Annotated in this window: 120 protein-coding genes and 1 pseudogene (1 of these 121 only partly in view); 29 read left to right on the top strand and 92 right to left on the bottom strand. The window is 70.8% G+C overall.

Annotated elements, in window-relative coordinates:
• From secY to ASG04_RS05815, 42 genes are all read right to left on the bottom strand, one after another.
• Positions 1-884 carry the 5' portion of a preprotein translocase subunit SecY gene (secY, locus tag ASG04_RS06020; protein ID WP_056121446.1) on the bottom strand. 439 nt of this gene lie to the left of the window's left edge, so the window shows 884 of its 1,323 coding nt (coding positions 1-884); the start codon lies at positions 882-884; its stop codon lies beyond the left edge, outside the window.
• Between the two features lie 145 nt (positions 885-1,029).
• Positions 1,030-1,494, bottom strand: a complete 465-nt coding sequence (rplO, locus tag ASG04_RS06015) for a 50S ribosomal protein L15 (protein ID WP_056121445.1) — start codon at positions 1,492-1,494, stop codon at positions 1,030-1,032.
• Positions 1,491-1,676, bottom strand: coding sequence for a 50S ribosomal protein L30 (gene rpmD / locus ASG04_RS06010; RefSeq protein WP_082517835.1), 186 nt, complete (start codon positions 1,674-1,676; stop codon positions 1,491-1,493). The genes rplO and rpmD overlap by 4 nt, the downstream gene beginning before the upstream one ends.
• A complete protein-coding gene (gene rpsE / locus ASG04_RS06005; protein ID WP_056121444.1) occupies positions 1,676-2,530 on the bottom strand; it encodes a 30S ribosomal protein S5 in 855 nt (284 codons plus the stop codon). The genes rpmD and rpsE overlap by 1 nt, the downstream gene beginning before the upstream one ends.
• Entirely contained in the window at positions 2,527-2,904 is a 378-nt protein-coding gene (gene rplR, locus ASG04_RS06000; RefSeq protein WP_056121443.1) for a 50S ribosomal protein L18, read from the bottom strand. The genes rpsE and rplR overlap by 4 nt, the downstream gene beginning before the upstream one ends.
• 2 nt (positions 2,905-2,906) lie before the next feature.
• Entirely contained in the window at positions 2,907-3,443 is a 537-nt protein-coding gene (gene rplF / locus ASG04_RS05995; protein WP_056121442.1) for a 50S ribosomal protein L6, read from the bottom strand.
• Positions 3,444-3,449: 6 nt separating this feature from the next.
• Positions 3,450-3,848, bottom strand: a complete 399-nt coding sequence (gene rpsH, locus ASG04_RS05990) for a 30S ribosomal protein S8 (protein WP_056121440.1) — start codon at positions 3,846-3,848, stop codon at positions 3,450-3,452.
• A gap of 153 nt (positions 3,849-4,001) precedes the next feature.
• Positions 4,002-4,607, bottom strand: a complete 606-nt coding sequence (gene rplE / locus ASG04_RS05985; protein ID WP_056121438.1) for a 50S ribosomal protein L5 — start codon at positions 4,605-4,607, stop codon at positions 4,002-4,004.
• Positions 4,607-4,966 (bottom strand): 50S ribosomal protein L24, encoded by a 360-nt coding sequence (gene rplX, locus ASG04_RS05980; protein ID WP_056121433.1) that lies wholly within the window; start codon positions 4,964-4,966, stop codon positions 4,607-4,609. Before rplX ends, rplE begins: the two co-directional genes overlap by 1 nt.
• Positions 4,967-4,969: 3 nt before the next feature.
• The gene (gene rplN / locus ASG04_RS05975) at positions 4,970-5,338 is read right to left on the bottom strand and encodes a 50S ribosomal protein L14 (RefSeq protein ID WP_056121432.1); all 369 of its coding nucleotides are present in this window, start codon (positions 5,336-5,338) and stop codon (positions 4,970-4,972) included.
• A gap of 35 nt (positions 5,339-5,373) precedes the next feature.
• Positions 5,374-5,658, bottom strand: a complete 285-nt coding sequence (gene rpsQ / locus ASG04_RS05970; protein WP_056121429.1) for a 30S ribosomal protein S17 — start codon at positions 5,656-5,658, stop codon at positions 5,374-5,376.
• Positions 5,658-5,978 (bottom strand): 50S ribosomal protein L29, encoded by a 321-nt coding sequence (gene rpmC, locus ASG04_RS17805; RefSeq protein WP_056121427.1) that lies wholly within the window; start codon positions 5,976-5,978, stop codon positions 5,658-5,660. The genes rpsQ and rpmC overlap by 1 nt, the downstream gene beginning before the upstream one ends.
• Positions 5,978-6,397, bottom strand: coding sequence for a 50S ribosomal protein L16 (gene rplP, locus ASG04_RS05960; RefSeq protein ID WP_056121425.1), 420 nt, complete (start codon positions 6,395-6,397; stop codon positions 5,978-5,980). The genes rpmC and rplP overlap by 1 nt, the downstream gene beginning before the upstream one ends.
• A 2-nt stretch (positions 6,398-6,399) precedes the next feature.
• On the bottom strand, positions 6,400-7,215 hold the full coding sequence (rpsC, locus tag ASG04_RS05955; protein WP_056121423.1) for a 30S ribosomal protein S3: 816 nt from the start codon (positions 7,213-7,215) through the stop codon (positions 6,400-6,402).
• Positions 7,215-7,607 (bottom strand): 50S ribosomal protein L22, encoded by a 393-nt coding sequence (rplV, locus tag ASG04_RS05950; RefSeq protein ID WP_056121420.1) that lies wholly within the window; start codon positions 7,605-7,607, stop codon positions 7,215-7,217. The genes rpsC and rplV overlap by 1 nt, the downstream gene beginning before the upstream one ends.
• A 25-nt stretch (positions 7,608-7,632) precedes the next feature.
• Positions 7,633-7,914, bottom strand: a complete 282-nt coding sequence (gene rpsS, locus ASG04_RS05945; RefSeq protein ID WP_017885529.1) for a 30S ribosomal protein S19 — start codon at positions 7,912-7,914, stop codon at positions 7,633-7,635.
• Positions 7,915-7,925: 11 nt separating this feature from the next.
• Positions 7,926-8,765: a 50S ribosomal protein L2 gene (gene rplB / locus ASG04_RS05940; RefSeq protein WP_056121417.1), complete on the bottom strand. Its 840-nt coding sequence runs from the start codon at positions 8,763-8,765 to the stop codon at positions 7,926-7,928.
• Positions 8,766-8,783: 18 nt separating this feature from the next.
• The gene (gene rplW / locus ASG04_RS05935; RefSeq protein ID WP_056121415.1) at positions 8,784-9,083 is read right to left on the bottom strand and encodes a 50S ribosomal protein L23; all 300 of its coding nucleotides are present in this window, start codon (positions 9,081-9,083) and stop codon (positions 8,784-8,786) included.
• Positions 9,080-9,727, bottom strand: a complete 648-nt coding sequence (rplD, locus tag ASG04_RS05930; RefSeq protein WP_056121413.1) for a 50S ribosomal protein L4 — start codon at positions 9,725-9,727, stop codon at positions 9,080-9,082. Before rplD ends, rplW begins: the two co-directional genes overlap by 4 nt.
• A 2-nt stretch (positions 9,728-9,729) precedes the next feature.
• Positions 9,730-10,386 (bottom strand): 50S ribosomal protein L3, encoded by a 657-nt coding sequence (gene rplC, locus ASG04_RS05925; RefSeq protein ID WP_056121411.1) that lies wholly within the window; start codon positions 10,384-10,386, stop codon positions 9,730-9,732.
• Between the two features lie 13 nt (positions 10,387-10,399).
• Positions 10,400-10,708: a 30S ribosomal protein S10 gene (rpsJ, locus tag ASG04_RS05920; protein WP_017885534.1), complete on the bottom strand. Its 309-nt coding sequence runs from the start codon at positions 10,706-10,708 to the stop codon at positions 10,400-10,402.
• Between the two features lie 667 nt (positions 10,709-11,375).
• Positions 11,376-12,092: a DarT ssDNA thymidine ADP-ribosyltransferase family protein gene (locus ASG04_RS05915; RefSeq protein WP_056121408.1), complete on the bottom strand. Its 717-nt coding sequence runs from the start codon at positions 12,090-12,092 to the stop codon at positions 11,376-11,378.
• Between the two features lie 202 nt (positions 12,093-12,294).
• Positions 12,295-13,272, bottom strand: coding sequence for a DNA topoisomerase IB (locus ASG04_RS05910; RefSeq protein WP_056121405.1), 978 nt, complete (start codon positions 13,270-13,272; stop codon positions 12,295-12,297).
• A 59-nt stretch (positions 13,273-13,331) separates the two neighbouring features.
• Entirely contained in the window at positions 13,332-13,583 is a 252-nt protein-coding gene (locus tag ASG04_RS05905; protein WP_056121402.1) for an Rv0909 family putative TA system antitoxin, read from the bottom strand.
• Positions 13,584-13,727: 144 nt separating this feature from the next.
• On the bottom strand, positions 13,728-14,915 hold the full coding sequence (tuf, locus tag ASG04_RS05900; RefSeq protein ID WP_056121401.1) for an elongation factor Tu: 1,188 nt from the start codon (positions 14,913-14,915) through the stop codon (positions 13,728-13,730).
• Positions 14,916-15,070: 155 nt separating this feature from the next.
• Entirely contained in the window at positions 15,071-17,188 is a 2,118-nt protein-coding gene (gene fusA, locus ASG04_RS05895) for an elongation factor G (RefSeq protein WP_056121398.1), read from the bottom strand.
• Between the two features lie 87 nt (positions 17,189-17,275).
• The gene (rpsG, locus tag ASG04_RS05890; protein WP_056121395.1) at positions 17,276-17,746 is read right to left on the bottom strand and encodes a 30S ribosomal protein S7; all 471 of its coding nucleotides are present in this window, start codon (positions 17,744-17,746) and stop codon (positions 17,276-17,278) included.
• Between the two features lie 4 nt (positions 17,747-17,750).
• Complete coding sequence (gene rpsL / locus ASG04_RS05885; RefSeq protein WP_056121393.1) at positions 17,751-18,119, bottom strand: 30S ribosomal protein S12; 369 nt, start codon at positions 18,117-18,119, stop codon at positions 17,751-17,753.
• A gap of 291 nt (positions 18,120-18,410) precedes the next feature.
• Entirely contained in the window at positions 18,411-19,580 is a 1,170-nt protein-coding gene (locus ASG04_RS05880) for a hypothetical protein (protein ID WP_056121391.1), read from the bottom strand.
• A 49-nt stretch (positions 19,581-19,629) separates the two neighbouring features.
• On the bottom strand, positions 19,630-20,067 hold the full coding sequence (locus ASG04_RS05875; RefSeq protein ID WP_056121389.1) for a DUF6121 family protein: 438 nt from the start codon (positions 20,065-20,067) through the stop codon (positions 19,630-19,632).
• 43 nt (positions 20,068-20,110) lie between these two features.
• The gene (locus ASG04_RS05870; protein WP_156463550.1) at positions 20,111-20,686 is read right to left on the bottom strand and encodes a CBU_0592 family membrane protein; all 576 of its coding nucleotides are present in this window, start codon (positions 20,684-20,686) and stop codon (positions 20,111-20,113) included.
• A gap of 201 nt (positions 20,687-20,887) precedes the next feature.
• Positions 20,888-21,616: a hypothetical protein gene (locus tag ASG04_RS05865; protein ID WP_056121385.1), complete on the bottom strand. Its 729-nt coding sequence runs from the start codon at positions 21,614-21,616 to the stop codon at positions 20,888-20,890.
• The gene (locus ASG04_RS05860; RefSeq protein ID WP_156463549.1) at positions 21,613-22,338 is read right to left on the bottom strand and encodes a hypothetical protein; all 726 of its coding nucleotides are present in this window, start codon (positions 22,336-22,338) and stop codon (positions 21,613-21,615) included. Before ASG04_RS05860 ends, ASG04_RS05865 begins: the two co-directional genes overlap by 4 nt.
• A complete protein-coding gene (gene pilM, locus ASG04_RS05855; RefSeq protein WP_056121381.1) occupies positions 22,335-23,387 on the bottom strand; it encodes a type IV pilus assembly protein PilM in 1,053 nt (350 codons plus the stop codon). Before pilM ends, ASG04_RS05860 begins: the two co-directional genes overlap by 4 nt.
• Positions 23,388-23,429: 42 nt before the next feature.
• Positions 23,430-24,260 carry a prepilin peptidase gene (locus ASG04_RS05850; RefSeq protein WP_056121628.1) on the bottom strand — a complete coding sequence of 277 codons (831 nt, stop codon included), beginning with the start codon at positions 24,258-24,260 and terminating at the stop codon, positions 23,430-23,432.
• A complete protein-coding gene (locus ASG04_RS05845) occupies positions 24,257-26,161 on the bottom strand; it encodes a hypothetical protein (protein ID WP_056121380.1) in 1,905 nt (634 codons plus the stop codon). The genes ASG04_RS05850 and ASG04_RS05845 overlap by 4 nt, the downstream gene beginning before the upstream one ends.
• Positions 26,158-26,862 carry a type II secretion system protein J gene (locus tag ASG04_RS05840; protein WP_056121378.1) on the bottom strand — a complete coding sequence of 235 codons (705 nt, stop codon included), beginning with the start codon at positions 26,860-26,862 and terminating at the stop codon, positions 26,158-26,160. Before ASG04_RS05840 ends, ASG04_RS05845 begins: the two co-directional genes overlap by 4 nt.
• Positions 26,859-28,319, bottom strand: coding sequence for a prepilin-type N-terminal cleavage/methylation domain-containing protein (locus tag ASG04_RS05835; RefSeq protein WP_156463547.1), 1,461 nt, complete (start codon positions 28,317-28,319; stop codon positions 26,859-26,861). Before ASG04_RS05835 ends, ASG04_RS05840 begins: the two co-directional genes overlap by 4 nt.
• Before the next feature lie 80 nt (positions 28,320-28,399).
• Complete coding sequence (locus tag ASG04_RS18015; RefSeq protein WP_321164478.1) at positions 28,400-28,828, bottom strand: prepilin-type N-terminal cleavage/methylation domain-containing protein; 429 nt, start codon at positions 28,826-28,828, stop codon at positions 28,400-28,402.
• A 186-nt stretch (positions 28,829-29,014) separates the two neighbouring features.
• Positions 29,015-30,238 carry a type II secretion system F family protein gene (locus tag ASG04_RS05825; protein WP_082517834.1) on the bottom strand — a complete coding sequence of 408 codons (1,224 nt, stop codon included), beginning with the start codon at positions 30,236-30,238 and terminating at the stop codon, positions 29,015-29,017.
• A complete protein-coding gene (locus tag ASG04_RS17040; protein ID WP_082517833.1) occupies positions 30,238-31,845 on the bottom strand; it encodes a PilT/PilU family type 4a pilus ATPase in 1,608 nt (535 codons plus the stop codon). The genes ASG04_RS05825 and ASG04_RS17040 overlap by 1 nt, the downstream gene beginning before the upstream one ends.
• A 15-nt stretch (positions 31,846-31,860) precedes the next feature.
• Entirely contained in the window at positions 31,861-33,528 is a 1,668-nt protein-coding gene (locus ASG04_RS05815; RefSeq protein ID WP_056121375.1) for a GspE/PulE family protein, read from the bottom strand.
• A gap of 247 nt (positions 33,529-33,775) precedes the next feature.
• On the opposite strand from ASG04_RS05815, the gene ASG04_RS05810 reads away from it, so the two are divergent.
• Positions 33,776-34,174, top strand: coding sequence for a VOC family protein (locus ASG04_RS05810; RefSeq protein WP_056121373.1), 399 nt, complete (start codon positions 33,776-33,778; stop codon positions 34,172-34,174).
• A gap of 76 nt (positions 34,175-34,250) precedes the next feature.
• On the opposite strand, the gene ASG04_RS05805 is transcribed toward ASG04_RS05810, so the two are convergent.
• The 6 genes from ASG04_RS05805 to ASG04_RS05780 form a co-directional block, all read right to left on the bottom strand.
• Positions 34,251-38,132, bottom strand: coding sequence for a DNA-directed RNA polymerase subunit beta' (locus ASG04_RS05805; protein ID WP_056121371.1), 3,882 nt, complete (start codon positions 38,130-38,132; stop codon positions 34,251-34,253).
• A 46-nt stretch (positions 38,133-38,178) separates the two neighbouring features.
• Positions 38,179-41,667, bottom strand: coding sequence for a DNA-directed RNA polymerase subunit beta (rpoB, locus tag ASG04_RS05800; RefSeq protein ID WP_056121369.1), 3,489 nt, complete (start codon positions 41,665-41,667; stop codon positions 38,179-38,181).
• 360 nt (positions 41,668-42,027) lie between these two features.
• Positions 42,028-42,609, bottom strand: coding sequence for a hypothetical protein (locus ASG04_RS05795; protein WP_056121367.1), 582 nt, complete (start codon positions 42,607-42,609; stop codon positions 42,028-42,030).
• Positions 42,610-42,885: 276 nt separating this feature from the next.
• Complete coding sequence (locus ASG04_RS05790) at positions 42,886-43,542, bottom strand: response regulator transcription factor (protein ID WP_056121364.1); 657 nt, start codon at positions 43,540-43,542, stop codon at positions 42,886-42,888.
• The gene (locus ASG04_RS05785; protein WP_056121362.1) at positions 43,539-44,735 is read right to left on the bottom strand and encodes a sensor histidine kinase; all 1,197 of its coding nucleotides are present in this window, start codon (positions 44,733-44,735) and stop codon (positions 43,539-43,541) included. Before ASG04_RS05785 ends, ASG04_RS05790 begins: the two co-directional genes overlap by 4 nt.
• Positions 44,732-45,232 carry a hypothetical protein gene (locus tag ASG04_RS05780; RefSeq protein WP_056121360.1) on the bottom strand — a complete coding sequence of 167 codons (501 nt, stop codon included), beginning with the start codon at positions 45,230-45,232 and terminating at the stop codon, positions 44,732-44,734. Before ASG04_RS05780 ends, ASG04_RS05785 begins: the two co-directional genes overlap by 4 nt.
• 130 nt (positions 45,233-45,362) lie before the next feature.
• Here ASG04_RS05780 and ASG04_RS05775 point away from each other — a divergent pair, with 130 nt between their 5' ends.
• The 5 genes from ASG04_RS05775 to ASG04_RS05755 all read left to right on the top strand — a co-directional run bounded on the left by ASG04_RS05775 (position 45,363) and on the right by ASG04_RS05755 (position 49,248).
• Positions 45,363-46,205 (top strand): spermidine synthase, encoded by an 843-nt coding sequence (locus tag ASG04_RS05775; RefSeq protein WP_056121358.1) that lies wholly within the window; start codon positions 45,363-45,365, stop codon positions 46,203-46,205.
• A gap of 115 nt (positions 46,206-46,320) precedes the next feature.
• A complete protein-coding gene (locus ASG04_RS05770) occupies positions 46,321-47,076 on the top strand; it encodes a DUF4064 domain-containing protein (protein WP_056121355.1) in 756 nt (251 codons plus the stop codon).
• A gap of 79 nt (positions 47,077-47,155) precedes the next feature.
• The gene (locus ASG04_RS05765) at positions 47,156-48,040 is read left to right on the top strand and encodes a hypothetical protein (protein ID WP_056121353.1); all 885 of its coding nucleotides are present in this window, start codon (positions 47,156-47,158) and stop codon (positions 48,038-48,040) included.
• Positions 48,037-48,510: a SprT-like domain-containing protein gene (locus ASG04_RS05760; protein WP_111105963.1), complete on the top strand. Its 474-nt coding sequence runs from the start codon at positions 48,037-48,039 to the stop codon at positions 48,508-48,510. Before ASG04_RS05765 ends, ASG04_RS05760 begins: the two co-directional genes overlap by 4 nt.
• 42 nt (positions 48,511-48,552) lie before the next feature.
• Positions 48,553-49,248, top strand: a complete 696-nt coding sequence (locus tag ASG04_RS05755) for a CGNR zinc finger domain-containing protein (protein ID WP_056121352.1) — start codon at positions 48,553-48,555, stop codon at positions 49,246-49,248.
• Between the two features lie 7 nt (positions 49,249-49,255).
• Here ASG04_RS05755 and ASG04_RS05750 read toward each other — a convergent pair whose 3' ends face one another.
• A complete protein-coding gene (locus ASG04_RS05750) occupies positions 49,256-49,825 on the bottom strand; it encodes a hypothetical protein (RefSeq protein ID WP_156463546.1) in 570 nt (189 codons plus the stop codon).
• Positions 49,826-49,943: 118 nt separating this feature from the next.
• Here ASG04_RS05750 and ASG04_RS05745 point away from each other — a divergent pair, with 118 nt between their 5' ends.
• Positions 49,944-51,209, top strand: coding sequence for an Nramp family divalent metal transporter (locus tag ASG04_RS05745; RefSeq protein ID WP_056121348.1), 1,266 nt, complete (start codon positions 49,944-49,946; stop codon positions 51,207-51,209).
• A 140-nt stretch (positions 51,210-51,349) separates the two neighbouring features.
• On the opposite strand, the gene ASG04_RS05740 is transcribed toward ASG04_RS05745, so the two are convergent.
• Positions 51,350-51,652, bottom strand: a complete 303-nt coding sequence (locus tag ASG04_RS05740; RefSeq protein WP_056121346.1) for a DUF427 domain-containing protein — start codon at positions 51,650-51,652, stop codon at positions 51,350-51,352.
• A gap of 46 nt (positions 51,653-51,698) precedes the next feature.
• Complete coding sequence (locus ASG04_RS05735) at positions 51,699-52,295, bottom strand: hypothetical protein (protein ID WP_235515448.1); 597 nt, start codon at positions 52,293-52,295, stop codon at positions 51,699-51,701.
• A 95-nt stretch (positions 52,296-52,390) separates the two neighbouring features.
• Between ASG04_RS05735 and ASG04_RS05730 the strand changes: the two genes are divergently transcribed.
• The 4 genes from ASG04_RS05730 (at position 52,391) to ASG04_RS05715 (ending at position 54,822) form a co-directional block, all read left to right on the top strand.
• The gene (locus ASG04_RS05730; protein WP_056121342.1) at positions 52,391-53,023 is read left to right on the top strand and encodes a GNAT family N-acetyltransferase; all 633 of its coding nucleotides are present in this window, start codon (positions 52,391-52,393) and stop codon (positions 53,021-53,023) included.
• 59 nt (positions 53,024-53,082) lie between these two features.
• Positions 53,083-53,559: a hypothetical protein gene (locus ASG04_RS05725; RefSeq protein ID WP_156463545.1), complete on the top strand. Its 477-nt coding sequence runs from the start codon at positions 53,083-53,085 to the stop codon at positions 53,557-53,559.
• Between the two features lie 296 nt (positions 53,560-53,855).
• Entirely contained in the window at positions 53,856-54,425 is a 570-nt protein-coding gene (locus ASG04_RS05720) for a DUF1684 domain-containing protein (protein WP_056121618.1), read from the top strand.
• Positions 54,426-54,435: 10 nt separating this feature from the next.
• Positions 54,436-54,822, top strand: a complete 387-nt coding sequence (locus tag ASG04_RS05715) for a GntR family transcriptional regulator (protein WP_056121338.1) — start codon at positions 54,436-54,438, stop codon at positions 54,820-54,822.
• Positions 54,823-54,953: 131 nt separating this feature from the next.
• Here ASG04_RS05715 and ASG04_RS05710 read toward each other — a convergent pair whose 3' ends face one another.
• Complete coding sequence (locus ASG04_RS05710) at positions 54,954-55,775, bottom strand: endo alpha-1,4 polygalactosaminidase (RefSeq protein WP_056121336.1); 822 nt, start codon at positions 55,773-55,775, stop codon at positions 54,954-54,956.
• A 342-nt stretch (positions 55,776-56,117) separates the two neighbouring features.
• On the opposite strand from ASG04_RS05710, the gene ASG04_RS05705 reads away from it, so the two are divergent.
• Both ASG04_RS05705 and ASG04_RS05700 read left to right on the top strand, forming a co-directional pair.
• Complete coding sequence (locus ASG04_RS05705; protein WP_056121335.1) at positions 56,118-57,704, top strand: DEAD/DEAH box helicase; 1,587 nt, start codon at positions 56,118-56,120, stop codon at positions 57,702-57,704.
• A gap of 125 nt (positions 57,705-57,829) precedes the next feature.
• Positions 57,830-58,030, top strand: coding sequence for a CsbD family protein (locus tag ASG04_RS05700; RefSeq protein ID WP_056121334.1), 201 nt, complete (start codon positions 57,830-57,832; stop codon positions 58,028-58,030).
• A 257-nt stretch (positions 58,031-58,287) separates the two neighbouring features.
• On the opposite strand, the gene ASG04_RS05695 is transcribed toward ASG04_RS05700, so the two are convergent.
• Positions 58,288-58,836: an NUDIX hydrolase family protein gene (locus ASG04_RS05695; protein ID WP_056121333.1), complete on the bottom strand. Its 549-nt coding sequence runs from the start codon at positions 58,834-58,836 to the stop codon at positions 58,288-58,290.
• A 73-nt stretch (positions 58,837-58,909) separates the two neighbouring features.
• Between ASG04_RS05695 and ASG04_RS05690 the strand changes: the two genes are divergently transcribed.
• Complete coding sequence (locus ASG04_RS05690) at positions 58,910-59,527, top strand: alpha/beta hydrolase (RefSeq protein ID WP_056121332.1); 618 nt, start codon at positions 58,910-58,912, stop codon at positions 59,525-59,527.
• A 79-nt stretch (positions 59,528-59,606) separates the two neighbouring features.
• Here the strand turns inward: ASG04_RS05690 and ASG04_RS05685 are convergent, their stop codons facing one another.
• On the bottom strand, positions 59,607-60,233 hold the full coding sequence (locus ASG04_RS05685; RefSeq protein WP_235515447.1) for a PadR family transcriptional regulator: 627 nt from the start codon (positions 60,231-60,233) through the stop codon (positions 59,607-59,609).
• 168 nt (positions 60,234-60,401) lie between these two features.
• Between ASG04_RS05685 and ASG04_RS05680 the strand changes: the two genes are divergently transcribed.
• Positions 60,402-65,129: an ATP-dependent helicase gene (locus ASG04_RS05680; RefSeq protein WP_056121329.1), complete on the top strand. Its 4,728-nt coding sequence runs from the start codon at positions 60,402-60,404 to the stop codon at positions 65,127-65,129.
• Positions 65,130-65,137: 8 nt separating this feature from the next.
• A complete protein-coding gene (locus ASG04_RS05675) occupies positions 65,138-65,917 on the top strand; it encodes a DNA-formamidopyrimidine glycosylase family protein (RefSeq protein WP_056121328.1) in 780 nt (259 codons plus the stop codon).
• A 42-nt stretch (positions 65,918-65,959) separates the two neighbouring features.
• Here ASG04_RS05675 and ASG04_RS05670 read toward each other — a convergent pair whose 3' ends face one another.
• Positions 65,960-66,997: an aldo/keto reductase gene (locus ASG04_RS05670; protein WP_056121326.1), complete on the bottom strand. Its 1,038-nt coding sequence runs from the start codon at positions 66,995-66,997 to the stop codon at positions 65,960-65,962.
• Positions 66,998-67,131: 134 nt separating this feature from the next.
• Between ASG04_RS05670 and ASG04_RS05665 the strand changes: the two genes are divergently transcribed.
• Positions 67,132-67,677 (top strand): TetR/AcrR family transcriptional regulator, encoded by a 546-nt coding sequence (locus tag ASG04_RS05665; protein WP_056121325.1) that lies wholly within the window; start codon positions 67,132-67,134, stop codon positions 67,675-67,677.
• A gap of 36 nt (positions 67,678-67,713) precedes the next feature.
• Here the strand turns inward: ASG04_RS05665 and ASG04_RS05660 are convergent, their stop codons facing one another.
• Complete coding sequence (locus ASG04_RS05660; RefSeq protein WP_056121323.1) at positions 67,714-68,631, bottom strand: LysR family transcriptional regulator ArgP; 918 nt, start codon at positions 68,629-68,631, stop codon at positions 67,714-67,716.
• A 69-nt stretch (positions 68,632-68,700) separates the two neighbouring features.
• Between ASG04_RS05660 and ASG04_RS05655 the strand changes: the two genes are divergently transcribed.
• Positions 68,701-69,543 (top strand): LysE/ArgO family amino acid transporter, encoded by an 843-nt coding sequence (locus tag ASG04_RS05655; RefSeq protein ID WP_056121321.1) that lies wholly within the window; start codon positions 68,701-68,703, stop codon positions 69,541-69,543.
• 97 nt (positions 69,544-69,640) lie between these two features.
• On the opposite strand, the gene ASG04_RS05650 is transcribed toward ASG04_RS05655, so the two are convergent.
• From ASG04_RS05650 to ASG04_RS05630, 5 genes are all read right to left on the bottom strand, one after another.
• The gene (locus ASG04_RS05650; protein ID WP_056121318.1) at positions 69,641-71,116 is read right to left on the bottom strand and encodes an APC family permease; all 1,476 of its coding nucleotides are present in this window, start codon (positions 71,114-71,116) and stop codon (positions 69,641-69,643) included.
• A gap of 124 nt (positions 71,117-71,240) precedes the next feature.
• The gene (locus ASG04_RS05645) at positions 71,241-72,113 is read right to left on the bottom strand and encodes a hypothetical protein (RefSeq protein ID WP_082517832.1); all 873 of its coding nucleotides are present in this window, start codon (positions 72,111-72,113) and stop codon (positions 71,241-71,243) included.
• Between the two features lie 79 nt (positions 72,114-72,192).
• Positions 72,193-73,002 (bottom strand): alpha/beta fold hydrolase, encoded by an 810-nt coding sequence (locus ASG04_RS05640; RefSeq protein WP_056121315.1) that lies wholly within the window; start codon positions 73,000-73,002, stop codon positions 72,193-72,195.
• A 164-nt stretch (positions 73,003-73,166) separates the two neighbouring features.
• A complete protein-coding gene (locus tag ASG04_RS05635) occupies positions 73,167-73,679 on the bottom strand; it encodes a methylated-DNA--[protein]-cysteine S-methyltransferase (RefSeq protein ID WP_056121313.1) in 513 nt (170 codons plus the stop codon).
• Entirely contained in the window at positions 73,676-75,214 is a 1,539-nt protein-coding gene (locus ASG04_RS05630) for an AlkA N-terminal domain-containing protein (protein ID WP_056121311.1), read from the bottom strand. Before ASG04_RS05630 ends, ASG04_RS05635 begins: the two co-directional genes overlap by 4 nt.
• A gap of 89 nt (positions 75,215-75,303) precedes the next feature.
• Between ASG04_RS05630 and ASG04_RS05625 the strand changes: the two genes are divergently transcribed.
• Entirely contained in the window at positions 75,304-75,864 is a 561-nt protein-coding gene (locus ASG04_RS05625; RefSeq protein WP_056121307.1) for an MOSC domain-containing protein, read from the top strand.
• Positions 75,865-75,874: 10 nt separating this feature from the next.
• Here ASG04_RS05625 and ASG04_RS05620 read toward each other — a convergent pair whose 3' ends face one another.
• The 5 genes and pseudogenes from ASG04_RS05620 to folE form a co-directional block, all read right to left on the bottom strand.
• A complete protein-coding gene (locus ASG04_RS05620) occupies positions 75,875-76,423 on the bottom strand; it encodes a type 1 glutamine amidotransferase domain-containing protein (RefSeq protein WP_056121305.1) in 549 nt (182 codons plus the stop codon).
• Between the two features lie 89 nt (positions 76,424-76,512).
• On the bottom strand, positions 76,513-77,166 hold the full coding sequence (locus tag ASG04_RS05615) for an HAD-IA family hydrolase (protein WP_056121303.1): 654 nt from the start codon (positions 77,164-77,166) through the stop codon (positions 76,513-76,515).
• A 10-nt stretch (positions 77,167-77,176) separates the two neighbouring features.
• Positions 77,177-77,941 carry a pyrimidine reductase family protein gene (locus tag ASG04_RS05610; protein WP_235515446.1) on the bottom strand — a complete coding sequence of 255 codons (765 nt, stop codon included), beginning with the start codon at positions 77,939-77,941 and terminating at the stop codon, positions 77,177-77,179.
• A complete protein-coding gene (gene folP / locus ASG04_RS05605; protein WP_056121298.1) occupies positions 77,938-78,864 on the bottom strand; it encodes a dihydropteroate synthase in 927 nt (308 codons plus the stop codon). Before folP ends, ASG04_RS05610 begins: the two co-directional genes overlap by 4 nt.
• 137 nt (positions 78,865-79,001) lie before the next feature.
• A pseudogene (gene folE, locus ASG04_RS05600) lies at positions 79,002-79,595 on the bottom strand (GTP cyclohydrolase I); the annotation flags it as partial.
• Positions 79,596-79,652: 57 nt separating this feature from the next.
• Between folE and ASG04_RS05595 the strand changes: the two are divergent.
• Complete coding sequence (locus ASG04_RS05595; protein ID WP_056121297.1) at positions 79,653-81,128, top strand: NCS2 family permease; 1,476 nt, start codon at positions 79,653-79,655, stop codon at positions 81,126-81,128.
• A gap of 144 nt (positions 81,129-81,272) precedes the next feature.
• Here the strand turns inward: ASG04_RS05595 and ASG04_RS05590 are convergent, their stop codons facing one another.
• The gene (locus ASG04_RS05590; RefSeq protein WP_056121294.1) at positions 81,273-81,725 is read right to left on the bottom strand and encodes a hypothetical protein; all 453 of its coding nucleotides are present in this window, start codon (positions 81,723-81,725) and stop codon (positions 81,273-81,275) included.
• Positions 81,726-81,824: 99 nt separating this feature from the next.
• On the opposite strand from ASG04_RS05590, the gene ASG04_RS05585 reads away from it, so the two are divergent.
• From ASG04_RS05585 to ASG04_RS05575, 3 genes are all read left to right on the top strand, one after another.
• Positions 81,825-82,088, top strand: coding sequence for a hypothetical protein (locus ASG04_RS05585; RefSeq protein ID WP_146245163.1), 264 nt, complete (start codon positions 81,825-81,827; stop codon positions 82,086-82,088).
• Between the two features lie 69 nt (positions 82,089-82,157).
• On the top strand, positions 82,158-82,673 hold the full coding sequence (locus ASG04_RS05580; protein ID WP_056121290.1) for a DUF1697 domain-containing protein: 516 nt from the start codon (positions 82,158-82,160) through the stop codon (positions 82,671-82,673).
• 119 nt (positions 82,674-82,792) lie between these two features.
• On the top strand, positions 82,793-83,119 hold the full coding sequence (locus ASG04_RS05575; protein WP_156463544.1) for a hypothetical protein: 327 nt from the start codon (positions 82,793-82,795) through the stop codon (positions 83,117-83,119).
• Positions 83,120-83,183: 64 nt separating this feature from the next.
• Here the strand turns inward: ASG04_RS05575 and ASG04_RS17800 are convergent, their stop codons facing one another.
• The 8 genes from ASG04_RS17800 to hxlB form a co-directional block, all read right to left on the bottom strand.
• Complete coding sequence (locus tag ASG04_RS17800; RefSeq protein ID WP_414835820.1) at positions 83,184-83,546, bottom strand: glycosyl hydrolase family 65 protein; 363 nt, start codon at positions 83,544-83,546, stop codon at positions 83,184-83,186.
• Positions 83,547-83,624: 78 nt separating this feature from the next.
• Positions 83,625-85,640: glycoside hydrolase family 65 protein (locus tag ASG04_RS05570; RefSeq protein WP_235515445.1), on the bottom strand; the 2,016-nt coding region annotated here is incomplete at its 3' end.
• A gap of 65 nt (positions 85,641-85,705) precedes the next feature.
• Positions 85,706-86,473, bottom strand: a complete 768-nt coding sequence (locus ASG04_RS05565) for an HAD family hydrolase (RefSeq protein ID WP_056121284.1) — start codon at positions 86,471-86,473, stop codon at positions 85,706-85,708.
• Between the two features lie 112 nt (positions 86,474-86,585).
• Complete coding sequence (locus ASG04_RS05560) at positions 86,586-87,329, bottom strand: alpha/beta hydrolase (RefSeq protein WP_056121283.1); 744 nt, start codon at positions 87,327-87,329, stop codon at positions 86,586-86,588.
• Positions 87,326-88,285: a bifunctional GNAT family N-acetyltransferase/class I SAM-dependent methyltransferase gene (locus ASG04_RS17560; RefSeq protein WP_162241694.1), complete on the bottom strand. Its 960-nt coding sequence runs from the start codon at positions 88,283-88,285 to the stop codon at positions 87,326-87,328. The genes ASG04_RS05560 and ASG04_RS17560 overlap by 4 nt, the downstream gene beginning before the upstream one ends.
• A gap of 105 nt (positions 88,286-88,390) precedes the next feature.
• A complete protein-coding gene (locus ASG04_RS05550; protein ID WP_235515444.1) occupies positions 88,391-88,882 on the bottom strand; it encodes a GNAT family N-acetyltransferase in 492 nt (163 codons plus the stop codon).
• A 129-nt stretch (positions 88,883-89,011) separates the two neighbouring features.
• Positions 89,012-89,638 carry a 3-hexulose-6-phosphate synthase gene (gene hxlA / locus ASG04_RS05545; RefSeq protein WP_056121281.1) on the bottom strand — a complete coding sequence of 209 codons (627 nt, stop codon included), beginning with the start codon at positions 89,636-89,638 and terminating at the stop codon, positions 89,012-89,014.
• A gap of 11 nt (positions 89,639-89,649) precedes the next feature.
• Entirely contained in the window at positions 89,650-90,222 is a 573-nt protein-coding gene (gene hxlB / locus ASG04_RS05540; protein WP_056121279.1) for a 6-phospho-3-hexuloisomerase, read from the bottom strand.
• Positions 90,223-90,331: 109 nt separating this feature from the next.
• Between hxlB and ASG04_RS05535 the strand changes: the two genes are divergently transcribed.
• Complete coding sequence (locus ASG04_RS05535; protein WP_056121277.1) at positions 90,332-91,168, top strand: helix-turn-helix transcriptional regulator; 837 nt, start codon at positions 90,332-90,334, stop codon at positions 91,166-91,168.
• Between the two features lie 217 nt (positions 91,169-91,385).
• Here ASG04_RS05535 and ASG04_RS05530 read toward each other — a convergent pair whose 3' ends face one another.
• The 8 genes from ASG04_RS05530 to ASG04_RS05495 form a co-directional block, all read right to left on the bottom strand.
• Positions 91,386-92,072, bottom strand: a complete 687-nt coding sequence (locus ASG04_RS05530; RefSeq protein WP_056121275.1) for a response regulator — start codon at positions 92,070-92,072, stop codon at positions 91,386-91,388.
• Entirely contained in the window at positions 92,069-94,561 is a 2,493-nt protein-coding gene (locus tag ASG04_RS05525; RefSeq protein WP_056121273.1) for an ATP-binding protein, read from the bottom strand. The genes ASG04_RS05530 and ASG04_RS05525 overlap by 4 nt, the downstream gene beginning before the upstream one ends.
• 171 nt (positions 94,562-94,732) lie before the next feature.
• Positions 94,733-95,338 (bottom strand): potassium-transporting ATPase subunit KdpC, encoded by a 606-nt coding sequence (gene kdpC, locus ASG04_RS05520; RefSeq protein WP_056121271.1) that lies wholly within the window; start codon positions 95,336-95,338, stop codon positions 94,733-94,735.
• Between the two features lie 3 nt (positions 95,339-95,341).
• Entirely contained in the window at positions 95,342-97,438 is a 2,097-nt protein-coding gene (gene kdpB / locus ASG04_RS05515) for a potassium-transporting ATPase subunit KdpB (protein ID WP_056121269.1), read from the bottom strand.
• Positions 97,435-99,117, bottom strand: coding sequence for a potassium-transporting ATPase subunit KdpA (gene kdpA / locus ASG04_RS05510; RefSeq protein ID WP_056121268.1), 1,683 nt, complete (start codon positions 99,115-99,117; stop codon positions 97,435-97,437). Before kdpA ends, kdpB begins: the two co-directional genes overlap by 4 nt.
• Positions 99,117-99,206, bottom strand: coding sequence for a potassium-transporting ATPase subunit F (locus ASG04_RS05505; protein WP_056121266.1), 90 nt, complete (start codon positions 99,204-99,206; stop codon positions 99,117-99,119). The genes kdpA and ASG04_RS05505 overlap by 1 nt, the downstream gene beginning before the upstream one ends.
• A gap of 253 nt (positions 99,207-99,459) precedes the next feature.
• A complete protein-coding gene (locus ASG04_RS05500; RefSeq protein ID WP_056121265.1) occupies positions 99,460-99,909 on the bottom strand; it encodes a GNAT family N-acetyltransferase in 450 nt (149 codons plus the stop codon).
• 9 nt (positions 99,910-99,918) lie between these two features.
• Positions 99,919-100,881 (bottom strand): helix-turn-helix transcriptional regulator, encoded by a 963-nt coding sequence (locus ASG04_RS05495; protein WP_056121263.1) that lies wholly within the window; start codon positions 100,879-100,881, stop codon positions 99,919-99,921.
• Positions 100,882-100,943: 62 nt separating this feature from the next.
• Here ASG04_RS05495 and ASG04_RS05490 point away from each other — a divergent pair, with 62 nt between their 5' ends.
• Positions 100,944-101,375, top strand: coding sequence for a VOC family protein (locus ASG04_RS05490; protein ID WP_056121261.1), 432 nt, complete (start codon positions 100,944-100,946; stop codon positions 101,373-101,375).
• 164 nt (positions 101,376-101,539) lie between these two features.
• Here the strand turns inward: ASG04_RS05490 and ASG04_RS05485 are convergent, their stop codons facing one another.
• Positions 101,540-102,352: a putative RNA methyltransferase gene (locus tag ASG04_RS05485; protein WP_056121260.1), complete on the bottom strand. Its 813-nt coding sequence runs from the start codon at positions 102,350-102,352 to the stop codon at positions 101,540-101,542.
• 41 nt (positions 102,353-102,393) lie between these two features.
• On the opposite strand from ASG04_RS05485, the gene ASG04_RS05480 reads away from it, so the two are divergent.
• The 3 genes from ASG04_RS05480 (at position 102,394) to ASG04_RS05470 (ending at position 104,603) form a co-directional block, all read left to right on the top strand.
• Positions 102,394-103,041 carry a CG0192-related protein gene (locus tag ASG04_RS05480; protein WP_056121258.1) on the top strand — a complete coding sequence of 216 codons (648 nt, stop codon included), beginning with the start codon at positions 102,394-102,396 and terminating at the stop codon, positions 103,039-103,041.
• A 64-nt stretch (positions 103,042-103,105) separates the two neighbouring features.
• Complete coding sequence (locus tag ASG04_RS05475; protein ID WP_156463543.1) at positions 103,106-104,044, top strand: aldo/keto reductase; 939 nt, start codon at positions 103,106-103,108, stop codon at positions 104,042-104,044.
• 40 nt (positions 104,045-104,084) lie between these two features.
• Entirely contained in the window at positions 104,085-104,603 is a 519-nt protein-coding gene (locus ASG04_RS05470) for a GNAT family N-acetyltransferase (RefSeq protein ID WP_056121256.1), read from the top strand.
• A gap of 6 nt (positions 104,604-104,609) precedes the next feature.
• On the opposite strand, the gene ASG04_RS05465 is transcribed toward ASG04_RS05470, so the two are convergent.
• The 5 genes from ASG04_RS05465 to ASG04_RS05445 form a co-directional block, all read right to left on the bottom strand.
• Positions 104,610-105,122, bottom strand: coding sequence for a hypothetical protein (locus tag ASG04_RS05465; RefSeq protein WP_156463542.1), 513 nt, complete (start codon positions 105,120-105,122; stop codon positions 104,610-104,612).
• A gap of 62 nt (positions 105,123-105,184) precedes the next feature.
• Complete coding sequence (locus ASG04_RS05460) at positions 105,185-105,493, bottom strand: type II toxin-antitoxin system Phd/YefM family antitoxin (protein WP_056121252.1); 309 nt, start codon at positions 105,491-105,493, stop codon at positions 105,185-105,187.
• 38 nt (positions 105,494-105,531) lie between these two features.
• Entirely contained in the window at positions 105,532-106,386 is an 855-nt protein-coding gene (locus ASG04_RS05455) for a LamG domain-containing protein (RefSeq protein WP_056121251.1), read from the bottom strand.
• The gene (locus ASG04_RS05450; RefSeq protein ID WP_056121249.1) at positions 106,383-107,267 is read right to left on the bottom strand and encodes a S26 family signal peptidase; all 885 of its coding nucleotides are present in this window, start codon (positions 107,265-107,267) and stop codon (positions 106,383-106,385) included. The genes ASG04_RS05455 and ASG04_RS05450 overlap by 4 nt, the downstream gene beginning before the upstream one ends.
• Positions 107,268-107,378: 111 nt before the next feature.
• Positions 107,379-108,032: a hypothetical protein gene (locus ASG04_RS05445; RefSeq protein ID WP_056121247.1), complete on the bottom strand. Its 654-nt coding sequence runs from the start codon at positions 108,030-108,032 to the stop codon at positions 107,379-107,381.
• A 194-nt stretch (positions 108,033-108,226) separates the two neighbouring features.
• Here ASG04_RS05445 and ASG04_RS05440 point away from each other — a divergent pair, with 194 nt between their 5' ends.
• Positions 108,227-108,676, top strand: a complete 450-nt coding sequence (locus ASG04_RS05440) for a MarR family winged helix-turn-helix transcriptional regulator (protein ID WP_056121245.1) — start codon at positions 108,227-108,229, stop codon at positions 108,674-108,676.
• Positions 108,677-108,679: 3 nt separating this feature from the next.
• On the opposite strand, the gene ASG04_RS05435 is transcribed toward ASG04_RS05440, so the two are convergent.
• The 3 genes from ASG04_RS05435 to ASG04_RS05425 form a co-directional block, all read right to left on the bottom strand.
• Complete coding sequence (locus ASG04_RS05435) at positions 108,680-108,901, bottom strand: hypothetical protein (RefSeq protein ID WP_056121244.1); 222 nt, start codon at positions 108,899-108,901, stop codon at positions 108,680-108,682.
• Positions 108,902-108,934: 33 nt separating this feature from the next.
• Complete coding sequence (locus ASG04_RS05430) at positions 108,935-109,192, bottom strand: hypothetical protein (RefSeq protein ID WP_156463541.1); 258 nt, start codon at positions 109,190-109,192, stop codon at positions 108,935-108,937.
• A gap of 34 nt (positions 109,193-109,226) precedes the next feature.
• A partial coding sequence (locus ASG04_RS05425) for a GH92 family glycosyl hydrolase (RefSeq protein ID WP_200938405.1) occupies positions 109,227-111,648 on the bottom strand: 2,422 nt, incomplete at its 5' end.

Raw genomic sequence — 111,648 nt, 5'->3', positions numbered from 1 at the left:
TGGTTGAACTGCGCGACCAGGGCCGGCAGGTACAGCAGGGACGACGCGAAGATGACGGGCACGACGCCGGCCATGTTCACCTTGATCGGGATGTACGTGTTGTTGCCGCCGAAGGTACGACGCCCCACCATGCGCTTGGCGTACTGCACGGGGATCCGCCGCTGCGACTGCTCGACGAACACGACGGCCATCATGATGACCAGGCCGACCAGGATGACGAACAGGAAGAGCTCGAAGGACTGCGACTGCTCGATCTGCCAGAGCGCGGAGGGGAACTGCGCTGCGATGGACGTGAAGATGAGCAGGGACATGCCGTTGCCGATGCCGCGCTCGGTGACGAGCTCACCCATCCACATGATGAGGCCGGTACCGGCGGTCAGGGTGACGACCATGAGCATGATCGCGTACCAGCTGTCGTTCGAGATGATCGACGAGCAGGAGGCGCTGGCGTTCGTGCCGAAGAGCTGACCGGAGCGCGCGACGGTGATCAGGGTGGTGGACTGCAGCACACCGAGCGCGATGGTGAGGTAGCGCGTGTACTGGGTCAGCTTCGCCTGACCGGTCTGGCCTTCTTTGTAGAGGGCGTCGAAGTGCGGGATCACCACGCGCAGCAGCTGCACGATGATCGACGACGTGATGTACGGCATGATCCCGAGCGCGAACACCGAGAGCTTCAGCAGCGCGCCGCCGGAGAACAGGTTGATCAGGTCGTAGAGCCCGCCGGAGGACGAGGCGCTCGCCAGACAGGTCTGCACCGCCGTGTAGTCGACGTACGGGGCCGGGATGTAGGACCCCAGGCGGAACAGCGCGATGATCGCGAGGGTGAAGCCGATCTTCTTCCGAAGATCGGGGGTGCGCATGATGCGCGCGACCGCTCTGAACACGAGAACTCCGAACTTCTGGGGACCGGTCTTGCCGATCGTGCCGGGCGGAACCGCCCGTGGCCGGAAGCGCCGACCGCGTGGCCCGGGTCCGCTGGNAGGAAACCGTAACGGCGGCCCGTGCGCAATGCACGGGCCGCCGACGGGACTACTCGGTGACGGTGCCGCCCGCAGCCACGATCTTGTCCTGGGCGGAGCCCGAGACCTTGTCGACCGTGATCGTGAGCTTCACGTTGATGTCACCCTGACCGAGAACCTTGACCTTCTCGTTCTTGCGGACCGCGCCCTTGGCGACGAGGTCAGCAACGGTGACGTCGCCACCGTTCGGGTAGAGCTCCGCGAGCTTGTCCAGGTTCACGACCTGGTACTCGACGCGGAACGGGTTCTTGAACCCGCGGAGCTTCGGGGTGCGCATGTGCAGCGGCATCTGCCCACCCTCGAAGCCGACGCGGACCTGGTAACGGGCCTTCGTGCCCTTGGTACCGCGGCCCGCGGTCTTGCCCTTCGAGCCCTCACCGCGACCCACACGGGTGCGGTCCTTCTTGGAGCCTGCGGCCGGACGAAGGTGGTGCACCTTCAGGATCTGGACGCGCTCGTTCTTCTCGTCGCTCATGCGTCGACCTCCTCGACCTTCACGAGGTGCGCCACCGTCGCGATGTACCCGCGGTTCTGGGAGTTGTCCTCGCGCAGGACCGTACGGCCGATGCGCTTGAGACCCAGGCTGCGGAGCGTGTCGCGCTGGTACTGCTTCTCGCTGATGACGGACTTCGTCTGCGTGATCTTCAGCATGGCCATCAGGCACCTGCCTTCTCGGTCGCTGCGGCACGTGCTGCCGCCTCGGCCTTCAGGAGGCGAGCCGGCACGACGTGGTCCACGTCGAGGCCACGACGTGCGGCGACGGCGCGGGGCTCCTCGAGCTGCTTGAGGGCCTCGACCGTGGCGTGCACGATGTTGATGGTGTTCGACGAACCGAGCGACTTGCTCAGGACGTCGTGGATGCCGGCGCACTCGAGCACGGCGCGGACCGGACCACCGGCGATGACACCGGTACCGGCAGCCGCCGGACGCAGGAGCACGACGCCGGCTGCGGCCTCGCCCTGCACCGGGTGCGGGATCGTGTTGCCGACGCGCGGGACGCGGAAGAAGTTCTTCTTCGCCTCTTCGACGCCCTTGGAGATCGCCGTGGGGACCTCCTTGGCCTTGCCGTAGCCGACGCCCACGAGCCCGTTGCCGTCACCGACGACGACGAGCGCGGTGAAGCTGAAGCGACGACCACCCTTGACGACCTTGGAGACGCGGTTGATGGTCACGACGCGCTCGAGGAACTGGCTGTCGCCACCGCGCTTGTCGCGGTCGCGGCCCTGCTGACGGTCACGACCGCCACCACGACGGCCACGGTTGTCGGCGGAGTCGCGGTTGTTCGACGCGGAGCCCGCAGCGGTCTCGACCGGACGCTCGGCGACGGGGGCAGCAGCCTCCGCCTTGGCGTCGGCCTTCGGGGTCTCGTCAGTGCTGGGGGTCTCCTCGGCGCTGGTGGCCTCGGTCGCCTCGGCGCTGGTGGCCTCGGTCGTCGCAGCGCTGGCGGCCTCGGTCGTCTCCTCGACGGCCGGGGTCTCCTCGGCGTTGCTGTTGTTCGCGATGTCGCTCACAGGTTCAGCCCTCCTTCACGGGCACCATCGGCGATCGCGGCGACGCGACCGGCGTACTTGCTACCACCGCGGTCGAACACGACGGCGTCGACGCCGGCGGTCTTCGCACGCTCGGCGAGGAGCTCGCCGACACGACGTGCCTTGGCGGTCTTGTCGCCGTCGAACGCACGGAGGTCGGCCTCCATCGTCGACGCGCTGGCCAGGGTGTGACCCTTGGTGTCGTCGATGACCTGGACGAACACGTGGCGTGCCGAACGGGTGACGGCGAGACGCGGACGAGCCTCGGTGCCGGTGATCTTCTTGCGGAGACGGTTGTGGCGGCGGGCCTTGGCGGCCGCCTTGCTCTTGACTCGGGTACGAGTTCCGATGGCCATGATCACTTACCTGACTTTCCGGCCTTGCGGCGCACGTTCTCGCCGGCGTAACGGACACCCTTGCCCTTGTAGGGCTCGGGCTTCCGCAGCTTGCGGATGTTGGCCGCCACTTCGCCGACGGCCTGCTTGTCGATGCCGTTGACGGTGACCCGGTTGTTGCCCTCGACGGCGAAGCTGATGCCCGCCGGCGGCTCGACCGTGATCGAGTGGGAGTACCCGAGCGCGAACTCGAGGTTCGAGCCCTTCGCCTGGACGCGGTAACCGGTACCGACGACCTCGAGGCCCTTGGAGTAGCCCTGGGTCACGCCGATGATCTGGTTCGCGATGAGGGTACGGGTCAGGCCGTGCAGCGAGCGCGAGGTGCGCTCGTCGTCGGGACGCGTGACGAGGACCTGGTTCTCCTCGACGCTGGCCTGGATGGGCTCGGCGATGACGAGCGCGAGCTCGCCCTTCGGGCCCTTGACCGCGACGTTCTGGCCGTCCACAGAGACGGTCACGCCAGCGGGGATGTCAATGGGGAGACGTCCGATTCGAGACATGTTCGATCACCAAACGTAGGCGAGGACTTCCCCACCCACGCCCTTCTTCTCGGCTTCGCGGTCGGTCAGGAGCCCCGAGGAGGTCGAGAGGATCGCCACGCCGAGGCCACCGAGGACCTGGGGGATCTCCGTCGACTTCGCGTAGACCCGGAGGCCGGGCTTCGAGACGCGCTTGATGCCGGCGATCGAACGCTCACGCTCGGGGCCGTACTTCAGCTCGATGGTGAGGGTCTTGCCCACGCGGGCGTCCTCCACCTTCCACTCGCTGATGTAGCCCTCGCGCTTGAGGATGTCGGCGATGGTCGTCTTGAGCTTGGAGCTCGGAAGCGAGACGGCGTCGTGGTGCGCCGAGTTCGCGTTCCGCAATCTGGTCAGCATGTCTGCGACCGGATCGGTCATCGTCATGATGTGATTCCGTTCTCCGCCTGGTTTCGACACCCGTTCCACGAATGCCGACCTGAGCGATCGAGTGACCCCGGAGCGAATCCCCGAGGTCTGTGTGTTCGTGCGTGCGGGCCGGAGGACTTGCATCCTCCGGCCCGCGTCGCCCGATGTAGCTTAGACCGTCTGCTCGCCCGAGCGGAACGGGAAGCCCAGCTGCTTGAGCAGTGCGCGCCCCTCGTCGTCCGTCTTCGCGGTGGTCACGACAGTGATGTCGAACCCGCGGACACGGTCGATCCGGTCCTGGTCGATCTCGTGGAACACGCTCTGCTCCGTGAGACCGAAGGTGTAGTTGCCGTTTCCGTCGAACTGGCGGTCGCTGAGACCACGGAAGTCGCGGATACGGGGGAGCGCCAGCGAGAGCAGGCGGTCCAGGAACTCCCACGCACGGTCGCCACGCAGGGTGACGTGTGCGCCGATGGCCTGTCCCTCGCGCAGCTTGAACTGCGCGATGGACTTGCGGGCCATCGTGACCTGGGGCTTCTGACCCGTGATCGCGGTCAGGTCCTTGATGGCCCCGTCCATGATCTTCGAGTCGCGAGCGGCCTCGCCAACACCGGTGTTCACGACGACCTTGACCAGGCCGGGGACCTGGTTGACGTTGCCGTACCCGAACTGCTCGGTCAGCGCCGTCTTGATCTCGTTCTTGTACTTCTGCTTGAGGCGCGGCTGGGGCTTGGTCGTCGACTCAGCCTCAGTCGTCGCGGCAGTCGTGTCAGTCATCAGAGCTTCTCACCAGACTTCTTGGCGTAGCGGACGCGGACGGTCTTCTTGACGCCGTCCTTCTCCACCTCTTCGGTGCGGAAGCCGACGCGCGTCGGCTTCTTCGTCTTGGGGTCGACGATCGCGACGTTCGAGACGTGGATCGAAGCCTCGTGCTGCTCGATGCCACCCGTCTTCGAACCACGCTGCGTCTGGCCGACGCGGACGTGCTTCGTGACGAAGTTCACGCCCTCGACGACGACACGGTTCTTGTCCTTGAGGACCTCGATGACCTTGCCCTGCTTGCCACGGTCGCCGCCACGCTCCTGCGTCGCGCCCGTGATGACCTGGACGAGGTCACCCTTCTTGATGTTCGCCATGGCTTACAGCACCTCCGGCGCGAGCGAGATGATCTTCATGAACTTCTTGTCGCGAAGCTCACGACCGACCGGCCCGAAGATGCGCGTTCCGCGCGGGTCGCCGTCGGCCTTGAGGATCACTGCCGCGTTTTCGTCGAACTTGATGTAGGAGCCGTCGTTGCGACGGGTCTCCTTCTTGGTGCGAACGATGACCGCCTTGACGACGTCACCCTTCTTCACGTTGCCGCCGGGGATCGCGTCCTTGACGGTGGCGACGATGACGTCACCGAGTCCGGCGTAGCGACGACCCGAACCACCGAGCACGCGGATGGTCAAGATCTCCTTGGCACCCGTGTTGTCGGCGATCTTCAGGCGGGATTCCTGCTGAATCACTGCTGTCTCCTATTTCCCCAAGCGGGCCCGGGGGCCTACTTGGCCTTCTCGAGGATCTCGACCAGGCGCCAGCGCTTGGAGGCGCTGAGGGGACGGGTCTCGCTGATCACGACGAGGTCGCCGATGCCGGCCGAACCGGCCTCGTCGTGCGCCTTCACCTTGGAGGTGCGGCGGATGACCTTGCCGTAGAGGGCGTGCTTCACGCGGTCCTCGACCTCGACGACGATGGTCTTGTCCATCTTGTCGCTGGTCACGTAACCGCGGCGCGTCTTGCGGTAGCCGCGGGTGAGGGCGGCGGAGTCCTTCTCTTCGTTCGCCATCAGTTCTCCTCGGCGGTCTCGGCCTCGGCCGACGCGGCGGGCTTGTCAGCCTTCTTCGTCGACTTCTTGGCCTTGGTTGCGGTCTCGACGGGCGCAGGAGTGGCACGGATGCCGAGCTCGCGCTCACGCAGGACGGTGTAGATCCGGGCGATGTCGCGCTTGACGGCACGAAGTCGACCGTGGCTCTCCAGCTGGCCGGTGGCCGACTGGAAACGGAGGTTGAAGAGTTCCTCCTTGGCCTTCTTCAGCTCGTCAGCGAGACGCTCGTTCTCGAACGTGTCGAGCTCCGTCGGACGGAGCTCCTTGGAACCGATCGCCATTATGCGTCGCCCTCCTCGCGCTTGATGATGCGTGCCTTGAGGGGCAGCTTGTGAATGGCACGGGTGAGTGCCTCGCGAGCGACCTCGTCGCTCACGCCGGAGAGCTCGAAGAGCACACGGCCCGGCTTGACGTTCGCGATCCACCACTCGGGCGAACCCTTGCCGGAACCCATGCGGGTCTCAGCAGGCTTCTTGGTGAGCGGACGGTCCGGGTAGATGTTGATCCACACCTTGCCGCCACGCTTGATGTGCCGCGTCATGGCGATACGAGCGGACTCGATCTGACGGTTGGTCACGTAGGCGGGGGTCAGGGCCTGGATGCCGTAGTCACCGAAGGAGACCTTGGTGCCACCGGTGGCCTGACCCGAGCGCTTCGGGTGGTGCTGCTTGCGGTGCTTGACTCGACGGGGGATAAGCATGGTTACGCCTCAACTCCTGCGCCGGCCGGCGCGTCCTGCGGGGCCTGCTGCTCGCGGCCGCCGCGGTCGCCGCCGCGACGGTCACCGCGGTCACCACGGTCGTTGCGGTCGCCACGAGGGCCGCCGCGACGCTCCGGGCGAGACGAACGCTGGTTCGCCTGCTCGCGAGCGAGCTCCTTGTTGGTGATGTCGCCCTTGTAGATCCAGACCTTCACGCCGATGCGACCGAAGGTGGTGCGCGCCTCGTAGAAGCCGTAGTCGATGTTCGCGCGGAGGGTGTGCAGCGGCACACGGCCTTCACGGTAGAACTCCGAGCGCGACATCTCGGCGCCGCCGAGACGGCCGGCGACCTGGATGCGGACACCCTTCGCACCGGCGCGCTGTGCACCCTGCAGGCCCTTGCGCATGGCACGACGGAACGCGACACGGGCGGAGAGCTGCTCGGCGATGCCCTGCGCGACGAGCTGGGCCTCGGTCTCGGGGTTCTTGACCTCGAGGATGTTGAGCTGGATCTGCTTCTTGGTGAGCTTCTCGAGCTCACCGCGGATGCGCTCGGCCTCGGCGCCGCGGCGGCCGATGACGATGCCCGGACGCGCCGTGTGGATGTCCACGCGGACACGGTCACGGGTGCGCTCGAGCTCGATGCGGGCGACGCCGGCACGGTCGAGGGTCTTCTTCAGGTACTGACGCACCTTGATGTCCTCGGCGACGTAGTCGGCGTAGCGCTGGCCGACCTTCGTGCTGTCGGTGAACCAGTGCGAGACGTGGTCCGTCGTGATCCCGAGACGGAAGCCGTACGGGTTGACCTTCTGGCCCATTACTTGCTCGCCTTCTTGCTCGTCGCGGCGGCCTCGGCCTCGTCAGGGGTCGCGAGGACCACCGTGATGTGGCTGGTGCGCTTGTTGATCCGGAAGGCACGGCCCTGGGCACGCGGCTGGAACCGCTTGAGGGTCGTTCCTTCGTCGACGAAGACGCGGCTCACGTAGAGGTCGCGCTCGTCCAGGAAGCTGTTCGTCGAGTCCGCCTTGACACGTGCGTTGGCGATCGCCGAGGCGACCAGCTTGTACACGGGCTCCGAAGCGCCCTGCGGGGCGAACTTCAGGATGGCGAGCGCCTCGTGGGCCTGCTTGCCGCGGATCAGCTCGATGACGCGACGGGCCTTCTGAGGCGTGACGCGGATGTGTCGCACGCGTGCGATCGACTCCACCATTTCGTTCCTCCTCTGCGTCGCCGCCCTAGCGGCGACGGCCCTTCTTGTCGTCCTTCACGTGGCCGCGGAAGGTACGGGTCGGCGCGAACTCGCCGAGCTTGTGACCGACCATCGACTCGGTGACGAACACCGGGATGTGCTTGCGCCCGTCGTGCACCGCGATGGTGTGACCGAGCATGTTCGGGACGATCATCGAACGACGCGACCACGTACGGATCACGTTCTTCGTGTTGGCCTCGTTCTGCGTGACGACCTTGCGGAGCAGGTGCTCGTCGACGAAGGGGCCCTTCTTCAGACTGCGTGGCATCTTCTGAACTCCTACTTGCGCTTCTTGCCGGCGTTACGGCGACGGACGATGAGCTTGTCGCTCGGCTTGTTCGACTTGCGCGTGCGGCCCTCGGACTGGCCCCAGGGGCTGACCGGGTGACGGCCACCGGACGTCTTGCCCTCACCACCACCGTGCGGGTGGTCGACCGGGTTCATCGCGACACCACGGACGGTCGGGCGGACGCCCTTCCAGCGCATGCGGCCGGCCTTGCCCCAGTTGATGTTCGACTGCTCGGCGTTGCCGACCTCGCCGATCGTGGCGCGGCAGCGGGCGTCGACGTTGCGGACCTCGCCCGACGGCAGACGGAGCTGCGCGTAGGGACCGTCCTTGGCGACGAGTCGCACCGAGGCACCGGCCGAACGCGCGAGCTTGGCGCCGCCACCGGGGCGGAGCTCGATCGCGTGGATGACCGTACCCACGGGGATGTTGCGCAGCGGCAGGTTGTTGCCGGGCTTGATGTCGGCGCCGGCGCCCTGCTCGATGACGTCGCCCTGCTTGAGCTTGTTCGGAGCGAGGATGTAGCGCTTGGTGCCGTCCACGAAGTGCAGGAGCGCGATGCGCGCCGTGCGGTTCGGGTCGTACTCGATGTGCGCGACCTTGGCGTCCACGCCGTCCTTGTCGTGACGACGGAAGTCGATCACGCGGTACTGGCGCTTGTGGCCACCACCGATGTGGCGGGTGGTGATGCGGCCCGAGCTGTTGCGGCCACCGGTCTTCGGCAGCGGACGAAGCAGGGACTTCTCCGGGGTCGAACGGGTGATCTCGGCGAAGTCGGAGACCGAGGAGCCACGACGACCCGGGGTCGTCGGCTTGTAGTTACGAATAGCCATGATTTATCCCTCTGGTCCTCAGCCGACAGCCGTGAAGATGTCGATCGAACCGGACTTGAGCGTCACGATGGCACGCTTGGTGTCCTTGCGCTTGCCCAGACCGAACTTGGTGCGGCGGGTCTTGCCAGGACGGTTCAGCGTGTTGATGCCGGCGACCTTGACGTTGAAGATCTTCTCGATCGCGAGCTTGATCTCGGTCTTGTTCGCACGGGGGTCCACGATGAACGTGTACTTGCCCTGGTCGATGAGGCCGTAGCTCTTCTCCGAGACGACCGGCGAGATGATGATGTCGCGCGGGTCCTTGTTGAAGCCGCTCATGCGGTGACCTCCTTCACGGTCTTCGACGCGATGAAGGCGTCGAGGGCGCTCTTGCTGAAGACGATGGCGTCCGACACCAGGACGTCGTAGGCGTTGAGCTGGCCGTACGACAGGGCGTGGACGTTCGGCAGGTTGCGGATCGACTTGAGCGTCAGCTCGTCGTCCGACTCGAGCACGACGAGCACGTTCTTGACGGGCGCGACCTTCTCGAGGAGCGTGCGGGCGGTCTTGGTCGACGGCACCTCGGCCGCGACGAAGCCCTCCACAGCGGAGATGCGGCCACCGCGGGCGCGGTCCGAGAGCGAGCCGAGCAGTGCTGCGGCGATCATCTTCTTGGGGGTGCGCTGCGAGTAGTCACGCGGGGTCGGTCCGTGGACGACGCCACCACCGGTGTGCTCCGGCGCGCGGACCGAACCCTGACGGGCACGGCCGGTGCCCTTCTGCTTGAACGGCTTGCGACCGGCACCGCGGACTTCGCCGCGGTTCTTGGTCTTGTGCGTGCCCTGACGCGACGCTGCGCGCTGCGCGGTGACGACCTGGTGGATCAGCGGGACGTTGGTCTCGACGTCGAAGAGAGCTGCGGGGAGCTCGACGGTGCCGGAGACGGCACCCGAGGCGTCGAGGATGTCGATCGTGGTGGCCATGATCACTTACCCTTCACGGCGGTGCGGACGAAGACGGAGCGGCCACGAGCACCGGGGACGGCGCCCTTGACGAGCAGCAGACCCTTCTCGGCGTCGACGGCGTGCACCGTGAGGTTGAGGACGGTGACGCGGTCGCCACCCATGCGACCAGCCATGCGCATGCCCTTGAAGACACGCGACGGGGTCGAGGAGGCGCCGATCGAACCGGGCTTGCGGTGGTTGCGGTGCGCACCGTGCGAGGCGCCGACGCCGTGGAAGCCGTGGCGCTTCATGACACCCGCGAAGCCCTTGCCCTTGCTCGTGCCGACGACGTCGACCTTCGCGCCGGCCTCGAACGTGGCGTCCACGGTGAGCTCCTGGCCCAGCGTGTACTCGCCTGCGTCCGACGTGCGGATCTCGGTGAGGGTGCGGCGCGGGGTGACCCCGGCGGCCTCGAAGTGGCCAGCGGCCGGCTTGTTCACCTTGCGGGGGTCGATCTGGCCAGCGGCGATCTGGATCGCCTCGTAGCCGTCGCGCTCGACGTTGCGGATCTGGGTGACCACGTTCGGGCCGACCTCGATCACGGTGACGGGGATGAACTTGTTGTTCTCGTCCCACACCTGGGTCATCCCGAGCTTCTTGCCGAGGAGGCCCTTGACGGTCTTGGTTGTGTTCGCCATCAGTGCAGCCCCCTTACAGCTTGATCTCGATGTTGACGTCGGCCGGCAGGTCGAGACGCATGAGCGAGTCGACGGCCTTCGGCGTCGGGTCGACGATGTCGATGACGCGCTTGTGCGTGCGCTTCTCGAAGTGCTCGCGCGAGTCCTTGTACTTGTGAGGGGAACGGATCACTGCGATCACGTTCTTCTCGGTGGGGAGCGGCACCGGGCCGACCACGGTCGCACCGGCACGGGTCACCGTGTCGACGATCTTCCGGGCCGACGTGTCGATGACCTCGTGGTCGTACGACTTGAGCCGGATGCGGATCTTCTGTCCCGCCATGTGTTCTCTGTCCTCTCTGCGCCGCGCACCCTCAGGCCGCCTGACACCGCCTGGCTCCGCCCTGTGCGGACCTGGCTGTTTACGTGGATCAACGCATCCGCTGGGGATGACCGCTGTTCTCCTGTCAACCGCGCGGACGGTCATGCCGTGGTGCACACGACGGCCCGCGTGGACGTGTCGTTCCCGCCACACCGGCTGACCGGCACGGTGATGGGACTCGAACTGTTCTGCTGCCTGCGGCCCAACCCAGCTCTGCTGGACAGAGGGGTTGTGCACTGCCAGAGCAGTGATCCTTGCGGGCGCGAACCCGCTGGAATTCCGGAACCGGACAAGTCTCCCATAGGGTCTCCATCCGTGCAACCCGGGCGTGTCGCGCCGGTTCGGGCGTGTCGGGATGGCCCTGCTTCCGCGGCCCGCCGCGGAAGTGCCGCCATGGAGGCCCGACCCGGTCCCGTCCCGCACGGTGCGTCCGCAGCGCCCCCGGACCAGCCCGGCGGCGGCTCAGACGGTCCGCTCGCGTCCATCGGGCGACACCGGCGCGTCGGAGGCGACCAGGGCCTCCCGTCCGCCGGTCGCCGGTGGCGACGGACCGCGCCCCCGCACGGTCCGTCGTTCCCGGGGGCGGGTCGACGTCGGTACGGGGGCGCGGTGCCGCTGGAGCGGGCGGTCAGTCCTCGTCGGGCACGACGGGCGGGACGAACCACGGCGGGAACACCGCGACGCGGGGCGCGTGGCCGCCGTGCTCGGAGAGGATGTCCTTGACCGCGTGGCGCGTGCGGTCGTTCGGGACGCCGATGACCGCGACCGAGGAGAACGGCACGCTCGGCCCGGCGAGCAGCTCGAGACCGTGCATCTCCGGGTCCGTCAGGTCCGTCCGGCGCAGCAGGTTCGCCGCAGCCTCGGGTCCCACGGCGAAGCGGGCGTCCTCGGCGTCGGCATCCGTGTCGGCGAGGATCACGGACGCCCCGAAGGCTGCCGTCGGGACGACGAGGACCACGTAGTCGATCCCACGGGCACTGCGGGCGGCATCGGACCACTGCGACTCGTCGTGCGCGCCACGGCGGACCTCGTCCCACCGGGCGCCGTCGGGCGAGAGCAGGAACGGCACGTGGCCGGACACCGACGTGCCGTCCGGGGCCGTGGCAGCCGCTCGACGCTCACGCAGGGCCGGCGAGCTGATGTCGTACGAGGGGGTGACCCGGTCGGCGGCCGAGATGGCCTGGTCGGCCACGATCCCGTCGAAGTTGTCGATGTGCGTGACGTGGTGCGCGCGCAGGGTGCCGAACACGCGCGCCGCTGGCATGTCGGGCTCGGCGACGCGGAGCGCGGTCGCCTTCGCCCGCGCTGGGGAGCCTCCCGGGGTCGAGCGGAGCGAGGTGCTCACGCGCGTGCGCCGTGGGGCTGGGGTCTTGGGGGCTTCCGGCACGTCACGCTGGCGCGGCGCGCAGATGTCGCAGAGCTCGGTGGGGAATCCGTGGATGCACTCGTCTGTCACGACTGGTGTGTGTCCTTCCGTGCCGCGTGGGGGTGGAACGGCACAAGGGTCAACGCTACGTCATCCGGACGGAGTTGCGGCGCCGATCCCCTCATTGGCGGTACAGCAACGCCCGCACTTCGGACTCCGCGGCGTGGATCCGTTCCGGGTCGATGGTCTCGCCGTGCTCGTAGGCGTCGAGCAGGCGGGGGTCGACGTAGCTCGCCCTGGCGACGGTCGGGGTGTTCCCGAGGACCTCGCTCGCGGCCTTGACGGCGTGCGAGACCGCCTGCTTCCGCTTCGTCGCGGCGCCGAGGAACCCCGTCTGTGCCAGGTCGATCGCCGCCGCCACCGTGCCGTGCAGGGTCCGGAAGTCCTTCGCCGTGAAGTCGTCGCCCGCGCGTTCCTTGACGTAGGCGTTGATGTCCTCCGCCGTCAGTGGCTCCCACTCCGCGCCGCGGGACTCGCGGTACGACAGCAGCCGCGCGTTCGGTCCCCGGCGCTTCATCCCCACGATCACGGTGGCGAGGTCCGGATCGTGGATCGACGACGACCACTCCTGGTGGCTCTTGCCGGGGAACGAGAGCTCGATGTCGTCGCCGGACACCTTCGCGTGGGCGCACAGCAGGGTCGAGAGCCCTCGGCTGCCGTGCTCCGTGGCGTACCGCTCGGACCCGACCCGCAGCGACCCCTGGTCGAGCATGCGGAACGCCGCGGCGAGGGACCGTCGCTGATCCGGCTCGGGTCGGCGCAGGTCCTGGGTGACCATCCGACGTGCCGCGGGGAGCGACTCCGCCAGCGCCAGCGCACGGTCGTACTTGATCTTGTCCATCCGGTCGCGCCAGGACGGGTGGTACATGTACTGGCGTCGACCGGCACCGTCGATCCCCGTCGCCAGGATGTGCCCGTTCTCGTACGGCGAGATCCACACGTCGTCCCACGCGGGCGGGATGACGAACTCCTCGAGGCGAGCGCGGATGACGGGGTCGGTGACGGTGTTGCCGTCGGGGTCGCGGAAGCTGAAGCCGCGCCCGCTGCGGACCCGGTGGTACCCACGACCGTTGGTCTTGGATCTGCGGAGACGTGTCACTCGTCGAGCAAACACGGCGTGGGCTGGGCGTCACCACGGGCAGGTCCGCCAGCCGGCGGTCACTCCTTGCCGATGTGCCCGTCGACGTTGTCAGCGGCCTCGTCGATCTGCTCGTCGAACCGGCCGCCGGTGACCTTCTTGATGCCGTCGGCCAGGCCGTGGATGATCTTGTCCGAAACGTCCTCGACCCGGTCGCTCTGCAGGGCCGCCTCGATCTTGTCCCGGTTCGCGTCCACGAACTCCTTCGCCCTGTCGGTCACCGCTTCCGCCTTCGCGGAGACGTCCTTCTGGATGTCGTCGAACCCGGTCATGATGCCTCCTCGTCCGCGGTCGGGACCTCCGGCCGTCTGGGACACATCGTGCTCCGCCGGGAGCGTCCTGTCCGGGAAGCGCGGGAGAACACGACAGCGGGGCCGAGCCCGAAGGCCCGACCCCGCTGTACCTGGTGGAGCGAGTTACTTGATGATCGACTCGACCGTACCGGCGCCGACCGTACGACCACCCTCACGGATGGCGAAACGGAGGCCCTCTTCCATGGCGATCGGCTGGATCAGCTCGACGGTCATGGAGACGGTGTCGCCGGGCATGACCATCTCGGTGCCCTCGGGCAGCGTGATGACGCCGGTGACGTCCGTGGTGCGGAAGTAGAACTGCGGGCGGTAGTTCGCGTAGAACGGGTTGTGACGGCCGCCCTCTTCCTTGTTCAGGATGTACGCGTTCGCCTTGAACTCGGTGTGCGGCGTGACCGAACCCGGCTTCACGACGACCTGGCCGCGCTCGACGTCCTCGCGCTTGAGGCCACGGATGAGCAGACCGGTGTTGTCACCGGCGACTGCCTTGTCCAGCAGCTTGCGGAACATCTCGATGCCCGTGACCGTGGTCTTCTGGGTCGCCTTGATGCCGACGATCTCGACCTCGGAGTTGAGGTCCAGCTCGCCACGCTCGACACGACCGGTGACGACGGTGCCACGACCGGTGATCGTGAAGACGTCCTCGATCGGCATCAGGAAGGGCTGGTCGGTGGCGCGGATGGGGTCCGGCACGCTCTCGTCGACAGCGGCCATCAGGTCCTGGACGGACTTGACCCACTTCTCGTCGCCGTCGAGCGCCTTCAGCGCCGACACCTGCACGACGGGGGCGTCCTCGTCGAACTCCTGCGAGCCGAGGAGCTCGCGGACCTCGAGCTCGACGAGCTCCAGGATCTCCTCGTCGTCCACCATGTCGGACTTGTTCAGCGCGACGACGATGTAGGGCACGCCGACCTGGCGAGCGAGCAGCACGTGCTCACGCGTCTGGGGCATGGGACCGTCGGTGGCGGCGACCACGAGGATCGCGCCGTCCATCTGGGCCGCACCGGTGATCATGTTCTTCACGTAGTCGGCGTGACCAGGAGCGTCGACGTGCGCGTAGTGGCGCTTCTCCGTCTGGTACTCGACGTGCGAGATGTTGATCGTGATGCCGCGCTGGCGCTCTTCGGGAGCGTTGTCGATCTGAGCGAAGTCGCGGGCCTCGTTGAGGTCCGGGTACTGGTCGTGCAGAACCTTGGTGATCGCCGCCGTGAGCGTGGTCTTGCCGTGGTCGACGTGACCGATGGTTCCGATGTTGACGTGCGGCTTGGTGCGCTCGAACTTGGCCTTGGCCACTGTGGGTCCTCCTCAGGACTCGGATGCGGCACCCCCGGGGGCATCCCGGTCGGGATGCGAGCGAGTGGTCCGCGGTGTGTGTGTCTTTTACTGTAGTTGGTGGCGAGGGGCCCGTCGCCGGGCTCCCCCGCCTGTGGAGAACACGCTCTGGAGCGTTATTCGCCCTTGGCCTTCGCGACGATCTCCTCGGCGACGTTCGACGGGACCTGGTTGTAGGTCTCGAAGGTCATCGAGTAGACGGCACGACCGGAGGTCTTCGAACGAAGGTCTCCGACGTAGCCGAACATCTCGGACAGCGGCACGCTCGCGCGGACCACCTTGACGCCCGAGGCGTCCTCCATCGCGGCGATGTTGCCACGACGGGAGCTGAGGTCACCGATCACGTCGCCCATGTACTCCTCGGGCGTACGGACCTCGACGGCCATGATCGGCTCGAGGATGACCGGACCGGCCTTGCGAGCCGCTTCCTTGTACGCGATCGAGCCGGCGATCTTGAACGCCATCTCGGACGAGTCGACGTCGTGCGCCGCGCCGTCCTTGAGGGTCGCCTTCACGCCCACCGTCGGGTAGCCGGCGAGGATGCCGACCTGCATGGCGTCCTGGATGCCAGCGTCCACCGAGGGGATGTACTCACGGGGGACGCGACCACCGGTGACGGCGTTCACGAACTCGTAGACCTTCTCGGAGGTGACCTCCATCGGCTCGAGCGCGATCTGCACCTTCGCGAACTGACCGGAGCCACCGGTCTGCTTCTTGTGGGTGTAGTCGTAGCGCTCGACGACCTTCGTGAGGGTCTCGCGGTAGGCCACCTGGGGCTTGCCGACGTTCGCCTCGACGTGGAACTCACGCTTCATGCGGTCGACCAGGATGTCGAGGTGGAGCTCGCCCATGCCCTTGATCGTGGTCTGACCGGTCTCCGGGTTGAGCTCGACGCGGAACGTCGGGTCCTCTTCGGCGAGCTTCTGGATGGCCGTGGAGAGCTTCTCCTGGTCAGCCTTGGTCTTCGGCTCGATCGCGACCTCGATGACCGGCTCCGGGAACGTCATCGACTCGAGGACGACCTGGTCCTGCGGGTCGCAGAGCGTGTCGCCCGTGGTCGTGTCCTTGAGGCCGATGACCGCGTAGATGTGACCGGCGGTGACGTTGTCGACCGGGTTCTCCTTGTTGGAGTGCATCTGGAAGATCTTGCCGATGCGCTCCTTCTTGCCCTTGGTCGAGTTGATGACCTGTGCACCGGACTCGATGTGGCCGGAGTACACGCGGACGTAGGTCAGGCGACCGAAGAACGGGTGCACGGCGACCTTGAAGGCCAACGCCGAGAAGGGCTCGGAGGAATCCGGCTTGCGGATGATCTCCTTCTCTTCGTCCTTGACGTCGTGGCCGATCATCGGCGGGACGTCGAGCGGCGAGGGCAGGTAGTCGATGACCGCGTCGAGCATCGGCTGGACGCCGCGGTTCTTGAACGCCGAGCCACAGAGGACCGGGTAGATCTCGCTGTTGACGGTCAGCGTGCGGATCGCGGACTTGATCTCGGCGACCGAGAAGTCCGTGTCGCCCTCGAGGTAGCGCTCCATGAGCTCGTCGTTGGCCTCGGCCACGCGCTCGATGAGCTTCTCGCGGTACTCGGCAGCGCGGTCGGCGAGGTCAGCCGGGATCTCTTCGATCTCGTACTTCGCGCCCATCTGGACGTCACCCTTCGCGTCGCCGCGCCAGGTGAGTGCACGCATCTCGACCAGGTCGACGACGCCCTCGAAGGAGGACTCCGCACCGATCGGGAGCTGCAGCACGAGCGGCTCGGCGCCGAGGCGGTTCACGATCGTGTCGACGGTGAAGTAGAAGTCCGCGCCGAGCTTGTCCATCTTGTTGACGAAGCAGATGCGCGGGACGTTGTACTTGTCAGCCTGACGCCACACGGTCTCCGACTGGGGCTCGACGCCCTCTTTCCCGTCGAACACGGCGACGGCACCGTCGAGGACGCGGAGCGAGCGCTCCACCTCGACCGTGAAGTCGACGTGACCCGGGGTGTCGATGATGTTGATCTGGTTGTTGTCCCAGAAGCAGGTCGTCGCGGCCGACGTGATCGTGATGCCGCGCTCCTGCTCCTGCGCCATCCAGTCCATCGTGGCTGCGCCGTCGTGGACCTCACCGATCTTGTGCGTGATGCCCGTGTAGAACAGGATGCGCTCGGTCGTCGTGGTCTTGCCAGCATCGATGTGCGCCATGATGCCGATGTTGCGGACCTTGTTCAGGTCGGTGAGCACGTCCTGTGCCACAGGGTTCCTCCGGAAGAGTTGTAGGAGAGATGGCGTCCGTCCGGGCGCCGGGGTTCTTGACCGCCGGCGCCCGGACGATGCCGGTGACTACCAGCGGTAGTGCGCGAAGGCCTTGTTCGACTCGGCCATCTTGTGGGTGTCTTCACGACGCTTGACAGCGGCGCCGAGACCGTTCGACGCGTCGAGGATCTCGTTCATGAGACGCTCGGTCATCGTCTTCTCGCGGCGGGCCTTGGCGTACGAGGTCAGCCAGCGCAGGGCCAGCGTGTTCGCACGGTGCGGCTTGACCTCGACCGGGACCTGGTAGGTCGAGCCACCGACACGGCGGCTGCGGACCTCGAGGGTCGGTCGGACGTTGTCGAGCGCCTTCTTGAGCGTGACGACGGCGTCCTGCTGGTTCTTGGCGGTCACGCCTTCGAGTGCGTCGTAGACGATGCGCTCAGCGAGACCCTTCTTGCCGTCCAGCAGGATCTTGTTGACGAGCTGGCTGACGATCGGTGCGCCGTAGACGGGGTCTGCGACGACGGGGCGCTTGGGGGCCGGTCCCTTACGAGGCATGTGATCAACCCTTCTTCGCGCCGTAGCGGCTACGGGCCTGCTTGCGGTTCTTGACGGCCTGCGTGTCGAGGGCGCCGCGGATGATCTTGTAGCGCACGCCGGGGAGGTCCTTCACACGACCGCCGCGGACGAGCACCATCGAGTGCTCCTGCAGGTTGTGGCCCTCACCCGGGATGTAGGCCGTGACCTCGGTGCCGTTCGAGAGCTTGACACGAGCGACCTTGCGCAGTGCCGAGTTCGGCTTCTTGGGGGTGGTGGTGTAGACGCGGGTGCACACGCCACGCTGCTGGGGGTTCGCCTTCAGCGCCGGTGCCTTGGTCTTGACGACCTTGGGGCTCCGACCCTTGCGAACGAGCTGCTGGATGGTAGGCAACTGTTCTCCTGGTTCTCGCTCGTGTTCTCTGGCCGACGCGGACCGTCGGCATCCTCGCCCACGCAGACGACCGCCGAACCGGCGGACGTGGATTGGGGGCGGACTGTCCGGATCGAGGTCTTCGACCCGCCGGACTTCGCGGCGCGCCCGAAGGCGCACACCCGAGAGAGCCTACCTGTGGGACCCGGCGAAATCAATCCCGGGCACCCGCCCACGGTGACTGTCCGCCGGGAGCGGAGCCGGGCCTCCTGTGCGGTGCCCAGGCCGGTGGGCCGGGCGCGTGGGCCGGACTCAGGAACCGGTGTCTGAGGACCCGTTGCCGATCGCGGACTCGAACGTGGCGCCGGTGTCCGAGAAGCCGGTGACGTAGCCGCTGGCGTTGACGTTGATGGGCCCGGCAGTGGCGGTGCCGGCTCCGGCGGGTCCGGTGAAGTCCGCGGTGTACGTGGCGGAACCGAAGGACGAGGTCGTGACGGCCCACCCCTTGGACAGCCAGCCGTCGACGGAGATCGTGGGTCGGGAGTCGAGCGTCCACTTCTGGTTGGTGTACGTGTTCGCCGGGTTCTCGCCGTACGCGTAGAAGCTGCAGCCGTCGGGCTTGGTCGACGTCGACGCGACACAGCCGTCCACCCAGGCGTTGACCGCGTCCGTGGCGGCCTGTCTGCCCGCGTCGGTCAGCGTGGTGCTGAGCGACACCGGACTGCTCGCCGTGCCGGAGAAGCCCCGGACCGCCGCGGTCTGGGTGTCGGCGGTGAACCACTTGCCGCCGTCGACCGCCACCGGGTAGGAGCCCGGCAGGGCCGTGAGCGTCAACGCACCGGACGCGTCGGTGGTCGCCCGCTGCCCGGCGACGGTGACCGTCGACTTCGGCGGCCCCTGGACCTGGACGTCGACCGCGCCGAGACGCGGAGCCTGCAGCTGCCACTTCGGGAACACGCCCCAGTCGGTGCCGGTCTTGTCGAGCGTGAAGGTCGCGGGGACCTGTCGGCCGGCCTGTGTCATGTACGCGCCCACCGTGGCGGTGTCGCCGTCCTGTCGCACGGCGGTGATGCGGTACCCGGTCACGCGGTCGTTCGCCTTGCGGTAGGCGGCGTCGGTCAGCAGGACGTCGGACTTGGTGTGCCGGACGCCGGCCGCGGTGAGCGCGTCGTCGACCCGGCCGGCCGACAGGTCGTCGAGGAAGGCCCGGACCGGACGGTCGGCAGAGTGCGAGTCTGTGCCGACGGCGTACCCGACGACACCGGCGACCAGCAGGAGGACGACGGCCGCGCCCCCGGCGACGATGCCGACCAGGGCGCCGCGTCCGAGGCGACGGCGCGGTCGTGACGCCGGTCCGGCGAGGGGCTGCGGGACGTCGTGAGCGCCGCTGATCGAGGACACCTCCGGGACGGACCCCCACCCGTCGCGGTCGTGTGCGTCCCCGGCGCCGGGGTTGTCCGGCGTGTGCTGCTGATCGGTCATCGGTCCCCCGTTGCGTCGTCGCCGGAGTCGCGCTCCGGCATCCTGCAGCCTAGCGACGACCCGCGTCACCCGGACTGTCGCGCTGGTGCCTGGCGACCGTGACACCGCCGACCACGGACAGGATCGCGACCACGACCGAACCGACGACGAACGGCCCGAGTGCGTAGCCGGCGGGGAAGACGAGCAGCTCCGTCACGTCACGGCGGATCAGGGCGTAGCCGACGGCGCCGACGCCGAGCATGACGAGGTACGTGGTCGCGGCGGCGACGAGCCCGGTGACGCCGGGGTTGCCCTCGCGCACGCCGAGCGCCGTCGCGATGAACACCACGACGGCGCCGCCCACGACCATCGCGGGGCCGAGGTAGGGGGTGGCGTCGGTCTGCGCGATGACCTCGACGTTCGCGAGCAGCGCCTCGAAGCCGGTCACCGCGATCACGAGGGCGATGAAGAGGACGGACGTCATCGTCGCCACGAGCCATCGGGACATGGGGTGATCGTATCGCCGGGGAGGGGCGGGTGCTGCCGGATGGTCAGCCGACGCGGTCTGCGGCCGTGGCCTGTTGGTCGTCCCGCCGGGCGCCGGGCTGCGCGTCGCGCTGCGCGCGGTGCTGCTCCTGGGCTGCGCTGACGAGGGCCAGTGCGATGGTCGCGGTGATGACGGGGACGCTCGCGGTCATCGGGGCGGCTGGCTCACGGTGGGCTCGCTCCGATTCGGTGAGCGCCGGCACGTCCTGGAGGCTCGGGGTGGCGTCCGTCACGGCCGTCGCCGCGGCGTCGTGCGCGTGGACGGCAGGGCCGATCACGGGCAGCACCGCGGTCGTCGCCGGCGGCTCGGCGTGCAGTTCTCTGGTGGGCTCGAGGCCGGTCCGTCGGGCGGCCCGGCGTGCTCTGGCCATCCGGACCAGGACGACGACCGCTACGATCGCCCAGATCCCGTTCACGATGGTGGACGGGACGGCGTGGTGGGCGGCGACGTTGATCGCGACCGAGACCCCTCCGACCAGGTTGAACAACTGGTAGACGGGGCCGTTCGGGAGCTTGCCCGTCGAGAACAGAATGTAACCAGCTAATACGGTTACGGCTCCGAACCAGCCGAGGAACTCCACGATTCCAGACAACACGCGCGACTCCGGGCACGACGAGGAACGACCGGATCGAGCTGGCCGTTCGCGAGGGTGGGGTGAGCCGCGGGACGCGGCATCACGAGCATCGTACGCACAGCGACAGGCGTTGCGGAAGAGGACCCGGCGCGGTGTGGACGGCCCCAGTTGGCGGGGTGCTGTGGAGGGGTGGTGTGGACGGGTGGGTCAGCCTGCGGCGGGGGTCGCGGAGGGATCGGTGAGCACGTAGATCTCACCGGTCAGCGACCACGACTGCGCGTCCATCGGCGGGAGTTCGTCCGTGCTGGCCGCGGCGATGTCGCTGACCAGGAACAGTCGGTCTCCCCCCTGGACTGCCTTCGTGAACGCGAGCGCCTGGTCGTACGACCCGTCGACGGACAGGTCCACGCCGATGACGGTGAAGTTCGCGCCGGTGATCTCGGGGTCGCTGTGGGGGAGGACCGCCTGCGGCAACGCGGCAGCGGCACTCGCGGGCGCCGACGGGGTCGCGCTGGCGGTCGGGCTCGGGGTCGCGCTCGGGGTCGCGCTCGACGCTGCGCTCGCGGGAGCCCCTGCCGCGCTCGCCTCGGGTGCGTAGGGCTTCGGGTCGGCGAACGTCACGCTCGTGATCCGCACGTCCGTCGCCTCCGCATAGGAGTAGAGCGAACGGATGAAGGGGCCCGTGTCGGTGGTCGCCGGGATCGACGCCTGTAGCCCCGACAGCTCCGCCTTGGTGCTGTCGAGCGTCGTGAATGCCTTCGCGAGTCGCGCGAGCTCGATGCGGTTCTTGCCGTTGGTGGCGTCGATCGTCTGCTGCTGGGTCCCGTTCGCGGAGGCCATGGCGAGCTGCGGCTGCACGCCCAGGAACCAGCCGCCGGCGAGGACGACCGCGGACACCGCCAGGGCGACGACGAGCGAGAGACGGTTCTTGTTCATCGGTCCGCGTCCTTCGTGTACTTGCCGTCGAATGCCTTCTCGCCGAGCTGCAGCTCGATCACCGAGCTGTACCGGGCCTTCTCCTTCTCGTACGAGATCGAGGAGATCGACGAGTCCAGGTACCCGGTGAGGGACGACAGGCGTTCGTTCCAGTCCGGGACGGCCGGGATCTCCGGCGACTTCACCGTGATGCTGAGGGTGGCGACGCGCGACTGCGCGAGTGCGGCGGTCGACTGGGAGAACGGGGTGGTCGCGTCGGCGGCGGCGATCGTCATCGCGCTGATCTCGACGTCCGTCGGGAGCGCCGTCTGCAGACTCGTGAGCGTGTCGCCCCAGTTGATCTCGGTCGCACCACCCACGGCCTGTCCGGCCCGGAGCAGCTGCGTCTGCTGTTCAGCAGCGCGGACCTCGGCGAACCGCTGTTGCTGCGCGAGGAGCGTCGACGTCTCGGCCTGCGCCGATCGCAGGTCGGCCGCAGTGGCCATCTCGTGTGCCACCGCCCCACCGGCCCCGAGGACGACGACCGCGGCCGCCAGGACGACGCCGAGCCATGCTCGACGTGCGATCCCTCGAGCACGCCGGTCGACGTGGACTTCGGCGGGCAGGAGGTCGACGTGGGGTTCACGGCCGACCTCCGCCGCAGCGGACTTGCCGCGCACCCGTCGGGGCCGCTCCGGAGCGGCGTCGGGAACCGTCACCGGGCGTGCATCGGTGGTCGTCATGCTGCTCTGCCTCCCACTGCGAGGCCGTAGGCCACAGCGATCGTGTCGCCGTGTTCGGCGATGTCCTCGTCGCGGATCGTCCGCCCGAGACTCGTGCCTGCGAAGGCGGCGCCGATCTCGACCGGCAGGTGCGTGTAGTCCGCCAGCGCCTCGCGCAGACCGATGAGCCGTGACCCGCCGCCGGTGACGACGATGCGGGACACCGCGTCGCTCGGTCGGGTGTTCACGAAGTAGCTGATCGTGTTCCGGAGGCTCGCCATGAGCTCGTTGACCGCGTCGAACGTCGCGGCGATCGCCCTCGCGTCGTCGGGGGTCCGGGCAGAACGTCCGATCCCCAGGTGCCGCTTCACGGACTCGGCCTGCTCGAACGAGATCTCGAGGCGGTTCGCGAGGGCCTTCGTGATGTCGTTGCCGCCGCTGGGGATGATGCGGACGAACTGCGGTGTTCCGTCCGTCACCAGGACGACGCTGGTGGTGTCGGCCCCCAGCTGGACGAGTGCGGTGGTCCCGCGGTGCTGCTGCCGGCCGACGAGCACCCGGGTGAGCGCGAACGGGATCAGGTCGACGCCGACCGTGTTCAGCCCGGCCAGCTGCGCCGCTCGGACGTTCGCCAGGACCGCGTCCTTGATCGCCGCGATGAGGAGCCCGTGCAGCACCGGGCCGCCCTCGCTCTCCCCCTCGGAGATCGGGTAGAAGTCGAGGATGGCGTCCCCCACCGGCACCGGCAGCATGTCCTGCACCTGGAACGGCAGGCTCTCGCGGATCTGTGCGAGCGGTGCGCGAGGCACGGTCAGGTCGCGGGAGAGGACGCGCTGGTTGCCCATCCCGAGCATCACGTCGCGGGAGCGGAACTTGCCGATCGACCAGAGCTGCTTGAGCGCGTTCGCGACGGTGTTCGGCTCGAGGACCTCACCCCGGCTGACGGACCCCTCGGGAGTCGGGACCTCGGCGAAGCGGACGACCGTGGGTCGCGCACGGTCGGCGTCCGCGACCTCGACAGCGCGGATGGAGGACCCGGCGATGTCGAGGCCGACGATGCTCTTGCCCATGATGCTGGTCTCCTTGCTGGTCGGTTGCGGAGGTCCGGGTGCTCAGGCGAGGCCGAGGAGCGCGAGGTACGACGCCCAGAGCCGGTCACCGAACAGGATCCCGATCCAGGCACCGGTGAGCATGGACGGACCGAACGGCACGCCCCCACGCCACCGCACGAGGCGGAGTGTGAGGAGCGCGATCGCGACGGTACCGCCGACCATGAACGCTCCGAAAGCACCCACTGCGAGGGGTCCCCATCCGAGGTACGCGAGTGCGAGACCCAGGACGAAGGCGAGCTTCACGTCGCCGAGGCCCATCGCGTTGGGTGCGGTGAACGCCAGCACCAGGTAGCCGACGCCGAGCACGGCGCTCCCCGCGAGCGCCCGCAAGAGCGCCTCCCAGTCGCCGGTCACGGCACTCGCACCGGCGAAGAGGACCAGGAGGACGATGAACGACGGGTAGACGATCGCGTTCGGGAGCCGATGGACGTCGAGGTCGATGAGGGCCAACGCCACGCTGACCGCCATCAGGTACAGGAAGGCGACCAGCACGATCGCCCGCCCGGTCGACTGCGTCGCGTCGATGCCCGCGAAGGGGGACGCAACGGTCGCCCCGACGAGCGCGAAGAGCAGCGCCGTCCCCAGTTCCACCGCGGGGTACCGTGCCGAGATGCCGGCGCCGCAGTCGCGACAGCGACCGCGGAGCACCAGCCACGAGAGGACCGGCACGTTGTCCCGGCGACGGATGGCGTGGTCACATCGGGGGCAGGCGCTCGCCGGTGCGACGACGGACAGCCCCGCCGGCACCCGGTAGACGACCACGTTGAGGAACGACCCGATCACCAGTCCGAACAGTCCGGCCACGAGCGTGGAGAAGGCCATCTCGCTCATCGACACACCCCGGCGCTCGTCTTCGCGCAGGTCCCGTCCACCTGGTACGCGGACTGCACCTCGATCTGCGTCGTGACCCCGTAGGACGTCGACACCGGCTGCAGGAACTTCGGCGGCGCCGTCGTCAGCAGCCGCTGGTCGTAGACGTAGTTCTTGGAGAACCCGGTGCCGCCGGTGGTCGCGACGGGACCGCGCCAGTTCTGCGCGATCGAGCCGATCACCTTGAGGACACCGAGCTGCGGTCCGATGTCGTAGTTCTGGTTCCAGAAGGTCCCGGCGTTGCTGGCGATCGCCGCACTCACTGTGATCCCCACCCCACCGGAGCGGTTCAGGAGCCCGACGCCGGCGCTGTTGCAGCGCGAGGAGTCGGTCACGGAGCCGGCCCACCACGAACCGGTCATCGGGTACGAGGTGCACTTGGACGGGTTGTACACCTCGACCGCGTTCTGTCCGACGAGACCGAGGATGTCGGCGGTGCCGTCGACGTAGGTGACGTCGCCCGTCACCCAGATGGTGCCCGAGGACGCGATGGTCATCGCGCCGGAGAACCCGCCGTTGACGAAGACGTCGCCGGCCGTGCACGAGTACGTGTCCGAGGCCGACCCGGTCTGGTAGGTCGAGCCCGACGAGGACTTGCCGCCGTTCACCCACTCCCCCGATGCGGGGAAGCCCTGGCCGTTGCTGAATGCCTGGTTCGGCGTCAGGGTCGCGGAGCCGTTCTTCACGGAGACCGCCGTCGTGCAGTACGTGTTGGAGTACTTCGACGGGTACGACCCAGTCGGCCAGGTGTTGACGTTGTTCGCAGCGGACGGCACGTCCTGGACGTACATCAGGTTCGAGGGCAGGGTGGCGATCGTCGCACCGTTCGCGCTCTGCAGGTCACCGACCGCGCCGCAGAGCGAGGCCGCCTTCGCGGTGTCGTCCGAGGCGGTGACAGCCCCGGACCCGGAGCTCACCTTGATCTGCGTGGCCTTCGACCACGGCGACCAGACGGTCATCTTCCCGTTGCCGAGGAACGCGACGCGGGTCGGGCCCGTGTACAGACACCCGGGTCGCGGGACCGTCGACGGGATGTCCGTCCGGGTCTCCTGCGACATGTTCGAGTTCAGCGCCGGCAGCCCCAGGTACGGCACGGCCGACGCGGCACCGCCGTTGAAGGTGCCGCCGCAGGTGCCGCTCGACGGGCGGACCGTGGCGTCGTGCTGCTCCACCGATCCGTTGAAGGTGGTGGAGCACGCCGCGGTGAACACGTCGTTGGAACGGATCGGGCCGTTGAGCACGTCGGTCCCGGCGAACTGCACCGCCTGGCACTTGTTCGCCACGCCGGACTGCCACTGGTAGGCAGTGGTGCAGGAGCTCCCCGAGATCGCGGGGTTGGACGACTCGTAGTTCGTGAAGTACAGGTAGTTGATGAACCCGTCGCCCTTGAGGTTCGCGACCAGGGAGCGCACGCTGCCGCCCGACTTGCCGGTCACCCGGACACGCAGGACGCCCTTCGCGGAGTAGTTCGAGTTGTCGACCTCGTACCGGTACCACTGGTCCGTGGAGCCGACGACCGGCGCCCACGTCGACCCACTGCTCGTGAACGCCGTGTTGTCGTCGTTGCCGGTGAACGCGGAGCCGCTGGTCTTGCTGAACTGCGCGTTCGCGTCGCCGTACAGCGCGTACCCGTTGTCGTTCGAGAGCTTGGCCTGGTAGTCGGCCAGTCCGGCGTAGGCGGCCGTCATGGCGTTCTGGAAGTTGCGGTCGGTCGCGGACTTGATCGCTCCCGACGTCGAGACGGCCACCATGGTCGCGACCAGCAGCATCATGACCGTGCCGAAGATGATGACGTTGGCCAGGACCATGCCGCGTTCGTCCTGGTGCCCGCGCACGAGGCGGTCGTGGATCCAGCGGATCACGGTGTGGCTCCGATGTTCGTGCCGTAGACCACGTTGAAGAGGTACAGCGTGTTCTGGATGCGGGTGTTCCCCGATGCGCCGGCGGTCGTCGAACCGAGTTCGAGGTTCGTGCGGACCGCGCGGATGCTGCCGAGCTGGGACGCCGTGAGGGCTCCGTCCGCCTGCGTCGGGAGCGCGTTGCCGTCAGCCCCCAGGTACGTGAAGAGCAAGTCGCCCTCCGCCGTGGGCGAGGCGACCGGGCCGCCCAGGACCACGGACCGGGTCGGTGTCTGGGTCGGAGGCGGGAAGGACCAGAACCCGTTGGTCGCCGTTCCCGCCCACTGGTCCTGCACGAGCTGTCGTGCGGCGTTGAGGGAGTAGCGCACCTGGACCGGGTTGTCCGTGCTGCTGCCGTCGAGGTTGATGAAGGCGGTGAAGGTGAGCTGCGTCCCCGTCGCCTGGGTCACCGCTCCGGCGTAGGACCCGTCGGCCTTCGGCACCAGGCTCGCTGCGTGGACGTAGCGCGTCACGGAGTTCATGACGATCGACGCCGATCGGGCGTTCTGGTCCGACGTCGTGTTCGTCGAGCCGGCACGGAGGGTGGCGGTGAAGAACCCGCCGACGGCCAGCAGGATGACGAGCGAGATGCTCACGGCCACGATGACCTCGACGAGGGAGACGCCCGCCTGGTCGTCGTGGACCCGCCGACCGAGGGCGCTCACGAGGTCTGCCCGCGCGGGTCGAGCGTCAGCGTGTTGTCGTAGTTGATGATGATGAGGGCCGTCTTCTGGTTGACGTTGCCCGGGGTGACCGGCTTGACGTTCGACGCGTTCGACGCGATCTCGTTCCTGGTGGTCGAGCCGAAGCTGGTGCCGGAGGAGATCGTCCAGGTCCCGAACGGCAGCGCGATCGTGGCGGTGTCACCGGTCGACACCGGGAAGTTCATCGTCATGCCGGCGGAGCACCCCGGGTCGCCGGCCCCGGCACTCGCCGACGAGACGGCGGTGACGTACCGGCCCTTGACGCCCTTGACCGTCGCGACGCCCATCATCACCGAGGCGTTCGCGGGACTTCCCGGACTCGTCGTCACGACCGGCGGACTCGTGCCGATCGCGCCGGTCTGTCCCGGGGTCGTCCATGCTGCGGGGTTGGGGCTGAGGCATGAGGTGCTCGAACTCGTGCTGTTCGAGTACGGCCCGGCGTACACGGTGTACCCGGACGTGAACGGGAAGACCGGCAGGCTCGGCCTGGATGCCGACGTGACGACGAGTGCGGTGTTCGTCACGTCCCACGGCTTGACCGTGTCCAGACCGCCCACCGAACTCGAGAGCACCGTCACCATGTTCGAGGGGAGCGTCGCGCCGTAGGGGGCCGCGTACTGGAGGGTGAGCGGGCTCGCGGTGTCGTAGACGAAGGGGACGGGTGAGCTCGCCCCGGCGCTGACCGTGATCGGCGACTGCTTGGACGGCTGCCCCTGGCTCGTGTCGATGCCGCCGGCGGTGGTCGCCGTGACGGTGTAGTCGCCCGGGACGACGTTGACGGCGTACGAGCAGCCCTGGGTGTCCGTGGGCAGCGCCGGGGTCGACAGCGCCGCGCCGCCGCTGCCGCTCACCGGCGTGATCGTGATGGAGACACCGGCGAAGGGCGCTCCGGATGCGTTCACGACGGAGACGATCACCGTGCCGTACCCGGGGTCCGTCACCGCGTCGCTCGGCGCGATCGCCGACGAGACCGTCGTCGACGACGTGCCGGTGCGCGGGTTCGGCCACGACACCTTCTCGACGACGCTCTTGTAGGCGAGCTTGCCGTTCGACGTGCCGCAGGCGCCGCTCGCGCCGTCGCTCTGGACCCACTTCACGGTGCGGTCGATCTGGTAGGTGACCCCGCCGATGGTCTTGGTGTTGTCGGCCCCGGCCGCGCCGACGACCTTGAAGATGCCCGCCGTCGAGCCCGCGGCGGTCTGCCGCAGCTGGTCGATGTCCTGGGACGCCAGTGCCACCGCGGTCTCGCGACCGCGGCTGGTCTGGGTGAGCTGGAGCGTGTTCGCGATGCCGTAGGCGATCCCCACGGACATCACCGCGAAGACCATCATGGCGACCATGACCTCGATGATCGACATGCCCGACTCGCGGTCGGCGGGGTCGATCGGTCGCAGCACGCGGTGGATGCGCTGGAACATGGTCACCTCCTCGGGCGTCGTCGGGTTCGAGCAAGGGGCGGCCCGTCGTCAGACGAACCGCCCCCGGGGAGTCACTCGGATCAGCAGGTTCCGGGGGCGGCAGCCGTCGTGTCGGTGATCTTGTAGCTGGTCGTGGTCGCACCGACGGCACAGATCGAGAACGTCGAGCCGGTGGTTGCCGGTGCGTACGTGAAACTCGTGTCCGTGCTCTTGGTCCAGCCGTACGGGGTCATCGTTGCGGGAGTGTTGAACTCGGTCGAGGTCGGCAGCTTGCCGTTCTTGTCCGTCTGGAACGCGATGACCGCGGTCTTCGCGTTCGCCAGGTCGGACTTGACCGTCGCGTCCTTCGCGTTGTTCTGCACGTTCAGGTACACCGGGATCGCGATCGCCGCGAGGATGCCGATGATGATGACGACGACGAGGAGTTCGATCAGGGTGAAGCCCTTCTCCTCCTCGGCGAGGAGTCCCTTACGGCGAGCGTCGAGCTTGCCCATGAGAGCGAAGTACATGGTTGTTCCATTCTTCTGGGAATGTCGTGGAGGATTGTGGGGCTTTGCTCGCCGCCGGTGACAAGCGTATTCGGGGCACATTCTGGGCGTAATCCCGAGAACGGGGGGTGAGAGGGCAACAAAATGCCCCCAGTAGCGGGGGCATTCGTCACCGCAGCCACCCCCGACAGAGGGGTGCCCGGAGGTTCAGTGGATCAACGACGTGATCTGGAAGATCGGCAGGTAGAGCGCGATGATCATGCCGCCGACCACCACGCCGAGGAAGGCGATGAGCAGCGGCTCGATGAGCGAGGTCAGTGCCTCGGTGGTCGATTCCACTTCGGAGTCGTAGAACACCGCGATCTTCTCGAGCATCACCTCGAGGGAACCGGCGTCCTCGCCGACCGCGACCATCTGCGCGACCATGCTCGGGAACACTTTCTCCTTGGCGAGTGGTTCGGCGATCGATTCGCCTTTCCGGACGCTTTCTGCGACGCGCTCGACGGCTTTCTGTACGACGAAGTTGTTCGACACTTCCCCGACGATCTTCAGTGCTTGAAGAATGGGCACGCCGGAGCCGATCATGTTCGAGAAGTTCCGGGCGAACCGGGCGATCACGATCTTCTTCGACAATGCGCCGAAGACCGGCATCCGCAGCATGATCGGGTCGCGGAACGCACGGAACCGGTCGGTGTTCTTGTTCGACCGGTACCAGAGCCACCCGACGACGACCGCCACGGCCAGGACGGGCGCGCCCCACCGCATGGCGTGCGACAGCGTGACCAGGATCTGCGTCGGGAGCGGCAGCTGCCCGCCGAGCGAGGAGAACATGTCCTGGAAGACCGGCACGATGAAGACGAGCATGACGACCACCGCGACGAGTGACATCACGAGCACGACGACGGGGTAGGTCATCGCCGACTTGATCGTCGAGCGGAGCTTGTGCTCCTTCTCGAAGTTCGTGGCGATGGAGTCCATCGCCTGGTCGAGGAAACCGCCGGTCTCGCCGGCACGGATCATGTTGATCATGATCGGGGGGAAGTCGACGGGGTACTTCGCGACGGCGTCGGAGAACGAGACGCCGCGCTCGACGTCGTCGCGCACCTTGCCGAGGATGCCCTTGAGCTTCTTGTTCTCGGTCTGGTCCGCGAGGATCGTCAGCGCACGCAGCAGGGACAGGCCGGACGACAGCATCGTCGAGGCCTGTCGCGACATGATCGCCAGGTCCTTGAGCCCGACGCCCTTCTCGAGCGCGCGGATGTGGATCTCGGTCTGCAGCCCCGTGCCGGCCTTGGCCTCGGTGATGGCGATCGGCGAGACCCCCATCGTGCGCAGCCGCTGCACGACCGCACCCTCGGACGCTGCGTCGAGCCGCCCCTTGACGAGCTTGCCGCCCCCGTCACGGCCCCGGTAGTCGAACGCGAGCGACATCAGTGGCCTCCGGAGAACTTGTCGCCGAAGTCGATCTCGCTCGCGGCGATGGCCGCGGCGGACGAGTCGGACGGGGACTCGACGCGCTGGACGAGCCGGTCGAACCCTTCGTGGTCGTGGACCTTCTCCATCGCGGCGGCGCGGGTGACGGTGCCGACGTTGACGAGCTCGGCGAGGTCCTGGTCCATCGTGTGCATGCCGAGGTCACGACCGGCCTGCATCGCCGAGGTGATCTGGTAGGTCTTGCCCTCGCGGATCAGGTTGCCGATCGCGGGGGTGGTGGTCATGATCTCGGTCGCGACGACGCGGCCTGAGCCGGTGGCCTTCGGCACGAGGGTCTGACAGACGACGCCCTCGAGCGTCGATGCGAGCTGGGTGCGGATCTGGCCCTGCTGATGCGGCGGGAACACGTCGATCACGCGGTCGATGGTGCCGGGGGCACTCTGCGTGTGCAGGGTCGCGAACACCAGGTGCCCGGTCTCGGCGGCGGTGAGCGCCACCGAGATGGTCTCGAGGTCGCGCAGCTCGCCGATCAGGATGACGTCGGGGTCCTGCCGCAGCACGTGCTTCAGGGCCCGGGCGAACGAGTGCGTGTCCGCGCCGACCTCGCGCTGGTTGATGATCGCCCGCTTGTGGTCGTGCATGAACTCGATCGGGTCCTCGACCGTCACGATGTGGTCGGCACGCGTCTCGTTCACCAGGTCGATGAGCGCCGCGAGGGTGGTCGACTTGCCCGAACCGGTCGGCCCGGTGACGAGCACGAGTCCGCGGGGCAGCTTGGCGAAGTCGCCGACGTGCTCGGGGATGCCCAGCTGCTTCAGCGTCTTGATCTTGGTGGGGATGATGCGGAACGCCGCGCCCCAGTTGCCGCGCTGCTGGTAGAAGTTGACGCGGAAGCGGTACTCGGGCGACAGCGAGTACGCGAAGTCGAGTTCCTGCTCGTGGTCGAACGTGCCGGCCTGCTCGACGGTCATGACGGTCTTCAGCGCGGCGATGACCTTGTTGCGGGACCAGGGTCCGCCGGGGACGGCCGGTCGGAGCGAGCCGTCGACGCGGACGGTGGGCGGTGCGTCGGCGGTGACGTGCAGGTCGGACGCCCCCTGGTAGACGACCTGGGCCAGCGCGGTGATCAGGTCGGGATCCGCGACCTCGCGCGCGTGGCGGCTGAAGTCGATCTCCTGCACACCGACGGCGGCGCCGACGGTCGGGAGGACCGTGGTCGCCTGCACAGACGCCGTCGGCAGGTGCTGGGTCACCGCGTCGGCGTACCCGTAGCTGGCAGTGGACGGCGGCACCGCGGCGGACGGCGTCGCCGCACCGGACGGCGTCGCGGCACCGGACGGCTGCGCGACCGGGACGGCCACCGGCGCACCGGAAGGAGCCGGCCACGCGGCGAGGTCGTCGGCCAGGTCGTACACCGGAACCGCTGGTGCGGCCGGAGCCGCGGCCAGACCACCCGCCGGTCCGGCGAACGGCTGCGCGTGTCCCTCGGCTGCCTGGGCGAGACGGGCCGCGCGACGCGAGCCGACCTCGGTGCCCGGGCGGCCCGGGTGCCAGCCAGCGATCGGTTCGTTCGCGTCGGTGATGTCGTAGACGGAGTCGGTCATCGTTCTCTCCTCGGCCTACGCGACCACGCGCAGGATCTCGTCGACGCTCGTCAGACCGAGCTTCACTTTCTCCCACCCGTCCTGGCGGAGGGTGAGCATGCCCTGGTCCTGCGCCACCCGGCTGATCTCGGCGCTCGAGGCACGGGCGACGGCGAGCCGCTCGATCTCCTCGGTGACCGTCATGACCTCGTGCAGGGCGATGCGCCCGCGGTACCCGGTGTTCGAGCACACGGCACAGCCGATCGGCGCCCAGAAGTCCGGCACCGGGGCGTCGGCGCTCGGGATGAAGCCGAGCGCCGCGAGCTGCCCCGGCTCGTACACGGCAGGGGCCTTGCAGCGGTCGCAGAGCTTGCGGGCGAGGCGCTGCGCCACAACACAGTCGAGCGCCGAGCCGACCAGGAACGGCTCGATGTCCATCTCGGTCAGGCGGGTGATCGCCGAGGGGGCGTCGTTGGTGTGCAGCGTGGAGAGCACCAGGTGCCCGGTGAGCGAGGCCTCGATCGCGATCTGCGCCGTCTCGTGGTCGCGGATCTCACCGAGCAGGACGACGTCGGGGTCGGACCGCAGGATGGAGCGCAGCGCCGAGGCGAAGGTCAGGCCGGCCTTCGGGTTGACCTGCACCTGGTTGATGCCGGCCATCCGGTACTCGACCGGGTCCTCGACGGTGATGACGTTGATCTCGGGGCGGGCGACCGCGTTCAGGGTCGTGTACAGCGTGGTCGACTTGCCGGACCCCGTCGGCCCCGTGACCAGGATCATGCCGTACGGCTTGGAGTAGGAACGCTGGTACGCCGCCGCGTTCTGCGCGAGCAGGTTGAGGTCGGTCAGGGTCAGCGACGTGTTGGTGTTGTCGAGGATGCGCATGACGACCTTCTCGCCCCACACCGTCGGCAGCGTCGCTACACGGAGGTCGATCTGGCGGCCACCGTGCCGCACGGACATGCGGCCGTCCTGCGGCTTGCGTCGCTCCGCGATGTCGATGTCGCTCATGATCTTGAGGCGGCTGATGACGCCGTTCTGGATGTTCTTGGGCGCCGGCGCCATCTCGTGCAGCACGCCGTCGATGCGGTAGCGCACCCGGACCTCGTGCTCACCGGGCTCGATGTGGATGTCCGAGGCGTGGTCCTGGATGGCCTGCGAGACGAGCAGGTTCACGAAGCGGACGATCGGGACGTCGTCGAGCGACCCCTCGGAGATGTCGGCCTGCTGGGTGGTCGACGACGCTTCTTCTTCGAGCGACGAGGTCAGGTCGTTCAGCTCGTCGTCGGCGCGCAGGTAGCGGTCGAGCGCGGACGCCAGGTCACGCTCGTCGACCTGCAGCGGACGGATGGCGCGGCCGCACGCGGCGCGGGCGTCGTCGATCGCGAGCACGTTCGACGGGTTGACCATCGCGAGCACGAGGACGTCGCCCTCGAAGCCGACGCCGAGGACCCCGTGCCGCCGGCAGAGCGCCGCGGGCAGGATCGACACGGCGGTGCCGTCGACCGGGTAGTCGGTGAGGGGCACGGTCTTGGAGTTGTTCGACGCCGCCCGCGCGGTGATGAACTGCGCTTCGCTGACGACCCCGCGGTCGACGAGCGTCCGGATCGAGCGTTCGTCGATCTCCTCGTCGCCGGTGAGCGAGTCGAGGTGCTCGATGGGGAGGGCTCCGTTGAGGATCAGGATCTCGGAGAGCGTGGCCATGTGCCTCGGAGCCTCCTTCTGGGTCGCGTCAGGGCGTGGACCGCGCCGAGCTTCGGGTTCGACGCCTGTCCACGCTACGGCCGGGACCAGTCGGCCCCGCAGTCCCAGAATGAGGGGGCGGAGGGGGTCGACGCCCACCCAGAACAGGGGTCGGTGGACAAGTCCCCCGTGGCGCGTGGCCGTGGAGGGAACGCAGGACGGCAGGAATCCCCTCGACGCAGACCGGGCGCTCGGGCCATGATGAGCCATGGACATCACGAGCGTGACCGTGGGGCTGCCCGTCACCGACATCGAAGCGTCCTGCCTGTGGTACGGCGCCGTGTTCGAGCGGCTGGACCCCGACCTCGAGCCCGCCGCGGGCATCGCCGAGTACGAGATCGGCGGCATCTGGATCCAGCTGGTCGAGGACCCCGACGCCGAGGAGAACCCGGCCGTCGTGCGGTTCGGCGTCGACGACGTGGTCGCACAGCGCACCCGCATCGCGGCCCTCGGCATCGACGTCGGCCCGGTGGAACGCGTCGACGGAGCCGTCGACTGGTTCGACGTCCACGATCCCGACGGCAACGTCCTCAGCCTGTACTCGCTCGTCGACGAGACGGGGCGGGGGTCCGGCGGCCACGACAGCGACGCCGGCCGCGCGCGCTGAGCGCGACCGGACAACAGAAAGGAGGCGCGGTGCCAGCTGGCACCGCGCCTCCTGTCTGTGGAGCGTTACTTCAGACTCAGTTGTAGGTCCCCGGCGTGAAGTCGTCCGACGAGAAGCTGTCGAAGTCGACGAAGCTCAGGTCGGCGTCCGAGAACGACGAGTCGTCCGCGAAGATGCGGTTGGGGTACCGCTCGGCCTTCGCTTCTTCCGTCGCGTTCACGTCCACGTCGCGGTACCGGCTGAGACCCGTCCCCGCGGGGATGAGCTTGCCGATGATGACGTTCTCCTTGAGGCCGACGAGGTGGTCCTGCTTGCCTTCCATGGCCGCCTGCGTGAGCACGCGGGTGGTCTCCTGGAAGGACGCGGCGGACAGCCACGACTCGGTCGCGAGGGACGCCTTGGTGATGCCCATCACCTCTTGGCGAGCAGAGGCGGTCTTGCGACCCTCCTGCAGCGCCGCGCGGTTGATCGCGTTGTAGCGCGACCGGTCGACGAGCTCACCCGGCAGCAGGTCCGTGTCGGCGTGGTCGACGACCGTCACCTTGCGGAGCATCTGGCGGACGATGACCTCGATGTGCTTGTCGTGGATCGGCACACCCTGCGAGCCGTACACGTCCTGCACACCGTTGACCAGGTGCTTCTGGACCTCGCGCACACCCTTGACCCGGAGGACTTCCTTCGGGTCGACGGTGCCGGCGATGAACTGCTCGCCGAGCTCGACGTGCTGGTTGTCCTCGATCAGGAGGGTCGCACGCTTGAGCACCGGGTAGATGAACGGCTCGTCGCCGTTGTCCGGCGTGAGGATGATGCGACGGCCCTTGTCCGTGTCCTCGATGACGACGCGGCCGGGGGCCTCGGCGATCGGGGACGCACCCTTGGGGGTACGAGCCTCGAAGAGCTCGGTGACACGGGGCAGACCCTGGGTGATGTCGTCGGCCGAGGCCGAACCACCCGTGTGGAAGGTGCGCATCGTCAGCTGGGTACCGGGCTCACCGATGGACTGGGCGGCGATGATGCCGACCGCCTCACCGATGTCGACGAGGTTGCCCGTGGCGAGCGAACGGCCGTAGCACTTCGCGCAGACACCGACGGCCGACTCGCAGGTCAGGACCGAGCGCACCTTGATGCTCTCGACACCGGCCGCGACCAGCTTGTCGATGAGGACGTCACCGACGTCCTCGCCTGCCTCGGCGACCACGGTGCCCTTCGCGTCCGACGCCGCGGTGGCGAGGGTGCGCGAGTACACGGTGTTCTCGACACGGGCGTCGCGGACGAGCTTGCCGTCAGCGTCGACCGTGGCGATCGGCAGTTCGAGGCCACGCGTCGTGCCGCAGTCGTCCTCGCGGATGATGACGTCCTGCGAGACGTCGACGAGACGACGGGTGAGGTACCCGGAGTCCGCCGTGCGGAGCGCCGTGTCGGCCAGGCCCTTGCGAGCACCGTGCGTGGCGATGAAGTACTCCGCCACGGTCAGGCCCTCGCGGTACGAGTTGATGATCGGGCGGGCGATGATCTCGCCCTTCGGGTTGTTCACCAGACCACGCATGCCGGCGATGTTGCGGACCTGCAGCCAGTTGCCTCGGGCGCCCGACGACACCATGCGGTTGATCGTGTTGTCGATGGGGAAGTTGTCCCGCATCTCCTGCGCGATCTCGTTGGTGGCCTCGGTCCAGATCTTGATCAGGTCGGCGCGACGCTCGGAGTCGGTGATCAGACCCTTGTCGAACTCGCCCTGCACCTTGGCGGCCTGGATCTCGTAGCCCGCGATGATCTCCTTCTTGCGAGGAGGCGTCACGACGTCGGAGAGCGCCACGGTCACACCGGAGCGAGTGCCCCAGTAGAAGCCCGCGTCCTTGATCCGGTCCAGCGCAGCGGCCGTCTCGGTCTTGGAGTAGCGCTCGGCGAGGTCGTTGACGATCGCGGAGAGGGTGCCCTTGTCGGTGACCTTCTGGACGAACGGGTAGTCCGTCGGCAGGGTCTCGTTGAAGAGCGCGCGACCCAGGGTGGTCTCGAGCAGGATCGGCTGGCCGACCTCGTAGCCCTCGGGCGCTTCACCCTCGGCGAAGTGGACACCCGACATGCGGATCTTCACGGTCGCGTTGAGGTGCAGCGTGTTCTGGTCCTTCGCCATGATCGCCTCGGCGACCGAGGAGAACGAACGGCCCTCACCGACGGCGCCCTCGCGGACGGTCGTCAGGTGGTGCAGACCGATGATCATGTCCTGTGCGGGCAGGGTCACCGGGCGGCCGTCGGACGGCTTCAGGATGTTGTTCGAGGCGAGCATCAGGATGCGGGCCTCGGCCTGGGCCTCGACCGACAGCGGCAGGTGCACGGCCATCTGGTCACCGTCGAAGTCCGCGTTGAACGCGGCACACACGAGCGGGTGGAGCTGGATGGCCTTGCCCTCGACGAGCTGCGGCTCGAACGCCTGGATGCCCAGACGGTGCAGCGTCGGCGCACGGTTCAGCAGCACGGGGCGCTCGCGGATGATCTCCTCGAGCACGTCCCACACCTGCGGACGCGAACGCTCGACCATGCGCTTGGCCGACTTGATGTTCTGCGCGTGCGACAGGTCGATCAGGCGCTTGATCACGAACGGCTTGAACAGCTCGAGCGCCATCTGCTTGGGCAGACCGCACTGGTGGAGCTTGAGCTGCGGGCCCACGATGATGACCGAACGGCCCGAGTAGTCGACGCGCTTGCCGAGCAGGTTCTGGCGGAAACGACCCTGCTTGCCCTTGAGCATGTCGCTCAGGGACTTCAGGGCGCGGTTGCCGGTACCCGTGACGGGGCGGCCACGACGACCGTTGTCGAACAGCGCGTCGACCGCTTCCTGCAGCATGCGCTTCTCGTTGTTCACGATGATCTCGGGGGCACCGAGGTCGAGCAGGCGGCGGAGACGGTTGTTGCGGTTGATCACACGACGGTAGAGGTCGTTGAGGTCCGAGGTGGCGAAGCGGCCACCGTCGAGCTGGACCATCGGGCGGAGCTCCGGCGGGATGACCGGGACCACGTCGAGGACCATCGCTGCCGGCGAGTTGCCGGTGGCGAGGAAGGAGGAGACGACGCGCAGACGCTTGATCGCGCGGATCTTCTTCTGGCCCTTGCCCTCGGCGATCTGCAGACGCAGCGACTCGGCCTCGGCGGTCAGGTCGAAGGCCTCGAGGCGCAGCTTGATCGCCTCGGCGCCCATGTAGGCGTCGAAGTAGATCCCGAAGCGGTCCTGCAGCTCGTGGAAGACGGCGTCCTCGGGCTTCAGGTCGCCCACCTTGAGGTTGCGGAAGTCCTCCCACACGCGCTCGAGGCGGGTGATGTCCTCGTCGAACGACTTGCGGACCTGGGACATCTCCTTCTCGGCGGTGTCCTTGGTGCGGCGCTTGATGTCGGCCTTGGCGCCCTCTTCCTCGAGCGCTGCGAGGTCGTCCTCGAGCTTCTTGAGGCGGTCGGCGATGATCGAGTCGCGCTGGTTCTCGAGGTTCTTGATCTCGAGGCGCATCTCGTTCTCGAGACCCGGCATGTCAGCGTGCCGGCCCTCTTCGTCGATCGAGATGATCATGTACGCGGCGAAGTAGATGACCTTCTCGAGGTCCTTCGGCGCCATGTCGAGCAGGTAGCCCAGGCGCGACGGGACGCCCTTGAAGTACCAGATGTGCGTGACGGGCGCGGCGAGCTCGATGTGGCCCATGCGCTCACGGCGGACCGAGGACTTGGTGACCTCGACGCCGCATCGCTCGCAGACGATGCCCTTGAACCGGACGCGCTTGTACTTGCCGCAGGCGCACTCCCAGTCGCGGGACGGACCGAAGATCTGCTCGCCGAACAGACCGTCCTTCTCGGGCTTGAGGGTGCGGTAGTTGATGGTCTCCGGCTTCTTGACCTCGCCGTACGACCACTGGCGGATGTCCTCGGCCGTGGCGAGGCCGATCCGCAGTGCGTCAAAGGAAGTTGCTTCGAGCAATGTTCTTCTCTCTTGCTGAATTCGAGACGTGACGGGCGGGGCGGGATCAGATGTCGTCGACGGAGGACGACTCGAACCGCGAGGAGATGTTGATGCCGAGCTCTTCAGCGGCACGGAAGACCTCGTCGTCCGTGTCGCGGAGGCTGACCGCCTGGCCGTCGGCCGAGAGGACCTCGACGTTCAGGCAGAGGGACTGCATCTCCTTCATGAGGACCTTGAAACTCTCGGGGATGCCGGGCTCCTGGATGTTCTCGCCCTTGACGATCGCCTCGTAGACCTTCACGCGGCCGAGGATGTCGTCGGACTTGATCGTCAGGAGTTCCTGCAGGGCGTAGGCGGCACCGTATGCCTCGAGCGCCCACACCTCCATCTCGCCGAAACGCTGTCCACCGAACTGCGCCTTCCCACCCAGCGGCTGCTGCGTGATCATCGAGTACGGGCCGGTCGAACGGGCGTGGATCTTGTCGTCGACCAGGTGGTGGAGCTTCAGGATGTACATGTACCCGACCGAGACCGGCTCCGGGAACGGTTCGCCGGAGCGACCGTCGAAGAGCTGGGCCTTGCCGGAGGAACCGATCAGACGCTCGCCGTCACGGTTCGGGAGCGTCGAGTCGAGGAGGCCCTCGATCTCACGCTCGTAGGCGCCGTCGAACACCGGGGTCGCGACCTTGGTGCCGGGCTCCGCGCTGCGGGCAGCCTCGGGGAGAGCCGAAGCCCACTCCTGGATGCCGTCGACGTTCCAGCCCTGCTTCGCGAGCCACCCGAGGTGGATCTCGAGGACCTGGCCGAAGTTCATGCGGCCGGGGACGCCGAGCGGGTTCAGCACGATGTCGACCGGGGTGCCGTCCGCCAGGAACGGCATGTCCTCGACCGGCAGGATCGTCGAGATGACGCCCTTGTTGCCGTGACGACCGGCGAGCTTGTCGCCCGCGGTGATCTTGCGCTTCTGGGCGATGTAGACGACCACGCGCTGGTTGACGCCCGAGCCGAGCTCGTCGTCGCCGTCCTGCGCGTCGAACACCTTGACGCCGATGATCGTGCCCTCTTCACCGTGGGGCACCTTGAGCGAGGTGTCGCGGACTTCGCGCGACTTCTCGTTGAAGATGGCCCGGAGCAGGCGCTCTTCGGCGCTGAGCTCGGTCTCGCCCTTCGGCGTGACCTTGCCGACCAGGATGTCGCCGGGGCGGACCTCGGCGCCGATGCGGATGATGCCACGCTCGTCGAGGTCGGCCAGGAGGTCCGGGCTGACGTTCGGCAGGTCGCGGGTGATCTCTTCCTTGCCGAGCTTCGTGTCGCGGGCGTCGACCTCGTACTCCTCGATGTGGATCGAGGAGAGCGTGTCGTCCTTCACGAGGTTCTGCGACAGGATCATCGCGTCCTCGTAGTTGTAGCCCTCCCACGGCATGAACGCGACGAGGAGGTTCTTGCCGAGCGCGAGCTCGCCGTTCTCCGTCGCGGGGCCGTCGGCGATGACCTCGCCCTGCTCGACCCGCTCACCGGCGCTGACGACCACACGGTGGTTGTAGCTGGTGCCCTGGTTCGAGCGGTCGAACTTGCGCAGGTAGTAGGACTGCGTCCCGCCCTCGTCGAGCTGCACGGTCACGGCGTCGGCCGAGACCTCGGAGACGACACCGGCCTTGTCGGCGATGACGACGTCGCCGGCGTCGATGGCGGTGTAGCCCTCCATGCCGGTGCCGACGAGCGGCGACTCGGAGCGGAGGAGCGGCACGGCCTGGCGCTGCATGTTCGCACCCATGAGGGCGCGGTTCGCGTCGTCGTGCTCGAGGAACGGGATGAGCGACGTCGCGACCGACACCATCTGGCGCGGGGAGACGTCCATGTAGTCGACCTCGGCCTTGGCGACCAGTTCGACCTCGCCGCCCTTCTTGCGGACGAGGACCTTGTCGTCCTGGAAGTGGAACGTGTCCGTCAGCGGGGCGTTGGCCTGCGCGACGACGAACTCGTCCTCTTCCGAAGCGGTCAGGTAGTCGATGGTCTTCGTGACCTCGCCGTTGACGACGCGACGGTACGGGGTCTCGATGAAGCCGAACGAGTTGATCCGACCGAAGGACGCGAGCGAGCCGATCAGGCCGATGTTCGGGCCTTCCGGGGTCTCGATCGGGCACATGCGGCCGTAGTGCGACGGGTGGACGTCGCGGACCTCGACGCCGGCGCGCTCACGGGACAGACCACCCGGGCCGAGGGCCGACAGACGCCGCTTGTGCGTCAGGCCCGCGAGCGGGTTGTTCTGGTCCATGAACTGCGACAGCTGCGAGGTGCCGAAGAACTCCTTGATCGCGGCGACGACGGGGCGCACGTTGATCAGGGTCTGCGGGGTGATCGCCTCGATGTCCTGCGTGGTCATGCGCTCGCGGACGACGCGCTCCATGCGGGACAGACCGGTGCGGACCTGGTTCTGGATGAGCTCGCCGACGGCGCGGATGCGACGGTTGCCGAAGTGGTCGATGTCGTCCACGTCGAGGCGCAGCTGCACGGGCTCGCCGTCGCGGACGCCGTCCAAGTTGGTCTTCTCGGCGTGCAGCGAGACCAGGTACTTGATCGTGCGGACGATGTCCTGCACGGTCAGGACCGAGTCGCTCAGCTGCGCGTCGATGCCGAGCTTGCGGTTGAGCTTGTAGCGGCCCACCTTCGCCAGGTCGTAGCGCTTCGAGTTGAAGTAGAAGTTGTCGAGGAGCGCACGCGCGGCCTCGGCAGCGACCTGCTCGCCCGGACGGAGCTTGCGGTAGATGTCCTTGAGCGCCTCTTCCTTGGTGAGGATGGCGTCCTTCTCGAGGGTCGACTCGATGGAGGCGAAGCCCTGGAACTCCTCGAGGATCTCCTCGCTCGTCATGCCGAGGGCCTTGAGGAAGACCGTGACCGACTGCTTGCGCTTGCGGTCGATGCGCACGCCCACCTGGTCGCGCTTGTCGATCTCGAACTCGAGCCAGGCACCGCGCGAGGGGATGACGCGAGCGGAGTAGATGTCCTTGTCGGACGTCTTCTCCTGCTGGCGCTCGAAGTACACGCCCGGCGAGCGGACGAGCTGCGAGACGACGACGCGCTCGGTGCCGTTGATGATGAACGTGCCGCGCTCGGTCATGAGCGGGAAGTCGCCCATGAAGACTGTCTGCGTCTTGATCTCACCGGTCATGTGGTTCATGAACTCGGCGTTGACGTACAGCGGCGCGGCGTAGGTCTTGCCGCGTTCCTTGCAGTCGTCGATCGAGTACTTCGGGTCCTCGAGCTCCGGGGACGTGAACGAGAGCTGCATCGTCTCGCCGAGGTCCTCGATCGGGGAGATCTCCTCGAAGATCTCCTCGAGGCCGGAGTGCAGCGCGAGGTCGGTGCGACCCTGCTCCTGCCCCTCGGCCAGTCGGGCCTTCCAGACGTCGTTGCCGACGAGCCAGTCGAAGCTCTCCGTCTGGAGAGCGAGCAGATCAGGAACCGTGAGGGTGTCCGTGATCTTGGCGAACGAGAGTCGCGAGTGGTTGCGACCGTTCTTGGGGTTGGTGGATGCGTTGGGCGCAGCAGCCAAGGGTGTGACCTCCGGTTGGCCCCGTCGGGCCGGTACTGACGGGCAGCATGTAGGTGAGTGGATTGACGCTCGGCGCGACCCGATGACACGCACGCACGCTCGAGTCCGCAGGACAGAGGCGTGTGCGATGATCTGTGTGAGCGGCCCCCGCCGTCATGTGCGGGAGCGGCAGCACCAGGCCCGTCCGAGATGGACGTCGAGTCGACCGCAATATGACGACACGCAGCCAGGGAGCGCGAACTGTCATCATAGGCAGCGTCCGCGCACGATGTCCAGTCCTGGCTTGACCAAATTCGCTGGCGACGTGTATAAGCACCGCCGGGCCGCTCGCATTCCGCAGTGTGCGCGCGGCGGATCCGCTCAGCCGAGCCGTTCCCGCGATGTCGCTCCCGCTCCGGCCGCGGGTGCTCGATGCCCGGCCAGGGCCCGGAATGCGTCCTCCGGACGACGGGTCCGCACGAAGGTCACCGTGCCGCGGTCGTCGGTGAGTTCGATGCCGAGTCCGGGCGTCAGCAGCAGGGCACGGACACCGCGGTGGCGACGCAGCCCGATCCCGCCGTAGGTCGCGGCGTCGGCCTCGACCAGCCGTGCTGCGGTGATGCGACGGCGTGCGACACGACGCGGCGGCAGCGGTCGGAAGTGCAGGACGACGTCGTGTTCGGTGATCGTGAACCCGGCCCGCGCGACCAGCAGGAGCAGACCGACGACCATGCCGACCAGTCCGGGGACGACGAGGGCGATCTCCGGCGCGTCCCCCGGCCACGCGAGCACCGCCGCGGTCAGGCCGCCGCCGGCGACCAGCAGTGCGGCGCCGGTGGCGCGCATCCACACCGGCGCGTCCTCGCGGTCCGCGAGCAGCGGACGGGAGGCCCGGGTCGGCCGGGTGGGTCGGCGCACCGGGGCGGGGCGGCGCGTCTGGGTGCTCATGGTGTCGGCGGACATCGGTCTCCTGCGGTGGTGCTCGTTCGGTGCTCCGGTGCGGTCTGCGGCACGCGGAGGGGTGGCGGGCACGTCGGTGGTCCGCGAGGGGCGTGGGCGGGGAACACCCACGGGTGACGGCGGTGGTGACGCCCGTCACGGTCGGTCGGGACGCGGACCAGCGGGAGTGGGGACCCCGGAGGTCGACGCGTCCGGCACGACGACGATCGTCGACGGTACGCGCCGACGCTTGGCGTTCACTGTTCGTTCACCCCCGCGGGGTGCCACACGAGAGGCTCGTCAGCGCAGGACGAGGGCGACCGCTTCGGCGCGGGTCCGGACGCCGAGCTTCTGGAACACCTGGTTGACGTACGACTTGACCGTCGGCACCGTCAGGAACAGCTCGGCGGCGATCTCCGGGTTGGTCCGGCCCTCGGCGATCCGCTCCAGCACGTCGGCCTCGCGCGGGGTCAGGTCCGGGAAGCGCGCACGGACCGGCGCGACACCGGCGGGTGCGGCTGTGGCGGGCACCGGCCGGTCGGCGAGCTGCGCGACGAGCCGCGCCCCGACCGCGGCGTCGAAGGTCGTCTGCCCCGAGGCGACCGCCCGCACCGCGGTCGCGATCTCGACCCGGCCGGCGTCCTTCGTCAGGTACCCCCGCGCGCCGGCCCGCAGCGCGGTCATGATCGACTCGTCGTCGGCGTACGTGGTCAGCACGAGGACGGCGACGTCCGGGTGCCGCTCGGCGATGCGGGCCGTTGCGGCGGCTCCGTCGAGCACGGGCATCCGCAGGTCCATCAGCACCACGTCGGGCAGGTGCTCGTCCACCGCGGCGACCGCCTGGTCCCCGTCCGCGGCCTCGCCGACGACCTCGAGGTCGGGGACCAGGGACAGCACCGTCACCAGGCCGTCGCGCACGATCGCCTGGTCGTCGACCACGAGGACCCGGATGCTCATGCGCCGTCGCCGTCCACGGGGGCGCTCGCGACCGGCAGGTGCATCGCCACGACGAACTCGTCCTCGCAGCGGGACGCCTCGACGGACGCGCCGCCGTCGAGTTCGGCGAACCGCTCGCGCATGCCGAGCAGCCCGTGGCCACCGGCGGCGAGCGGGTTCGCGACGACCACCGCGACGGCGTCGCCGTCGCGGGTGACGGACAGGGACACGGGGCGGCCGGGCGCGTGCCTGCGGGCGTTGCTGAGGGCCTCCCGGGTGGCTGCGACCACGGCGGACCGGTGGGCGTCGTCCAGGTCGGGGAGCGCCAGGTCGCCCTGGACGTGCACGGCACCGCCGAACGACCGGTGCGCGTCGACGAGCGCGGACAGGTCGGGACGGGAGGACCGGCTCGGCTCCGGCGCGGCCGCTGCGGCGGTCGGGACGGCCGGCCCGGTGTCGCCCGTCTCGTCACGCAGCGCGTGGACGGCCCGACGGGCCTCGGCCAGGCCGTCGACGGCGAGTGTCCGGGCGTCCGCGGCACGCCGCGTCGCCTCGTCGACGCGACCCGCCTCGAGGAGCGCCTCGACCGCGTCGAGCTGCAGCACCAGGCCGCCGAGCGAGTGCGCGAGGACGTCGTGGACGTCCCGCGCCGCCCGTGACCGGTCCGCCAGCAGGGCCGTCCGCTGCCGGTCCTGTTCGGCCTGCCGCGCCTGCTCCTCGGCCAGACGGAACTGCCGGCGGTTGACCCCGATCAGGACGCCCAGGGCGAGCCCACCTGCGCTGCCGAGGACGAAGGTGGCCGAGGTGCCCGCGACGTCCGCGCCGACGGCGATCACCACGAGTGCGACCAGCGCAGCGACCGCACCCAGCCAGGCCGGGAACCGCTGCCCGGCCTGCAGCGCGACGATCCCGATGATGACGGGCACGAGCATCAGGGCGTCGGTGGGGACGACGACCAGCGCGCCGGCGAGCACCATCGCCGACGCCGTCCACACGACCGTGGCGGGCGTCCGCACGAACTCGCGCAGGGCCCACGCGGCGAGCGCCACGCCCCCGACGACCCAGACCCAGGCGGCCTGCTCGAGCGCGAGCCCGTTCTTGACGAACCAGAACGTGACCGCCACGACGCCGACGGCGCTGAGCCCCCACCCGAGACGCGACCGCGGCCGGCCTCCGGGGAGGTCGGCCGGTCCGTCGCCGGAGAGCAGGGTCACCGGACCATCATGCCGCGGGTGCGTCCCGGGATGCGCTGGTCGAGCACCAGGGCGCGGGCGGCGCGGTTGATCGCGAGCATGAGCAGGATCGCGCCGGTCGAGGTGAGCAGGTGGGCGCCCATCTGCCCGCCGAGCGCGTCGAGACCGACACGGACGGCGATGAGCACGAACCAGAGCGCTGCGCCGAGTCCACCGGTGCGCGACTGCAGCGTGCGCCCCTTGTCGTCAGGCGCTCCGGCCGTGCGGAAGGTCGTGATGCGGCCCATCGTCAGGCCGATGCCGATCGAGATGAGCGCCTCGATGCCCAGGAAGACGATGTCGGTCGTGCTGATGGTCGCCTTCGTCTGCGCCAGGACGACGACGCCGACGACGGCCATGACGAGCGGCATGCGCCAGATGCGCGCCGGGTCGAGGTACTGCCAGGTCGCCTGGCGGTACGCGAGGAACCCGACGAGGGCGAGCCCGATGACGATGTTCGCGAGGAGCTGGACGGACATGGTGTGCCTTCCTGGAGCAGATCGGGGCGGTCCCGATCCGGTGATCCCATGCTCGTGCGGCGTCGCCCGCGGCCCCACCACCCAGGGGTGGTGACCCGGGTGGGGATCGCGGTGGTGTTCGATGGACCCCATGGCTGACGCGTTCGACGGGTTCAAGCTCGGCACCGGGTTCGCGGTGATCGAGCCGGACCGACACCGACCGGGGTCCTTCACCCTCGTGGTCGACGGCACCCCGCAGTCGCACGTCGACCTCGAGGACCCGACACACCTGGCGTTCGAGTACATCCGGCGGATCGGGCACGCGATCGACCTGCTGCCCGACGGTCCCGTCACGGCGCTGCACCTCGGCGCCGGGGCCCTGACGCTCCCCCGCTACGTCGCGGTCACCCGTCCGGGTTCGCGGCAGCAGGTGATCGAGCTCGAGCGGGACCTGGTCGACCAGGTGCGCGACGTGCTGCCCTTCCCCCGGGGCGCCTCGATCCGTGTGCGGTACGGCGACGCCCGCGAGGTCCTGTCGAAGCTGCCGGCCGGGTTGCGCGGCACGGTGGACCTGGCCGTCGTCGACGTGTTCGCCGGCGCACGGACCCCCGCCCACGTGACGAGCGTCGAGTTCCACCGCGAGGTCGCGGCCTTCCTGTCGCCGACCGGCATCGTCGCGATGAACGTGGCCGACGGCGCCGGGCTGGCGTTCGCCCGGGGCCAGGCGGCGACGCTGCAGTCGGTGCTGCCCTCTGTGGTGGCCGTCGCGGACACCGGGATGCTCAAGGGCCGGCGCTTCGGCAACATCGTGCTGCTCGGGTCCCCGTCCGACCTGCCCGTGGCCGACATGCCGCGGCGGTACTCCTCGGACCCGATGCCGGCGAAGGTCGTGCACGGCGCCGAGCTGCGGGCGTTCATCGCCGGGGCACCCGTCGTCACCGACGCCACCGCGATCGGGTCGCCCGAGCCGAACCGGTCCGTCTTCGGCGCCTGACCGCTGCATCGTCCGCTCGGTGCAGTCGCCCTTCCCGGGCACCGTGCGGGTCGCGCTGCCAGGATGGGCTGCGAACGAGCGCGCAACCGTGCGACCGAGCCGAGACGGGGAAGTCATGACGAACGACGACCGGAACCACGACGACCGGACGGCCGACGGCCAGACCCCGAGCTGGGGGCAGCCGCAGGGCGACACCCCCCGGTACGGCGAGCGCATCACGCCGGCATCGGCTCCGCAGTACGGCGAGTCGGCCCCGCAGCACGGTGGACAGCCCCGCTGGGGTGAGCAGGCGCCCACAGAGCAGCAGTACGGTCAGCAGCAGTACGGTCAGCAGCAGTACGGCCAGCAGCCCCCGCAGTACGGGCAGCAGCAGCAGTACGGCCAGCAGCCCGACCAGTACGCGCAGCAGCAGTACGGCCAGCAGCACCACGGCGCGGGTGCCCCGGCCTGGCAGGCGCACGACGAGCAGAAGCCCAAGAAGAAGACCGTCGGTCGCATCGCCCTGCTCGTCGCGGTCATCGCGCTCGTCGTCGGGATCGTCGGCGGGTTCGTCCTGGGGAACGTCCTCGGGTCGAGCGGTGCGATGCGCGGTGTGCTCGACGGCAGCACGACCGGCGCCGACCCCCAGCAGCTGAGCCGCGACCTGGCCAACGACCCCGGGGTGCGGGGGCAGCTGACGCTCGGTTCCGTCCTGATGGGCGCGGGTACGCTCTTCGGACTGTGGGCGATCGTGCAGGGCATCGTCGCCGTCGCCACGAAGCGCGGCCGTGGGTGGGGCGTCGTCGCGATCATCCTGGCCGTCGTCGCGGCGATCGTCGCGTTCTCGGTGTACATCGGCGTCGCCGTCGCGATGTCCGGTGCCGCGTCCTGACCGCACTGCTGAACGGACCGGAGATGACCGGCGTGTGGCACCGCTCCCTCCCGGCCGAGCGCGGATACCCTCGACCCTGATGTCCCTGCCGCCCGACGACCGCCAGCTCCCCGACCGCGACGACCGCGCCCGGGAGCCCCGCCATGCCGCCCCGGGTTCGGCGAGCGCCACCCCCGGCAGCGCCTTCGCACCGATCAGCCTGCGGCCCGCCGTGGACGTACAGGCGATCCAGGACCGCCTGCGCGACCTGGGCCAGAGCCGCTCGACCGAAGCCCTCGCCGACCGCGCCGAACTGCTCCGGCTGCTCGGCCGCCTCGACGAGGCCCTGGTCGTGGCGGAAGAGGTCTTCCGACTGACCATGTTCACCGGCGAGCGCGCGGACAAGGTCGCCGCCCGCATCCGCCGCGCCCACGTCCTGCACGACCTCGGCCGGTACGAACGTGCCGCCACCGAGTCCGCCCTGGCGCGTGACACCGCGACGACCGAGGAGTGGCCCGAGCTCGAGGGCGCAGCGGCGGAGATCGAGGGCTGGTCCCTGTTCGAGCTGAACCGCTTCGACGAGGCCCGCCAGGCCCTGGGCCGCTCGTACGACGCGTTCCGTGCCGCCGGTGCCCCCGCCGAACGGACCGAGGCCCTGCGTTCCGCCGTCGAGGCAGCGATGCGCGCCTCGATCGCCCGTCCCCCCGCCGAGGCCGAGCGACCCCGTCCCGACGGTGCGCGGACCGAGGCACCCCGGACCGAGCCCGCCGGGACCGACCGCGACGGCTCCGACCGGCCCCGGACCGCCCGCGAGGCCGCGATGCGCCGGGCGACCGACCCGGAGACGCGCGTCGCCGAGCCCGTCAAGGAGATCCCGCCGGTCCGCCGACGTGTCCTCGGAGCCCCCGATGCCGCCCGCACCGAGGCCGACACCCTGTGGGGCAAGCTGACCGACCGACGACGTCCCGCCGACCGCGACCAGTGACCGCGCTCGACCTCGTCCGGGCACGGGCCGACGAGCTCATGGGCGCACACCTCGGTCACGGCACGTGGACGTTCGCCTTCGACCATGCCAAGACCCGCGCCGGGCAGTGCGACTTCGCCAAGCGCCGGATCACGGTGAGTCGCCACCTGGCCGCACGGTTCTCGGACGCGGACGTCGACCAGGTGCTGCTGCACGAGATCGCGCACGCGCTCAGCGGTGCCCGCGCCGGACACGGACCGTCCTGGCGCCGCACCGCCGCCGCGATCGGGTACACCGGCTCGCGGCTGCACGACGGACCCATCGCCAGCGAGCTCGCGCCGTGGGTCGGCACCTGCCCCGCCGGGCACGAGCACTTCCGGTACCGCACGCCCACCCGGCCGCTGGCGTGCGCGCGGTGCTCCCGCCGGTTCGACGAGCGGAACCGCATCACGTGGCGTCGTCGGGACGCGCGGACCATGGCGAGCGTCTGACCCGTCCTGCACGGCGCGTCGCGCAGCGGTTAGCCTTGCCCGATGCAGACGGGGCAGCACATCCGCACGGACTCGGGGTCGTCGTGGTTCTTCGACGCCGGACGGATCGCCCTCGACTTCGCGCACACGGGCGGCTTCGCCGACGATCCCGACGGCCGTCGCCCGCGCGCCCAGCTCGGGGAGCTCCTGATGACGCCGGCCGACCTCGACGAGTGGTTGACCGACCACACCGAGCCGATCGACGTCGGCGCCAGTGCCCGCGAGCTGCAGGACGCCCGTGCGCTCCGCGCCGCGATCGGCCGACTCGCGGCAGCGGCGGCACCCGCCCCGGCGTCGACGGCGGCCGAGCGCAACGCGGTCGCGGCGGGCCTGCGTGCCGGGACCGGCCGCACGCGCCCCGCGCCCGACGACATCGACACGGTCAACCTGTTCGCCGCCCTGCCGGACGTGCCCCCGAGCCTCCCGGGTGGACGTCGCCGGGCCGGAGCCAACCGGGTCCGGCTCGCGCAGGCGCTGTCGAGCGTGGCCCGCGACGCCGTCGCCCTGTTCACCGAGGTCGGCTTCGACGACGTCGAGGCCGACGGCCGACCCGCCCGGCTGAGCCGGTGCTCGGCGCCGGACTGCGGACTCGTGTTCTACGACTCCTCGCGCGGCGGGACGCGTCGGTGGTGCGCGATGCAGCGGTGCGGCAACCGCGCCAAGGTGCGGGCGCACCGGGCACGCCGGGCCGCCGCCTGAGGCGTCCCTACGAGTCCGATGCGCGCCAGGTGATCGTCGCGTTGCCCGCCGGGCCCTCGTCCACCGGGGCGGCACGCAGGTAGCTGACGGCGTCGACGGTGCTGCCGGCCGGCGCGAGGAGCACGGCGCAGACGTCGGCCGTGCCGTCGGCGGTGAGTGCCGCCGCGATCGCCGTCCGGTCGAAGGGGCACGCGTCCCGCAGCACCGCGTTGCGGTCTGACGCCGCGAGCTCCGGTCCGGCCTGCAGCCGGTCGTCCGCACGGAGCCCCCAGGCGTCGTTGGCGAGGTCGCCCACGGCATCGGGGTCGAACGTGCCGCGGACCCGCTCGACCGTGAAGTGCGCCAGGTAGGCGTCGTCGCCCCGCGCGCGCAGCCCGAACTGGTCGAGTGCGTCGTCGGTCACCCGCTCGACCTCGGTCGCGGTGATGGCGAGCTGCCCGTGGAAGGCCGAGCCGTTGAGGCTCGTGGTGACGCTCTCGCCCATCTCGTGGCCGCCCTGCGCGCACCCGCTCAGCCCCAGCACGGCGACGGCCGCCAGCACGGTCGCCGTGGTCAGTCGTCCTCTGGTCCCCTGCATGGTCGCCACGGTACGGACCCGGGAGGTCCGGGGCACGTCGACCACGGATCCCCGCCCGGACGCACTGCGGTTCGCGCACATCCCGAACTCTTGTTTTCGGCGCGCCGAATCCTCTGGCATGCTGGGCGTCGTGACCGACACCGCCGCCCCACGCGTGGCTCCCCCGTCCGCCCCGCGGCGGCGCGGAGCGGGGCTGACCCTGCTCGGGCCGGCGTTCGTCGCGGCGATCGCCTACGTCGACCCCGGCAACGTCGCCGCGAACCTGACCGCGGGGGCGAAGTACGGCTACCTGCTGCTCTGGGTCCTGGTCGCGGCGAACGCGAGCGCCGTCGTCGTGCAGTACCTGTCCGCCAAGCTCGGGGTCGTGACGGGCAAGTCGCTGCCAGAGCTGCTCGGCATGCGGATGCGGCGCGCACCCCGGCTGCTGTTCTGGGCGCAGGCCGAGGTCGTGGCCGCGGCGACCGACATCGCCGAGGTGATCGGCGGCGCGCTCGCCCTGCACCTGCTGTTCGGGCTGCCCCTGGTCGTCGGCGGGGTCATCACGGGCGTGGTGTCGATGGCGATCCTGGTGCTGCAGAGCCGGCGGGGCGCACGCACCTTCGAGGTCGTCGTCACGGCGATGCTCGTGGTCCTGACGATCGGGTTCTGCGCCGGCCTGCTGTTCGCCCAGGTCTCCCCCGGCGAGCTCGTGTCCGGCCTGGTGCCGCGCTTCGAGGGCTCCGAGTCGGTGCTGCTCGCGGCGTCGATGCTCGGCGCCACGGTCATGCCGCACGCCGTGTACCTGCACTCGGCCCTCGCCCGCGACCGGCACGGCGACACCCCCGCCGGTCCCGAACGACGCCACGTGCTCCACATGACGCGCTGGGACGTCGCCCTCGCGCTCATCGTCGCCGGCGGCGTGAACGTCTGCATGCTCGTGCTCGCCGCGGCGACGCTGCCCGGCGTCCCGGGCACGGACTCCATCCCGGGCGCACAGGCCGCGATCGCCACGCACGTGGGGCCCGTCATCGGCGTGCTGTTCGCCGTCGGGCTGCTGGCGTCCGGGCTGGCCTCGACCTCGGTCGGCTGCATGGCCGGCGCCGAGATCATGCACGGGCTGCTGCACGTGCGGGTGCCGCTGCTCGCACGGCGCCTGGTGACGCTCGTGCCGGCGATCGTGCTGCTCGCGCTGGACGCCGACGCGACGATGCTGCTCGTGGTGAGCCAGGTCGTGCTGAGCTTCGGGATCGCCTTCGCGATCGTCCCCCTGGTGACCTACACGTCACGGCGCAGCGTGATGGGCTCGGACGTCAACGCGGTGCCCACGCGGGTGGTCGCGTGGGTGATCGCCGCGGTCATCGTCGCGCTGAACGTGGCCCTCGTGGTGCTGACGCTCGGCGGGTGACCGGCGCCGCGGGCGCGCGATTGCGCCGGCGCGGAGTGGCTTCGCACAACGGGGACCGGTCCGCACCACGCGATTGCGTGGTGCGGACCGGTTGGTGTTGTGCGAACGACAGCCGCCGGCCGTCAGCCGCGGCGCGCGTCCTACTCGACGACGCGGACGCCCTTCCAGAACGCCACGTAGCCGCTGTAGTCCTTGCCGACGCGGTCGAAGGACGACGGGATCGGCGTGGGGTACGACCATGCGCTGTCCTGCAGCGCCTGACCGTCGACGTTCACGGTGTAGTACTGCGTGTCGCCCTTCCACGGGCAGTGGTACTGGGTGTCGCTCTCGGTGAACAGCTCGGTCTTCACGCTCGACGGCGGGAAGTACCAGTTGCCCTCGATCTGGATCAGGTCGTCCTCGGGTGCTTCTGCGATGACGGTGTCGCCGGCGACTGCCTTCATGGTGTGCTCCTTCGCTCGTGAGCGGTCTGCTCGACCAGCGGCAACGCTACGCGCGGGCGCTGTGTTCCCCCGGTCGGACCACGACGAGCTCCGGCCCTGCGGCGAGCGCCGCGCGAGCACGGTCCGGCCCGATGGCACGCGCCGTCTCGGACGCACTCACGAGGTGCCGCACCGCGCCCCGAAGCCCCGTGTAGGCGGCACATGCCGCAGCCGCCTCGGGCGAGCAGTGGTCGATCCCCACAACGGACAGCGCGTCGACGACCGCACCGGCCCCGAGCAGGTCCTCCACCGCGGGGACGGGTGCGTCCGGCACGTCGGCCGACTCGCCCGCGGCCTCGGCGACGTCGTCGAACGCCGGCCCGTGGTGGGTCCCGGCTGCCACGACCGCGACGACACAGCGGTCGCCCAGTGCGGCCTGGAGGCTCGTCACCCGGTCCGCGACCGCCGCCGCGTTGGCCAGGTGGCCGAGCACGACCTCGGGCCCGGCCGGCAGCTGCCGACCGACAGCCCGGTGGTCCACGCCGGGTCCCTCGGGGAGCACGTCCACCCAGACGACCACGTGGGCGCCGACCGCGACCCGACGGGCACCGGCCACGCCCCACCCGAACCGGACCTGGTACTGCTGCTGGCCTCGTTCACGCACGCCGTCACGATATCCGCTGTGGAGCACCTGTCCCTTTCCACAGGCGAGGACCCTGCGGCCGATCCCCCACGAGCCCGCCAGTACGATCGAGTCCCATGGAGATCGACCCCGTTCCGACGCTGACCGGCGACCGCGTCACGCTCGAGCCCCTCGCGCACGAGCACGCGGACGACCTGCGGGCTGCGGTCGCGGACGGGGACCTCTGGCGCACCTGGTACAGCTCGATCCCCGCTCCGGCCCAGGTCGACGCCGAGATCGACCGCCGCCTGGCCGAGCACGACGCTGGCCGCATGGTGCCCTTCGCGGTGCGCGACCGCCCCACCGGCCGCGTGGTGGGTGCGACGACGTTCATGCACATCGACACCGACAACCGACGGGTCGAGATCGGGCACACGTTCCTGGCGAAGTCGGCGCAGCGCAGCGGCATCAACACCGAGTCCAAGCTGCTGATGCTGTCGCACGCGTTCGAGACCTGGCAGTGCATCGCGGTCGAGTTCCGGACCCACTGGCACAACGTGCAGTCGCGCACCGCGATCGCGGGCCTCGGCGCGAAGCAGGACGGCGTCCTCCGCAGCCACCAGATCGGTCGTGACGGCACCCTGCGCGACACCGTGGTCTTCTCGATCACCGCGTCGGAGTGGCCGACCGTCCGGCTGTCGCTGGCCGAGCGCCTGCGCCAGCACGACCGGGCCGAGGGTTCCCGGCGCCGGTCCGCGCGCCACGCCTGACACACCGCGGTCCCCGCGCGCCTGGGACCGGTCCGGGGCGTCCGGGTAGCGTGCGCGGCATGCACGTCGGTCTCCGTCTCGTCCTCGATGCCCCCGTCGACGTCGTCCGCGACGCCCTGCTGTCGCCCGCGGTGATGGTCGGGGTGACGAAGCCGTTCCTGGTGTACCGCTCGCTCGACCCGGCGGGCTTCCCGCACCGCTGGGCCCCGGGACAGCCGCACCCGATCGCCGCGAGCGCGTTCGGCGTCGTGCCGAGCGGCGAGAGCCACGTCGACATCGACCTGTACGAGGTCGACGGCGTCCCCGTGCAGCGCGACAACGGCGGTGGCACGAGCGGCCTGTTCGCGCGGATGGACATGCGGCACCGGATGGCCGTGTCGGCGCTGCCGGACGGCACCACGCTGTTCGTCGACCGCCTCGACTACCGGATGCGTCCCGCGGCGCTCGGGTTGGCGCTCTGGCCGGGGATGTGGGTCATCTGGCAGTGGCGTGCCCTGCGGATGCGGCAGCAGGCCCCGACCTGGCCGCCCGCCTGACGCGAGCACCGCGTCGGGCGTCGGCCGCGCCTCCCGTCCGCTCCGGACGCGGTGCGTGCTGCGTCGCACCCCCTGACGGACGTCGCACCCCGGTGCGACGGGGCGCGACGTCCGTGGCGGGGTGCGATGCGCCCGGTGTCGGCGTACGGCCGGGTGACACGCCGTACCGGGGTGGGGCGGGCCTCCCGTTCGTCACCGGGCGGGCGTAGCCTCGTCCCGTGAGCCAGACGCGCCCCCAGGAGCCGACGACCGACGACCGCGTGCACACCACGCTGGCGACCGTGGACTGGCGGCGGATGACCTTCGACCTCTACCGCCGTGTCCGCGCGACCGCCGATCCGGAGACCGCACACGCGATGTGGCGCGAGACCCGCGACGCGATGTTCGCCGAGCACCCGGCCAGCCCGCTGCTGGACGAGGACGCGGTCGACTTCGAGGAGCTCCCGGTGCCGGCGTACGACCCCGAGTGGCGCTTCCGCGCTCGTGTCGAACCGGCCGAAGCCCGGGTGATGGACGTCGAGACCGGCACCGACGGCACCGTCCACTTCGACCGTCTGGGTGTCGTGCGCCTGCCCGGGATCGGCACGCTCGACGTGTGGTCGCACGGCGGCTACGCGGGCGGTGTGTTCGTGCCCGTCAAGGACGCCAGTGCCGGCAAGGCGCGGGGCACCTACGGCGGCGGCCGCTACCTGCTCGACACCATCAAGGGCGCGGACCTGGGAGGGGACGACGGTGAGCTCGTCCTCGACTTCAACTTCGCGTACAACCCCTCGTGCGCGTACGACCCGGCGTGGGCGTGCCCGTTGGCGCCTCCGGGGAACACCGTGCCCGTGGCGATCCCCGTCGGCGAGCAGTACGACTTCTAGGGCGGACACGATGTCTTCCAAGACGGCAACCGGGACGACGAGCGGCCTCGTGGCGATCGACGCCGGCGGGCGCATCCCCCCGTTCGAACAGGTGCGGTCGCAGATCGCGGCGCAGATCGCGGCCGGGTACCTGGTGGACGGGCAGCGTCTGCCGAGCGTCCGGGCGCTGGCCGAGGAACTCCGGCTCGCTCCCGGCACCGTGGCCAAGGCCTACACGCTGCTCGAGGAGTCCGGGCTCGTGCACACCGCACGCGGCGCCGGCACCCGGGTCGTGCGGCCGGCCGACGTGCCGGCGGACGTCGCCGACGCGATCCGGGCGCTGGTCGGCACGGCGCGTGCAGCCGGGCTGTCGGCGGACCAGACCGCCACGGCGCTGCGGGACGCCTGGCCCGCGTAGCGCCGGGGTGCTGCCGCGCACGGTGCGAGGTCGCCGGTACGTGCGAGGTTGATCGCGTGGTGCGAGGCAACAACCTCGCACCGCCCGGCCACGGCAGCACGGAGGACCAGCCACACACCGTGTGCGGCCGGTCAGCAGTGCTCGAACACGTACGCGGAACCGCCCCGGGCCACCAGGTCGCGGTCCCGCAGGATCGTCATGGCGGGCCGGTCACGTCGGGCGCACACGTCCGACCAGTCACCGTCGGAGTCGTCCGCGTACTCGACGTCGATGACCCGGTCGCCGTACACCCGCGTGTAGGCACCGCACTCGTCGTAGGTCACGCACTCCTCGGCGACGGCGAAGTCGAACCCGGCGTCACGCTCGCCCGCACTGCCGAGCTGCGGGGTGTTCTTCTGTCCCGCGGCCAGCCCGTGCTCGTGGGCGACGTCGACCAGAGCCGTCGCGAGCGCCAGGTTGCCGGAGCGGGTCAGCGCTCCGTGCGACCGCGTCCACGAGTCGAGGTTGTCGAACTCGACCGCGTCGAAGCCCCGGTCCGCGCACCGAGCGATCGACCTCGTCAGCACCGACACGATGGTCTTCCGTGCGTCGGCGCGCGACGTGTCGAGGAGCATCTCGTCCGGCCAGCCCGGGTCCGAGACCGGCCCACCGTCGTCGTTCCGCAGCAGTGCGGCGGGGTGGTCGTCCTCCCACATCGCGGCGTCCTCGGGCTGGGTCTGGAACCCGTTGACGTAGCAGACGCCGTACGCGTCCGAGGCCGGGTGCGCGGTGCTGTCCCGCTCGACGATCGTCACGCCCGACGGCGGTGTGTACGCCCCGCCCAGCTGGTAGTCCGGCACGCCCGAGGTGGGGAAGGCCCGGACCGCGTCACCACCGGCAGCGGCGCACCCGCTGACGCCGAGGACGGCCACGACCGACAGGACGACGAGGGGCAGGACGGAACGGTGCGACACGGAGCGAATCCTCGCACGCCGGAGCCGCCTCTTCCGGCGGACGCCGTCGGAGCGCTACACTGGTCGTACTCGAGGCGCCGATCGCCTCGTGCGTCGTACGGACGCCCCCGAAACCTCCCGGTCGAACTCGACCGATGCGTATCGCGCACCACCGCTCCCCCGGAACCCGTCCGGGCGGCGCACCGGTGCCAGGCTCTCTGCTGCGGCGACAGTGCCCGCACCTCCACGCCCGCTCCAGCAGCGGGCGAGTCCGCTCCATGAGCAGACGACGGACGCGGTCACGATCCCGCCCGCGCGCCGATCGAGCGCGCACCACGGCCGAATCCGGCCCGAAAGGTCGTCATGACCAACCCCATCGAAGACATCCGTTTCTCCGACCTCGGCGTCCCCGCCCCGATGGTCGACGTGCTCGTCGCCCAGGGCAAGGAGAACGCCTTCCCGATCCAGGCGGACACGCTCCCCGACTCCCTCAAGGGCAAGGACGTGCTCGGCCGCGGTCGCACCGGCTCCGGCAAGACCATCGCGTTCGCGATCCCCCTCGTCGCCCGGCTCGCGGCGAACCCGCAGAAGCGTCGCCCGGGTCGCCCCCGCGCCCTGGTCCTCGCCCCCACCCGTGAGCTCGCGACGCAGATCGACGCCGTGCTCGCTCCCCTCGCCAAGGCCATGGGCCTCACCACGACGACGATCTTCGGCGGCGTCGCGCAGGGCCGTCAGGTCGACGCCCTCCGCAGCGGCGTCGACATCGTCGTCGCCTGCCCCGGTCGGCTCGCCGACCTCATGCAGCAGGGCCACGCCCACCTCGACGCGATCGACGTCACCGTCCTCGACGAGGCCGACCACATGGCCGACATGGGCTTCCTGCCCGGCGTGACGAAGATCATGCAGGCGACGCCGGAGCGCGGGCAGCGCATGCTGTTCTCGGCCACGCTCGACAACGGTGTGGACAAGCTCGTCAAGAAGTTCCTGCACAACCCGGTGATGCACTCCGTCGACGACGAGTCCAGCCCCGTCGAGGCGATGACCCACCACGTGTTCGAGGTCGCCGACGCCGACGGCAAGAAGGACCTCGTCCGGACCCTCGCCTCGGGCACCGGTCGCCGCATCCTGTTCATGCGCACGAAGCACCACGCCAAGCGCCTGGCCAAGCAGCTCTCCTCGCAGGGCATCCCCGCGGTGGACCTGCAGGGCAACCTGTCCCAGGGCGCCCGCGAGCGCAACCTCGCGAAGTTCTCCGCCGGTGAGGCCCTCGTCCTCGTCGCCACCGACGTCGCCGCCCGCGGTGTGCACGTCGACAACGTCGAGCTCGTCGTGCACGTCGACCCGCCGACCGAGCACAAGGCGTACCTGCACCGCTCGGGCCGCACCGCGCGTGCCGGCTCGTCCGGTGACGTCGTCACGGTGGTCATGCCCGCCGAGCGTCGCGACGTCGCGCAGATGATGCGCAAGGCCGCGATCACGGTCACCCCGCAGCAGGTCACCCCGAACTCCGCCCCGGTCCTGTCGCTGGTGGGCGAGATCGCCCCGATCCGCCACGTGGCCGAGGCCCCCGTCCAGCAGCAGCAGCCCCGCCGCCAGCAGTCCTCCACCGCCGGCTCGTCGTCCGCAGGTCGCGGTCGTGGCCGCGGTGGCCGCACCGGAGGCTCGGTCGCGGCCACGCAGTCCAGCTCGGCCGGCAACGGCTCGGGTTCGGGTCGTCGCGGTGGCCGTCCCATCGAGGGCGCGTCCGCCTCGTCGGCCGGCTCGACCGGTCAGCGCCGCTCCGGCGGCGGTGCCCGTCGCGCCAGCAGCGACGCGCCCCGCGGCGGCTCGGCACAGGTCTGGTCCTCCGATGGTGGCTACGCGCCCGGTCGTGCGGCCGGCACCGAGTCCAGCGGCAACCGTCGCGGTGGATCGCGCCGAGCATCCCGTCCGGCCGGCAGCGGTCGCTGAACCTGCTCGCTGTCCCAGCCTGGACACGCTCTGCGAACGGCTGTGCACAGAGCGCGTACGGTTCTGGTCACCGGAGGACGCGCGAGCGTCGCCGGTGACATGTCCGTTGACGGAAGGAGCCGCCTATGGCTGGCATCGATGACATCAAGAACGCTGCCGAGAAGGCAGCCGGCAAGGCCAAGGAAGCCGTCGGGAACGTGACGGACAACGACCGTCTCAAGGCCGAAGGCCAGACCGACCAGGCGAAGGCCTCGACCAAGCAGGGCGCGACCGACGTCAAGGACGCCGCGCACGGCGTGGCCGACAGCTTCAAGGACAACAAGTAAGACCAAGTGCGGTCGTCCCGACCGCGCTGCGAAGCCCCCGGGTCCCATGTGGACCCGGGGGCTTCGTCATGTGGTGGCGCGGGCGCCGTGGTGCCGGATGGCGGAGCACAACGGAAACCGGCTCGAACCACGGACTTCCCTGGTTCGAGCCGGTTTGTGTTGTGCGGGTCCGGTTCGCGCCGGCCGGGCGGGCGCAGCGGGCGGGCGCGGCGCGGCGCGGGGGGCGGGCGGGCGCGGCGCGGCGCGGCGCGCGGGCGCTACAGCAGGGCGCCGACCGAGGCCAGCCCCGCACGCATGAGCGCGCCGCGGCCGCCTTCCATCTCGTCGGAGACCGCCACGGACGCGGCTTCCATCGGGCTCATCCACGTGAGCTCGAGGGCGTCCTGTCGCGGTTCGCACGTGCCCGTGACCGGGACGACGTAGGCCAGGGAGATCGCGTGCTGCCGCTCGTCGGTGTAGACCGAGGCGCCGGGCAGCGGGAAGTACTCGGCGACGGTGAACGGTGCCGGGTTGGAGGGCAGCTGCGGGAACGCCATCGGCCCGAGGTCCTTCTCGAGGTGGCGGAACAGCGCGGTGCGGATGGACTCGCCGAACATCACGCGGCCCGACACCAGGGTGCGCGCGATCGAACCACTGGGGGCGACGCGCAGCAGCACGCCGACCTCGGTCACGACGCCGAGGCCGTCGGTGCGCACCGGGATCGCCTCGACGTAGCAGATCGGCAGACGACGACGGACCGACGCGAGTTCTTCGTCGGACAGCCAGCCGGAGTCGGGATCGGGGTCGGGGGTTCGCGTCGAGGCCATGCACCGTGTCTACCAGCCGGTCCGGCGAGTTCGGCGCGCCGCGCGCTGGTTGTGGACGGCTACCGTCGTCCACATGATCGACACGGACATCGTGCAGTGGACCCGCCCCGAGCGGGAGCGCGCCGGCACCCCCCTGCTCGTGACCATGCACGGGGTCGGGTCGAACGAGCGCGACCTGCTCGGGCTGGCACCCGCGCTGCCGCCGACGTGGACGATCGCGTCGCTGCGGGCACCGACGGCATGGGGACCCGGCTTCAGCTGGTACCCGCTCGGCACCCCCGGCTCGCCGGCGCTCGAGCCGGTCGACGCCGCGGTGCAGGGTGTCCTCGACTGGATCGACACCGTCGCGCCGGACCACCCGCGGATCGGGCTGCTCGGGTTCTCGCAGGGCGGGTCCATGGCGCTGCAGCTGCTGCGCGCCCGACCGTCCGGGTTCGCCTTCGCCGTGTCGCTGTCCGGGTTCGTGGTGCCCGGTGTGACGGACTCCCGCGACGAGGCCGTCGCCGCGGTGCGTCCGCGCGTGTTCCTCGGGCACGGGGATGCCGACCAGGTCATCCCCGCCGACGCCACCGCACGCACGAGCGCCTGGGCAGCGGCGCACACGGACGTGACGGACCGGACCTACGCCGGGCTGCCGCACGCGGTGTCCGCCGCCGAGCTGGCGGACGTAGCCACCTTCATCGGCGACTGACGGCGCGTCGGAGCGCCACGAGGACGACGGGAGGCCCGGTGCCAGCTGGCACCGGGCCTCCTGTCGGTGTGTCGCCGCGTCAGTCGGCGAGGATCTGCAGCAGGTCCTTGCGGAGCTGGTCGACCTTGGCGGCGGCCGCCTTGGTCTGCTCCTCGGTCGCACTGGTGCGGTACATGTGGAGCACGCCCATCGTCTTGCGGAGCGCTTCGACGAACTCGCGCTGCGAGTCCGGGACGCCGGGCGTGGACTCCCACGCCGCGGCGATCTCGTCCGCCTTGGACTCGGCCTCGGCCTTGCCGGCGTCGGTGAGCTCGAAGAGCGTCTTGCGGCCGTCGCCCGTCGAGACGACGAGGTCTTCGTCGACGAGCTGCTGGAGCGTCGGGTAGACCGAGCCGGGGCTCGGCTTCCAGGCGCCGCCGGTGCGCTCGGCGATCGTCTTGATCACGGCGTAGCCGTTCTGGGGGCCCTCGGCCAGCAGGCCGAGGATGGCGAGGCGGACGTCGCCGCGGCGGCGGCGCTCGCGGCCGAAGCCGGGACCGCCGGGGCCGCCGAAGCCCGGGCCGAAGCCCATGCCGGGACCGAAGCCCCCGCGTCCGCCGAAGCCGGGTGCGTGGTGGTGGCGCGGGCCGCCGAAGCGGGAGCCGCGCTGGCCGCGGTGGCCGCGGTCCTGGGTGGAGTCGTGTTCGTCGTTCGAGTAGTCAGTCATGGGGCGCATGATGACTCCTTCCTGGGTTCGTGTTCGAAGTGAGCTCGCGTTACGGAACTGTTCCGTCCGTGTCGCGATGGGTCAACGATAGATCGGTAACTATCGTTCTGTCAACCCCGATCTGTGCTGGGCTGCTTGTCGGGGGTGGCGGGCAGGATGGGACGGACCATGACGGACGTCCTCGAGCGCTTCTCCCCCGCCACCGCCGCGTGGTTCCGCGGCGCGTTCTCGGCACCGACGGCCGCACAGTCCGGGGCGTGGGACGCCATCTCGACCGGTCGGCACGCGCTCGTGGTGGCCCCGACCGGGTCGGGCAAGACGCTCGCGTCGTTCCTGTGGTCGATCGACCGGCTGATCAGCTCGACGGACCACCCGCCGGCCAAGCAGCGCACGCGCGTGCTGTACGTCTCACCGCTCAAGGCGCTCGGGGTCGACGTCGAGCGGAACCTGCGCAGCCCCCTGGTCGGCATCACCCAGACCGCCCGTCGCCTCGGCCTCGAACCCCCGGACGTCACAGTCGGGGTCCGCAGCGGGGACACCCCGTCGTCCGACCGACAGAAGCTGCTGCGGCTGCCGCCGGACATCCTCATCACGACGCCCGAGTCGCTGTACCTGATGCTGACGTCGAAGGCGCGCGAGACGCTCGTCAACGTGGACACGGTCATCATCGACGAGGTCCACGCGGTCGCAGCGACCAAGCGCGGCGCGCACCTGGCGGTGTCGCTCGAACGGCTCGACGACCTGCTCGACAAGCCCGTCCAGCGCATCGGTCTGTCCGCGACGGTGCGACCAGCGGAAGAGGTCGCACGGTTCCTGGGCGGCCGCGCGCCCGTCGAGATCATCGCTCCGCCCGCGCAGAAGACGTTCGACCTGCGGGTCGTCGTGCCGGTGGACGACATGTCCGAGCTCGGGGCGCCGCCCGTCGGGGCCGACTCCTCCGAGGCGCCCACGAACGGGTCCATCTGGCCGCACGTCGAAGAACGCGTGGTCGACCTGGTCGAGCAGCACCGCTCGACGATCGTGTTCGCGAACTCGCGGCGGTTGGCCGAACGCCTCACCGCGCGGCTCAACGAGATCCACGAGGAACGCGTGGCGGCCGCCGCCGGGGACGGCGTGCTCGTGCCGGCCGGGGTGACGCCGGACGACGTCGGGCTGCCGAGCGGCCGGGCGCAGTCGCCGGCGCGGGCCTCGGCGCACGCCCCGGTCGCACAGCCCAGGCGGCCCCCGGCCGAGGTCATCGGGGCCTCGGGGCAGACCGCCGGGTCGCTGCCGGTGCTGGCACGTGCCCACCACGGCTCGGTGTCGAAGGACCAGCGCGCCATCATCGAGGACGACCTGAAGTCCGGCCGGCTGCGCTGCGTGGTCGCCACCAGTTCCCTCGAGCTCGGCATCGACATGGGCGAGGTCGACCTGGTCGTCCAGGTCGAGGCCCCACCGTCGGTCGCCAGCGGCCTGCAGCGTGTCGGTCGTGCGGGGCACCAGGTCGGGGAGATCTCCCGGGGTGTGCTGTTCCCGAAGCACCGCGCCGACCTCGTCCACAGCGCCGTCACGGTCGAGCGCATGGTGTCCGGGCAGATCGAGTCCATCTCGGTCCCCACCAACCCGCTCGACGTCCTCGCGCAGCACACGGTGGCGGCGGGGTCCGTCGACACCCTCGACGTCGAGCACTGGTTCGAGCTGGTGCGGCGCAGTGCCCCGTTCAGCGGGCTGCCGCGGTCCGCCTTCGAAGCGACGCTCGACCTGGTCACGGGTCGGTACCCCAGCGACGAGTTCGCGGAACTCCGACCCCGCCTGGTCTGGGACCGTGTGCACGGCACGCTGACCGGGCGCCCCGGAGCCCAGCGGCTCGCGGTGACCAGCGGTGGCACGATCCCGGACCGCGGCATGTTCGGGGTGTTCATGGTCGGCGAGAAGGCCTCGCGCGTCGGTGAGCTCGACGAGGAGATGGTCTACGAGTCGCGCGTCGGCGACGTCTTCGCGCTCGGTGCCACCAGCTGGCGCATCGAGGAGATCACGCACGACCGCGTCATCGTCAGCCCCGCGTTCGGACAGCCCGGGCGGGTGCCGTTCTGGAAGGGCGACGGCATCGGGCGTCCCGCCGAACTCGGCCGCGCGACCGGCGCGTTCATCCGCGAGGTCGAGGGTGCCTCGGACGAGGACGCCCGCGCCCGCGTGTCGGCCGGCGGCCTGGACGAACGGGCCGTGACGAACCTGCTGACGTTCCTGCGCGAGCAGCGCGCAGCGACCGGACACGTGCCGAACGACACGACCCTGGTGGTCGAGCGGTTCCGCGACGAACTCGGCGACTGGCGGATGATCCTGCACTCGCCGTACGGCATGCAGGTGCACGCGCCGTGGGCGCTGGCCGTCGCCGCACGACTGCGCGAACGGCACGGCATCGACGGCGACGCGATGGCCGCGGACGACGGCATCGTGGTCCGGATCCCCGAGACCGACGCCGAACCACCGGGTGCCGACCTGTTCGTCTTCGAGCGCGACGACCTCGAGGCCCTGGTCACCGACGAGGTCGGCGGTTCGGCCCTGTTCGCCGCGCGGTTCCGCGAGTGCGCCGCCCGCGCACTGCTGCTGCCCCGACGTGATCCCGGTCGTCGCTCGCCGCTCTGGCAGCAGCGCCAGCGGGCGTCCCAGCTGCTCGAGGTCGCGCAGAAGTACCCGACGTTCCCGATCGTGCTCGAGACCGTGCGCGAGGTCCTGCAGGACGTGTACGACGTCCCGGCCCTGCTCGGCATCGCGGACGAGATCAACCGCCGCGGCATCCGGATCGTCGAGACCGAGACCGAGACGCCGTCGCCCTTCGCGCGGTCGCTGCTGTTCGGGTACGTCGCGGCGTTCATGTACGAGGGCGACTCGCCCCTGGCCGAGCGTCGTGCCGCGGCCCTGTCGCTCGACTCGACGCTGCTCAGCGAACTGCTCGGTCGCGCCGAGCTGCGGGAGCTCCTCGACCCCGCGGTGATCGCCGCGACCGAACGGGACCTGCAGCGCCTGTCGCCCGATCGCCGGGCGCGCGACGCCGAGGGCCTGGTCGACGTGCTCCGGCTGGTCGGCGCGCTCGACCTCGACGAGGCGGTCGACCGGAGCTGGCTCGCCGACGACCAGGACCGGACCGCGGCGCGCGAGACGCTCCGGACCACGCTCGAGTCGTTCGAGCGCGACCGCCGCGTGCTGTCCTTCTCGCACGCCGGCACCACGCGCTACGCCGTCATCGAGGACGCCGCCCGACTCCGGGACGCCCTCGGCGTGCCCCTGCCCATCGGTGTCCCCACGGCGTTCATCGAGCCCGTGGCCGATCCGCTCGGCGACCTGGTCGGCCGGTACGCCCGCTCGCACGGACCGTTCGCGGCACAGGAGGCAGCGTCCCGCCTGGGGCTCGGGATCGCCGTCGTGCAGGACACCCTGCGGCGGCTCGCGGCCGACCGTCGGCTGGTCGAGGGTGAGTTCCGGCCCGACCGCCAGGGGGCCGAGTGGTGCGACTCCGAGGTGCTCCGGCGGATCCGCACGCGGTCGCTCGCCGCCCTGCGGCACGAGGTCGAACCGGTCTCGACCGACACCCTCGGTCGCTTCCTGCCCGCGTGGCAGCACGTGCGCGTCCCCGGCACGCGCGGAGGTCTGCGCGGCATCGACGGCGTGCTGCAGGTCATCGACCAACTGGCCGGCGTCGCCCTGCCCGCCAGTGCATGGGAGGCGCTCGTGCTGCCCGCGCGCGTGTCCGACTACGCGCCGAGCATGCTCGACGAGCTCACCGCGACCGGCGAGGTCCTGTGGTCCGGTGGTGGCACGCTGCCGGGCAACGACGGCTGGGTCCGACTGCACCTGGCGGACACGGCCGCCACGACACTCGCCGAACCGTCCGGCGACGACACGACCGAACTCCAGCGGGACGTGCTCGGCGCGCTGGCCGGTGGCGGTGCCTACTTCTTCCGCCAGCTCGGCCAGGCGGTGGGCAGCACCGACGACGGGGCCCTGACCACCGCACTCTGGGACCTCGTCTGGGGCGGCCAGATCACGAACGACACGTTCGCGCCCCTCCGCGCGATGCTCGGTGGACGAGCCAAGAGCACGACGACGCCGCGCACCCGCGCCTACCGAGGTCGCCGACGCCCCACGCTGCCGACGCAGTCCGGACCCCCGAGCGTCGGCGGGCGCTGGTCCCTGCTGCCCCTGGCCGAGGCCGACGGGACGGTGCGCGCCGCGGCGACCGCGGAACAGCTCCTCGAGCGGTACGGCGTGGTCACCCGCGGGGCCGTCCAGGTCGAGGGCGTCCGGGGCGGGTTCGCCGGGGTGTACCGGGTGCTCGCGCGGTTCGAGGAGTCCGGCCGGGCCCGACGCGGCTACTTCATCGAGGGACTCGGCGCAGCGCAGTTCGCGACGAGCCCGACGATCGACCGGCTCCGCACGTACGCCCGGGACCTCGACGACGACGAGCGGGCGAACCAGGACCGGGCGCGCGAGGTCCTGACACTCGCCGCCACCGACCCGGCGAACCCCTACGGTGCGTCGTTGCCGTGGCCGACGGACGCCGCTCCCGAACCGGACACGGCGGTGCCCCCGGCGGCGAGCGCGGCACCACCCACCACCGAGGGCGCGAAGGCCCGCGGGCACCGGCCGGGGCGCAAGGCCGGCGCACTCGTGGTGCTCGTCGACGGCGAACTCGGCGTCTACGTCGAGCGCGGCGGCAAGTCGGTCCTGACGTTCACCGACGACCCCGCCGACCTCACCGCCGCGGCTGCGTCCATCGCGGCGACCGTCCGGAGCGGGCTCGGCAAGCTGTCGGTGGAACGCGTGGACGGCGTCTTCGTGCTGGAGTCGCCGCTCGGGGACGCCCTGCGCGCCGCCGGGTTCGCCGCGACACCGCAGGGGGTGCGGCTGCGTGCCTAGGGACGACCGTGCCTGAGGGCGACACCGTCTTCCGCGCCGCGGCCCGTCTGCACGCGGCGCTCGCGGGCAAGGTCCTGACGCGCAGCGACTTCCGGGTGCCGGCCTTCGCGACGCTCGACCTGGTCGGGCGCACCGTCGACGAGGTCGTCCCGCGCGGCAAGCACATCCTGCACCGCATCGGCGACCTGACCGTGCACTCACACCTGAAGATGGAGGGCCGGTGGGACGTCTACGGGCCGGGTGACCGTTGGCGCCGTCCCGCGCACCAGGCCCGGGCGGTCCTGGACGCCGCCGACGTCTCGACGGTCGGCTTCACCCTCGGCGTGCTCGAGGTCGTCCCCCGTGCCGACGAGGCCGAGATCGTCGGGTACCTCGGCCCGGACCTGCTCGGGCCGGACTGGGACCCCTCGCTGGCCGAGGCGAACCTGACGGCCGACCCCGAGCGTCCGGTCGGCCTCGCGCTGCTGGACCAGCGCGTGCTCGCCGGTCTCGGCAACGTCTACCGGAACGAGCTCTGCTTCCTGCGTGGTGTGCTGCCGACCAGACCGGTCGGGCAGGTCCAGGACCCCACGCGGATGATCGCGCTGGCGCACCGGCTCATCCTGACCAACCGTGACCGGAGCGCCCGGGTCACGACGGGTGTCGACCGGCCGGGTTCCCGCTTCTGGGTCTACAACCGGCGTGGCAAGCCCTGTCTGCGGTGCCGGACACCGATCCGTGCGGGTGCGCTCGGCGAGTCCGACCTGACGCTCCGCGACACGTACTGGTGCCCGCGCTGCCAGTCCTGACGCCGTGCGCCTGGGTCCGGCTCGGCAGACGCTCGCGCGCTGTCAGGCGGAAGCGGGGCGCTCGGCGACCGGACGGCGACGGAGCGGCGCCTGCAGCAGCGCCGGCGGGGAGTACTGCTGGTCGAGGCGGCCCACGTCGGTGCCGGGCGGGACGATCGCGTCGATCCGGTCCAGGACCTCGTCGGACAGCACGACGTCGGCACCGGCGAGCAGGTCGTCGAGCTGTTCCATCGACCGCGGACCGATGAGCGCGCTGGTCACGCCGGGGTGCGCGATGACGAACGCCAGGGCGAGGTGGGTCATCGGGATCCCGGTGTCCTCCGACAGCGCCACGACCTGTTCGACGGTGTCGATCCGGCGCTCGTCCCGGTTGTGCCGGAACATGTCGACCCGGGCCAGGTCGCTCTCCTGGCCCTTGCGGAACCGGCCGGTCAGCATGCCGCCGGCGAGGGGACTCCAGACGAGGGTCCCCATGCCGTGGCGCTGCGCGGTCGGCAGGACCTCGCGTTCGATGCCGCGGTTGAGGATCGAGTACGTGGGCTGCTCGGTGCGGAAGCGCTCGAACCCGCGCCGTTCCGACGTCCACTGCGCTTCGACCTGCATCGACGCGGGGAAGTCCGACGTGCCGATGGCACGGACCTTGCCGCTGCGGACCAGGTCGGTCAGGGCGGAGAGAGTCTCCTCGAGGTCGACGGAGTCGTCCGGGCGGTGCGCCTGGTACAGGTCGATGTGGTCGGTCTGCAGACGGCGGAGCGAGTCCTCGACCGCCCGCATGATCCACCGCCGGGAGTTGCCGCGCCGGTTCGGGTCGTCGCCCATCGGGCCGTTGAACTTCGTGGCGAGCACGACGTCGTCGCGGCGGCCGGCGATCGCCTTGCCCACGAGGGACTCCGATCCGCCCTGGGAGTAGCGGTCGGCCGTGTCGATGAGGTTGATGCCGGCGTCGAGGGCGCGGTGGACGATCCGGATCGAGTCCTGTTCGTCCCCGTTCCCGATGCTGCCGTCCGTGCCGAGCATCATGGCGCCGAGGGCGAACGGGCTGACCTGGATGCCGGTGCGGCCGAGTGTGCGGTACTGCATGAGCGGTTCCTCCTGTCGGTGGCACCCCGCGGTCCGGTACAGTGTGGAGACCGGAAGCGGAATGCTCTTCCGAAAGCATACGGAATGCTTTTCCGTTTACGCAAGCGATCCGTCGACCGATCCCAGGAGGAATCGTGCGAGCCGATGCCCGGCGCAACCTCGACGCCCTGGTCGACGCCGCACGCCAGGTCTTCGCGGACCAGGGAGTCGATGCACCCGCGAAGGTGATCGCCGACCGGGCGGGAGTCGGCGTCGGCACCCTCTACCGGCACTTCCCCCAGCGCTCGGACCTGGTCGTCGCCGTGTTCCACCAGGCGGTCGAGGCCTGCGCCGACGCCGCCGACGAGCTCAGTGCCGGCCACGGCCCGGACGAGGCCCTCGCCCTGTGGCTCCAGCGGTTCACCGAGTTCGTCGCGACCAAGCGGGGACTCGCGGCCGCGCTGCAGTCCGGCGACCCGGCGTTCGAGGGGCTGCACCCCTACCTCATGGAACGACTCGGGGGCGCGCTGACCGGGCTGCTCGACGCCGCATCGACGGCCGGGACCATCCGGAATGACCTCGACGCGCCGCAGCTGCTCCGCGCCGTCGCGGACCTGTGCCACGGGGCACCGACGGTCGAGCAGAGCCAGCACCTGGTCGGCCTGCTGGTCGACGGACTGCGGTGGCGCGCGACGGCCTGACCGCCGGCGCCGGCGACGTCCGCCGCGGGCAGGTCGTCACTCCGCTTGGTGCAACCGCTCCTGCGCGGTGGCCCGGACGGCCTCGGTCACGCGTTCGAGCAACGGTGACGCCAGGTTCCAGCGCTGCCACCAGAGCGCCACGTCCGCCCGCCGGCCCGGGGTCAGTTCCACCAGCGTGCCGTCCCCGAGCCCGGCGAGACACTGCGCCTCGGGGAGCAGTCCCCATCCGAACCCGAGCGTGACGGCGCGGGCGAAGTCGGCCGACGTCGGGACGAAGTGCCGCGGCGCCCGGGGCGCGTGACCCACCACCCGGCGCAGGAACCCCTGCTGCAGGTCGTCGTCGTGGTCGTAGTCGACGAGGGGCACCCGGTCGAGACGCTGGAGCATCCGTCGCTCGGTGTCGGCACCGCCCAGGTAGCGGTCGACGAACGCCGGCGCGGCCACGGCCCGGTACCGGTCGACGCCGAGGCGGACCGACGAGCACCCCTGGACGGGCTCGGACTCCGCCGTCACCGCGGCCATCACGGTGCCGGAGCGCAGCAGCTCGGCGGTCCGGTCCTGGTCCTCGCGGTGCAGGTCGAAGACGACCTCGGTGTCCGAGCGCACCAGGGCCAGGGCATCGAGGAACCAGGTCCCGAGCGAGTCCGCGTTCACCGCGAGCGGGATCGACGGGACCGCGTCGTCGGGTCCCGTCGCGTCGCCGAGGGACCGGGCGGTCTCCTCGTCGAGCAAGCGGACCTGGCGCGCGTGCCGCAGCACGACGGCGCCGGCGGCCGTCGGGAGGATCGGGGTCGTCCGCTGCAGGAGCACGCGCCCGACCTGCGACTCCATCGCCTTCACCCGTTGCGACACCGCGGAGGGCGTGATCGACAGGGCGCGGGCGGCGGCGTCGAAGGTGCCGGAGTCCACCGCCGCCAGCAGGGTCTCGAGGTGGTCACGCTGCAGCCGGAGCATGAGCGGAGCTTACGGCACGTCAGGAACGTGAGCTGTACTGCATGGCGGCCGCGCCGTACGGTCACGGGTGTGAACGCGCTGCTCCCCGCTCTGTCAGGCCTCGGTACCGGGCTCGCGCTGATCGTCGCGATCGGCGTGCAGAACACCTACCTGCTCCGCCTGGCCGTGTCCGCGCGTCTGCGGGTCGTCGTCGCGGCGGTGCTCGTGTGCGCGGTGTCCGATGCCGTGCTCATCGTCGCCGGGGTCCTCGGCGTCGGGGCCGTCGTCGAGCGGTTCCCGGTGGCACTCGTGGTCGTCCGGTTCGTCGGGGCGGCCTTCCTGCTGACGTACGGCGTGCTCGCGGCCCGACGGGCGCTGCGGCCCTCGGACGAGGCGATCCGAGTCGCTGCGGACGACGACGGGGTTCCCGTACCCGTCCACGACGACGGCGCCGCCGTCCCCGTCCACAACGGTCACGTCGCACCCCGCGACGAACGTGGCGCCCCGGCACACGCGGGCGCGACGTCCGTGGCGGGGCGCGACGCGGCGGTGGAGGCGACCACGGCCACCGGTAGGCCGACGGGGCGGACGGTTGCCGGGCCTCCCGACCGGACGAACCGGACGGACCGGACGGCAGCGCCCACCATGCGGACCGCGGTCCTGACCATGCTCGTGTTCACGTGGGCGAACCCGCACGTGTACCTCGACACGCTGGTGTTCCTCGGCTCGGTGGCGAACCAGCAGGGTGTCGACGACCGCTGGTGGTGGACCCTCGGCGCGGTCGCCGCGAGCTGCCTGTGGTTCGGCGCGCTCGGGTTCGGCGGACGGCTGCTCCGACCGCTGTTCGAGCGACCGCTGACCTGGCGGGTGTTCGACGGCTGCGTCGCCGTCGTCATGCTCGCCTTCGGCGTCCTGCTGGTCGTCGGTGCCTGAGACGCCCGGCCGACGAGCCGAGACACCGCGGAACGCACGAGACGCCGCCCCACGGGGCGGCGTCTCGACGCTCGGGCGGCGTCTCGCACCCGGAGCGCTACTGCAGCCCGCGACCGACCCGGCTGTTGCGACGGCTGTACCCGAAGTAGATCGCGAAGCCGATGACCAGCCAGACCACGAAGCGCAGCCAGGTCTCGACCTCGAGGTTGAGCATGAGCCAGAAGCACAGCGCGGCCGACAGGATCGGGACCACGGGCGACCACGGCACACGGAACGAGCGCGGGGCATCCGGCCGGGTGCGACGCAGCACGATGATGCCGATCGACACGAGCACGAAGGCGGAGAGCGTGCCGATGTTGATCATGCCCTCGAGCTTGTCCACCGCGGTGAAGCCGGCCAGCAGCGCCACGACGACACCGGCGACGACCTGCACCCGCACGGGCGTCTGCGTCTTCGGGTTCGTCACCGAGAACCAGCGGGGCAGCAGACCGTCACGGCTCATCGAGAACACGATGCGCGACAGGCCGAGCAGCAGCACCATGACGACCGTGGTCAGGCCGATGAGGGACCCGATCGCGATGATGCCGGACGCCCAGTCGAGCCCGACGATCTTGAAGGCCGAGGCGAGTGAGGGTGCGTCCTCCTGCGCGAGCCGCTTGTACGACACCATGCCGGTGATCACGATGCTGACGCCGACGTAGAGCAGCGTGACGATGCCGAGCCCGATGAAGATGCCGCGGGGCAGGGTCTTCTGCGGGTTCTCGGTCTCCTCGGCGCTGGTCGCCACGACGTCGAAGCCGATGAACGCGAAGAACACCAGGGACGCGGCAGCGAGCAGGCCGAACACGCCGTACTGCGCCGGTTCGGACCCGGTGGCGAAGGACACGAGCGACTGCGTCCAGACGCTGCCCTCGGCGCCCTTCGACGGCTGGGCGGCGGGGATGAAGGGCGTGAAGTTCGCGGCCTTGACGAAGAACGCGCCGACCACGATGACGAACAGGACGATGGCGACCTTGATGACGGTGATCACGGCCGACACCCGGCTGGACAGCCGCGTGCCGAACGCCAGCAGCGCCGTGAAGATGCCGACGATGAGCACCGGCCCCCAGGTGAAGCCGATCGGGCCGATCGCGATCGTGCTCGGCAGCGAGATGCCGAACACCTCGAAGGCGGTGCTGAGGTAGATGCCCCAGTACTTCGCGATCACGGCGCTGGCCGTCAGGGTCTCGAGGATCAGGTCCCACCCGACGATCCAGGCGAGCAGCTCGCCCATCGTCGCGTAGGTGAACGTGTACGCCGAGCCGGCGACCGGGATCGTCGAGGCGAACTCGGCGTAGCACATGATCGCGAGGCCGCACGTGACGGCGGCGAGCAGGAAGGACACGATGACACCGGGGCCGGCGAAGTTCGCGGCGGCGTTCGCGCCGACCGAGAAGATGCCCGCACCCACCGCCACGGCGATCCCCATGGCGGCGATGTCGAAGGTCTTCAGGGAGCGCTTGAGGGAGCGACCCTGCTCGTCGGCATCGGCGAGGGAGGCCTCGATCGACTTCGTGCGGAGCTTCGTTGCCATGGGGTGGATCCCGTCATCGGCTGGCGGTGGACCCCGGAAGGGTACTGGTGTACCACCGTGTCACGCAAAGCGTCCGGACGGACGGTGGTTCCGATGCGGAACCGGTCGGGAGGCCCGGTGCCGGTCAGCGCCCCGCGCGCCAGTCCGCCAGGAACCGCGCGCCCGCCTCGTCGTGGATGACGCCCTCGGGAGCGGTGAGCACCGGGTAGGGCGTCGCCGGGACCCCGTCGGACGGCCGGACGTCGACGTGCGCGACGTCGTGCCCGTTGGCGTGGAGCCAGTCGGCCATCGCGTAGTCGCTCCGTGAGTCGCCCATCGTGCGCCAGGCGAGGGGGAGCTCGCCGTCCGCGGCCAGCAATTCGAGGGACCGCTCGGCGCCCATGTCCTTGCCGCTGCGGTCGGACTCGACGTCGGTGGAGATGATCGTCGGGTCGATGCGCCACTGCACCGCACCGTCGGCGTCGGGGCGGACGTCGTCGAGCCGGCGCACGCCGAGACCTCGGCGCTCGAGGGCCGCCATCGCGCGCTCGTCGAACTCGGGCTGGCGTGCCAGGTACGTGGCGTTCGGGACCTCGACGCGCTGCTCGATCGACACCATCGCGCGCTTGGTCTCGTCGAAGAACACCAGGTCGGCGTAGTCGGTCCGGACGAGTTCGCGCATCTCGTCGGCGTAGTCCCGCGGCAGGGCGAGGTCCTCGGCGACGGTGAGGTCCCCCATGCCGTCCGGGTACTGCGGCCCGATCGAGCACCACACGGCGCCCTTCTCGCACACCGCGTGGACCCGGCCCCCGGCAGCGAGGCCGCCGGCGAGCAGGGGCCCGACCACCTGTTCACGGATGAAGGCGTCGCTCCGCCCCGTATTGAAGACGACGGGGATGCCCTCGGCGGCGAGCGCGACGAGGTCCTCGACGATGGCGGGGATCGCGATGGTGCGGGAGACGGGACTGGCGATGGGGCCGTCGACGTCCAGCAGGAGTCCGAGTCGGGGTGCGCTCACCGGACCATCCTCTCGCACTCGGCGAGACGGGCCGCGTTCAGTGCTGGGCGGCCCGTGGTCAGTGCTGGGCGGTCCGTGGTCAGTGCTGGGCGGTCCGGACCCGCGCGAGCAGCGCTCCGAGGGCCTCGGGGTCGGGGACGTGCCCCTGCCCGCGGACGACGGTGTGCTCGGAGCCGGGGATCGCCTCGGCCGCGGCGCGGGCGGCCGGACCCATCCAGCTCGGGGACTCGGTGCCGGACGCCACGAGCACGGGGACCCCTACGGACGCGAGCGCCCGCTCCGGGATCGCGAGCCCGTTGAGCATCCGGACGTCACGCGCCAGGACGTGGGCGTCGGCGAGCAATGCCTTCCACAGCGTGGGCTTGAGGCGCAGCCCGGCGATCTGCCCCATCGGCACGTCGAGGACCTGCGCGAGGAAGGCCCGGACTGCGGCGCCACGACGTCCGGCCGCGACGTGCTCGTCGAGCACGTCCGCGAAGACGACGTCCTCGGCGTGCGGGTCGACGCTGGCGCGGTACGGCGGTTCCCAGAGCAGGGCGGCGTCGACCGGGGCACCGGAGGCGATGCCGTGCAGGACGACGCCGACGCCGACGCAGATCCCGACGGCGGTGACGGGCGACGCGAGGCTCTCGGTCACGGCGCGGAAGTCGTCGGCTTCGCGGTCGATCGCCCACATGTCGGTGTCGCCGCTGGCGCCGCGGCCCCGTCGGTCGTAGGTGACGACGCGGTGGTCGCCGGAGAGGGCGTGCACGACGCGGTCGAGGTACGGCGTGCCACGGTGGTCGAACGCTCCGCCGACGACCACGACCACCGGACCGCTGCCTGCTTCGGACACCGCGAGGACGGTGCCGTCAGCGGAGACGACCGTTCGGTCGACTGGAGCGAGCATGGCGTCCTTCAGGGTGGATACGGCGGCACGTGTCGGACCCTCGGGGTCGGACGGCGCACGTCGTCGGTTGCGTCGAGTGTGGCAGTCCCCACGTCGCGCGTCTCCCCCCGGTTCCAGGGGCAGACACAGCGCGCGGTCAGGAACCGCACCGGGCAGCGCCGCCGTCAGACGAGCGCGCCGGAGCCGACTGCCTCGTGTTCGAGCAGCGACCGCTTGACGTCGAGCCCCCACGCGAACCCGCCGAGCGACCCGTCGGACCGCAGCACCCGGTGGCACGGCACGAACAGCGCCGGGGCGTTGCGCGCGCACACGCTGGCGGCCGCCCGGACCGCTTCCGGGCGGCCCATCGCGGCCGCGAGTTCGGTGTAGGTCAGGGTCGAGCCAGCGGGGATGCGGCGCAGCTGTCGCCAGCCCTCTTCGAAGAGCTCGGTGCCGAGCTGTCGCACCGGGACCTGCATCGCGTGGTCGACGTCGCCCGCGTAGAAGGCGTCGACGGCGTCGGCCGAGGAGAGCGTGCCCTCGGTGATGGTGACCGGACGGTGGCGTGCGGGGACCCGGGCGACGACCCGGTCGAACGAGTCGGTCCACCCGGAGGCCAGGACACGGCCCTGGTCGTCTTCGAGGACGGTGAACGACCCGTCGGGGGTCTGGAGCGTGGCGATCACGGCGTCGGTCATGGGGTTTCCTTCCGGGAGTTCGTGTTGGCTGCACGGGCAGCGGCGGTGGCGCGGTCGACGATCGGCCGCCAGCAGTGCATCGTGAGGTAGCTCCGCCAGGGCGCCACCTGTCCCGACCATAGGGAGAGCTCGCGTGCCGTCCCGGGCAGCCCGAGTTCCTGTGCACCGTTCCGCACGGCGAGGTCGCTGTGGAGGAAGACGTCCGGGTGGTGCCGCACCCGCAGCGCGACGTAGTCGGCGGTCCACGGGCCGATCCCCTTGACCGCGAGCAGCCCGGCGCGGAGCTCGTCCAGCGACTGCCCGCCGTGCACGACGAGCGACCCGTCGGCGAGCGCCGCCGCGACGCGCAGGATCGTGTCGACGCGGGCAGCGGGTCCGCGGAGCACCGAGGCCCCGTCGGCCGCGATGCGCTCGGCCGACGGGAACAGCAGCCCGTCCGGGTCGATGGCCGCCGGGACCGGGTCACCGAGCGCCGCCACCAGCCGCGTCTGCGCGGTCCGTGCGGCAGCGACCGAGACCTGCTGGCCGATCAGGGTGCGGAACACGACCTCGTGCGCGTCGACGGCGCCCGGCAACCGGATGCCCGGCACGCGCTGCACCGCCGGCGCGAGGGCGGGGACACCACCGAGGACGGTGTCGACCGCGACGGGGTCGGCATCGAGGTCGAACAACGCCCGCACCCGCGCCACCAGCGTCGGCAGGTCGCGCAGCTGCGCGACCCGGACGACCAGGTCGATCCCGGCACCACGGCCGGCGCCGTCGGGGACCGCGGCCGACGCGCGGAACCAGCCCGGCCCTCCTGGGAGGTCCACCGACCGGCCGTACGACCGCACCGTGCCGTCGTCACCGACCACCACGTGCTCGAGCCCTGGGAGCGCGTGCAGGGCGTGCCAGTCGAGCAGCCCCTGCGCATCGAAGGGCGCCCGGGCCGGCAGGTGCACGTGCAGCCCGCCGTCGGGCGTGGGCGGGACGCGACGGCGCGCGCGGAGCTCGGTCGGGGTGACCGCGAAGACCTCGCGCACGGTGTCGTTGAACTGGCGCACGCTGGCGAACCCCGCGGCGAAGGCGACGTCCGCGATGGGCAGGTCCGACGAGGTCAGCAGGGTCCGCGCCGTCTGCGCCCGGTGTGCGCGGCTGAGTGCCTTGGGGCCGGCGCCGAGTTCCTCGGTCAGGATGCGGCCGAGGTGCCGCTCGGAGTACCCGACCCGGGCGGCGAGGCCGGGGACGCCCTCGCGCTCGACCACGCCGTCGAGCACGAGCCGCATCGCCCGGCCTGCGACGTCCTCGCGGAGGTCCCACTCGGGGCTGCCCGGTGTGGCCTCGGGCAGGCAGCGCTTGCACGCGCGGAACCCAGCCAGGTGGGCGGCGGCACTGGTCCGGTAGAAGGTGACGCCGGCCGAGCGGGGCGTGCGCGCGGGGCAGCTCGGCCGGCAGTAGATGCGCGTGGAGTGCACCGCGGTGACGAACTGGCCGTCGAACCGGGCGTCGCGCGAGGCGGCGATGCGGTAGCGCTCGTCGTGCAGTGCGTCGGTCATGCCGTCAGCCTGACACGGGCCACCGTCAGCCACTGGCGGGAATCGGACGGGGCAGGGAGCGGGAAGGAGGCTCGGCTACGGTCGGGTGCGTGGGTGCAGTTGACGACGCTCCGGCGTCCACCGTTCTCAGGCACGAGACAGCGGTGGAGGTCGCGCTGCTGCTCGTGTCGCGGCGGCACCGCTACGAGGGGCGGCCAGCCGATGGGCCCCTTCCCGCGAACGAGGACGAACGGCGCGACCGCATCGAGCTCCGGGCAGGCCTGGGGATCGTCGGCGACCGCTACTTCGCGTCGCGGGCCCACGTCCACGCGTCGGTGACGGTGATCGGCCTGGAGGACCTGGACGACATCGCCGACGAGCTCGGCGTCGAGGTGGACCCGGTCGCGACCCGGCGCAACGTGTTCCTGCGCGGGGTCGACGTCGAGGCGCTGCGCGGCGAGCCGTTCTCGCTCGACAGCGGCGCGGGCACGGTGGCGTTCCGCGGGTACCGGGCGGCGAACCCCTGCGCCTGGATGGACCACGAGATCGCGCCGGGTGCCTTCCGGGCGATGCGCGGACGGGGCGGGGTGCGGTGCGACCCGGAGTCCGACGGTGTGCTCACCCTCGGACCCGCGGTGCTCCGCACGGCCCGCCCCGTGCCGACGCGCTGATCGCCGGGGACTAGCGGAGTGCGGCCTCGATCGCGTCGACGAACGCCGGCAGGTCGTCGGGGTTCCGCGAGGTGATGATCGTGCCGTTCGTCTCGTCGACCTGGACCTCGCGGTCGACCCACTCGGCGCCGGCGTTGCGGATGTCGGTCTGCAGCGACGGGAACGACGTGATCGTGCGGCCGGTCAGCACACCCGCCTCGACGAGGGTCCACGGGCCGTGGCAGATCGCGGCGACGGGCTTGCCCGCCTCGACGAAGGACTTCACCAGCGCGACCGCCGTCGCGTCCTGGCGGATGGTGTCGGCGTTGATCGTGCCGCCGGGGACGACCAGTGCGTCGAAGTCGCCGGCGCTGACACCGTCGTAGGTGGTGTCGACGTCGACGCTCTTGCCGGGGTCCTTGTCGCCGACGAGGGTCGCGATCGAGCCGGACTCCTGCCCGGCGACCGTCACGGTCGCGCCGCGCTCGCGCAGCTGGTCGGTGGGGACGACGATCTCGTCCTGCTCCACGCCGTAGTTGGTCGCGATGACCAGGATCGTCTTGCCGTCGAGGGTTGCCATGATGACTCCTTCCACGAGCCGGGGTCTCCGGCCGCGCAGACCAGGGTCGTCGCCCCGCGCTGGGCGTGCTCGCAGGACGCAGGCTCCGGTCAGCCGCGGATGCGGAAAGCGGACCCCTCGCGCGTGACCTCGACGCCGTCGTACCCGTGCACTCGCGGGATGCCGACCGTGGCCTCGGACTCGAGTGTCCCGACGACGACCGTCGTCGCGCCCGATGCCCGCGCGGACTCGACGCCGGCAGGGGCGTCCTCGAACGCCAGGCACGCCTCCGCGCCCAGCCCGAGCAGCTCGGCGCCACGCAGGTAGCCCTCGGGGTGCGGCTTGCCCTGCTCGGTGTCCTCGGAGGTCACGACGACCGCGGGCACCGGCACCCCGGCAGCGCGCATCCGGTTCAGGGCGAGGTCGCGAGGTGCGCTCGTGACGAGGGCGACCGGCACCCCGGCATCGACCAGCCGGCGGACGAACGCCGCCGCACCCGGCACCTCGACGATGCCGTGGGTGTTCTCGACCTCGTCCGCGACGAGCGCCTCGGCGACTCGGCGCTGTTCGTCGGACGGCAGGTCGGGCAGGAAGTGCCGGATCGTGTCGATCGTCTGGCGACCGTGCGAGAACGCCAGGATCGTGCGCGGGTCGATGTCGTGCGCGGCGCCGAAGCGACCCCAGGCGCCCTCGACCACCGAGGTCGAGTCGACGAGGGTGCCGTCCATGTCGAAGAGGACCCCGGACGCCACGATGTCGATCACGTGCCCGACCCTACCGGCGGACGTAGCGCGTCAGCAGCACGTCGTCCGCCCCGAGCAGCACGTGCGCCAGGCGCATCCGCCGCAGCTGGGGCGAGGACCCCGTGGCGATGCGCGGTGCGGCACCGCCCTCGAGCGACGGGTCGATCGTCAGGCAGAGCTCGTCGACCTGGTCCCCGGCCACGAGCGCCCCGAGGAAGGACGGTCCGCCCTCGCAGTGGATCGCCGTGAGTCCGCGCGACACGAGCGCAGCACGCACGAGTGCCACGTCGACCGAGTCCTGGCCGCAGGACACGACCTCCGCGACCGCCGACAGCGCCGCACGACGGTCGGCAGGGGCTGATGCCGACGTCAGCACGATGGGCCGCACCGGCGCATCGGTGAAGACGTTCGACGCGGGGTCGAGCGACAGCGAACCGGTGACGATGGCGAACACCGGGTGGTCGGGCTTGCCGTGCGCCCGCCGCCAGGCGACGTCGGACTCGCGCAGCCGCATCGGCCCGTACCCCTCGTCGCGGACCGTCCCCGCGGCGACGAGCACCACGTCCGCGAACCGGCGCAGCAGCTCGAAGACCCGCAGGTCGTCGTCGCCGCCGAGCGAGCCGGACACCCCGCCGGTCGATGCGGCACCGTCGGCCGTGGCGACGAAGTTGACCCGGATCCACCCGCCGGCCGACGTCGCGGACGCGGGTGGGGCCTCCAGGCCGACACCGGCGGTGTACAGGGCGACCACGTCGTCGTCGGACAGGTCAGCGATCGGGGCGGGCAGCTGGTTCACGTGTTGTGCCTCGATTCCAGGGGCGCGCGCCATCCGAGGGTGGCCTCGACCATCCGCATCGCGTCGACCGACTCGGCTACGTCGTGCATGCGGACGATCCGGGCGCCCAGCATCGCGCTGACCGTGGCGACCGCGATCGACCCGGTCAGCCGCTCCCCGCGGGGCCGGCCGAGGGACTCGCCCACGAAGTCCTTGTTCGACACCGCGGCGAGCACGGGGTGGCCGAGCGCGACGACCTCGGGCAGGCGCCGGGTGAGCTCGAGCGTGTGCACGGTGTTCTTGTTGAGGTCGTGCCCCGGGTCGACGATGATCCGCGACTCGGGGACCCCCGCGGCGAGCGCGCGGTCGACCCGCTCCCGCAGGAAGTCCACGACGGACGCGGTGACGTCGTCGTAGTGCGGCGGCTCCGGCAGCCTCGTCCGGGGCGGCGCGGTCGAGTGGGTGATCACGATCGTCGCGTCCGAATCGGCGACCACCGCGGCCATCCGCGGGTCGGACAGCCCGGTCGTGTCGTTGACGACGTTCGCGCCGGCATCGATCGCGGCCCGCGCGACGTCGGCGCGGAACGTGTCGACGCTGATGATGACGTCCGACTCGGCGCTGAGCTGGGCGATGACGGGCACCACGCGCTCGACCTCGTCCGCGGCGGGGAGCTCGGGACCCGGCGCGAACTTCACGCCGCCGATGTCGACCCAGTCGGCGCCTTGGTCGGCGGCGCGGACCGCCGCGGCCACTGCCCGGTCGAGCTCGAACGTGGCACCCCGGTCGTGGAACGAGTCAGGGGTGCGGTTGATGATCGCCATCACCGCGATGCGGTGGTCGAAGTCGATGGTGCGTCGGCCCAGCGTGCGGACCGGGTGGCGCAGGACGGGCACGACCCAGCCGGGGGCGGCCTGGAGGCTCGGCGCGGCCGGTTCGGTCATCGTGCGTCCGCCTCGTGGTCGGTCCGGGTGCCGCGGCCGGGTCCGCCGTCGTGGTCGGCGTGCTCGGCGTGCTCGTGGTCGGCGTGCTCGTGGTCGGCGTGGTCGGCGTGCTCGGCCCCGGGGCCGCTGCCGCGGGCGCTGATGAGGGCGATCGCCTCGGCACGGGCCGCTGGCTCGGCGAGGGTTCCCCGGGCCGCGACGGTCACGGTCGTCGAGCCGCTCTGCCGCTCGCCCCGCGTCGTGACGCACTGGTGCTGCGCGTCGAGGACGACCAGCACCCCCTGCGCGTCGAGCCCCTCGGCGATCGTCCCCGCGACCTGTTCCCCGAGCCGTTCCTGCAGCTGCGGGCGCGACGCGACCGCGTCGAGCACCCGGGACAGCGTGCCCAGGCCGATCAGCTCGGCACCGGGTGCGTACGCCAGGTGCGCGACCCCGATGAAGGGCAGCAGGTGGTGCTCGCAGACGGAGCGGAAGCGGATGTCCCGCACGACGACGAGCTGGCCCCGGTCGCCGTCCTCGGCGTGGACGGTGCCCTGCCGGGTGATCTCGACCGCGTCGGTGCCGATGCCGTGGAAGAACTCCGCGTAGGCGTCCGCGACACGGGCGGGCGTGCGGGCGAGTTCGGCACGGTCAGGGTCGTCGCCGATGCCGAGCAGCAGTTCGCGGACCGCTGCCTCCACACGAGCGCGGTCGAAGGGACGTGTCACGGGATCATCCAACACCAGGAACATCCGGAGAACGCAGCCCGGGGTACGGCGTCACCGGGTCCCAGGTTCCTTTAAACTTCGTTGGTGAGCGCCCCGCAGACAACCGAAACGCCCCGGAACCGCGTCGCTTCCGGCCTCGACCGCTTCTTCTCCATCACCCAGCGCGGATCGACCATCCCCCGCGAGGTCCGTGGTGGCCTCGTCTCCTTCGTGACGATGGCCTACATCGTGATCCTCAACCCGCTGATCCTCGGCGGGTTCAACGCCGACCAGGCCGCCAAGGACGTCACCGGCGGCTGGCTCGAGAACGCCCAGGTCGCTGCGGCCACCGGGCTCGTCGCCGGCCTCATGACCATCGCGATGGGCCTGATCGCGAACCTGCCGTTCGGCATCGCGGCCGGTCTCGGGATCAACTCGTTCCTGGCCGTCAGCGTCGTGCACCAGGTCACCTGGGCCGAGGCGATGGGGCTCGTCGTCATCAACGGCGTGGTGATCGTCGTGCTGGCGCTGACCGGCATCCGGACGATGATCTTCACCGCGGTGCCGGCGCAGCTCAAGGCCGCCATCACGGTCGGCATCGGCCTGTTCATCGCGTTCATCGGACTCGTCGACTCGGGCTTCGTGCGCACCACGAACAACGCGTCGCCGCCGCTGCAGCTCGGTGAGGACGGCTCCGTCGGCGCACTCCCCACGATCGTGTTCCTGATCGGGCTCGTCATCATCGGCACGCTCATGGCCCGCAAGGTCAAGGGCGCGCTGCTCATCGGCATCGTCGCGACGACGATCATCGCGATCATCCTGCAGGCGGTCTTCCAGGTGCCGACCTCGGTCGATTCCAAGACGGGCTGGAACCTCAACGCGCCGGGGCTGCCGAGCGCGCTGTTCGCCTTCCCCGACCTGTCGCTCGTCGGCCACGCCGACCTGTTTGGCGCGTTCAGTCGCATCGGTCCGCTCGCCGCGTCGATGCTCGTCTTCACGCTGGTCTTCACGAACTTCTTCGACGCGATGGGCACGATGACCGGCCTGGCCAAGGCCGCCGGTGTCGCGAAGCCCGACGGGACCTTCCCCCGCCTGCGCGCGGCGCTCGTGGTCGAGGGCGCCGGAGCCATCGCGGGTGGCGGCGCATCGGTGTCGTCGAACACGGTGTTCATCGACTCGGCCGCCGGCATCGGCGAGGGCGCCCGGACCGGCATGGCGTCGGTCGTGACCGGTCTGCTCTTCCTGGCGTCGATGTTCCTGACGCCGCTGACGCAGGTCGTCCCGCTCGAGGTCGCCGCCGCCGGACTGGTCGTCGTCGGGGCGCTCATGGTGGCGCAGGTCGCGGACATCTCGTGGACGGACTTCGGGTCCGCCCTGCCCGCGTTCCTGACGATCGTCGTGATGCCGCTCACCTACTCGATCGCGAACGGCATCGGCGCCGGCTTCATCAGCTGGGTGCTCATCAAGGCGCTGTCCGGCCGGGGCCGCGAGGTCTCGTGGCTGCTCTACGTCGTCGCCGCGGGCTTCCTGCTGTACTTCGCGCGCGGGCCGCTCGAGGCGGTGCTCGGGGTCGGCTGAGCCGCGGCGCGCGGCGCGCTGTGCGCTGCGTCNCTCGCACCACGGACATCCGTGGTGCGAGCCGGTTCTCGTTGTGCGAGTCCGGTCCGCGCAACGGTGCGGACGGCCGCCGCAGACGCGGCGCGGCGGACGGGAGGCCCGGGTCTACTCCGGCAGGTCGGCCGGCGTCGCCTCGTGGTGACGCCGACCCTGCGTCCGCCGGTCTTCCTTCATGCGCGCCTCGAGCAAGTGGCGGCGCCCCGCTGCCAGCTCGTCCCGCGCGGTGCGTTCGAGCTCCTTGACGAGGGCGTAGTACCCGTCGTCGTAGTCCTCGACGATCTGGAACGTCCACCGCCCCGCGATCACGTTCCGACCGATCAGTTCGGTGTCGATGCGGTCGGCCAGCTCGGCGTGCCCGGCCTTCCGGAGCTGGTCGACCGCGTCGCCGAGGCCCAGGTCCGCCATCCCGGTCAGCCGGTGGAAGCCGTAGAGCAGCCCCCGCGCATGCTCGATCACCTCGACCGCTGCCGACAGCGTGCCGAGCGCCTCGACCGTGTCGTCGGACACCCCCTGGGGAACCTGGTGGGCGGAGTCCGGGCCCTGCGCGTCGTTCGTCATGCCCCTCGTCTACACGACTGCTCCGGGAACCGCTCCCGGTTGCGCGGGGTCGGAACCGACGCCTACCATTCGAACACACGTTCGAACGAGGAGGACCCGATGATCGTCGTCGATGCAGCCGTCACGGTCTGGTGGGAGCAGGGCACGCCGGTGCGGATCGTCTGGCAGGGGCGACGGTGGCGGGTGTCCGACGTACCGACGCGGCTCACCGTCACCCCCACCGACCTGCCCACCGCCATCACCCATGCCCCCGAGCGCACGGCGGGGTGGCGCTTCCAGGTGACCGCCGACGACCGCGAGACCCTCGTGGTCGACATCGTGCCCGACCGCGGCGGCTGGACCGTGGCGCGCACCTGGTCCTGACCCGCGCCGTGTGCGCGGACATCTGCGCCCGTGGGCACTCCGCGCCTCGGTCCGCGGTACGGTCACGACATGGCGAGGTGGATCGCACTGCTGCGCGGCGTCAACGTCAACGGGATCACGATCCGGTCCGCAGAGCTGCGCGCGCTCTTCGAGCTGCACGGGTACACGGGCGTGCGGACCGTGCTGGCGTCCGGCAACGTGGTGTTCGACGCCGACGCCGACGCGGCGTCGCTGCAGGCCGACATCGAGCGCGCCCTCCGGGACCGGTTCGGCTATGACGCCTGGATCGTGCTCGTCCCGCACCAGGACCTGGCCGCGGTCGTGGACGGCTTCCCGTTCTCCTCGGCCGAGGACCGGCACGACTACGTCCTGTTCGGCTCCGACGACACCGCCCTCGACGACCTGCTCAGCGACCTCGTGACGGACCCGACCGTCGAACAGCTCGCCCGCGGGGACGGCGTCGTCTACTGGTCGTGCCCCAAGGGGTCGAGCACCGACACCGCCTTCGCGAAGCGCGCTGCCGCGGCACGGTTCAAGCGGACGACGACCACCCGGAACACCAACACCCTGCGCAAGCTGCTCTGAGCGGTCAGGACTGCGGTGGCTGCCCGGCCGGCAGGACGGGTCACGCTGGCGCAACACCGGTGCTGGTCGGATGGTGTGCAACGCCGCTGATCGGCAGCGGCCTGCGGAAGGAAGCACCCATGAACAGGATGTCAACTCGGAAGGGCCGCACGATCGCCGTGGTCGCGGCGGTGACGCTCGCTGGCGCGGTGGCGGTCGGCGGGGCTGTCGCAGCGAACGCGGCAGAAGCCGGACCGGTGCCAGTGGGTGGGGGCCAGTTCCTCCAGACGGACCGCGACGGCAACCGCACAGAGGTCGGTGGGATGCCCGCCGACGGCGAGCGCTCCACCGGAGGCGGTGCGGGCGAGGTGGACGGCAGCGGCCTGGTCCAGACCGATCGTGATGGCGACCGCACGGGGGTCAGCGGTGTCCCGGCTGTCGGTGACGAGGCAGCGGTCGCATCCTGATCCAGTTCGATGCGTGGTGCTGACGGCGACTGACCGTCAGCACCACGCGTCGGACCAGGATGCGTCAGGCGGTGGTGTCCTCGGGCTCGAGTTCGCGCTCGAGTGAGATCGTCGGGATCGACGCCGTGATGACCGACCCGTCGGCGCGCAGGGTGCCCTGGATGTCGCTGGTCGTCGGCGCGTGCCCGGACATGCGGGGCCCGTGGTGCGGGATGGGCACGACGGTCGGCTCGCCCGCCTCGATGTCGTGCGGCTGGTTGTGCACCCACGCCGTGAACCCGGACCCGGTCTCGACCGTGAACGTCATCTGCTGTTGTTCGAGGTCGATCCGCACGCGGGACCCGCGCACCGTGAGGCGGTAGGTCAGTCGCTCCCACTGCTCGGGCAGACGCGGGTTGAACGACATCCGGCCGCCGTGGTCGCGCATGCCGCCGAAGCCGTTGACCAGCCCGCCCCAGATGCCGCCGGTCGACGCGATGTGGACACCGTCCGACGTGTTGCNNNNCCCGACCTCGGCCGCCATGATCGACTGCACCACCGCGGACAGCGTCGAGTCACCGGTGGTCAACGCGTCGTAGTAGTCGAAGTCGCGACGCTTCTCGGCCGGGGTGAACTCGTTCCCCTGCAGGAACAGCGCCAGGACGACGTCCGCCTGCTTGAGCACCTGGAACCGGTAGATCACCAGCGGGTGGTAGTGCAGCAGCAGCGGCCGCTTGGACTCGGGCGTGTTCTCGAGGTCCCAGAGCTCCTTGTCGAGGAACTGGGCGTCCTGCGGGTGGATGCCACGGTGCGGGTCGAACGGGATCTCCATCGACTCGGCGGCGCGCTCCCAGTCGACGACCTCGGCCTCGCTCAGCCCGGTACGCCGGACCATGCGGGCGTACTCCTCCGGGTCGTCCACCGCGAGTTCACGGCACGCGTTCACCGCGAACCACAGGTTCGCCCGTGCCATCACGTTCGTGTACATGTTGTCGTCGACGACCGTCGTGTACTCGTCCGGGCCGGTGACGCCGTCGATGTGGAACTTCTGGTCGCCGTTCGAGCGCCAGAACCCCAGGTCCTCCCACAGTCGGGCGGTCTCGACCAGGATGTCGATCGCACCGCGCTTCAGGAACTCGGTGTCCCCGGAGGCGCGCACGTACTGCATGAGCGCGTGGGCGATGTCCGCGTCGATGTGGTACTGCGCGGTGCCGGCGGCGTAGTAGGCGCTCGATTCCTCGCCGTTGATCGTCCGCCACGGGAACAGCGCGCCGTGCTGGTTGAGCTCGCGGGCCCGGGCGCGCGCGGAGTCGAGCATGTTGTAGCGGAACCGGAGCGCGTTCCGGGCGACGATCGGCGCCGTGTACGACAGGAACGGCAGGACGTAGATCTCCATGTCCCAGAAGTAGTGGCCGCCGTAGCCGGAGCCCGTCACGCCCTTCGCCGCGATGCCGTGCCCGTCGGTGCGTGCGGTCGCCTGCGCCAGCATGTACAGGTTCCAGCGCACGGCCTGCTGGACCTCGGGCTGCCCCGCGATCTCGACGTCGCTGCGCGCCCAGTAGTCGTCCATCCAGACCCGCTGCTTGGCGAAGGTCTCTTCCACCGTCTCGGCGTGTGCGCGGTCGAGCGTGCGGTCACACCGGTCGGCGAGCTCGCGAGCCGGGACCCCGCGCGAGGTGTGGTACACGACGTTCTTGGTCAGGCGGATGGGCTGCCCGGCCTTGGCGTGCACCCGGTAGACGTGCTTGGCCAGGTCGTCCTCGATCGACGCGGACTCGTCCCACGCGTTCTCGGTCTCGATCCGGTGCTCGACACCGACGCAGATCGTCATGCCCGAGCTCTTGGCCTGGTACCCGAGCAGGGAGCGGGTCGCCGTGTTCCGCTTGAGCCGGGGTTCGAGCACCCGCTCGCTGAAGGTCTCGGCCTTGCGCGGGTCGAACGCCGATGCCGACGCCGCCGCGCGCATGCCGGCGTGGTACTCGTCGACGACGTCCTGCCGGTTGAGGATCTGGCTCGACAGCAGGATCGACGCGTCGTGGTCGAGCATCGTGACCTCGTAGTCGATGACCGCCAGGTGCCGGTCGGTGAACGACACGAGCCGCCGCGAGCGGATGAGGACACGCTTGCCCGACGGCGTGGACCACTCGGTCTCACGCAGCAGGTACCCGCCGCGGAAGTCGAGCCGGCGCGTGTGCCGGAGGATGTCGGCCTCGGCCAGGACCAGCGGTTCGTCGTCGACGTACAGCCGGATGACCTTGGCGTCCGGGGCGTTGATGATCGTCTGCCCGGTCTTGGCGAAACCGAAGGCGTCCTCGGCGTGCCGGATCGGCCAGGTCTCGTGGAACCCGTTGATGTACGTGCCGTACTGCACCCCACCGCGGCCCTCGTCGAGGTTGCCGCGCAGCCCGAGGTAGCCGTTGCCGACCGCGAAGTTCGTCTCGGCGACGCCCTGTTCGTCGGGGGCGTACTCGGTCTCGACGAGCGCCCACTCGTCGACCGGGTAGCGCACGCGGTCGAGTGGGTCCGAGGTGATGGGGTTCATGGGTTCTCCGTGGGAGGGAGTGGTCAGGGACGCTCTGGAGGCACGGATCGCGCCCGGTGGGTCGGTCAGGCCGTGGGGGTGGCCGGCTGCGGCAGCTCGGCGAGCAGGTCCGCCAGGTCGGTCACGACGACGTCGGCACCGTCGGCGCGGAGCGCGTCGGCACCCGCACCGCGGTCGACGCCGATGACGAGTCCGAACGCGCCGTTCCGCCCGGCGGCGACGCCGCTGGTGGCGTCCTCGACCACGACGCACTCGGCAGCGGTGAGGCCGAACCGACTCGCTGCGTCGAGGTACGTGTCGGGTGCGGGCTTGCCGGCGAGGCCGTCCTCGCGCGCGACCACGCCGTCGACGATGACGGGGAACCGCTCGAGGATGCCGGCCGTGCGCAGGACCTGCTTCGCGTTGGCGGAGCTCGACACCACGGCGACGGACAGCCCGGCGTCGGTCGCGGCGGTCAGGAAGCGCAGCGACCCCGGGTACGGCTCGACCCCGTGCTCGGTCAGCTCGGCCGTGAACTCGGCGTTCTTGCGGTTGCCGAGCCCGCAGACGGTGTCCTGGTCGGGGTCGTCGTCCGGGGAGCCCTGCGGCAGGTCGATGCCTCGCGCGTCGAGCAGCGAGCGCACGCCGTCGTACCGCGGCTTGCCGTCGATGTACGCGAAGTAGTCCTGCTCCGTGTACGGGGCGACACCGTGCTGCTCGAGGTAGGGCGTGAAGAGCCGGCTCCAGGCCCGCATGTGCACGTCGGCCGTCGGCGTGAGGACGCCGTCGAGGTCGAAGAGGAGCGCCCGCGCGTCGGCGAGGCGCGCAGGGGTTCGCCGGTCAGACGACGTCATGGACACACCTTCCAGGGAGCAGTGTCGTACGAGTGCTGCGCCCGAGTCTAGGACCGCTCCAGGTGCCGCGCTGCACTCGGCTGCGCGCCTGTGGAGCGTGTTCACCGGATCGTCAGTGCAGGACGTCGGACCGGATCCCCTCGATCCACCGCTCGACCGCCGCGCTGATCTCGGCTCGGGCCTGGGACCGCGGGATCGTCGCCGTCAGGTCCCCCGGCTGGGCGCCGTAGGCGCCGAAGTCGGCGTGGTTCGCGCCCTGGATCTCGGTCATCGTGGCGTCGGCGGGCAGCCGGTCGCGGGCGGCGTCGACCTTCGCCGGGGTGGACAGCCCGTCGCGCGACCCCGAGACGCTCAGCACGTCGACGTCCGAGCGCGACAGGTCGTTCGCGCAGTAGCTGCCGAACAGCAGCAGCCCGGCGACGCCCGGGTCGTCGGCGAGCTGGCACGCCCGGACACCGCCGAGCGAGTGCCCGCCGACCGCCCAGGTGGTGACCGACGGCGCGTACCGCTCGAAGGCGGACAGCGGGCGGAGGTCGAAGAAGGCCAGGTGCAGGGTCGGCTTCGTGATGACGACGGTGGTGCCGGCCGCCACGACCTGCCGGAAGGACGCCATGTAGGCGTACGCGTCGACCTTGGCGCCCGGGATGAACACGATCCCCACGCCGTTCGCCTGCCCCGTCGGGCTCATCACGACCGAGTCGCCGGCGTCGCGCACGGACACCCGGTCGTCGCGCCAGACCTGGAGTGCCGCCGACCGGGTGCCCTGCATGACGATGTTCGCCCAGACCAGGAACACCAGCACCAGGACGACGAGTGCCGCCACGATCCAGGTGGTGACACGGAGTGCTCGGTTCATCGTTCGTCCTCAGTCCGGTGTGCGGTGATCGTGATCGGCCCGTCGCCCGAGGTCGCCTGGACGACGACGTCGTCCCAGCCTGCGGCGGCGACGTCAGCCGCGAGGGCATCGTCGGTCCGCTGCACCGTCACGGCGAGCACCCCGCCGGGACGGACGGCCACGAGGGCACGGCGGAGCACCCCGCGGAGCTCCGCCCGCCGCACGTGGCGGAGCAGCCCGGTCGCGAACACGGCGTCGAACGGTCCGCCGAACACCCCGGTCCGGACGTCGAGCACCCGCGCGCCGTGTCCGTCGGCCCGGAGCTCGTCGACGAAGGACCTGGCCCCGTCGGTGCGATCGACACGGAACCCGGCGGCTTCGAGGGCGAGCGCGTCACGTCCGGCCCCCGAGCCGAGTTCGAGCACGTGTGCACCCGGGCGCACCAGCCCGGCGAGGACGTCGACGAGCCTGGAGGCGCGTGGGGACTCCGGTGGTCCGGGCAGCGCCCGGCGCATCACGACCTCGTGACGGCCGTCCGGCAGGGCGTCACCGGCCACGGCGGACTCCGTGAAACCGAGCCGTGCGTACGTCCGTCGGGCACGGGCGTTGTCGGGCATCACCGCGAGCTCGAGCACGTCAGCCCCGGTCTCGACGGCCCAGCGGGCAACGGCGTCGATGAGGGCGTCCGCGACACCGCGGCCACGCGCGGCGGGGTCGACCCACATCGAGATCAATTCGGCATGGTCGCCCTCCCCGGGGACCCCGCTGGCCATGCCGACGGCGAGCTCACCGTCGTACGCGACCAGGTCGAGCGCACCCGGGATCGACAGCCGGGTGCGCCAGCGGCTCTCTGGCGCATCTGCCCAGTCGACGAGCCGCGAGCCGAAGGCATCGGGGGCGTCCGCGAGCGCCGCCAGCCGCACCGGCCGCCACTGCTGCCAGTCGTCGGCGGTCATGGCCCGCAGCGCGATCGTCACGCTCCGACGCTAGCGCTCCCCGCGCCGGACCGGCAGGACGCCGCACTCCCGATCGCGCGGTGACGGATGCGGTCGGCGACCCCCGCGTCCGGCGAACCAGATCCGTCAGACGGCGTCACGGGGATGCCCGCCCCGCAAGCAGCGCGACCAGGCGACCTCCCGCTCCAGCTGCCCGCTCGCACGGAACAGCGTCACCTGCGTCGTGTCCGCCAGCACCGCGGCGAGCGTCGACAACTCGGCGGGGACGAACCCCAGCCGCTGCCAGAACGGCCCGGACCGTCGGCTGAACAGCCACGCTCGGTCGGCGCCGGCGTCCTGCGCCGCCCCGAGCGCGAACATCGCGAGCCGGGTACCGGCGCCGGAGGCCCGGAGTGTCGGATCGACGGCGACGCTGCGGAGGAGGGCGTGCCTCCCGTCCGTGCTCAGCTCGAAGCCCGTGGTCCCGACGACCGCGCCCGACGCCGCTCGGACTGCCCACAGGCGGACCGCCGGTTCGTCGAGGCCGGCGAGGGTCAGGTCGCACCGCGCGAGGAAGTCCCGGACGTCGGCGACGTCGGCAGGCCCGACTGCCTGTGCTGCGATCGGCTCGTCGTCCACGCCAGCCACCCTACGGAACACGGGACGCCACACGGATGCGACGCCCACACGACGGCAGCCCGACACGACGACGGCCCGACGTCCCCGGCCAGCAGCCGGGGCCCGTCGGGCCGATCGTGGTGGGGTGGGTCAGGCCGTGATCGCCGCGCGGATCTCGGCGGCCGCGGCGCCGACGTCGGACGCGCTGTAGATGGCGCTGCCGGCGACGGCCACGCGGGCGCCGGCCTCCTGCACGGACGCGACGGACGAGGCGTTCACGCCACCGGCGACCGAGAACGGCACGCCGGACTCCTTGCCGGCGTCGAGCAGCTTCGAGAAGGTGAAGCCCTCCTCTGCCTGCTCGTCGAGACCGGCGTGCATCTCGACGAACTCGACGCCCATCTCGGTGACCTCGCGGGCACGGGCGGCCTTGTTGGAGACGCCGATCAGGTCGACGACGATGCCCTTGCCGTGGGCCTTGGCTGCCTTGACCGCACCGGCGATGGTGCTGTCACCGGCGACCCCGAGCACGGTGACCAGGTCGGCGCCAGCGGAGAAGGCGATGTCGGCCTCGAGCTCGCCGGCGTCCATCGTCTTGAGGTCGGCGAACACGATCTTGTCCGGGTGGGCTTCCTTGATCGCGGTCACGGCGGAGAGACCGGCGCTCTTGATGAGCGGCGTGCCGAGCTCGATGATGTCGACGTGCGGAGCTGCCGCGGCGGCGAGTTCGAGCGCCTTCTCCGTGGTGAGGGTGTCCATGGCGAACTGGAGCTGCATGGTGGTGCCTTTCATTCGAGGTTGGCGTGGCGGGGCCACAGCTCGTCGGCGGACCGACCGCTGCGCTGCCACAGGCTGTGGAAGAGTGCGTCACCGAGCAGGACGACGCCCTGCTCGAACAGGCTGCCGGCGTACTGCGCCGACGCGGTGCCGGAGCGGTCGGTCTTGGTGGCGGCGGGCAGCACGAGGGTGACGGTCGCGAGTTCGGACAGCGGCGAGTCGTCGGTCGTCGAGATCGCGAGGACGCTCGCACCCTCGTCCGACGCGGTCCGTGCTGCCTGCACGATGCCGGTCGTGGTGCCGGAACCGCTCGCGACGAGCAGGACGTCGCCAGAGCGGATCGCCGGGGTGGTGACCTCGCCCACGACGTGGACCTGCAGTCCGAGGTGCATCAGCCGCATGGCGGTCATCCGGAGTGCCAGCCCCGATCGACCGGCACCGTGCACGAACACGCGCGCTGCGCTGCCGAGCAGGTCGAGGGCACGCTCGGACGGCGCCTGGTCGGCGTCGCGCAGTCCGGCGACCAGGTCGTCGAGCTCGTGGACGACCAGGTCGAGCGCGTCGGGGACGGTCGGTTGTGCCATGCAACCCACCTTGGCCCTCCGCGCCCGGGTGGACCGCTACCCGACACGGCGGGTGCCTCGTCCGATCGGGTGAGCCCACCCGCTCGGGTGGGACGCGTACGGTCAGGGCGTGGACACGACGACCGATCAGGAGGCCCGGGTCGACCTCGGCGGGCGCCTCGCCGCCGCCGAGCACGCGCGGACCGTGGCCGAGCAGGCCGACCGGCACGCGCTGACGCTGGAGTCGGTGCTCGCCGTGCTGCGCTCGCCGCGGGTGACCGACGCGGCAGCCCGGGCCGAGGCCGTGGAGGTCGCCTCGGCAGCACTCGTGGACCTGCGCACCGTCACCGACCGGCGACGCGGCGCACTGCTCGAGCCGGTGACCGGTGCGTTCTCGCGACTCCGCGCCGACCTGCGTCCGCTCGTCCGGTTCGGTGACCTCGACGTGCAGTTCGTCGAGCCGCCGGCGACCGGTCGCGCCCTGCCCGGCGACGTCGCCCACGCGGCCCGGGCGATCGTCCGGACCGCGGTGCTCGCGCTCGTCGACGCCGGCGAGGCCCACCGCGTCCGGATCCAGTGGGACTGCGACGGGCGCAACCTGCTCATGCAGCTGCGCGACGACGGCGCGGGCACGCTCGACGTGCACGACGACGTGATGCGCCCCATCGCCGAGCGGGTCGTCGCACTCGACGGGCGGCTCGACGTCGCGTCGACGCCGGCGTGGGGGTCCGTCCTCGACATCGCGCTGCCGCTCGACCCGGCGCCGGGCACGGTGGAGCTGTCCGACGGCGACGACCTGACCCCGCGCGAGCAGGACGTGCTGCGCCTGGTCGCGACGGGCATCGGCAACCGCGAGATCGCCGACGGGCTCGGCATCAGCGTCAACACGGTGAAGTACCACGTGGCGAACCTGCTCCGGAAGCGCGGGGCACGGACCCGCGCCGAGCTCGCGGCCCAGCGCGTCTGACGAACTCTGCGCGAGTTGGCTGACGCCGTTCGGTCCAGCCGACGCGCGAGTGCTCAGCTGACGCCGTCCGCCCCTGGATCGCCATGCGCGTCCTGACGGATCCGGTCCACGATCCCCGGCTTGAGCGGACCGGATTCGTCAGGGCACAGATCGGACCGCCCCCCCCCGGGTCGACCGAGCAGCACCGCACCGCACGCCGTGCCGCCCGCCGTGCCGCTCAGGGCGTGAAGCGGTAGCCCATCCCCGACTCGGTGACCAGGTAGCGCGGCACCGACGGGTCCGGCTCGAGCTTGCGCCGCAGCTGCGCGATGTACAGCCGCAGGTACCCGGAGTCGCTGCCGTGCGAGGGCCCCCACACCTCGGTGAGGAGCATCTCGCGGGTCATCAGCCGGTCCGGGTTCGCCAGCAGCACCTCGAGCAGCCGCCACTCGGTCGGGGTCAGGCGGATCGCGGGTCCCGACGGCGGGGTGACCTGCTTCGCGACGAGGTCCACGACGAGGTCGCCGATCCGCACGGTCGGCGCGGACTCCGCCGAGCCCGCTGCCGCCGCACGTCGACGGCCCAGGGCGCGCAGGCGAGCCAGGAGCTCGTCCATCTGGAACGGCTTCGTGACGTAGTCGTCGGCCCCGGCGTCGAGCGCGTCGACCTTGTCCGACGAGTCCGTCCGGCCGGACAGCACCAGGACCGGGACCTGGGACCAGGCCCGGATGCCCTCGAGGACGCCGATGCCGTCCAACCGCGGCATGCCCAGGTCGAGCATCACGATGTCCGGCCGCTCGGTGATGACGGCGTCGATGGCGGCGCGGCCGTCCCGGGCGGTGACGACGTCGTACCCGCGAGCCGAGAGCGTCACCCCCAGCGCACGGACGAGCTGCGGGTCGTCGTCCGCGATCAGGACCCTCATCGTGCTTCCACTCCCACGTGACCGGCGATCGGCAGCCGCACCACCATCGTGAGGCCACCGCCCGGGGTGTCGTCGACCTCGATCGTGCCGCCCATGCCCTCGGTGAACCCCCGGGCCAGGGCGAGTCCGAGTCCCAGGCCGGTCTCGTTGTCGGTGTCCCCGAGCCGCTGGAACGGCTGGAAGACGTCGTCGCGCTGGGGTTCGGGGATGCCCGGGCCGTGGTCGGCGATCCGGAGTTCGACGCCGCCGCCGAACGCGCTCGCCGCCACCCGGACGCTCGTGCCCTCCGGTGCGAACCGCACGGCGTTCGCGAGCAGGTTCACGAGGACGCGCTGCAGCAGCACCGGGTCGGCCAGCACCTGGGGCAGTTCGGCGGGCAGGTCCAGGTCGACGTCGTCCGGTCCGAGCTCCAGCTCGTCGAGGGCGGGCGCGACCACGGTCTCCAGTGGGAGCGGCACGGCCGAGACCGCGAGCACCCCCGCCTGCACCCGTGAGACGTCGAGCAGGTCGCCCAACAGCACCGCGAGCTGCCCGAGGCTCTCGTCGGCGGTGGCGAGCAGGGCCTCCCGGTCGGGTTCCGACAACGCGATGTCGCTGGCTCGCAGGGTCTGCACGGCCGCGGAGGCGGCGGCGATGGGCCGCCGGACGTCGTGGCCGACGGCCGCGAGGATCGCGCTCCGCACCCGGTCGGCCGCGGCGATGCGCTCCGCGTCGACCGCGGTCCGCGTCAGCTCACGGTGCTCGACCGCGGCGTCGATCTGCTGCTCGACCACCCGCAGCAACCGGCGCTGCGTCGGGTCGTCTGGTGCGCCGGCGAACTCGAGCACGGCACCGGACGGGAGGCTCGTGGTGGCGTCCGGCGCATCGCCGAACGTCCCCGACGTGGCTGGCACCACGTCCCCCTGTCGGACGCGCAGACCGGTGAAGCCGAAGGCCTCGCGCGTGCGGTCCACGAGCGCCTGCAGGGCGTCGTCCCCGCGCAGCACGCTGCCCGCGATGCCGACGAGCAGCCCGGACTCGGCGGCGGCACGCCGTGCCGTCCGGGACCTGCGGGCCGAGCGGTCGACCACGAAGCTGACGAGCACGGCGCTGATGACGTACATGACCAGGGCGACGAGGTGCCACGGCTGCTGGACGGTGACCTGGTACAGGGGTTGCACGAAGAAGAAGTCGAGGCTCAGCCCGGACAGCACGGCGGCGAACACGGCCGGCCACATCCCGCCGACCAGGGCGACGACCAGCACCAGCAGCTGGTACGCGAGCACGTCGACCGTGATCGCGTCGGGCGTCTTGCCGAACGACAGCAGCCAGGTGAGCAGCGGACCGACCACCAGCGACAGGCCGAAGGCCGCCAGGACCCGTCCGCGGGACAGGCTGCCGCCGAGCCGGGGCAGGGCGAACCCGCCGCCCGCCCGCTCGTGCGTGACGACGTGCACGTCGATGTCGCCGGACTCCTGGATGACGGTGTTGCCGATGCCCGGGCCGGTGAGCGCGGCGGCCGTCCGACTGCGGCGGCTGACGCCGATCACGATCTGCGTCGCGTCGATCGACCGGGCGAAGCGCACGAGGGTGCTCGGCACGTCGTCCCCGACCACCTGGTGGTAAGTACCGCCGAGTTGCTCGAGCAGGGCGCGCTGCTTGCCGAGGGCGCCGGGGTGTCGCTCGCGCAGCCCGTCGTTCGTCGTGACGTGGACGGCCGCGAGCTCGCCGCCCGACGACCGCGCCGCGATGCGGGCACCCCGACGCAGCAGGGTCTCGCCCTCGGGGCCACCGGTCAGTGCCACGAGGACGCGCTCGCGGGCCTCCCACCGGTGCTCGATCCCGTGTTCGGCGCGGTACCGCCGCAGGGCGTCGTCGACCTCGTCGGCCAGCCACAGCAGGGCGATCTCACGCAGGGCGGTCAGGTTGCCCAGGCGGAAGTAGTTCGACAGGGCCGCGTCGATCCGGGCGGCCGGGTACACGAGCCCCTCGGAGAGCCGCTCGCGCAGGGCCTGGGGCGACAGGTCGACAACCTCGATCTGGTCGGCCGCGCGCACCACGGCGTCGGGGACGGTCTCGCGCTGCACGGTGCCGGTGATCTCGCGCACGACGTCCCCGAGGGACTGCATGTGCTGGATGTTCACCGTCGAGATCACGTCGATGCCCGCGGCGAGCAGCGCCTCGACGTCCTGCCACCGTTTGTCGTGCGGGCCGCCGGGGGCGTTCGTGTGCGCGAGCTCGTCGACCAGGGCGACGTCGGGGTGCCGGGCGACGACCGCGTCCAGGTCCATGTCGTCCAGTTCGACGCCGCGGTGGGACTCGACGCGGCGCGGCACGAGCTCGAGCCCCTCGACGAGCGCGGCGGTGGCGGCGCGGCCGTGGGTCTCGACGACGGCGACGACCACGTCGCGGCCCTCATCGCGCAAGCGGCGCCCCTCTTCGAGCATCGTGAAGGTCTTGCCGACGCCGGGCGCGGCACCGAGCAGGACCCGCAGCTTGCCTCGCTTCACGTGCTCATCCTCTCGCGGGTTCGTGTGTGGTGCGCGTTGGCGCCCGTCCGCGGCGCACGGTTCCGATCGGCGTCGCAGAACCGCCTCCCGTTCGAACCACGGACGTCCGTGGTTCGAACGGGTTTCGGTTGTGCGACGCCGAACCGCACCGCGGCAGGGCGCTCGGCGTCGTCACGCCGACAACGACGCCAGGGCCAGGTTGAGCTCGAGCACGTTGACCGCGGGGTCGCCCAGCACGCCGAGCTGCCGCGCTTCGGTGTGCTCGTCGACGAGCTTCCGCACGACCGACTCGCTCAGACCGCGGGCCGACGCCACGCGGCTGATCTGCAGGCGGGCGTACGCCGGGCTGATGTCCGGGTCGAGACCCGAGCCCGACGCAGTCACCGCATCAGCGGGCACGTCGGCGGCGGAGACCCCGTCGGCCTTCGCGACCGCGGCCTTCCGCGCCTCGACGGCCTTCGTCAGGTCGGGGTTGGACGGGCCGAGGTTCGAGCCGGACGAGGCGTTCGCGTCGTACCCGTCCTCACCAGCGGCGGAGGGACGCGACTGGAACCACCGGTCCGCCTGCCCGCCCGTGAAGGACTGCCCGATCAGCGAGGACCCGACGGGCTTGCCGTCCTGGGACACGATCGACCCGTTGGCCTGGTCGTGGAAGGCGGCCTGGCCGACGCCCCAGACGGCGAGCGGGTAGGCGATGCCGAGCACGACGGTCGCCAGGACCATGAGCCGGACCGCGACGCCGGTGGTGCGGAGGAAGGAACGCGAGCTGGTTGCCATGAGTCAGAACCCCGGGAGGAGACCGACCACGAGGTCGATCAGTTTGATGCCGATGAAGGGGACGATCACGCCGCCGAGCCCGTAGACGAGCAGGTTGCGGCCGAGGATCGACGACGCCGACGCCGCGCGGTACTTGACGCCACGCAGGGACAGCGGGATGAGCGCCACGATGACGAGCGCGTTGAACACGACGGCCGACAGGATCGCGGACGACGGGCTGTGCAGGCCCATCACGTTGAGCGCGGCCAGGCCGGGGAACGCCAGCTGGAACATCGCCGGGATGATCGCGAAGTACTTCGCGACGTCGTTGGCGATCGAGAACGTGGTGAGCGCCCCGCGGGTGATGAGCAGCTGCTTCCCGATCCGGACGACGTCGATGAGCTTCGTCGGGTCCGAGTCGAGGTCGACCATGTTGCCGGCCTCCTTCGCCGCGGTCGTCCCGGTGTTCATCGCGACGCCGACGTCCGCCTGCGCCAGGGCTGGGGCGTCGTTCGTGCCGTCACCGGTCATCGCGACGAGGTTCCCGCCCTCCTGCTCCCGACGGATCAGCGCGAGCTTGTCCTCCGGGGTGGCCTCGGCCAGGAAGTCGTCGACCCCGGCCTCGGCGGCGATCGCCTTGGCGGTGCGGGGGTTGTCGCCCGTGATCATCACCGTGCGGATGCCCATGCTGCGGAGCTCACCGAAGCGCTCGGCCAGCCCGTCCTTGACGACGTCCTTCAGGTGCACGACGCCGAGCAGGTCGACCGCACCCGACGGGGCGCGACGAGCGACGACGAGCGGCGTGCCACCCTGGTCGGAGATCTCCGCCACGGTGGCGTCGATCGCCGCGACCACACCGGCATCGGGGGTTCCAGCCCAGTTGAGGACTGCAGCTGCAGCGCCCTTCCGGACCTGCGAACCGTCGGTCAGGTCGACGCCGGACATGCGGGTGTTCGCGGTGAACGGCACCTCGACCGCACCGTCCGGCAGGCCGGTGGTCACCCCGTCTGCGACCGCCAGGTCGACGATGGAGCGTCCTTCAGGCGTCCCGTCGGCGGCACTCGACAGCGCGGCGGCGGCCATCAGGTCGGCCTGCGTCACCCCGGGCACGGGCACCACGCGGGAGGCCCGGCGGTTGCCGTACGTGATGGTGCCCGTCTTGTCGAGCAGCAGCGTCGTGATGTCCCCGGCCGCCTCGACCGCGCGGCCGGACATCGCCAGGACGTTCCGCTGCACGAGCCGGTCCATGCCGGCGATGCCGATGGCCGACAGCAGCGCACCGATGGTGGTCGGGATCAGGCAGACGAGCAGCGCGATGAGCACCGTGATGCTGACCGTCGAACCGACCATGCCGGCGATGGGCTGCATCGTCAGGCAGACGATGACGAAGACGATCGACAGCGACGCGAGCAGGATGTTCAGCGCGATCTCGTTCGGCGTCTTCTGCCGCGCGGCGCCCTCGACCAGCCGGATCATCCGGTCGATGAACGTCTCGCCCGGTGTCGAGGTGATGCGCACGATGATCCGGTCGGACAGCACCCGGGTGCCGCCCGTGACGGCGCTGCGGTCACCGCCCGACTCGCGGATCACCGGCGCGGACTCCCCCGTGACGGCGGACTCGTCCACCGAGGCGATGCCGTCGATGACGTCACCGTCCCCGGGGATCACGTCCCCGGCGACGACGACCACGACGTCGCCCTTGGCCAGGTCGACCGAGGCGATGTCCTCGGTCGCGTTGTCCGTGGCGGCGGGCCGTGCGGTGTCGTAGTCGAGCACGCGACGGGCGCTCGTGGTCGAGCGGGTCTTCCGGAGCGTGTCGGCCTGGGCCTTGCCCCGGCCCTCGGCGACCGACTCGGCCAGGTTGGCGAAGACGACCGTCAGCCAGAGCCAGATCGCGATCGCGATGGTGAACGCGGACACGTCGACGAACGCGGCGGCCGTGGTCAGGGCGGCGCCCACCTCGACCAGGAACATGACGGGGTTCTTCCACATCAGGCGCGGGTCGAGCTTGCGGAACGCGCCCGGGAGGCCCGCCACCAGTTGCCGGGGCCCGAAGGCGGACGAGCGGGTGGTCGGCTCCACCGCGCTGCGCGGTTCCGACTCGGAGGTCACGAGCGTCATGACAGTCCTTCTGCGAGGGGTCCCAGTGCCAGCACCGGGAAGTAGGTGAGCGCGGTCACGATGACGGCGACACCGGCGAGCAGGCCGATGAAGAGCGGCCGGTGGGTGGGGAGGGTGCCGACGGTCTCGGGCACCTTGTCCTGGCTGGCGAGCGACCCGGCGAGCGCCAGGACGAAGACCATGGGCACGAAGCGGCCGAGCAGCATCGCGACGCCGAGCGCGGAGTTCATCCACGTCGTGTTCGCGGTGAGGCCGCCGAACGCCGAGCCGTTGTTGTTGCCGGCGCTGGTGAACGCGTAGAGCAGCTCGGACAGGCCGTGGTTGCCGGGGTTGAACACCGACGTGCCGAGGACCTGTTCGCGGACACCCGGGATCACCAGTGACAGCGCCGTGCCGAGCAGCACGACCGTCGGCGTGACGAGGATGTACAGCGCGGCGAAGGTCATCTCCCGCGAGCGGATCTTCTTGCCGAGGTACTCGGGCGTCCGGCCGACCAGCAGGCCGCCGATGAACACCGTGATCACGGCGAGCACGAGCATGCCGTACAGGCCCGACCCGACACCGCCCGGGGTGACCTCACCGAGCATCATGTTCAGCATCGCCATCATCCCGCCGATCGGGGTGAAGCTGTCGAACATGCCGTTCACCGCGCCCGTCGACGTCGCGGTCGAGGTCGTGCCGAAGAGCGTCGTGCCGAGGATCCCGAAGCGGACCTCCTTGCCCTCCATCGCGGCACCGGCGGCGTGGGTCGCCGCTCCGCCCCCGCCGAGCTCGGCGATCGACATCACCGAGAGCGAGACCAGGAAGATCAGCCCCATCACGGCGAGGATCGCGTACCCCTGACGGCGGTCGCCGACCATGCGGCCGAACGTGCGCGGCAGCGAGAACGGGATCGCGAGCATCAGGAAGACCTGGAACAGGCTCGTCCAGGCCTGCGGGTTCTCGAACGGGTGGGCTGAGTTGGCGTTGAAGTACCCGCCACCGTTCGTGCCGAGTTCCTTGATGGCCTCCTGCGAGGCGACGAAGCCGTCCGGGATGTGCTGCGTGCCGCCGATCAGCGTCGTGACGTCGGTGCCGCTCCCCCACGACTGGATCACGCCTCCGGCGACGAGCACCAGCGCGGCGACGAACGACAACGGCAGGAGCAGGCGACCGGTGCCACGCACGATGTCGACCCACACGTTGCCGAGCGTGCCGGAGCGACGACGGGCGAACCCGCGCACCAGGGCGACCGCGACGGCCAGGCCGACTGCCGCGGAGACGAAGTTCTGCACCGCGAGCCCGGCCATCTGGACCGAGGAGCCCAGGGTCGCCTCGGGCGAGTACGACTGCCAGTTCGTGTTCGTCACGAACGACACCGCGGTGTTGAACGCGAGCGACGGGCCGACGGCCGGCAGCCCGAGGTCACCCGGCAGGACAACCTGGATGCGCTGCAGCAGGTAGACGATGCCGACCCCCACGACGCTGACCAGCAGCACACCGCGCAGGTACGCGGCCCAGGACTGCTCGGCGTCGGGGTCGACACCGATCAGTCGGTAGACCCCGCGTTCGACGCGACCGTGGTGCTGCGACTCGTAGAGCCGGGCCATCCAGTCACCGAGTGGACGGTGGACGACGACGAGCAGCAGGACGAGCAGGGCGACCTGCGCGATGCCGGCCCAGGTCTGTGCGGCGCCCATCAGAACCGCTCGGGACGCACGAGCGCCCAGACGAGGTAGACGAGTGCGGCGATGCCGAGGACGGCGGCGACGATGGTGATCGCGATCACAGCCGCTCCACCCCCTTGGCGATCAGTGCCACCACGCCGAACACGGCGAGGACACCGGCGACGACGAAGACGTCGAACACGTGGGACTCCTGGAGATCATGGATTCCGCGGCGGGTGCCGTGGACGGCACCGTGTGTGGTGCCGGAACCGATCGTGGATCCGGCCGCGTGCCTCCAGGTCGTTCCTAACGCGCTCCTAACGCCGCCCTGCGCGACACATGCGAGCCCCTAACGTCCCCGCGCTCCCACGGTGCTCAGCCGACCGCCGGTCGCATGTCGTAGGTGACCCAGGGGGTCGCGACGGCGGACCGGTCGTAGACCTGTCGGGCGCGGCTGTTGTCGGCGGCGGTGATCCAACGGACGACGGTCGCGCCCTCGCGCCCGGCGAGCGCAGCGGCCTCCTGCAGCAGCGCGGTCGCGACGCCGTGCCCCCGGGCGTCCGGGGCGGTGAACAGGTCGTCGAGGTACAGGCCCGTGCTCGCCGACGAGGGTCGGGCGAACCGGCGGAGGTTCGCGAGGCCGACAGTGCGCTGCGCGTCGTCGACGGCGACGAGTCCGGTCAGGCCGTGCTCGCCCCGCGACACCCACGACCACGTCGTCCGGACGGCGGCGTCGTCGTCCGGGAGGGCGTAGAAGGCGCGGTACCCGCGGTACAGGTCGGACCAGTCGGACTCGTCGGCAGGTGTGACGGTGCGGATCTGCATCGCCCCAGGCTAGGGAACCGACCGGAGCCGGTCGGCGAGCGAGTCGAGCGCGGCGCGGAGTGGAGCGGGTGCCTCGACCTCGAAGGCGACGTCGAAGCCGGCGACCCTGGCCGCGAGGGCGGTCCACGACCAGGAGCCCGTCGTCAGACGGCACCGGTTCGGGCCGAGCTCCTCGAGCACGGCGTCCGCGTCCAGGTACGGCGCGACCCGGCGTGCGGGCGCGTGCAGCACGACCGTGCCGGTGCACGGCCAGGCGCCTGCCCCGTCCGAGCCGCGGAAGCGTGCGGCCACGAACGCCGCGGGGTCGCCGCCCGGGACCGCACGCGGGGTGAAGTGCCGACCCGTCGGTGTCCGCGGGGTCATCCGGTCGATGCGGTACGTGCGCCAGTCGTCCCGCTCGTCCTCCCACGCGAGCAGGTACCAGCGGCCGTTCCGGGCGACGACCGCATGCGGCTCGACCCGGCGCGGTGGTCGGTCGTCGTCCTCGTCGCCGGGCCACGCCGCCCGGTACCCGAACCGCAGCACCTGTGCCGTGTGCACCGCCTCGCTCACCGCGACCAGGACCCCGGGGTCGACCGTGGTGGCGCCGGGAGTGGTGACGACGTCGACCGCGTCGATGCGGTGGCGCAGGCGCGACGGCATGACCTGTCGGACCGCCGCCAGGGCACGGACGGCGGACTCGGCGATGTCGGCACCGGACGCGGGTGCGACGGCGAGCGCGAGGGCGATCGCCACCGCCTGCTCGTCGTCGAAGAGCAGTGGTGGGAGCTCCGACCCGGCGGACAACCGGTAGCCGCCGGCCGGGCCCTTGAGCGCGTCGACCCGGTAGCCGAGCTCGCGCAGGCGATCGACGTCGCGACGGACGGTGCGGGGACTGACCTCGAGACGTTCAGCGAGGACGTCGCCCGGCCAGTCGCGACGCACCTGCAGCAGCGAGAGGAGTGCGAGCATGCGCGAGGACGGTCCGGCCATGGGACCAGTATCGGTCGAGAAGCGGACACGATCTGACCGCTTCCCTAGACAGACTCGCTCCCATGACGATCACCACGACACCCCACCTCAACTTCGACGGCAACGCCCGCGAGGCACTCGACTTCTACGCCACGGCGTTCGGCACCCAGGCCGTCACCATGACCTACGGCGCGATGGGCGCCACCGACGAGCCCGGCTGGGCCGACCGCATCGTGTGGGGCCAGGTGCAGAGCGCATCGGGCATCCGCGTGATGGCATTCGACGTGTGGCCGGGACAACCCTGGGACCAGGGCACGAACGCCTCGTACGTCTACCTGAGCGGCACCGACCCCGACGAGGTCACCGCCGCGTGGAACGGGCTGCTCGACGGGGCCGAGGTCCGGCAGCCGTTCGGGCCGTCGGCGTGGTCGCCGCTCGCCGGGCAGCTCCGCGACCGGTTCGGTGTCATCTGGGCCCTCGACGTGGCGGCTCCGGCGGAGGGCGTGACCGGCTGACCGGCGGGCCGGCGGGCCGGCGGGCCGGCGGCCCGGCGGGCGCTCGGACGTCCGTTCCCGTTCCTGGCGGTGACGAATCCGGTTCGCGATCCTCGGGGATCGTGAACCGGATTCGTCACCGAGCGAGCGGAACGTGGCCGTCGACCGCGGCAGGTCCGCTCCGCTCAGGCGATCGGCGCCCAGGTGCTCACGGTGACCGCGGCCGTCACCGTCGTCGGGGCGAAGACCGCGTCGGGAGCGACGTGGTGGTGACTGGGGCCCATGTGCACCACGTCGTGCACGTCCGCGGCGTCGAGCTCCATCGTCCACGTCAGGTCCTCGGACGAGCGCTGGACGAACGACGGCGTCAATGAGTCGTGCAGCCGGCGGTCCTTCTCGGGGTCGACGCTGATCGTGGCCTCGGCGAGTTCGGCCAGGTGACCGGGGCGCGGCGTCACGACGACCAGGACGCCGTCCGCGTGCAGCACCCGGGCGTACTCGCGCTGGTTCCGCGGGGCGAACACGTCGAGCACCACGGCTGCCGCACCGTCGACGACGGGCAGCCGCTCCGTGACGTCGCCGACGACCGCGCCGACCCGCGGGTGTACCCGAGCCGCGCGACGCACGGCGACGGGTGACAGGTCGAGCGCGACCCCGAGCCTCCCGTCCGCCGCGCGCAGCGCGTGTGCCAGGTAGGTCCCTGGGCCGGAACCGACGTCGAGGACGATGCCCGGCGCGTCGGACGACGCGACGACCGCGGCGAGCGCCCGCTCGACGGGTGCGTAGTGTCCGCGGCCGAGGAAGCGGATGCGGGCGTCGACCATCTCCGGGGTGTCCGCGGTGAGCGCACGGCGCTTGGCGGGCAGGAGCGTCAGGTGGCCCTGCTTGGCCTCGTCGAAGCGGTGCCCGTCCGCGCAGCCGGCCTGGCCGTCGCCGGTGCGGGCGAGCGGCTCGCGACAGACGGTGCAGGCGAGCACGGGGAGCAGGTCGTCGCGCACCGCACCAGCGTACGGGCGTGCGGCCCCGGTACGGTCGGGGCATGGCCGTCATCCACAACGCCGAACTCCGCCCGTCGAAGACCGACGCGATCGCCGCGTGGCTGCCGTCGCAGCCGTGGAGCGGGGTCGACCCGGACGGGGAGCGCGGTGCGCTCGTGGCGCTGGGACGCTTCCGGTTCGACGACCCGGACGGCGAGGTCGGCGTGGAGACGTACCTGGTGCGGGTCGGGGACGGGCCCGTGCTGCACGTGCCGCTCACCTACCGGGGTGCACCGCTGGCCGGGGCCGAGGACTTCCTGGTGACCGAGATGCACCACTCGGTGCTCGGCCGCCGCTGGGTCTACGACGCCGTGGGCGACCCGGTCTACGCCGACGTCCTGCGGCGCGCGATCGCGACCGGTGGCCACGAGGCCGAACTCGAGGCAGCACCGGGCGAGGGCGGCACGGCTCCGGCGAAGGAGGGCTCGGCGACGGGCAGCGGTTCGGCCACTGACTCCCCCGCCGTCTCGGCCGTGCAGGTCGTGACCGCCGGGACGACCAGCACCGTGTCGACCGGGAACGGCGACCTGGTGGTGCTGCGGGTGGTCGGGACCGACGTGCCGGAGACGCCGGGGCCCTCGGACGGCGCGACGCTCACGGCGACCTGGGCCGGTTCCGAGCCCACCGTCGTGGCCGTGCTGCGCCCCTGACCCGCCCGCGGCGGGTACCCACAGTGCCTGTCTCGGGACTCCCCCGGGTGGCAGGATCGGCCGTGTGAAGACACTGGAGTTGCCACAGACGGACCTCACCGCATCCAACGTCGTCGTCGGCCTGATGCGGATCAACGACATGAGCGACGAGGACATCCGCTCGCTCTACGCGGCCTCGCGCGACGCGGGCGTGACGATGTTCGACCACGCGGCCGTCTACGGCGGCTGGCACGGGTGCGAGGAGCGGTTCAGCGGCGCCGTCACCCTGTCGTCGTCCGAGCGCGCGGCCATCCAGCTGCAGACGAAGGTCGGCATCCGACCGACGGCGAACGGCGCGTACTTCGACTTCTCGTACGACCACATCATGGAGTCGGTCGAGGAGTCGCTCACCGCACTCCGCACCGACTACATCGACGTCCTGCTGCTGCACCGCCCCGACGCCCTGGTCGAACCGGACGAGGTCGCGAAGGCCTTCGACGAGCTGCACGCGGCCGGCAAGGTGCACCACTTCGGCGTCTCGAACCACACGCCCGGGCAGGTCGCACTGCTGAAGAAGTCGGTCACGCGTCCGCTCGCGTTCAACCAGGTGCAGCTGAGCATCACGCACGCGAACGTCATCACGCAGGGCCTGTCCGCCAACATGGGCGGACTGGACCAGTCGATCGACCGCGACAACGACATCCTCAACCACTCGCGCCTCGACGACGTGACCCTGCAGGCCTGGTCGCCGTTCCAGAAGGGCTTCTTCGACGGCGTCTTCCTGGGCGACCGCGAGCACTACGCCGAGCTGAACGACGTGCTCGAGGAGCTGGCGAGTGCGCACGGAGTCACGCCGACGGGCATCGCCGTGGCGTGGATCACGCGGCACCCCGCGCACTTCCAGGTCGTCCTCGGCACGACGAACCCGCTGCGCGTGCGCGACTCGGCAGCGGGCAGCGACGTCGAGCTGACGCGCGAGGAGTGGTACCGCGTCCTGACCGCGGCGGGGCACACCGTTCCCTGACCGCCTTCCCCCGCCGCGCTGCATCGGGCAGGGTGAGGTCGTGCTCCACGACCTCACCCTGCCCGTCCTGCTGTCACCCCGGTCCGGCGACGTCACGCTGCGGTCCGCCGTGCACGACGACCTCGACCCACTGATGGCGCTGCTGTCGGACGACCCGGTCAGCGCTGCACGCGGCGACGTCGCCGACGAGTCGGACCGACCGCGCTACGCGACCGCTCTGCGGGCGGTCACCGAGGACCCGGCGAACGCGCTGCTGGTCGCCGTGGACCGGGACGGGAGGCTCGTGGGGACCTTCCAGCTCACCCGCATCCCCGGCATGGCTCGGCAGGGGTCGACACGGCTGCTCGTCGAGGCCGTCCGGGTCCGGAGTGACCTGCGGTCGGGCGGCATCGGCGGCGCGATGATGCGCTGGGTGACCGACGTCGCGGCACCGGCGCTCGACGTCGCGCTGGTGCAGCTGACGTCCGACGCTGCCCGGGTGGACGCCCACCGGTTCTACGAACGGCTCGGGTTCACTGGTTCGCACGTCGGGTTCAAGTACCGCGTCGGCGAGCGCTGACGCTGCTCAGCGCGGACGGGACCAGTGCTCGGCCAGTCGGCGCTGTGCCTCGTCGACCGAGATCGCGGCGATCTCGCGCTCGGTGAGGTGCAGCACCTCGGCCAGACCGCGGGCGAGCCAGTCCGGGAAGTCGGGCCCACGGTCCGGTTCGGGAGCGGCGTCGACAGACCGGTAGAGCCGGCCCATCTCGGCGACGACCGCCGCGAGGGCGCGCACCGCCGGACGACTGTCGCCCTTCGCCCGTTCGACCCGTGCGCTGAGCTCCTGGTACACCTGTTCGTCTGCGCGGGCTCCCGCTGCCCACACCTCGGCGATGTCGAGGACCGGATCGTGGCGGTCGTCCTCGGTGACGCGCCAGACGATGCGCCACGTCCGGTCGCCCGCGACCAGCTTGCGGAACCCCACGAGCGCGCCGAGCAGCGGTTCGCCCGCGAGTGGGGACCGCTCGAGCAGCAGCATCTTCTTGAGGACCGTGCGCAGCGCATCCGGGTCGAGCCGGTGCAGTCGCTCCAGATCCATCACCGCGTCGCTGGTCAGCCGGACACGAGCAGGCCGGGTCGGGTCCGGGCGAGCCCGGTCCGTCACGGTGTCGTGGCGGACTGCTCGGCAGCGATCTCCCGCTCCAGCTCGACACGGCTGACGCCGAGGGACTCCATCGCCACGTCGAGCTCGGTCCGAGCGCCGTCGTCCGTCGCGAAGCGGGCCATGACGAGCGCCGCGTCACGCAGGGTCTCGCGGCTGTTGCGGAGATCGGCGAACTCGTCCGCGCTGACCACCTGCGCGACGACCCGGCCGTGTCGCGACAGGGCGACATCGCCGTCGTCGATCGCAGCGGAGACCAGCGCCGAGACGCCGGCGCGCGATGCTTCGGTGATGCTGAGGGTCGACATGACCCCAATCTACACAGTCTTCTGTGTAGGAACCACCGTTACCGGCCGGCCGCGGAGTGGTTCGCGACCTGCGCCGGGGTGAGCACCGTGGTGTACACCGCCGCGAAGCGCATCGAGCCGGTGAAGAAGAAGTTGTTGGGCTGACCAGGCCATCCACTGACGGTGTCGTAGCCGACGCGCCAGTAGCCGGTGTAGTTCTCCGGCGCCGTGTACGCGGCGTTCGACGCGACCAGCGCGCCGTCCAGGTAGAGCCGCATGCCCGTGGCGGCCGACATCGTCGCGACGACGTGGTGCCAGGCGCCGTCCGTGACCGCGCCCGGCGAGGTGACGACCTGCGTGGTGGTGCTGTACGCGCCGAAGACGAGCTGCCCCGCGGTGTTGATGTAGACCTGCCGGTCGTGCTGCCCGGAGACGGCGACCTGGTTGCTGCCGAACCCGATGAGCATCCCACCCGCGACGGTCGTCCGGAACCAGACCTCCTCGCTGAAGGTCGTCGGGTTCCGCACCGACGTCGGCGTCGAGACGAAGCTCGTCGACCCGTTGAGCACGTAGGCGCTCCCGGTGTCGCGGGGGCAGGCGATCGGCGAGGGCGTCGCCGCGACCATCGACCCCTGGTAGGTGCCGTTCGACGAGGCCACCGACGAGTCGGCCGCGGTCTTCGCACCAGTGGCCTCGCCGAGTCGGTACCGGAACGTGGCGCCGGCGTCGTCGGCGTCCACGGCACTGGCGCACATGAAGTACGCCGCGGTGCCGGCGGAGTTGCTGCCGTTGGTGACCTTCGCGCTGAACGCGGACCGGGTCGGTGCGAGCTGCGCGAACAGCACCACGACCGCCAGGGCGACGACGAGCAGCAGGGCGACGAGCTTGCCGTCGCGCAGTCGGGCGACGGTCACGAGGCGCGCACCCGGTGCTCGCGCCCGATGACCAGGCAGCACACGAGGGGGGCGAGGCAGGCGCAGATCAGGAGCGCCCACCCGGCCGGGTCGAGGTCGATGTTGGACGTCAGGTGGTACTGACCGTGACGGCTCAGCTCGTGGATCACGACGCGGCCGACCTCGCCGTCCACCAGGTGCACGCTGTTGCCGCCGTGCGCCTGCACGCGGACCGGGAAAATCCCCGAGGACACGACCGTCGCGACCACGGAGTCGGGGTTCGCGGTGTTGGTGATCGTGGTGACGTTCACGAAGGGCCGGAGGACGAACGCCGCGTACGACACGGTGAGCGACGCCCCGGCGACGCGGAGCGACCCGCGGGTGACCCGGTCGCTGAACGGGCTCGTGAGCAGCCAGATCAGCAGCGTCCCGATGAGCAGGATCGGAGCGGCGTGGAACAGCCAGCCGAGGTGCGGGACGAGCAGCGCGGGTGTGCCGACCAGGTTCTCCTGCGTCAGCGTCCACGGGTCCGTCGCACCGTTGACGTCGCCGCGGGTGTGGATCCCGCCGGCGCTGTCGATGTCGATGACGCGGTGCGTGTAGATGGTGTCCGGCGCGGCACTGACGCGGAACGACACGATGTCCCCGACCTGCAGGGACGATGCCTGCACGGGGAGGTCGAGGACGAGGGTGCCGACCGGGGCTGCTTCGCCCATCGACGGCGTCTCGACGACGAACATCCGTCCGCCCTGGGTCAGGAACAGGGCGGCCGCGGCGAGGAGCACCGCGGCGAGACCGGCGACCGTCCAGGCGAGGACGACCTCGAAGCGGGTGGCACTCGGGGCCCCGATGAGGGGCCGGGAGAGCGTTCCGGTCAGGGGGAGGGCGGCGGTCTGGCTCATGGTCGTCGTCCTCTCTCAGCTGGGGTTCGTGGCGGGGTGGGGATGGGCGACGTCTCGGCCGTTTCGGGATCGGTCGAGGCGTCGCCCAGTGGGACGGGGACGATCAGCGGATCAGGCGGTGAAGGTCCACGTCATCGGGACCGAGGCGGCGAGGCCCTGGTAGGTGTTGCCGGCGCTGCTGTCGAGCGTGACGGCGAAGTTGAACGGGACCGAGGCGCCGGCGGCCGGGGCGGTGGGCATCGTGAACGCGGTGGCGGCTGCGCCCTTGAAGCTGGCGAGCGTGCCGGAGAACACGGTGGTCGAACCCGAGGTGATGACGATGTTCATCTTGGCGCAGAGGTCGGTCGCGGTGCCGTTGAGCGAGCCGTTGTTGGACTGCGTGCAGGTGGCGCCGGGGGTCAGCGTGAAGGTGCTGGCGGCCGCGGTGCCCGTGTTCTTGATCGTGATCGGGGTGTTGACCGTCACGCCCGGGGTCATCGTGGTGCTGCCGCCGAACTTGTTGATCGTCGAGCACGTCGCCGAGTTGGTCGAGACGGAGCCGCCGTCGGTGCTGAGGCAGGTGACGGACGCGTTGGCGTTCTGCTCCTGCATGACGAGCGTGCCGCTGGCGGCGGTGTTGCTGCTGTTGGTGATGCTCGCCGCGAACCCGGACAGGGTGCCGGTGAGCGAGAGGGAGAGCAGGACGGCGGCGAAGATGCCCGCGATGAGCGCAACGGGCGCGAAGCGGAGGCGCTTGACCGGGGAGATGCGGTTCGGGTTGGACACGGGGTTACCTCGATGACTGTGTTGGGTGTTCAGGGCGTTTGCTTGATCATCAAGATAGCCAACCATTCACACAACCGGAAGCCGAGCCGCCTCCCCAGAGCGGGGGACAGCACGCGGGACGCAGGGGGACACGACGCCGGGACCCGGGTGGTCCGTGCGATCCTGGGCGACGGACACACGACAGGGAGCAGCCGGTGGCGGGAACAGCAGACGACGAGGCAGGAGACCTCCTCGCGGCGTTCGACGCTGTGGTGCGCGCGGAGAAGGGCCTGGTCGGGCAGCTCAGCGCACGCGCCGGCATCCACGAGACGGGCATGCGCGCGCTGACGCTCGTCAACGACACCGGGTACTCGACCGCGACGGAGCTGGCGGGGTACCTCGGGCTGACGTCCGGCGCCGTGACCAACATGGTCGACCGGCTCGCCGACGCCGGGCTGGTGGAGCGGCGCCCGAACCCCTCCGACCGACGTGGCTCATTGATCGTGCTCAGCCCGGCCGGCGAAGCCGTGGTCACGGGCACGCGCGAGCGCTACGCCACGGTGTTGCGCGAGGTCAGCGCCACGATGGGCGTCGACCTGACGAACGTGTTCAACGAGGTCGCCACGGGCCTGCTCCAGCAGAGCGCCCGCGAACAGCGGGACTGACGGCTACGCCGAGGTCGGCGGGCTCGGCACCCGGACGGCCGAGGGCGTCTGGGGCTCGAGGAACAGCGCCGGGGCAGCCGGGTCCGCAGCGGCACCGCTGACCACCTCGACCGCGATGTCCAACCCGTGTGCGGGGTCCTGGTCGAGCTCGAGGCCGTTCTCGGTGGCCTTGTCCTCGGGGATCGCGAGACCCTTCGACGGATCGAACGCGCTGCTCATCGACATGCCACGAGCATGCCCGTCGTCGATGAGCAGGACCTAGGAGTCGAGCTCGGAGTCCGCCGTCAGTTCCTCGGCGTCCAGACGATCGCCGGCCTGGGGACGACGGAAGACGGGCCCGCCGCCGGCCTCGTCCTCGTCGTGCTGGCGCACCGGGGACCCCTCGGCGTCGGTCGGCTCGGCGGAGCCGGTCAGGTCGCCGCGGTCCCGCTCGACCTCGAGCTCGTCCTGGTCGCTGCCGTCCACGGGGACGTCACTGCCCTGCTGTTCCGGATCGAACGGTGCGCTCATCGACATGGCGCGATCATGCTCCGGCTCGGTGAACACCGGGTCAACGATGTCCGTCCGACGCGATGAGCTCGAGCTGCGTGACCACCATGTCGGTGTGCGGGGTGAACGAGAACGTCGAGCCGCCGCCCGCGACCCGGAACACGCGCGTCTGCCCCGCCCAGTCGAACACCGCGCCCGACACCGCCGACGCCGACGCTGACGCCGACGACCCGAGCGACACCGACCACGCGTACGTGCCGGCCGACGCGACCGTCACCGTGTAGAGCGACGCCGACCCCACGTCGACCGGGAACGACACGGCCGCCCCCGCGGCGAGCGCCGTCGCCGTCCGCCCGGTGTCGTCCGTCAGCGCCGACGCCCCGACCGGCAGCACGTCGGCCGGGGTGTCCCGGTAGCCGTGTGCCGTCGAGGCGGACTCGGGTCGCGTGTCGGCGGCCCAGCCGAGCGGCGCGGCGGACAGCTCGACGACGATCCGCGACGCCGCGGTCACGACCGAGTGCGGGATGCTGATCGACGTCCAGGGCACCCCGTCGACCGTCACCGACGCGACGTACGCACCCACGGGGTCGCCGCTGGTCTCGATGACGGTGGGCGCGCCCCCCGGGGGACGCAGGACGGACCGCCGGACCGACGGCGGCACGATCACGTAGGAACCGCTCGCCGGCGCAAGGGGGTACAGGCCGATCGTCGCGAAGACGTACCAGGCGCTCATCTCGCCGTTGTCCTCGTCACCCGGGTAGCCCTGCCCCAGGTCGGAGCCGACGAACAGCCGCTGCAGGCACTCGCGCACGATGCGGTGTGCGTCGTCGTGACGCCCGGTGAACATCGGGAAGAACGGGATGTGGTGCGCAGGCTGGTTCGACAGGCCCAGCATGCCCATCCGCACGTCGCGGGCCTCGGTCATCTCGTGGATCGGGAAGCCGTAGTGGCCGGAGCGGTCGGTCGCCCCGGTCTCCGGCTCGGCGAAGAAGCGGTCGATCGCGGCGTCGAAGCCAGCCGGACCGCCGTGCAGGTCGACCATGCCGGCGCCGTCGTGCGGCGCGGTGAACATCGTGCCCCAGGCGTTCGTCTCGGTGTAGTCGCCGCCCCACTGGTCGGGGTCGTACCCCTCGCCCTCGCGCCACTGCCCGTCGGGCGTGCGTCCGATGAAGAAGCCGCGGCGGCGGTCGAAGACGTTGCGGTACTGCAGCGAGCGGCGGGCGAACCACTCGGCCTCGGCGTCGTACCGCTCGCGTTCGGCAGCGTCCGCGGTGCGGTCCGCCAGGGCGGCGGCGAGCACCGAGACGCTCCAGTCGTTGATCGCCGCGTCGAGGGTCCACGACATCCCCTCGGAGGTGTCGGTGTCGACGTGGCCGCGGAAGGCGCCCGGGAGGCTCCCCTTGCGTCCGACGCGCTCGTCACGCGGCGGGACGGTCGCGTTCTTCACCGCGCTGCGGTACGCCTGCTCGACGTCGAAGCCGTCGATGCCCTTGGCGACCAGGTCGCCGAACACGGTGTCGCTCGTGGTGCCGGTCATGCAGTCCTCGGCGCCCGGGGCGCTCCAACGCGGGGTCCACCCGCCGTCGTGGAAGTGCTCGACGAAGCCCTGCGCGAGCTCGGCGGCGGTGTCCGGGGTGAGCAGCCCGAGCAGCGGCCAGGCGGTGCGGTAGGTGTCCCAGAACCCGTTCGTGGTGGTCATCGGTGCCTCGACGACCTCGGGGCCGGGCTCGTCGCGGATCGGGTCCGCCAGGACGTCGCCGTACGGGGAGCGGTGGTGGGGCGTTCCCGTCAGCGCGGTCTCGCCGGCCCGGTTCGGGTAGAGGAACAGCCGGTACAGCCCGGAGTACAGCGACACGAGCTGGTCATCAGTGGCACCCTCGACGTCGAGCGTGGCGAGCTCGGTGTCCCAGAGCTCCTCGGCGCGGGTCCGCATCGCGTCGAAGGACCCGGCGGCGTCGAGGTTGGCCCGCGCGTCCGCGAACGAGACCGTCGAGATCCCGAGCAGCACGTCGGTGTCGCCGTCGACGGCCACCCAGCCGGACAGCACCTGGTCGGTGAACGCGGTGTGGTCCGCCGTGACGCCCGGGACCCGCACGTGCACGAAGTGCGGCGGGGTGCCCGGCCGGTCGTCCAGGTGTGCCTCGACCACGGCGGTGCCGTCGTCGTCGACCCGCACCGAGGCGTCGAGGACGCGCCCGTGGTGGTCGAGCACGATGCTGCGCGCGCCGGTGAACCGGAACCCCAGGGCGAACTCCCCCGCGGTCATCTCGGCAGTGACGCCGTGCTCGAGCGCCACGCGGTACCGGTGCGGGCCGTCGAGCTCGTCGTCGTGGTCGAACGCCAGTGCCCGGGCCGTGCGGTCGACGTCGGGGCTCGCGAGCGGGGACGGCATCACCTGGAAGACCCCGCGGTCCCCCATCCACGGCGACGGGATGTGGCTGGTCGCGAAGGCCTGGATCGCGGGCCGGTCGTCGCTCGCCCGG

This window comes from Curtobacterium sp. Leaf183 (assembly GCF_001424385.1).
GTDB lineage: Bacteria > Actinomycetota > Actinomycetes > Actinomycetales > Microbacteriaceae > Curtobacterium.
This window is presented reverse-complemented; position numbering and strand designations above follow the sequence as displayed.

Excerpts from the sequence above, each read along its gene's own strand:
- hxlB (WP_056121279.1), bottom strand. The coding sequence starts at position 90,222 with ATGGCACAACCGACCGTCCCCGACGCGCTCGACCTGGTCGTCCACGAG.
- ASG04_RS05465 (WP_156463542.1), bottom strand. The coding sequence starts at position 105,122 with ATGGATCTGGAGCGACTGCACCGGCTCGACCCGGATGCGCTGCGCACG.
- ASG04_RS05775 (WP_056121358.1), top strand. The coding sequence starts at position 45,363 with ATGGCTGACGCGTTCGACGGGTTCAAGCTCGGCACCGGGTTCGCGGTG.
- ASG04_RS05500 (WP_056121265.1), bottom strand. The coding sequence starts at position 99,909 with ATGCAGATCCGCACCGTCACACCTGCCGACGAGTCCGACTGGTCCGAC.
- ASG04_RS05880 (WP_056121391.1), bottom strand. The coding sequence starts at position 19,580 with ATGACCGATCAGCAGCACACGCCGGACAACCCCGGCGCCGGGGACGCA.
- rplB (WP_056121417.1), bottom strand. The coding sequence starts at position 8,765 with ATGGCTATTCGTAACTACAAGCCGACGACCCCGGGTCGTCGTGGCTCC.
- rplR (WP_056121443.1), bottom strand. The coding sequence starts at position 2,904 with ATGGCCATCGGAACTCGTACCCGAGTCAAGAGCAAGGCGGCCGCCAAG.
- ASG04_RS05635 (WP_056121313.1), bottom strand. The coding sequence starts at position 73,679 with ATGACCGACGCCGTGATCGCCACGCTCCAGACCCCCGACGGGTCGTTC.
- rpmD (WP_082517835.1), bottom strand. The coding sequence starts at position 1,676 with ATGGCCATGCTGAAGATCACGCAGACGAAGTCCGTCATCAGCGAGAAG.
- ASG04_RS17800 (WP_414835820.1), bottom strand. The coding sequence starts at position 83,546 with ATGCGCGACCACGGCGGCCGGATGTCGTTCAACCCGCGTCTGCCCGAG.
- ASG04_RS05905 (WP_056121402.1), bottom strand. The coding sequence starts at position 13,583 with ATGACCGGGTTCGACGACATCCAGAAGGACGTCTCCGCGAAGGCGGAA.
- ASG04_RS05705 (WP_056121335.1), top strand. The coding sequence starts at position 56,118 with ATGACCAACCCCATCGAAGACATCCGTTTCTCCGACCTCGGCGTCCCC.
- ASG04_RS05730 (WP_056121342.1), top strand. The coding sequence starts at position 52,391 with ATGGAGATCGACCCCGTTCCGACGCTGACCGGCGACCGCGTCACGCTC.
- ASG04_RS05770 (WP_056121355.1), top strand. The coding sequence starts at position 46,321 with ATGACGAACGACGACCGGAACCACGACGACCGGACGGCCGACGGCCAG.
- rpsQ (WP_056121429.1), bottom strand. The coding sequence starts at position 5,658 with ATGGCGAACGAAGAGAAGGACTCCGCCGCCCTCACCCGCGGCTACCGC.
- folP (WP_056121298.1), bottom strand. The coding sequence starts at position 78,864 with ATGACCGAACCGGCCGCGCCGAGCCTCCAGGCCGCCCCCGGCTGGGTC.
- rpmC (WP_056121427.1), bottom strand. The coding sequence starts at position 5,978 with ATGGCGATCGGTTCCAAGGAGCTCCGTCCGACGGAGCTCGACACGTTC.
- ASG04_RS05670 (WP_056121326.1), bottom strand. The coding sequence starts at position 66,997 with ATGCAGTACCGCACACTCGGCCGCACCGGCATCCAGGTCAGCCCGTTC.
- ASG04_RS05685 (WP_235515447.1), bottom strand. The coding sequence starts at position 60,233 with ATGACTGACTACTCGAACGACGAACACGACTCCACCCAGGACCGCGGC.
- ASG04_RS05795 (WP_056121367.1), bottom strand. The coding sequence starts at position 42,609 with ATGTCCGCCGACACCATGAGCACCCAGACGCGCCGCCCCGCCCCGGTG.
- pilM (WP_056121381.1), bottom strand. The coding sequence starts at position 23,387 with ATGGGCAAGAGCATCGTCGGCCTCGACATCGCCGGGTCCTCCATCCGC.
- ASG04_RS05860 (WP_156463549.1), bottom strand. The coding sequence starts at position 22,338 with ATGACGACCACCGATGCACGCCCGGTGACGGTTCCCGACGCCGCTCCG.
- rpsC (WP_056121423.1), bottom strand. The coding sequence starts at position 7,215 with ATGGGCCAGAAGGTCAACCCGTACGGCTTCCGTCTCGGGATCACGACG.
- ASG04_RS05850 (WP_056121628.1), bottom strand. The coding sequence starts at position 24,260 with ATGAGCGAGATGGCCTTCTCCACGCTCGTGGCCGGACTGTTCGGACTG.
- ASG04_RS05790 (WP_056121364.1), bottom strand. The coding sequence starts at position 43,542 with ATGAGCATCCGGGTCCTCGTGGTCGACGACCAGGCGATCGTGCGCGAC.
- ASG04_RS05590 (WP_056121294.1), bottom strand. The coding sequence starts at position 81,725 with ATGACGAACGACGCGCAGGGCCCGGACTCCGCCCACCAGGTTCCCCAG.
- rplC (WP_056121411.1), bottom strand. The coding sequence starts at position 10,386 with ATGGCGAACACAACCAAGACCGTCAAGGGCCTCCTCGGCAAGAAGCTC.
- ASG04_RS05700 (WP_056121334.1), top strand. The coding sequence starts at position 57,830 with ATGGCTGGCATCGATGACATCAAGAACGCTGCCGAGAAGGCAGCCGGC.
- hxlA (WP_056121281.1), bottom strand. The coding sequence starts at position 89,638 with ATGCAGCTCCAGTTCGCCATGGACACCCTCACCACGGAGAAGGCGCTC.
- ASG04_RS05715 (WP_056121338.1), top strand. The coding sequence starts at position 54,436 with ATGTCTTCCAAGACGGCAACCGGGACGACGAGCGGCCTCGTGGCGATC.
- ASG04_RS05835 (WP_156463547.1), bottom strand. The coding sequence starts at position 28,319 with ATGTTCCAGCGCATCCACCGCGTGCTGCGACCGATCGACCCCGCCGAC.
- rpsG (WP_056121395.1), bottom strand. The coding sequence starts at position 17,746 with ATGCCTCGTAAGGGACCGGCCCCCAAGCGCCCCGTCGTCGCAGACCCC.
- rplV (WP_056121420.1), bottom strand. The coding sequence starts at position 7,607 with ATGGTGGAGTCGATCGCACGCGTGCGACACATCCGCGTCACGCCTCAG.
- rpsJ (WP_017885534.1), bottom strand. The coding sequence starts at position 10,708 with ATGGCGGGACAGAAGATCCGCATCCGGCTCAAGTCGTACGACCACGAG.
- ASG04_RS05815 (WP_056121375.1), bottom strand. The coding sequence starts at position 33,528 with ATGGCCACGCTCTCCGAGATCCTGATCCTCAACGGAGCCCTCCCCATC.
- ASG04_RS05460 (WP_056121252.1), bottom strand. The coding sequence starts at position 105,493 with ATGTCGACCCTCAGCATCACCGAAGCATCGCGCGCCGGCGTCTCGGCG.
- ASG04_RS05875 (WP_056121389.1), bottom strand. The coding sequence starts at position 20,067 with ATGTCCCGATGGCTCGTGGCGACGATGACGTCCGTCCTCTTCATCGCC.
- ASG04_RS05690 (WP_056121332.1), top strand. The coding sequence starts at position 58,910 with ATGATCGACACGGACATCGTGCAGTGGACCCGCCCCGAGCGGGAGCGC.
- ASG04_RS05720 (WP_056121618.1), top strand. The coding sequence starts at position 53,856 with ATGACCTTCGACCTCTACCGCCGTGTCCGCGCGACCGCCGATCCGGAG.
- ASG04_RS05495 (WP_056121263.1), bottom strand. The coding sequence starts at position 100,881 with ATGGCCGGACCGTCCTCGCGCATGCTCGCACTCCTCTCGCTGCTGCAG.
- ASG04_RS05825 (WP_082517834.1), bottom strand. The coding sequence starts at position 30,238 with ATGTCGCTCGCGTTCGACTACCGGGGCCGTGACGGGGGCGGCAAGCTC.
- kdpA (WP_056121268.1), bottom strand. The coding sequence starts at position 99,117 with ATGGGCGCCGCACAGACCTGGGCCGGCATCGCGCAGGTCGCCCTGCTC.
- kdpB (WP_056121269.1), bottom strand. The coding sequence starts at position 97,438 with ATGACGCTCGTGACCTCCGAGTCGGAACCGCGCAGCGCGGTGGAGCCG.
- ASG04_RS05450 (WP_056121249.1), bottom strand. The coding sequence starts at position 107,267 with ATGAGCCAGACCGCCGCCCTCCCCCTGACCGGAACGCTCTCCCGGCCC.
- ASG04_RS05585 (WP_146245163.1), top strand. The coding sequence starts at position 81,825 with ATGATCGTCGTCGATGCAGCCGTCACGGTCTGGTGGGAGCAGGGCACG.
- rplD (WP_056121413.1), bottom strand. The coding sequence starts at position 9,727 with ATGGCCACCACGATCGACATCCTCGACGCCTCGGGTGCCGTCTCCGGC.
- ASG04_RS05435 (WP_056121244.1), bottom strand. The coding sequence starts at position 108,901 with ATGTCGATGAGCAGCGCGTTCGATCCGTCGAAGGGTCTCGCGATCCCC.
- ASG04_RS05575 (WP_156463544.1), top strand. The coding sequence starts at position 82,793 with ATGAACAGGATGTCAACTCGGAAGGGCCGCACGATCGCCGTGGTCGCG.
- rplF (WP_056121442.1), bottom strand. The coding sequence starts at position 3,443 with ATGTCTCGAATCGGACGTCTCCCCATTGACATCCCCGCTGGCGTGACC.
- rpsS (WP_017885529.1), bottom strand. The coding sequence starts at position 7,914 with ATGCCACGCAGTCTGAAGAAGGGCCCCTTCGTCGACGAGCACCTGCTC.
- rplX (WP_056121433.1), bottom strand. The coding sequence starts at position 4,966 with ATGGCGAACATCAAGAAGGGTGACCTCGTCCAGGTCATCACGGGCGCG.
- ASG04_RS05755 (WP_056121352.1), top strand. The coding sequence starts at position 48,553 with ATGCAGACGGGGCAGCACATCCGCACGGACTCGGGGTCGTCGTGGTTC.
- ASG04_RS05695 (WP_056121333.1), bottom strand. The coding sequence starts at position 58,836 with ATGGCCTCGACGCGAACCCCCGACCCCGATCCCGACTCCGGCTGGCTG.
- rplO (WP_056121445.1), bottom strand. The coding sequence starts at position 1,494 with ATGAGCGACGAGAAGAACGAGCGCGTCCAGATCCTGAAGGTGCACCAC.
- rplP (WP_056121425.1), bottom strand. The coding sequence starts at position 6,397 with ATGCTTATCCCCCGTCGAGTCAAGCACCGCAAGCAGCACCACCCGAAG.
- rplE (WP_056121438.1), bottom strand. The coding sequence starts at position 4,607 with ATGACTGACACGACTGCCGCGACGACTGAGGCTGAGTCGACGACCAAG.
- rplW (WP_056121415.1), bottom strand. The coding sequence starts at position 9,083 with ATGAGCGGCTTCAACAAGGACCCGCGCGACATCATCATCTCGCCGGTC.
- ASG04_RS05740 (WP_056121346.1), bottom strand. The coding sequence starts at position 51,652 with ATGAAGGCAGTCGCCGGCGACACCGTCATCGCAGAAGCACCCGAGGAC.
- ASG04_RS05650 (WP_056121318.1), bottom strand. The coding sequence starts at position 71,116 with ATGGCAACGAAGCTCCGCACGAAGTCGATCGAGGCCTCCCTCGCCGAT.
- ASG04_RS05640 (WP_056121315.1), bottom strand. The coding sequence starts at position 73,002 with ATGCTCGCTCCAGTCGACCGAACGGTCGTCTCCGCTGACGGCACCGTC.
- ASG04_RS05810 (WP_056121373.1), top strand. The coding sequence starts at position 33,776 with ATGGACATCACGAGCGTGACCGTGGGGCTGCCCGTCACCGACATCGAA.
- ASG04_RS05580 (WP_056121290.1), top strand. The coding sequence starts at position 82,158 with ATGGCGAGGTGGATCGCACTGCTGCGCGGCGTCAACGTCAACGGGATC.
- ASG04_RS05725 (WP_156463545.1), top strand. The coding sequence starts at position 53,083 with ATGCACGTCGGTCTCCGTCTCGTCCTCGATGCCCCCGTCGACGTCGTC.
- ASG04_RS05620 (WP_056121305.1), bottom strand. The coding sequence starts at position 76,423 with ATGGCAACCCTCGACGGCAAGACGATCCTGGTCATCGCGACCAACTAC.
- ASG04_RS05565 (WP_056121284.1), bottom strand. The coding sequence starts at position 86,473 with ATGACGTCGTCTGACCGGCGAACCCCTGCGCGCCTCGCCGACGCGCGG.
- ASG04_RS05480 (WP_056121258.1), top strand. The coding sequence starts at position 102,394 with ATGGCCGTCATCCACAACGCCGAACTCCGCCCGTCGAAGACCGACGCG.
- ASG04_RS05490 (WP_056121261.1), top strand. The coding sequence starts at position 100,944 with ATGACGATCACCACGACACCCCACCTCAACTTCGACGGCAACGCCCGC.
- ASG04_RS18015 (WP_321164478.1), bottom strand. The coding sequence starts at position 28,828 with ATGTACTTCGCTCTCATGGGCAAGCTCGACGCTCGCCGTAAGGGACTC.
- ASG04_RS05780 (WP_056121360.1), bottom strand. The coding sequence starts at position 45,232 with ATGTCCGTCCAGCTCCTCGCGAACATCGTCATCGGGCTCGCCCTCGTC.
- ASG04_RS05765 (WP_056121353.1), top strand. The coding sequence starts at position 47,156 with ATGTCCCTGCCGCCCGACGACCGCCAGCTCCCCGACCGCGACGACCGC.
- rpsH (WP_056121440.1), bottom strand. The coding sequence starts at position 3,848 with ATGACGATGACCGATCCGGTCGCAGACATGCTGACCAGATTGCGGAAC.
- ASG04_RS05660 (WP_056121323.1), bottom strand. The coding sequence starts at position 68,631 with ATGCTCCGGCTGCAGCGTGACCACCTCGAGACCCTGCTGGCGGCGGTG.
- ASG04_RS05865 (WP_056121385.1), bottom strand. The coding sequence starts at position 21,616 with ATGAACAAGAACCGTCTCTCGCTCGTCGTCGCCCTGGCGGTGTCCGCG.
- ASG04_RS17040 (WP_082517833.1), bottom strand. The coding sequence starts at position 31,845 with ATGACCGACTCCGTCTACGACATCACCGACGCGAACGAACCGATCGCT.
- ASG04_RS05430 (WP_156463541.1), bottom strand. The coding sequence starts at position 109,192 with ATGTCGATGAGCGCACCGTTCGATCCGGAACAGCAGGGCAGTGACGTC.
- ASG04_RS05560 (WP_056121283.1), bottom strand. The coding sequence starts at position 87,329 with ATGAACCGAGCACTCCGTGTCACCACCTGGATCGTGGCGGCACTCGTC.
- ASG04_RS05745 (WP_056121348.1), top strand. The coding sequence starts at position 49,944 with ATGCTGGGCGTCGTGACCGACACCGCCGCCCCACGCGTGGCTCCCCCG.
- ASG04_RS05530 (WP_056121275.1), bottom strand. The coding sequence starts at position 92,072 with ATGAGGGTCCTGATCGCGGACGACGACCCGCAGCTCGTCCGTGCGCTG.
- kdpC (WP_056121271.1), bottom strand. The coding sequence starts at position 95,338 with ATGGCAACCAGCTCGCGTTCCTTCCTCCGCACCACCGGCGTCGCGGTC.
- ASG04_RS05630 (WP_056121311.1), bottom strand. The coding sequence starts at position 75,214 with ATGACCGACGCACTGCACGACGAGCGCTACCGCATCGCCGCCTCGCGC.
- ASG04_RS05680 (WP_056121329.1), top strand. The coding sequence starts at position 60,402 with ATGACGGACGTCCTCGAGCGCTTCTCCCCCGCCACCGCCGCGTGGTTC.
- ASG04_RS05750 (WP_156463546.1), bottom strand. The coding sequence starts at position 49,825 with ATGCAGGGGACCAGAGGACGACTGACCACGGCGACCGTGCTGGCGGCC.